Consider the following 115,343-nt stretch of genomic DNA (forward strand, 5'->3'; position numbering starts at 1 on the left):
TTTATCGAATGTATCATAGGTTCCGCTTGTAAATATCACCTGATACGCTGTGTTCTTATAACTTCCGGAAGGATGTGTAGTCGAAGTCCAGTAATAATCCGCAGAATTGGGAAAGAATGTCTGATTTATAAATGGGGAAGAGGTTCTTGTATAATCCACTAAAGAAACGAGCTCCTTAACACTGGGAAGTCGCCATCCCCCTACTCCGCCTAAATTCAAGGTATTACAGTAGTTCAATGCTGCGTCCCAGAACAGGACGTTTGCCGTTCCCACACTACAATCCGTGTAGGAATCCGCCGCACTTCCAAGGCCGGACGCGCATCTCTGCCAAACTAGCCCGCTCTTTTGATCCACAACCGTTCCGTCTCCGACGTTCGTAAAAGGCCCAGTATAAGCGCTCAACGATAGCACGCCGAATATAAAAAAGGAAAATAGAAATAGTTTTGATCTCATATTCGTCTCTCTCTCGTTCATGGATTTCCATTTACGCAAAACGCGTAGTAGGAATATCCGTCGTTCGAATTATTCTTATTGTAAGTAAAGATTCTCGCGCCGAAATTTCGAATCACGTAAGCGTTAATCGTATTTGAGCGAATCGTAGTCGAACTCCAAAATCTTTGATTCGACGCGTTGCTCGGAAAGTTAGGAAAACTCGCCGGAGCGACAAACGTATAACCCGAGGTCGCCGAAGGAAACGTGATCAGAGAATGAAAATCGTCCATCGTCGCGAGTCTCCAACCCTTTAACCCGGCATAACCTTGATTTGTATTTCTTTCGTTTAAGGAGTTGCAAGAAGATAAAGCATTCGACCAGTTTACTTCGGTCGCCGTTCCTGCGCACGTGGTTCCGTTCCATTCCATCCCTTGCACACAACTTCTCCATTTCAAACCGCTCGTAGAATCGATGCTAACCGGATCGTTTGCAAAACCTCCCAGAAAGGAAGGAACTGAAATAGATTGTAAGGAAGGTGTTCCGGCAAAAGCTCCGTCTTGTCCCGTTCCTCCGCAAGCAATCGTCGCGCCGCTTGCGTCATAACAACCCGGTTGATTCGTATCGATAATATTTCTCAGAGCGACCATTCCTCCGGTCGTATAAGTAAAGTAGAAATAACCGGTCCCATCGCCAACGAGAGAGTTTCCGGCGACGTCTTTAAAATTCGCTGCAAGAATTTTGATTTTAACCAAAGTAAATTCCGGAAGAATCGAATCCAGGTCGATCTTGACAACGGTTCCGGAAATCCATTGGACAACGACGCTGACAGGAAGTGTCAACTCGACAGTTGTAAGACTTCCACCGCTACCATAGGTAACTAAGACGTGCAATTCAATCGTAGTACCTGCTTGCATCGTTTCACTGAAGGTAAGAAGCAGGTTTCGATTAAAAACGTCGGTATCCACGGCCGCATTACTTGGCGACGTAGATACGAGAGTCGGCGCGGCCGTATCCAGTGTAATGTTAAAATTAAAACTACCCGCCTGATTGGAACTATCCAGAAGACAAAGTTTAAAAAAATTCGATCCTTCCGAAAAACCTCCGTTGGGAACCGTAGTATCCTGAGTTCCCGGAGTCGCGAGAACCCCGGAGGCGATGGTCACACCCGGCGTAATGCTCATACAATCCGTAGAAGCCGGAACGATATAATAATTCCCGGAAGCATCCGAGGTCCAATTGACCGAAGTGGCGCTACTCGCGTTCGTAGTTCCGTTTTGAATCGAATTGAGGGTCAGAGTCGGAGCAGGAGTTACAGGAATATTCACCGTATAAGTCGCAGACAAAGGCCCAATGAGATTCCCTGCCCGATCGGAGGCGAGCACTTTCACCGTCGTAGTTCCGCTCCCGATCGTCAAAGAAGTCGGAAAAACCGAGCCGAAAACAATCTGCAAAGGATCAAAATCGAGAAGAAGAGAAAGAGAAGGATCGGTTCCGTCGACCGTGTAGATCAAATCCTTACAACCGGAAACCGAATCGCTACAAGTCACGCTCAGGCTCTGAGTCGAAGTATAAGTTCCGCCGGAAACTGAGAAATTCAGAGTCGGAGCGGTCGTATCGTAAATCAACGAAGCCGATTTTTGACTCAAAATCTGGGAATCCTGGATCAAGGAAACGTCCAAAGTATTCCCTCCTACATTCACCGGGTAAGAAGCCGGAATTGTAAGATTTAAGTCCAGATTGGTAGCGCCCGCGGCAAGGGTCGCGCTATACAAGGAACTGGCGCTGAGGCAACCAGGATCATTCAAACAAATTTTCAATTTTGCACCCGCGGGAACGTCAGCCAAATTCAAAACCAAGTTCAGCCCCGTTTGGCCGGAAATCAAGGAGGAGGCGTAATAAATTCCGTTGTAAACACTCTTTCCTCCGGCCAGAGAAAGACTGCTTACACTCGGGGAGGAATTGGAAGTCCCGAAAGGATTGGAAATATTAGAAAGAGACGTCGGCAGATAATAGAATTTAAAATCGTTCTGATTCATGTCTTTCAAACAGGAAAGAAAGAAAAAACAGACAAGAAGGCCAATCCAATCCGCTTTGAATTTATTTATTTTAGAATCCCTTCGATCCTTCTTCATAGTTTGGCCTCCAAAAGAAATAGAGGATACACCAAATTTCGCTTCAATTCTTCTTGGATTATAAAAAGCAAAATTTATATATTCAAAAACTCGCAAGCAAATTGTTATCGGGAGTTTTTTCTTCGCTCTTGTTTCCACCTCAAAGATTCCAATTTTGAACGGCAAAAAGAAATGATTGGCTTACATGTTTGAAATTTTTTATTTCCTCTGATGAAGACACGGATATGTCAAAAGCATTGTAACGCCTTTCCGTTAGTTTTGCTTCAAAACATTTAATACGACAAAAAATTTACAAGTAAGCAAATTTACCGATTTATAATTGTAATCAAATCAAAGGCTAAATTATAGATTAGTGCTTCTAGTTTATAGCAAGTTAATTGCAAAATTAGGTTCCTCTAAGAGTAGTTGTTAAAGAACAGAAAAGAAAAAGTGAGACTCACTGTGGAATCAAAATTCTTCAAATCTCATTTTATAAAAGCAAAATCGCCAAAGGATCGTTTGAACGGAACCGAATGCATTTTGAAATTTTGAAAACTATATGGAGCAAGCGCAATCTGAAAGATAGCTTTATGGAGAATTATGATTTTTGATTTTGATAAAATAATAAATCACCTTCATCTGATAGGGATTTACCTCGGATTTTCGATCGGCCTATTGAGGTTATATCGTTTCAAAAAGAATCGAATGAACGTACTCTATGGGATTACTTTCATCTGCATCAGTCTATTTCTTTATATAGGCGGAGATAGTGATTTTTATCTTCTGCAGTCTCAAACCGGCGGTCATTACGACTGGTCTCTGCTCTTCTTTGGACTGATAATCTATTCTTGTCTGATGTGTCGATCTCTGATGCGGAAATCGATCGGTCTGGAAATTCGGAGCAACGACGCTGGAATCAATCTTCTGTTTACGTTCGCGATCAATTTCATTCTTTCGTTTATTTTTCGGGATGAAATCTCGTTCAATATCGCCGGAAATTTAGCCAGTATTGTCATCACGTCGTATACTTTTGTGGAAATCACAACTTCTATTCATACTAGGAGACTTCCCAGAATCTACTATCACCTTACAGTGATGGCCTTTTTTATGAGCTTTGCTTTGATTTTGGATGTGATCGCTATTTTTAAAAACGATCTTCGTTATCATCTGATATCCAATGTGATTCCCGGGCTTTTGTTGGTTTACTTCCATTTACTCGAAATCTACGCGCCGGTGATCACGGATAAAAAGACGATGAGTTCCCTTTCTATCGAACAAAGACAGCAGAGAAGAAAGGAAAATATCGCTTTGATCCAAGAGAAAACCAATCGAAAAAAGAACGATCCTTCCGAAAACAAGGGATTGCTAAAGGAAAACGATCTCGCTCGTATCGAGGAACGGTTAAAATCCTTCTTAGACGAAAAACGTTTCTTGGACGAAGAGTTGCGTCTTCCGGATCTTTCGGCTTACTTGGGAATTTCAGTCCATCAGGCGTCTTTGTATCTGAACCAATATCGGAACACGAGCTTTACGGATTTTATCAATCAGAATCGAATCGAAGAAGCAAAACGTTTAATTTTAGAAGAAACGAATAAAAATCTCATCGATATCGGCCTGGAATGCGGATTCAATTCGTATTCTCCGTTTCATAGGGCTTGTATTCGGTTTACGGGATATTCTCCCAAGGATTTGAGAAATTTGGTTCTAAAAAAAGAGGACCCTAAGCCGACTCTCATTCCCGAAATTGGAGAAAGAAGAACGATTTAAGGTCCGATGTTTTACTTTAGATTATCGTAATTTTCGAATCTTTGTAATCCACGCTTACCTTTTGTCCTTCGGAGAATTTTCCGTCCAGAATGAAACGGCTGAGCGCATTGCCGACCTCTCTCTGAATGAGTCTCTTTAGGGGTCTAGCTCCGTATTCCGGATCGAAACCGGCTTTGGAGACGTGGTCTTTCAACGATTTCGTAAATTCGACGTTGAGACCGTTTTCCTTAGCTTTTTGTTTGATAATTTCCAACTGGATCTCTGCGATCTTATGGATCACCGAATCTGTAATCGGATGAAAGAAAATCACCTCGTCGATCCGATTGAGAAATTCCGGTTTGAACTGTTTTTTCAATCTCTGTTCTACGAGTCTTTCCTTCTCTTCCGAAGTGTATTCCGTTGAACCTAGGACATCCGATCCGAGGTTGGACGTAAGAATAATCACCGTATTCTTAAAATCAACGTTACGCCCCTTTCCGTCGGTAAGACGTCCTTCGTCCAAGATCTGCAAGAAAATATTAAACACATCCGGATTCGCCTTTTCGATTTCATCAAAGAGAATGAGCGAGTAAGGTCGTCTCCTTACGGCTTCCGTAAGTTGTCCGCCTTCGTCATAACCTACGTAACCCGGAGGAGCTCCGATCAGCCTCGCGACCGAATGAGCCTCCATGTATTCACTCATATCGATACGGTGCATCGCGTTTGGATCGTCGAACAAGAATTCTGCGAGAGCCTTTGCGGTTTCAGTCTTTCCCACTCCCGTAGGTCCGAGAAACAAAAAGGTTCCGATCGGTCGATTTGGATCCGCGATTCCGGCGCGTGATCTCTGAACGGCTTCGGATACGAGTTTGAGCGCGTGATCCTGACCGATGACTTTTTTCTTGAGAGCGTCTTCCATCAAAAGAAGTTTTGCCTTTTCTCCCTGTAACATTTTAGATACGGGAATGCCGGTCCAACGAGAGACTATGTTCGCGATATCCTCGTCGGAAACTTCCTCTTTGAGAAGTCTGGAAGTGGCGGATTGTTTTTTCAATTCTTCGTTTGCCGCTTCGAATTCTTTTTGCAAATCCACGAGTTTACCGTAACGAATCTCCGCGACTCGGTTGATCTCCCCTCTTCTTTCCGCTTCGGCTTCGAGGTTCTTATATTTTTCGATATCTTCCTTGATCTGTTTCAAACGAGAGATTTTTGATTTTTCCAAATCCCATCTCGCCTTTAAGGTCTGAAAGTTCTGTTCCTGTTCCGAAAGTTCCTTCTCTAAATTCTTCAGTCGATCCTTGGAAGCAGTATCCTGTTCTTTTTTCAGAGCCTCTCTTTCGATCTTTAGGGATTGAATCCGTTTGCTCGCGCGATCCAATTCTTCAGGCATAGAATCGATCTCGATTCTCATCTTAGAAGAAGCTTCGTCGATCAGATCCACGGCTTTGTCCGGAAGAAAACGATCCGTGATATAACGATTGGAAAGAGTCGCCGCCGCTATCAACGCGGAATCCGTAATTCGAATCCCGTGATGGAGTTCGTAACGACCTTTGAGTCCTCTTAAGATGGTGACCGTCTCTTCGACCGAAGGTTCCTTTACCATCACCGGTTGGAATCTCCTTTCGAGAGCCGCGTCCTTTTCAATGTATTTCTGATATTCTTTGAGCGTCGTCGCACCGATACAACGAAGTTCCCCTCTTGCGAGCATCGGCTTTAACATATTAGAAGCATCTAATGCTCCTTCGGTCGCGCCGGCCCCCACGAGTGTATGAATCTCGTCGATAAAAAGAATCACTTCTCCGTCGCTTGCTTTTACTTCGTCCAAAAGTGCTTTCAAACGGTCTTCGAATTCTCCGCGGTATTTTGCGCCTGCGATCATAGAACCTAAATCCAGGGCGTAGATGGTCTTGTTAAGAATTCCTTCGGGAACCTCTCCTTGAACGATCTTGTTGGCGAGACCTTCCACGATCGCGGTCTTACCGACGCCGGGTTCTCCGATCAGAACCGGATTGTTTTTGGTTCTTCTTGAAAGAACTTGGATCGTTCTTCTGATTTCCTCGTCTCTTCCAATGACCGGATCGAGTTTTCCCAGTTTCGATAACTCGTTTAGATTTTTTGCATACTTTGCTAGAGCGTCCGTTTTACTTTCCGGTGAATCGTCCATGATGGTTTTTCCTTTTCGATTTTCCAAAGTTGTTTTGAGTAATTTAGAATATTCTAATCCTAAGCGGATAAATTCTTCTTTGAGAGGTCCTGTTCCATTCTTAATCAGTCCGAGAAGAATATGATCCGTCGATAGATATTCGTCTTTGAGTTCTTTTCTTAAATCGTCCGCAGCTTTTAAGAGCGCGACCGCGGATCTTGAAAATCCCACGTCCGCCTGGGAGCCGCCGACCTTCGGAAGTTTTTGAACAAACTCCTCGGTCCTTTTTAAGAACAACGCCGGATTGAGCGCCAGCTTTGAAATCAGAAGCGGGGCCAGTCCGTCGGATTGGCTTAAAACTTCTCGAAGAATATGTTCCTCGCTGATCTCAGGATTTCCGGAATTCTCCGCCAAGGATTGCGCATCTCTCAGCGCCTCGTTCAATTTTGTTGTTAGCTTATCTAATTTCATCGAATTCTCCGTATTAAAATTCCTTATCTATTTAGCGAGAAGTGGACTTTGCAAAAATGGACCCGTTTGGTTTTTGTAGGAATTCCGACAAAGAAACTTTGAGCTTGCAAAAAGTTGAATTCTTTGATATGGAAAAGTTTCCCGAGTTTTCCCGCCGCCACACCCCACCACCCAAGATCAGGGCGGGGCGCGCGACTTTTCACGGCGGTTTGTCGTATTTCCGACGGATGGATCTTAAAATTCAGAGAACTTGTGGTTAGGGCTAAGGTTTGCATAGGTCTTCTACACTTCTTTCCAATTTAGACTGTATTCTTTGCAAGAAATCTATTTTTTTCTGCCATATTGACATTTGTCAATTCTCGTCCTCGAAATCTCCGAAAGGAACTGGCTTTCAAGATTCTTATGTCTCCTTTTTTATAGGATTCTCAGCTTTTCTTTTGACACTGAGAGGTTTGGCGTACGTTTTGCAAGAACCAGAGCATGAGCAAGGAACCCCCAAAAGAAAGCTGGAAATCCAGAACCGGACTGATTCTTACCGTAGCGAGCGGCGCGATCGGTCTCGGAAACTTCATTCGTTTTCCAGGACAAGCGGTCGCAAACGGCGGAGGAGCCTTTATGGTTCCTTATATCATCAGTTTCATTCTGGTCGGAATCCCGGTTTGTATCACCGAATGGATCATGGGAAGAATGGGAGGTCGGACCGGTCACAGCGCGCCCTTCCTCTTCAAAAGTTTTTTATCCGGTTTTCCCTTAAGAATCGTCGGCGCCATCGGAGTTACGGTTCCCATTCTCATCTATGTGTATTACGTTTTTATTGAGGCTTGGTGCCTCGCCTATTCTTTTGAATTTTTAACCGGCCAGATTCGATTCAACGCGAACGGTCAAACTCCTCAACCAGAAATCATCAAAGCCGCCGGAAGTTATTTCCTAGATTTGACGGGTGCGAGAAAAAACGGAGACGCGATTTCCGGAAAAATCTTTTACGCGACCCTAACTTGTTTTGTTCTAAACTTCGCGCTTGTCTATCGTGGAATTTCAAAAGGAATAGAATCCTTTGCAAAAATAGCGGTTCCTATGATGCTCGTCTCTTCAGCGATCATTTTGGTCCGCGTTCTCACGTTAGACAACATCGACTTAGGTCTTGGAAGGATGTGGAATCCGGATTGGTCCGCGCTTCTTCGATCCGAAGTTTGGATTGCCGCAGCAGGTCAGATCTTTTTTACCCTTTCCGCGGGTTTTGGAATCGCTCTTGTTTTTTCGAGTTATCTCAAACGGGACAACGACGTCGTTCTTTCTTCTCTTTCAGCCGCTTCGTTAAACGAATTCGTGGAAGTCGCGATCGGAGGGATGATCACAATTCCAGTCGCCTATCTCTTCTTAGGCGGTTCGATCAGCGAATTCGGAACTTTCGGAATGGGCTTTATCGCGCTTCCTTCCGTTTTTTCGATGATGCCGGGAGGTCAGTTTTTCGGAGCGATCTGGTTTTTTGTCCTCTTTCTCGCGGCCATCACTTCTTCGGTGACGATGCTTCAACCGGGAATCATTTTCTTAGAAGAATCCTTCGGCCTAAGAAGACAGGTTTCGAGTATTATCCTTTTCGTATTTACCGGAAGCCTTTGTTTTCCGATCCTCTACTTCAACCAGAACTTCCAAGCCTTGGAACTCGCCGATTTTTGGATCGGAACGGTTTTGATTTTTATTCTTGCGAGCATTCAGATTTTCTTATTCGGTTGGAAGGTCGGCGCTAAAAAAGGTCTCGAAGACGGGAACGAAGGTTCCCATCTGGAACTTCCGAAATTCTTCTGGTTTGTGATTCAATACATCACTCCCGCATTCTTACTCGTCGTCTTTGTAGCGTTTCTCTTTCAGAATCTTCCGAGTTATTTTGAAAGGATGAGCGTCGACACGATGGTAGCTCGCGCAATCGCGAAAGGAACTTCCGCGGAGATCGCGAGAATGGGAGCCCTCATTTCTCGTTCGGTCTTTTTTGGAATTTTGATCGTCTTTAGTTTGATCGTCCTTCTCGTCCACTACGCCTTAGCTTTTAAGGAAAGGAGATTGAAAGCGGAATGATTTTTTTTGCACAAATGACCGGTCTAAACCTACAGGGAACTCTGATCATGTCCCTTTCCTTACTTTTAGTTACGGGGCTTTCCCTGTTTTGTATTTATAAACTTTTTAGAACCAGAAACCATTGAACCGAACGTCCGAATATTTTGAAAAACTTTCCACGATCTGGGACGACTTCGAACCCAGATCCGGTCAGGTCCAACTCTCCCAAAGAATCGAAGAGGCTCTCTTTTCGGGAAAACATCTGATCGCAGAAGCGGGAACGGGCGTGGGAAAATCCCTCGCTTATTTGATTCCCGCGGCTTTGAATTCTATGGAAAGAGAAGAACCCGTGATCATCTCCACGGAAACAAAGTCTTTGCAACAACAGCTTTTGTTAAAAGACATTCCTATGGTTTCGAGAATTCTCGGAGTGGACTTAAGAGCGGAAGTCGCGATGGGAGCTTCGAACTACGTCTGCAAAAGAAAGATGAATCACGTTATGCGCGACGGAACTTTCGGTCCGGAGATGATTCCCCATCTGGATTCCTTCAATCAGTGGATCAGATCCACCGAGTCGGGAAGAAAACAGGAATTTACGGGAACCGCCTCTTACGATTTTTGGAATAAGGTTACAAGAGAAGCCGACAACTGTTTGGGAAGAAATTGCCCAAACTTCTCGCATTCTTATTATTTTTTAGAAAGAGAAAAGTGGAAACGTTGTAATATTCTAATCGTCAATCATCATCTTCTCGCGGCTCATATTGCGAGTGATTTTAACATTCTCCCCGAGTTTAGTAGAATCATTCTAGACGAGGCGCATAACTTTCCGGATATCATCGGCTCTTCCTTTCGCCAGGAAATCCGTTCTCAGGAAATTCAAAAACTCTTACAACAGATTTGGCTTCCTTCCAAAAACACCGGAGTCGCCGGAGAAATCGGTTCGAACGAACTTAAGGGCCTGGTTTCGAAAGCCGGAGAATCCATGACCGTTTTTTTCAATTCTCTTTCCGGAGAAGTTCCTTTAAATTTTTACAGCCCTCAGAGAATTAAGAAACCTCTCAGACTGGATCGAGGAGCCTTCGCGAACATACTTTCCGAAATTACTGAAATTCTTCAAAAACATCTATCTAAGTTGTCAAAGGACACGGAAGACATTACGGAAAAGGAAAGTTCACTCGTCTTGGAAATGTTGTCCGGAAGAATGGAACAGATCGCGGTTGGTCTAGAATCCTTTCGTCTACTGGACGATCCCGGACTCGTCTATTGGATCGAACCTCCGGATCAAAATTCAAAAGAAATATATTATAAAATCTGCATGGAACCTATGAGTCCGGATAAGATCATCAAAGAGATATTCGCGCCAAAGATGCAGTCCATCGTATTTACTTCGGCGACACTTTCGACGGCCGGAAACGACTTTAAATATTTTAAGAAAAAGATCGGAGACTTACCGACCGCGAACATGAACGTCCCTTCTCCTTTTCCGTATCAGAAGAACGCGGTTCTCTATGTTCCGAAAGAAATCAGAGATCCGGTGGGAGACCCCGACGGTTATCACGCGGATCTGGCAAAACAGATTCTTTGGCTGATCGAATTGACCCAAGGAAATACATTCGTTCTTTTTACGTCTTTCAAATCTCTGAAGCTCGTCTACGAAGCGATTCGTCCTTATACGGATCTTCCCCTTTTCTCTCAATCCGATCTGGGTCCGGACGGCGCAAAGCAGATGTATCTCGAAACTCCAAACAGCGTCTTATTCGGTGTTTCTACGTTTTGGCAGGGAATCGATATTCGAGGAGACAAACTCAAATCGGTGATCATCGCCAAACTTCCCTTTCAGGTTCCGAACGACCCGGTCCTCGAGACAAAAAGCGAAAAGCTAAAAGAATCGGGCGGAAATCCGTTTGCCGAGTTGCAACTTCCTTATGCTTGCACGGTCTTGAAACAGGGCTTTGGACGTCTGATTCGATCGGGGACGGACACTGGAATCGTTTCCATTTTAGATCCGAGGGTGTTTACAAAGACCTATGGAAAAGACCTTTTGAAGTCGCTTCCTCCCGCGAAACTCGTACAGAACCAAGAAGATTTAAGAAGAGAATTCTCCAATCTGCCGAAATAAATAGAAGACCGATTCTATTGATTACTGCGCAGAAACTATGAATTCTAAAATCCGATTCTTACTCATTCTTTTGATTTTAACTCCTACCCTTACTATTTTTTCTTTTGAGACCCGGGATTTCACGGACACGGTGATCAACTGGAAGAAAGGGGAAATTCAGAAAATTCTAAAATTCAAACTTCCAAAACTAACCTACTCGGTGGAAGATCCCGATTTTGGCGCGGAGAACACGGCGCGAAATCTCACCGAAGCGAGAAAAAAAGCAGCGAGCGCCGCGGAAGAAGAATTGAAGAAGTATCTTTTTCGAAAGATCGATACTCTAAAGTTGGATTCCGAATTTACCCTGAGAGAAAAGATCAAAGAAGATTCTATGTTTCGAGAAATCTTCAATCAGATCTACGAAATCGAACCTATTTTGAGCACTGTAAACTTTGTGGAGAATCAGGCGATCGCAAAGGGGACGATTTTGTTCAAAGGAAAAAGGGGAATCCTAAATTACGTTTTTCTTTCGTATGAAACGGAAACCTTTCCGGAATATCCTGCGACTCCTCTGGCCGCGGAATTTACTTCTCTGATCGTGGACGCAAGACATCTCAAGATGGAAACCGCCTTGTTTCCGGAAATTCTTTCGGAAGAAGGAAACAGTCTTTATTCTCCTTACTTCATTTCAAAAGAAAATGCAGTGAAGAACGGTTACGTGAGTTATATGAAAACCCCCGAAGAAGCCTTTCGTTCTCCGATCGCGGGTATGAAACCCTACTTCGTAACTGCGTTAGGCGTCACGGGACACTACCCTGTTAATCCGGTGATCGCGAGCGAAGATGCAAGGAAGTTGTTGGCTTCTCATAAGACCAAAAGCGCTCTGAAGAATTGTAGAGTGATTATTCTAAAGGATAAATAATTCGGTTTTGTAGGAGTTCCGACAAATTCTCTGGAGAATTTTTTCTTGCAAGGATGCAATTTTTGTGATATAGGAAAATTTGCCGATTTTTTCCCGCCGCCACTCCCCTCCACCCAAGTTCAGGGCGGGGCCCGCAACTTTCACGGTAAGACTTGTAGGAGTTCCGACAAATCCTCTGGAGAATTTTTTCTTGCGAGGATGCAATTTTTGTGATATAGGAAAATTTGCCGATTTTTTCCCGCCACCACTCCCCTCCACCCAAGTTCAGGGCGGGGCCCGCAACTTTCACGGTAAGACTTGTAGGAGTTCCGACAAATTCTCTGGAGAATTTTTTCTTGCAGTAAACGCAAGCTTCGTTTCAGAAATCGTCGATCCAAAAAACGATTTTTTCTCGAATCTGTTCGAATTTTGATTTCGGAATCGGATCATAACGAGGCCAGAGGAGCGGAATTTCTTCCGCGGAGTACGCGAGTTTTCCGTCGCATTCTAACTTGGCTCGAAACTCTAACAATTGAGTCTCATTTCTTTCCGAAAGTTTATATCGGAAGAATCTTCCACAATCCCCCATTCCTCGATGTTTCCAGAATGCGATCAATTCACCGCTTTCTTCTTTATAAAATCGAATCAGGCTTTGACTTTCGAATCTTTTGAAACGAGTCTCTTTAGCGGCGGAATCGACATCGTAACTTTCGAAACTCAAGATTTTCGTTTTTGCGGGAAGAGTTCTCTCGTCATAGATAAAATAAACAAAACTTCGATTGTAAGCCCCGGTATTGCAAAGAAGTTCACCTAAGAAAGTTCCGTTGGAAAGAGGATAAAATCGGATCGGAATTTGGTAGAATTGGAAGTATTTGTAAAAATCGATGCGACCACTTTCGCCTAACATGAAGTTATCGTATTCGCAATCTTTCGGAAGTTTTTCCGAAAGAGAATCCAGAGCGACCGCACAGCCCCCTTTCAAACGATTCTCATCGGAAGAAGCATTATCAGTGACTTCGGCTTCGCAGTCTTCCGGCCAAGAAATCTTGACTCGTGCTTCTTGAACGAAAATTCGTTCTTCCTTGTCCGCAAAACCTCGATTCTTAAAAAACCAAATCGCGCAGACGACGAGGAAGAAGAATAGAAAGAGGAATCTTTTATATTTCAAAAAAGATTCCTCTATTTAAATTCTTTATCCTTGTGCGGCAACGAGTTCGCTAAAGACTTCTTCAGCTTTCTTAAAATTCTCTGAGAAAAGATAAGCAAAACCCAAATCGATCAGCTCGGAAACAGACAACGTCTTTCTCTTTGCTTCCATCTTGGGTATACTCGCGATTTTTTCAGAGAATTCTTTTTTCTTCTCTTCGAAGGTAGGAAGTTCTTCGTATCCCGGAATTCTCTGAAGAATCGTTTTTGCTTCCTCGAAATTTCCCAGATGAACGAGAGCCAAGCCGAGTGCACCCAACACGTCTCTTTCTTCTGTGAGGCGTTTTGCATTCTCCGCAAAAACCTGTACGGCTTCCTTGTATTTTCTTAAGTGATAATTTGCAAAGAATTCGGTTTTACAAAAGTAGTCGTTTGTAAATCTTCCTTTGTAGATCGCGAGTAGATCTAAAACGGTCTTAAAGTCGACCGCGTCTTCGCTCACGAGAATTCCCGTTCTTAAAATGGAATAAGAAACCGGAACCGAAGAAGAACGAAAATACTCATGAAACTTCTTCGCCGCATCTCTTAGTTTTCCACTTTCTTTGAGGAGATACGCGTCAACGAGCGGGTTTAGAACAGAAGATCCTTTTAAGAAATAATTGATCCCCGTTTCGGTGCCGGATTCGAACTCAGCAATTCCACTCAGATGATTTAAAAAGACATGATTCGGATTTTTCTTCGCGATCGCGATCACTTCTTCGTAAGAACCCGTCTCGAATAGTTCCCAAGCGGATTCCTCAATGGACGTGAAATCGGATACTGCTAAATTCTGACCCATACGATACCTCTATTTTCCTTATCGGTTGGGCGCGGGGAATTCAGCTTAAAAAAAAGTGCATCGCGTGGATCGCATGAACTACCTGAAATGCTCTCTACGGATCGCATGAACTACCTGAAATGCTCTCTACGGATCGCATGAACTACCTGAAATGCTCTCTACGGATCGCATGAACTACCTGAAATGCTCTCTACGGATCGCATGAACTACCTGAAATGCTCTCTACGGATCGCATGAACTACCTGAAATGCTCTCTACGGATCGCATGAACTACCTGAAATGCTCTCTACGGATCGCATGAACTACCTGAAATGCTCTCTACGGATCGCATGAACTACCTGAAATGCTCTCTACGGATCGCATTTCAGGGATAAAGTCGTTCCATCATCCTTGGAAACGGAATACATTCTCTCACGTGTTGCAGTCCGCAGATCCAGGCGATCATTCTCTCGGAACCAAGACCGAAGCCGGAATGCGGAACCGAGCCGTATTTTCTCAGATCCAGATACCAATCGTAAGATTCGACCGGAAGATTTTCCTCTTTCAGTCGATGAACAATATTTTCATAGTTCTCTTCTCTTTCCGAACCTCCGATGATTTCTCCCACTCCGTCCGGCGCGATGAGATCGGCATTGAGAACGGTCTTTGGATCTTCCGGATTTACTTTCATATAAAACGCCTTGGCTTCTCTCGGATATTTCTGAATAAAAACGGGACCACCGTATTCCGTAGTCAACATCTGTTCTCTTTCGGAATTGATATCATCCCCCCAAACGATGTCTTCTCCTTTGGACTGAAGAATTTCGAGTGCCTTTGTATAATCGATCACAGGAAATTCTCTTTCCAAGTATGCGAGCAACGGAGTCGGATCTCGATCCAGAACTTTCAAATCTTCTAAAGAATTCTGAACCGTTTCCTTTATGATCGTCTTTACAAAATCTTCTTGGAGTTTGAGATTCTCTTTGTGACCTGTGAACGCAACCTCGGCTTCGACCATCCAGAACTCCGTGAGATGTCTTCTTGTCTTACTCTTCTCGGCGCGAAAGGTCGGACCAAAACAAAAGACCTTGTTGTGCGCAAAGATCGCGGTCTCGAGATAGAGTTGTCCTGTTTGCGCGAGATACGCATTTCCTAAATCGAAATATTCGGTCGAAAAAAGAGTTCCCGCACTTTCTCCCACGGACCCGGTAAGAATCGGTGTATCGATGAGTAAAAAATTTCTTTCATGAAAGTATTTACGAATCGCAAACGATAGATTATCTCTCACTCGAAGGATCGCGAGTTGTTTGGAAGAACGCAACCAGAGATGTCTTTGAGAAATCAAAAAGTCGATTCCGTGTTCCTTGGGTGTGATCGGATAGTTCTCGGATTCTCCGACGACTTCTATGGATTCTAAGATGAGTTCAAATCCGATCGGAGATTTTTCGTTTCGAACCAACTTTCCAGTCACGGAGACCGACGTTTCTTGACGGAGATGTTTTACGGTTTGAAATAATTCTTCTCCGAGGATTTCTTTTTCCGCGAGGACTTGTATGATCTTTCCGCTGTTTCTTAAGGAGAGGAATTGTCTTGCGTTGCTCCCCCGGATTCCATGCACCCAGCCCTGGATCGCGACTTTCTCATCCACGTGTTTTTCTAATTCATGATTGCTAACGACTTGAGTTTCAGACATGGACTCATTTTACCCTTTCGGTTTCACCGGAAAGGATATTTTTTACCTGACAGAGAAAGGAGTCCCGAAATCCTGAGAAGTATGAATCCGGTTTTGTTAGATGGAAAAAAACTCTCTGAAAAGATCAGAGATGGGATTCGTTCTGAAATTGAAGAACGAAAGGCTAAGAATTTAAGAATTCCAAAACTCGTGACGATCCTCGTCGGAAACAACCCCGCGTCCGAGACCTATGTTTCCATGAAAGTCAAGGCCTGTCATTCCGTGGGAATGGGTTCCGAGATGATTCGTCTCGGAGACAACACGACAACGGAAGAATTGTTGGCAGTCATCGACAAACTCAACGCGGATCCGAACACGGATGGAATTCTTCTCCAACATCCTTCTCCTCCTCAAATCGACGAAAGAGCCGCCTTTGATCGGATTTCTCTTCGCAAAGACGTGGACGGAGTGACCACACTTTCCTTTGGAAAACTCTCCATGGGAGTCGAAACCTATCTTCCTTGTACACCCTATGGAATGGTCCTTCTTCTCCAAGAATACGGAATCAATCCTTCCGGTAAAAACGCAGTCGTAGTCGGTCGTTCTCCCATTCTCGGAAAACCTATGGCGATGCTTCTTACGGAAATGAACGCAACCGTCACACTCTGTCATTCTAAAACTCAGAATCTTCCCGAGATCGTAAAACAAGCTGACATCGTTGTAGGCGCGGTAGGAAAGCCGGAATTTATCAAAGCCGATTGGATTAAAAAGGGAGCGGTTCTTTTGGACGCGGGTTACAATCCCGGAAACGTCGGAGATATCGAGATCTCCAAGGCAAAGGACCATTCTTCTCATTATACACCCGTACCCGGCGGGGTCGGTCCGATGACGATTGCCGTATTACTCTTACAGACTCTTTATTCCTCAAAAGAACACTTTACACCACCGGTAAAGTGAAAACGATGTTTCCTGATGGCGATCAGTTTTGACGAATGCTTTCAAACCTATCCGGAGCTTCATAGCCCTGCCGACCTGGATGAATTTTGGTCCGAGGCGATCCGCGATTTAAAGAATTTTCCTATTAAAAAACAGTCGAAGGCGCTTCTCAAAGGATCGATTATCAAGGAAACGATCTATGACATTTCCTTTCAATCCTGGCAGAACGCTACGATTACGGGAACTCTGGTCATCCCGAGAAAGAGAGGAGATCTTCCTGTAGTCATTCACTTTCACGACTACGGTCACGAAAGACCCGCAATCATCAAAGGACTCACGGAAACCGGAGTCGCCCAACTCATCATCGATCTAAGAGGCCACGGAACCCAATTGGTTCGTCCTCAGTTAAAAGAAGGCGAAGTCGCCGATCCGGATTGGACCCCGGGTTATTTTACCAAAGGCCTGGATGGAAAGGATTCTTTCTACATGAAAGGTTTGTATTTGGATGTGATCCGTGCCATCGAATTCTTAAGACTCACCGACGGGATCGACGGAGAAAAGATCATTCTTTCCGGAAAATCCCTGGGAGCCTCTCTTGCGGTTTTCGGAGCGGCTTTTACAAATCGTGTCAAGGGTCTCATCTTAGAAACTCCGAACTTTTGCAATATTGACGATACGCAACTCAGACTCGAAAAGAACTGGATGAAAGAGATCAATCTTCAACTCGCGAGTTCCAAGACCAAAAAAACCGCGATGAAAAAAAGTTTAGCATATTATGATAGTCTTAACTTTTCGAAAAAGATAAAAATTCCAACTCTGGTTTCCGTCGGGCTCGACGACAAGATCTCTCATCCTAAATCGGTCTTTGCACTTTTTAATCACATGAACTGCGACAAAAGAATGCAGGTCTATCCTACGGAAGGAAACGAGGCCGGTCTCAAGGGAGAAAAACAAAACGGCGCCAATTTAGAATTTGTGAGGGAAATATTCTTTCCTGAATGATCGAAGTTTACTTTCACAATTCCCTTACGGGCAAAAAAGAAAAATTCTCACCCGCAGATCCTAAGCGAGTCACGGTTTATTCCTGCGGACCCACGGTCTATAACTACGCACATATCGGAAATCTAAGAGCCTTTCTTTTCGTGGATTTCCTCCGAAGATCTCTCAAACTTTTGGGATACGGAGTCGATATGACGATGAATATCACGGACATCGACGATAAGATCATCCGAGATTCGATCGCAGCAAAAAAGAGCATTCAAGAATTTACAAAACCCTGGACGGAAGCTTTTTTCGAAGACCTAAAAACCGTTCACGCGGAAATCTTAGAACATTACCCGAAAGCTACGGAATCGATTCCGGAAATGATCGAGATCATTCAAAAGCTTAAGAACAAGGGTCTTGTTTATGAGAAGGACGAGAGTCTTTACTTTTCGATTCAGAAATTTGAGAATTACGGAAAACTCAGCAAGATCGATACTTCCGGGATGAAAACCGGAACCCGTTACGATACGGACGAATATGAAAAAGAAGACGTGAGAGATTTCGTTCTTTGGAAAAGTCCAAAGGTCGAAGGCGAAGCGTCTTGGAATACCGAGATCGGAACCGGACGTCCCGGATGGCATTTGGAATGTTCCGCGATGATTCGAAAAGTGTATCAGAGCGGAGTCGACATTCATACGGGCGGGGTCGACCTACTCTTCCCTCATCATGAGAATGAGATCGCTCAATCCGAAGGAGCCTTTCCCGAAGAAACGTTCGTAGGGACTTGGCTTCATTCCGAACACCTTCTCGTAGACGGACAAAAGATGTCCAAGAGCAAGGGAAACTTTTACACGTTACGCGATCTTGTCCAAAAGGGAATCGATCCAAAGGCGATTCGTTTTCTTTTGATCTCGACCCACTATCGTTCCAAATTGAATTTTTCCACGGATCGTCTGGAAGAATCCGCGAACAGCATTCGTAAGATGCAAAACTGTTTGGATCGACTTTTGGATGCAGAGCCGAATTACGAGATCGTATCCGATTTTACTTTTACAAATCCTTCGATTCTTACATGGAAAAAGGAAACGGAAGAATCCTTAGCCGACGATCTCAATATCGCCAAAGTCTTAGCGGTAGTTTTTGAATCTTTGAAGATCATCAATTCACTACTAGATTCCGTAAAGAATCCAATCACCTCTCAGAGAAGAAAAGAATTCATTCAACTTTTCGCATATTACAATCAGCTCTTTGACGTTCTCGAATTTTCTGCCGAAAAAGATCTGATCGATTCCGAGATCGACTCTCTCATCGAAGAAAGACAACTCGCTAGAAAAAATAAGGACTTCGCCCGCTCAGACGCGATCCGAGATCAACTCTTGGCTCAGGGCATTTTGATAGAAGACACAAAAGACGGACTCCGCTGGAGGAGAAAATAGCTAGGCAAGAATATATCTTTGGGAAGAGAACTCTGATCGAACTCACGGAGGCTCATCAAGGAAAGGAACATTCTTTTCCTTTCACCGAGTTGTATGTAAAAGAAAATCCCGGTTCCGAGATCGTAGAAAAGATCTTAAAAAAACTTCCCTCATACGTTAAGGTTCACAAGGTTTCCATTTCTAAGTTAGACGCTCTTGTTCCTGGAAGAAATCACCAGGGAATGGTCGCGGTAAAAGTTTCGAGCAAAGAATCCACTCTGGATCAAAAAGATTTAGAAAACATTCTTCCTACCAAACCCGGGCCTTTTCTCATTTTAGATAGAATCCAAGATCCCGGCAATTTAGGAAATATCTTGAGAACCGCCGAATGTTTCGGAATCAAGAACATCATTCTTCCTGACAGAGAATCCGCGGGAATCACTCCCGTTGTGGAGAAGGTTTCCTCCGGCGCCCTTTCCTTTTTAAAAATCTTTACGGTTAAGAATCTCGCAAACACCCTCGAACTACTAAAGGAAAACGGATACTGGATCGTTTCCACAAGCGATCGTGGAATCGAGGATTGGTCCAAACTCCCCGATTTGAACGAACTCGCGATCTTGATGGGAAACGAAGGAGAGGGAGTCAAAAGAATTTTGATGGAGAAATCGGACTTTGTTTTGAGAGTTCCGATGCACGGAAATCTTTCTTCCTTAAACGTTACGGTTGCAACCGGCGTCGTCCTCGACAGACTCGTAAACCGCAAATAACTCTCCTTTCACGATCGTTAGATCTTTCTACTTCCGAAGAAAAAACTTCTTTAGGAGTTTCTAATTCTATTTTGTAAAAATTTGTCAGGATTTAACTCTTGCATTTTTCTTTTTTTTAGGTTTTCATGGGATACAATGAAATCTTATCCTTTCTTTTTCAGAATTACATTTTCCTTAATTATACTCAGCCTCTTCTCTTCCTGCGCGGATCTTTCCATCGATAAGCTAAAGGAAAAACTCAATCTAAAAAAGAAAAAAAGTATAGCAGAGGAAATTTTGGGCTCTCTCACCTTTGTCTTTTGGGCCGAAACCAACCATGAACTTTATAAATTCATTCCCTTGGCTCCCGTTCTTTTGAAGTCTCAGATTTCTGCGGATCAATTTGCAGTCGCAACCCCCGAACTGAAAGAGGCAAAATCTAAAATCGTTTTGATACACGGTTGGGACTTTAAGGAAAAGAATATCGATCCTCCTACTGATAAATTTACAAAGGTTTCCAACCTGAGAGGAACCTGGGACGACGCTCTGGAGATCTATTCGCAAAATCTCTCCGGGGTGCAGACTAATTACGAACTCTATACGTTCACTTACAGGACCTCCGATTATGTGGAGAATAACGGAAGGAGATTGATCGATAAGTTAAATTCCGTTTTTACGGCGAATGACAAAGTGATTCTTCTTGCGCATTCCATGGGCGGTCTCGTGAGCCGATCTGCCTTATACCATCAGAATAATACCAACGATGTGATCGATTTTGTCGTTTCACTCGGAACTCCTTATCTAGGTTCTCCATTTGCTTCCTCGAGCTATCAGGGAAGTTTTGGAACGTTAGGCGATCTTATAGGCTTTATGACGGGAACCCAAGGAGGAAAGGATCTTGCTTATACGAACGCGTTTGGAACGAGCTATGTTGTTCCTCTTCCGAGCGAATACATAGACGGCGCTTACAATCTCTATCTCGAGAGATTGCTCGCAGATTCTTCCAAAGACGCGAGGGTGACCGCATTTTACGGTGCGATGAGCGTTTGTAACGGTCACGCGGGATCGGATTCCATCTATACGATTGGGTGTACTTTTTTGAGCAATGGAAGTCCGAGTTTTGCAAATAAGAGCGATGGAATCGTGACTACGACGAGCGGAAAGATGTCCACAAAACTTCCGGGCGCCCGTCAGATCTCAAAAGATTTTGACCACGCTCAACTTTCTTTTCGAAATCATGTGAGTAGCACCGCAAGAAATACGTATTTTACGGAAGTGTTGACGATTATCAACGCGTTATAAGAAGTTTTTGTCGGAGTTACGACAAGGACGTCGGCGAGGTTTTGCAGTTGACTACATGCAGATTTTGTGATAGAGGAAACTCGCACGATTTTTTCCCGCCACCTGCCCCTCCACCCAAAATTTTGTACATCCTGGGACATAGGTAACACTTTAGACCAGAGACATGGGTTACACTTTTAAAGTCTTTGTTACTTTCTTCGTGTGTTCGTTGAAGTAACCGATTGTTACAAAGCTGAAGAAAATCTTCCAGAGACCATCCTCGATGGGCTCGAACCCGATTCTTTCCCCAGCCAAACTCTTAGTAATAAAGTATCTCTGATTTTTCCAGTAAAAACAACCTTCGTCCACCTTACGAATTTCAAAATGATCCGGATAAGAAATCTCCGGAAGACGATTCGGAAAAGATCTCTGAGAATAATTGTAAATCTGAGAAGGGGTCTTTTGACCTAGAGCCTCATGAGGTCGTTCTCTGTTGTATTCAACTCGAAAGCGATCGAAAGACTTCTGTTGTTGTCTCATAGAAGAACGAATCGGGTAAACGGCTTCCGCTTTGAGAGTTCTATGCATCCTCTCGTGTCTTCCGTTCTCTTGAGGTTTTCCTGGACGAATCCTCTCCGGAAAGATTCCTAACTTGATCCACCAAGTGGAGAGCAAAGAGAGTCCTGAACCGGCCGCAAAAGGAATTCCATTGTCCGTTCTGATCGCATTCGGAAGGCCGTATTCTCGAAAGCATTTTTCGAATTCTCTCTTAGTCTCGTAAGTTCTTGTCCCTGAGAGCCCTTTGCAGCAAAGTAAGAATCTACTAAATCCGTCGGGGATCGTCAGAGGATAACAACGGATCCCGTCCCTCAACTTGAAATCTCCTTTGAAGTCCGCACACCAGATCGCATTCGGATGATCATATCCTCGAAACGGTTCCGAAGGAGGAATCACTCCTCGTTTTCTCTTTCTGGGTTTTACAAATCCTCTTTTTTGGAGAATGTTTCCGATCGTGCTCGCCGAAGGCCAGATGATTTCAGGATTACTCTCTTCTAAGATCACCAGTAACTTCTTAGGACCCCAAGTCGGATGTCTCTTTCGAAGAGCGAGGATCATTCTTTCCTCCGCAAATCCTACTCGATTTGGGTTCGAATGCGGGGTTCTACTCTTTTCCAAAAGACCGTTCGGGCCTTCCTTTCGATACCGATCCAACCATTTGTAACCTGTCTTTCGGCTGATTCCAAACGTCTCGCAAAGCGAAGTCATCGATATATTTCCATCGCAGACCGCTGCTATGAATTTTACTCTCTCGTCCATGGGTGACACCTCTTTCCAGGGCAAAGGCTTTTTCCTCCTTTGCCATCATTTTAGTGTTACCTATGTTCCCGGTCTATTTTGTTACCCATGTCTCCGGTTTGTACCCAGGGCGGGGACCGCGTCTTTTACAGAAAAATCGTCGGAGTTCCGACAAGGACGTCGGCGAGGTTTTGCAGTTGACTACATGCAGATTTTGTGATAGAGGAAACTCGCACGATTTTTTCCCGCCAACCCGCCTCCTCCACCCAATGAGGGTGGGGACCGCGTTTTTTACAGAGAAACCGTAGGAGTTACGACAAATTTCAAAACGAAAATTTCAGTCCAGTCGAACCGAAATTCCCATCTCTTGCATCGCTCTCTTCGTTTCTCGAATCGAATATTCACCGAAGTGAAAGATCGAAGCCGCAAGCACCGCGTCGGCTTTCCCTCTCAGAATCGCTTCCACCATGTGTTCCGGGTTTCCCGCGCCTCCGGAGGCGATGATCGGGATTTCAAGAGCGGAAGAAAAAGCTTTTAGTAGATTGATATCGAATCCGTTCCTCGTTCCGTCTCGATCCATGGAGGTGAGAAGAATTTCGCCCGCACCCTTTTCAGCTGCTTCCTGCGCCCAGTCCAAAGCTTCCCTACCGGTTTCAGTCCTTCCTCCGTGTAAAAAAATCTCGTATCGATCTCTTTCCTTTTGGAATTTTACATCGATCGCGCAGACGATACACTGGGAGCCATAGATCTCGGAGGATTCTCTAAGAAGTTCAGGATTTTGAAATGCGGCGGTGTTGATGGAAACCTTATCGGCTCCCTTCTCCAAAACGGCTCTTACGTCGGCGACGGTTCTGATTCCTCCGCCCACAGTAAATGGAATGAAAATTTTTTCGGCGATTCTTTCCACGAGATGAAGAAGAATCTCTCTTCGATCCGAAGAGGCAGTGATGTCTAAAAAACAAAGTTCATCCGCAAGATTTTCTTCGTAAATCGCGGCCGATTCCACGGGATCTCCGGCGTCTACGAGATTTACAAAGTTTACTCCCTTTACCACCCGTCCATCCTTGATGTCCAGGCAGGGAATCACTCTCGCGGTAAGATTACTCATCCGATCTTTTCCGGAAATTGAATATTCAAACCCTCTAATTTAGAAATGGCTTGTGAAACTCCGAACAACTTTCCTTCCTCAAAAGAAGGCGCGGTGATCTGTAAACCGATCGGAAGACCTTTTCCGTTTTTTCCCATCGGAACGCTGATCGCCGGAAGTCCCGCTAGATTCACGCTCGTAGTCCAAATATCCGCCTTATACATCTGAACCGGATCCTTAGTCTTTTCTCCGACCTTGAACGCGGTAGTCGGTGATGTCGGCTGAAGAATGAAGTCCACTTTGGAAAAGAAAGATTCGTATTCTTTTTTGATAAGAACTCTCGCTTTTTGAGCGGTTCCGTAGTATGCGTCGTAGTAGCCCGCTGAAAGGGAAAACGTTCCTAAAAGAATTCTTCGTTTTACTTCAGCTCCGAATCCTTCCGTTCTGGAATCCACATACAAATCCTCTAATTTTCCTGTAGGATCCTTTCTCGCCCCAAAACGGATTCCGTCAAACCGAGAAAGATTGGAAGAACATTCCGCGGTAGCGATGATATAATAGATCGGGATCGCGAGACTGAATTTTGAAAAATCCAATTCTATCAGAGTTGCGCCTTTTTCTTTCAACTGACCGAGAAGAGTTTCGTAAGCTTTCGTAACGTCCGGATCGATCTCCGGTGTCATCTTGATGACTCCGACTTTCAGACCTTTGAAATCCACTTCCTTAACGGAAGACGCGGAAAAACCGGGACGATTGACGGATGTAGAATCCCTTTGATCTTTTCCCGAGATTACAGAATACAAATCGATACAACCCTGTACGTCTTTTGAAAAAGGTCCTATCTGATCCAGACTGGACGCGTAGGCAACGAGCCCATAACGTGAAACGCTTCCGTAAGTGGGCTTGAGTCCATAGAGTCCACAAAGAGAAGCCGGTTGTCTAACCGAACCTCCCGTGTCCGATCCAAGTGCGAGAGGAACCATAGACGCGGCAACTGCCGCGGCGGATCCGCCGCTCGAACCTCCGGGAATTCTTTCTAAGTCGAACGGATTGCGAGTCGTCTGAAACGCCGAATTCTCAGTCGAAGAACCCATCGCAAATTCATCCATGTTCGTTCTTGGAAAAAGGATAAACCCTTTTTCGAGAAGTCTTTCCACAACGGTTGCGTTAAAAGGTGATTTATAATTTTCTAATATTTTAGAAGAACAGGAAGTGATCGAATCCTGGATACAGATATTATCCTTGATTGCGACCGGAATTCCGTCAAACTCCGAAAGAGGTTTTCCGGCCTTTCTTCTCGCGTCACTCTCGGAGGCTGCTTCCAATATTTTCTTTTCGTCCAAAGACAAAAACGCTTTTACGGAACCGTCCACTTCCTTGATTCTTTCGATACAAGCCTTTGCGAGATCCGTAGCGCTCAGCTTACTTTCGCCCAGAGCCGTCTTCAATTCTGTATAAGATTTTTTTAATATTTCGTTCATGTCTCGATCACCTTAGGAACGACGAAGTAGCCGTTTTGAAAGGAAGGCGCGAACTTTTCGATTTCTTCTCGAGAGAGGTGTTTTCCGGAGAGATCCGGACGAATCGCGTTTTCGTGTTGAAAGTAGATCTCGTCGTCTCCGATGGAAGAAACGTCCAGACCCTTTACTTGGTCCACGTATTCCAACACCTTATTAAAATCTCTCAGAGTAGATTCTTTTTCTTCGGGACGGATTTTTAAACGCGAGAGGTCGGCGATTTTTTGCAAAGAATCTTCGTTCAGGTTCATGATTCTCTCCCTTGCAGTCAGAGTGTTTTAGTAGGCATTTTTGTCCATGATTCCTTTAAAAGGAGTCAAGAGAATAATCTTCAAGTCGAGCCAGAGAGACCAGTTTTCGATATAATAGATGTCCGCGGCGATTCGATCGTCGATCGAAGTATCTCCTCGGAGCCCTTTCACCTGGGCAAGCCCCGTGATTCCGGCCTTGACCGCGTGTCTTCTCATATAATGTCTGTGATCGTTCTTAAATTTTTCCACAAAATGAGGACGCTCCGGTCTCGGGCCCACAACGGACATATCTCCAAAAAGAACGTTGAAAAATTGAGGAGTTTCATCCAGAGAAAGTTTTCTAAGAATCTTTCCGATCCCAGTTACCCTCGGGTCGTTTTGAATCGTCCAGGTCGTCTCGGATTGGGTTTTGGCCTGGACTACCATGGTTCTAAACTTGATCATACTGAACTTTTTATTATCCAAGCCGACTCTTTCCTGATAGTAAAAAACAGGGCCGGGCGAGGAAAGTTTTACAAACAAGGCCATCAAAAGATAGAAGGGTGAAAAAAAGAGGATAAAAAGAATGGAGAACGTTAGATCAAAAAGACGCTTTATAAATTTATTATATCCCAGTCGGATCGGAATGTTTCGTATGGAAATGACGGGAAGTCCTTCCATCTCTTCCACTCTTCCGCGAGCTTTGATGAACTCTTGAAAGCCCGGAACGATCTTGAGATCAATTCCCTCGTGATCACAAGCATCCAAAACTTCTTTTAGATAATCACCCTCGGAAGGTTCGAGCGTATAGACGACAAGATCCGGTCTTTCCGTTTCGAGAATTTTCGAAATCTTTCCGACTTTTCCGATCACTTTCATATCTTTGCGAACCGGTTTTCCCGTATTCGCTTGAACAAAACCTAAAATCTTATAACCGTAGATCCCGTGTTTGATGACTGCGTCGTTAAAACGTTTCGAAGTTTCCGAAACTCCCACGACCAAGACACTTCGAAGGTTGTAACCGCGTTTGCGAAGAGTTCTTAAAAGAATTCTCGCGATATAATGGATCAGACTCGTGGTAACCGTGTTGATAACCGTGTAAGCAAGAATGACGGATCTCGAGAATCTTTCGCTTCCAAGATCTCCTCGAAAGAAAAAGAGAACCGCCAAAACCAAAACGAGATTGAGAAAAACTCCTCCCCCGATGGTTAAGAATTCATCGATAAAGGAAAGGCCGCGTCTTGGATGATAGAGATCGATCGCGATAAAAACAATCACTTGAAAGAAAGCTAATAGAACGAAAAGAAAAACATAACTCTCAACGTCCACGTATTGTCTGTCCATTCCGGTTTCGTCTACGACGTAAAAACGAAACACGAACGCAAGCGCCCCTCCAAGAAGAGCGGTCACAAAATCCAAGATCGTAAAGATCAACTTGAATGTCTGACTTCTTTCTTTTAACATCTTAAGGATTCTCCGAAGATATTCCCGCGCGATCGCCGGTTTGGAACGGACGTTTTCTAAATCTAAACAGACGAATTCTTGTCAGCTCGGAAGAATCCTGTTGGCCCAAAGAAAAGTCCGTGATCGATATCGAGAAGAATACGGACTGATCGTAAAAAGAAACAAGTCCATCCGTTCTCCCTCCGGGAACCGCTCGAAGATCCATGCTGTACCCAAGTCTGAAGTTCGCAGTATGAAGATTGTATTTGATCGTTCCCATAAAACGATTGATGTTGAGGGCCGTATTCTGTTTGGCCCCGTTTCCGTTGACTCCGGTTCCATCGAGCAAGTCCCTTTGCAGAGTGGTTCTTTCTAAATTGAGAGTCGACGCAGAGGTTGTCGGATCGTTTCCATAAAAGAAAGTATCGTATGTGTTTCCGACCTGATTGGTATATCTCCAAGGCTGACTGACCCTGGAATCCAATTCCGCCTCTATCCCTAAGTGTCTCGTGAAATCCACATTCGCTTTTACGAATATTCTATAACCGTCAAGTATCGGGCTGTTGTAAACGTGATACCAGGTTCCTCCCAATTCCAATTCCCGAATCAGACGGACAAAAGGAAGAGTAAAACCGCCCATCTTGTAAGAAGCGGTAAAACTGTTGGAAAGCGGACGGGCTTTCGGAGTATGATGCACGTAGTCGTTGTTGATAAACAAACCGGAATAGAAGCTCCTTTTCTTTTCGAGTAAGGAAGCTCGTTTCGGACGAAGGCCGTCCAAGAAATCAAAGTAACCCGAAAAACGGGCCACCGTAAAATACCAGCGTTCTTGGTTTGTAGGTTGAGGCTGATAGTCCGGAGAAAAGGATCTCAAGTCTCGTATGGTTCGAATCGAAATTTCAAAATTCTCAAGCGCGTAACTTTCCAAAGAGATTTCCAATTCGTGTTGTCTCGTCTTCGCGAGAATCGGATCTTGTAGTTCCGGTTTGTAGGCTTCCAGTTTACGATACGTCGCGTTGAAAAAAATCAGCGGGATCCCGATTCTCAAATTGGAAGCGGTTCTTACGTATTCGTAGGATTCTCTCGCGAGATAACGCTCCAAAGAAGTAAACGCGTTATCCGTAACACCCGTGACCGCAGCGTTGTTTCTGCTCGTCGCGGATTGTTTTTTGGCCCCGAAAAATGCGTTCGGAGTAAAGGTCATATAACTTCCGAAATTCAAAGTAGTTCGAAGACCCGTTTCACCTTGTGTGAAGTATTGAGTTCTTAGAACATTCTCCTTATAATTTCCATAAGGATCCTGATAATTCCCGTCGAAGGTCGGAACGCTCAGGTTCTCGCGGGTTGGAACTCCATAGTAACGAAGGATCGTATTGTTTAAGTAGGCGTCCCAGTAGACTGCCGAGTTGAAGTAAGGAATCCTTCCGATCTCGGAAGAGTTTCGAATCGTAGTAGTGGGAAGAACGTCGACCGTAGGAAAGTAACCGGACTTATCCGTAGGACTCAGGATATAATACAAAAGATTTCTCTTCATCCCTACGTTGATCGAAAGATCTCCCCGGTTTTCGGTGTAATCAAACTTCCATTCTAAAGTATTTCGAATATAACCCTGACGGACGTTTCTCGCGGTATATAAGGACTGAAGCGAGTTTGAAGGTTCGTAACGATTCCCGTATTCGTAATCAAAAAGTCTGTTGGTATAATTTTCATATTGAAAACTGATGTTTCGGGTAACGTCTTTTTCGGTATTGTTTGTTTTTGAGTTTAAGAGAATTCTTCCCTTCCACCAGGGTTCCACGTCCTGACCGATGTTTCGATACGGACTGTTTGGGTCGTAAGGAAACGAAGCTCCCTTATCGATTTGATTTGTAACTGCCGTCGTTCCGATTCCAAAATTATGAAATCGATCTTCGTAAGCGCCGGAAATCGCGTAGTTTCTATGATTCGCGTATCCGATATCGATCAAGTAGTTTAAATAAGGACTTTGTTTCCACATCTCGAGTTGAAACGCCTGCCCCGTCTTTTCATAAAAGTCAGCTCGAAATTTATAACCCATCGGGGCGACCGCAAGCGTTGGCATCACGGACCACTGATACGAGTTCTGCATAAACAGACCTTGCGTATTATTCTTACCCGCCTGAGTGACCCATCCGTTTCCCAAGTTGCTATTGTAAAGAAAGGGCAACCAAAGAACGGTGGTTCCGCCGACCTGATAACGCACGTTAGTCGCCATCACGGTTTTATCGTCGTAGATATAGAGTCGATTTACTTTAAAAGAATAGTGCGGTTTTTCCGCGTTACAGATCGTAAAGTAACCCATCTCGAGCGCATAACGTTTATCGTCTAACTTCTTCAACTTCTCGCCGATAAAGTGAGCGGGTGCGAAGGTTCCCTTTGTTTTATAGACCACCCCTTTTTCTAAACGGAAGTCGTAGATAAACTTGTCCCCTTCTATTACGGCGCGTCCGTCCTTGTAGACGATCCCGCCTTCGGCGTAGATTTCTTGTCTTTCGCTATCGACCGTGATCGTTTCCGCTTCGATGGAACCCGATCTGAGTTTCAGTCGAACACGGCCTCTCAGTACAAGAACCCCGGACTTATTCTTATCCACTTGTAGGAGTTCTCCTTCGGATGCGTTTTCGATGGAGATAGGAAGAGCCTTTTTGGTTTGAGGTAAACTCGCGAGAGGATCGGCGGCCACGGGAAGCGCTTCTTCCAACGCGGCTCTCAGACGTTTTCTTCTGCTAAAAAGAGATCCTTCTCTCGTCAGTCCGAGGGAAAGAAGAAGGTCGTCCACTTCCCGGTCCGGAAGTGTATCGATGGACTTTCCTAAAAGCCGATTTTTGGCTCTGAGAATGGCTAGTTTTTTATCGTCGTTTGGAGAAGAGGACGGACTTTGATCCGCCGCTCCGCCCGTCATAAAACGAAGCATCTGTTCTTCCGTCTGCCCAAAGATAGGAATTCCCAGCAGAAGTAAACATAGAATCAGGATAAAGCGGAGGTGCATTCCGGTACCGGTGTCAGATTATTCTCGGGAATTAGATTTTCATCTAATAATTTTTGTGAAAACGAGAACACCGACCCCCAAGAGAATTCTATACACACCAAAGGCTGAGAAAGAATGCCTTTGAAGATAGTGTAAAAACCAGCGTATTACGAGTGTGCAAAGAAGAAAGGAAACTAAAAATCCAAATGCCAAAACCGGAATCGTATCTCCGTTTAAAATCGAACGGTATTTGTAGAGTTTGTAAATTCCGGCAGCCAACAAAACGGGCACGGCGAGAAAGAAAGAAAACTCAGCGCTACTCTTCGTATCCTTTCCTAAGAATCGAGCGGTGATGATCGTTGCCGCTGATCTGGAGATTCCCGGGATCAACGCGACACACTGAAAGATTCCGATGAGAATCGCGTCTTTGAGTTCTACCGATTTTCTTTCGTGAGTTCCTTGTTTTTTATGGAAGAACCATTCTGCGATTAAGATCAGAACTCCGCCGAAGATCCAAGCGCTCGCAAGAATATCCAGAAGGTCCGGTCTTGCTTTGATCGTATCTAAAAAGTTCTTCGCCACAAATCCCGCGGCTAATATGGGAAGCGCGCCGATCACGATCTGAATTACAAAATGAAATCCTTGTGGATCGGAATTCTTCTTAGTTAAATAGGAAACGGAAGAAATGATATGCGATCGAAATCTTTCTCGGTATAAAAAGAGAACCGAAAGAATGGCCCCGCTCTGAATGAAAATATCAAAAAGATCGTCGAACTCAATTCCGAAGTTTTCTCCCGAAAATGGAAAAAAGGAACTGAATAGAAACAGGTGTCCCGTAGAGGACACCGGTAGGAATTCGGTGATCGCCTCAATGATACTTCTCAGAAAGGCGTTCAGGTAATGGTTCAAGAGAAATTACTGTCCGGAGGTTTTTGGGGCTTCCGTTTTAGGAGCTTCTGTGCTCGGAGCCGTCGTCGTTTCTTCTTTCTTTTCGGTTCCGGTCGCGGCGGCGGTCGTCTTTCTCTTCAAGAAAGCGTCGAGGTCAAACTTGTCGTTGTGTTTGATCGAAACTTGTTCTTTGATTCTTTCCAAAACCTTTGGAAGAATTTCTTGAGACTTGTCTTTTTTGAGTTTTGCTCTCGCAAAAAGAATACAACGATCGATCGGAAGAGAACTTACTTGTGGTTCTTTCGCGCGGAGTTTTTGACATTCTTCCATCGCTTCTTCTTCGGAAATCTTAATTTTACTTTCCACAAGGTGCATAACGTAAAGCTGAGAAACGATCTGCATTTCTTGGAATTTCAAAATCTTTTTGATATCGTCGCGTTTTGTAAAACCTTCTTTTTCAGCCGCGATCGTGGTGATCATCATATCTCTATACTGATCGTAAAAATTCTTTTTTTGAAACTGGTAGTTCAGAGCTCTCATCTGCTCCGGAACTTCGGCGATGTCTTTCGAGATAAACTCAAGAAGATTTTCCTTCTCGATATTTTGAACCCGACTCATCGCGTCGATGGCGACATTGTATGTGTCTTCGAAGCTGTTTACTGTGATCTTGTTTCCGTCAAGAGTCTCGATCACTTCGGAATTGTCTCCGCAACCCGCAAAAAAAGCGGGAAAAAGAATAAGAGAAATTAAAATAATGTTTTTTTTCATCGGACTTAGGGTTCCTGTGCAAAGGATAGGATTCGGGGTTTGGTCGTCTATACTTTTTTGGAAGGGAGCATTTCAGAAAGGAGAAAGATGAGGTAGTTCAACTTTTCCTTTTCCGATTTTTTTCCAGTCTGAAAAATCAGCACGTTGGGTTCTCTCGGGTTGATCGTAAGACCCGTTTTCGCGGAAATCAAATTGATAATCTTTTCGTTGTCCCCTCTGAAATAAGAACCGGACTTCAACTTGATCTCGTCCTTCATCTCCGCGACGGATTCGAATCCGAGATTGGACGCGAGAGTACGGATCTTTTCCAAAAGGATAAAGGTTTTTGCATCTTCCGGAGGTTCTCCGAAACGATCCATCATTTCGTTATAAACTTCGTCGATTTCTTCGAGGTCTCTCGCGCCTTCGAACTTTTTATAGAATTCTATTTTTTGTCGAGTGTCGGCGATGTATGTTTCCGGAATGAAGAAGTTTGTGTTGAGAGTAACTGAGGTTCTCACTTCGACGGCGACTTCTTCTCCCTTGATTCTCGCGATCGCTTCTTCGAGCATATGAACGTAGAGATCAAACCCTACTTCCATAATATCTCCCGATTGTTCCTTTCCGAGAAGATTCCCCGCTCCGCGAATTTCTAAATCCCGCATCGCAACCTTAAATCCGGAACCAAGTTCTTGGTATTCGTAGATCGTATTGAGACGTTTTTCGGCTTGTTCCGTAACGACCCGATCCTTTGGAAGAAGCATATAAGCGTAGGCCTTTCTATCGCTTCGACCCACTCTTCCCCGAATCTGATACAACTGAGAAAGACCGAAAAGATCGGCCCGTTTGACAAAGAGAGTGTTTACGTTCGGCATGTCGATCCCGGACTCTATGATCGTAGTCGTTACAAGAATGTCATACTTACGATTGTAAAAATCCAAAAGGGTTTCCTCGATTTCGTCCTCGGTCATCTGTCCGTGTAAAACTCCGATCGAAACTTCGGGAACGATCCCGTTCAAATATTTGGTTTCTTGTTCGATCGTTTCCACTCGGTTATAAAGATAAAACACCTGGCCGTCGCGTTTGATTTCGTTTCGAATCGCTTCTGCGATCAGGTCCTCGTCTTCTTCCAGAACATAGGTTTCGACCGACTGACGGTTCTTAGGCGGGGTTGCGATGATCGAAAGTTCTCTGATTCCGGTCAGGGCCATGTGAAGGGTTCTTGGAATCGGTGTTGCGGTGAGGGTCAGAACGTCCACGAGATTTTTAAACTTTTTGATCGCTTCCTTGTGATTGACTCCGAATCTCTGTTCTTCGTCGATGATAAGAAGTCCGAGATTTTTCGGTTTTAATTTGGAAGAAAGAATCGCGTGGGTTCCGATGACCATATCCACTTTTCCGTTTGTAAAGTCTTCCAGAATCGCGCGGATTTCGGAAGGACTTTTAAAACGAGAGACTAGTTCCACACGAACCGGATAGTTTTCAAAACGATTCTTAAATGTATTATAATGTTGTAATGCTAAAATCGTAGTCGGCGCGAGCATCATGATCTGACGGCCAGCGATCGCAACTTTAAAGGCCGCTCGGATCGCAACTTCAGTTTTACCGTAACCGACGTCTCCGCAGACGAGACGATCCATGGGACGGGGAGATTCCAAATCTTTTTTTACGGCTTCGATCGCGTCGATCTGATCGGGAGTTTCTTCGTATTCAAACTCGGCCTCAAATTCTTCTTGATAGACAGTGTCGGGTGGAAACGCGTAACCCTGAAGTTTTAGACGATTGGAATACATCAGGACCAGATCTTCGGCGAGTTCTTCGACCGCTTTCTGAACCCGTTCCTTTGTCTTTTTCCAAGTACTTTTTCCGAGACTGTCTAAACGAGGAGATTCGGTTCCTCCGATATATCTCTGAACGAGAGAAATCTGATCCAGGGGAACAAAAAGAGAATCGCCTCCGTTATATTCAAGTTTTAGAAAGTCTCTTTCTTTACCGCCGGCGTTGGTTCTTTCTATCTTTAAGAATTTTCCGACCCCGTGGTGGATATGAACTACGAAGTCCCCTTCCTTGAGATCGATAAAACTCTGAAGGGCTTTGCTGTTTTGTTTTTTAAAACGGGTCTTACGTTTGTATTCTCGACCGAAAATATCATTTTCGGATAATATTAGAATTTTCTGATCTTCGTAGATAAATCCGTTTCTGAGTTCGGAAAGAACTAAAAACGCGTCCTTTTTTGTTTTACCAAGATGGAACGGAACAGGTTCCGTCGCCTCTTCGTTTAACAAAACGATTCCCTCTTTTTCAAACAAACTCTGAAGACGTTTTGTCTGCGCCTCGAAAGAGGAAGTGAGGACGATCTTCCATCCGCCTTCGTTTCTGAGTTCTGCGATTTTTTCGCGAACCTCACGGATCTTTCCCCGGAACGTAGGCGCTTCCTTCAGAAAAGAAACCGTATCGTTTTCATTTCGAGGAGGAAGACCGATAAAAGAAAGACCGATTCCCTCCTGAAGAACCCGATGTTCTTCTCCAAAAGAAAGGAGTTTTTGCGGAGGGGCGCAAAGAATTTCTTTGGAACGTTTTTCAAAAAGAGAAGAATATTCTCTTTCGAGATGAAGCATTCTTTCCTTTACGGAATTCGGAGAAGGAACCAAGAGAATCGGAGGTTCCGGAAAGTAGGAAAGAATCCCGTGATTCTCCCGAACAAGAGGAATCAGTTCTTCGTAATAGATTCCGTAGTTGCCGTCTGGAATTTCCGGAAGGTGTAATGAAGAATCCGAGGACTTTAGAAGATTCTTATATTCTTTTTTTTGTTCTTCCGAAAGAATATATTCGTCCGCTGGAAGAAGGATCGCCTTTTTAAGATCGGCGACCGATCTCTGAGTATCGGAATCAAAGGTTCGAATGGATTCGATCTCTTCGCCGAAAAGATCGATCCGAACCGGCTCGGAAGAATAAGAAGAATAGATGTCTAAGATTCCGCCTTTGAGACTGAATTCACCAAAGGTTTCGCAGACGTCCGCGCGTTTGTAACCGAGATCGATCAACTCGATAAGAAGAAGTTCGAGATCGATTTCCTTTCCTTTTTCTAAAGTAATCGCTCTTCCTTGAATGGTTGTCACGGGAGGAAGCGTTTTTAAAAAACCGGAGACTGACGTAAAGATGAGCGCGGGTTCTCCGCTCAAAATTCTAGCGATGGCCTTGATCCGTTCTCGTTTCATCTCCGCGGGATAACGAAGATATTCGTAAGGAAGGACTTCCTGTCCGGGCAGATAAACGAGATCGCTGCTCGAAAGAAAACTCAAAGATTCTCTGTATAAAAACTCCGCGGCCGTATTGTTTTCGGAAACAACAACGATCGTTCGATTCAATTTTTGAAATAAAGAAGAAGCTAATATAGAATGACTTCCGTTTACGACAGAATAGATACTTCCGGTAACGGTTTCGTCCACGGAAGTTTTGCCTTTTGTCGCAGAAGCGACTTTTGACGAAGCTGTAGATTTTGAGGATCCGTTTTTCTTTTTGGAAGTCGCGGCTCCGAAAGAAGAAAAGAGTTCGTCTCCTACGATTTCAAGAAGATCTTTCATTCGTCCACGCTCAGAGTGAGATTGTCGATCAGACGAACCGGTCCTATAAAAACTGCGACCGCAAGAAGAACGTTACCCGTAACACGTTCCAAATTCTCCAGAGTATCCGCGTTCAAAACTTCTAAATAATCCAATTTTATTTTTGCGGAAGAATCAAGGACGTCCTTCATAATCTCCCGGACCAGAACCGGATCCTTTACTCCGGAAAAAATCTGAGATTCTCCCAGACGAAGCGCTCTCGATACCAAAAGAGATTCCTCCTTTTCGGTTTCACTGAGACGCGCGTTACGCGAGCTTAAGGCCAATCCTTTATCAGAACGGATCGTCTCACAACCGACGACTTCTACACGAAACGCCAACATTTTACAGAATTCACGGATGAGAAGATATTGCTGATAATCTTTTTTACCAAAAAAAGCAAGATTCGGTTCTACGAAGTGAAAGAGTCTCGAGATCACAAGAAGAACTCCTTCAAAATGCCCCGGACGCGAAGTCGCGCAGAGATTGTTCATGAGATGAGGAATTTTTAAGACGACATCGGGAATCCCGCCCGGATACATCGCTTCCTTATCCGGTAAAAAAACAAGATCCACGTTTTTGGATTCGCAGAGTTTGAGATCTCCCTCCGTATTGACCGGGTACTTCGCGTAGTCTTCCGGATCGTTGAACTGCGCCGGATTGACAAAGATGGAGACGATCGTTTTGTCGGCGCGGGAAACGGATTCCTCAAAAAGGGTCGTATGTCCTTCGTGCAAAAAACCCATAGTAGGAACAAAGCCAACTTTTTTGCCTTCACTTTTCCAGATTTTAACCTGGGCGTTTACTTCTTCGGGAGTTCTACAGAGTATCATAAAATTCGAATATTCTCAGGTTCTGATTTTAACCGAGGTTCCGTGCTCTTCGTCCAAACCTTCGAACTCGGAGAGGGTTTTTACGTGGGGATAGAGTTCCTTCAAAGATTCTTTGGAAACTTCCTGCCAGGTAACACGTTTTAAGAATGTGGAAACTCCGAGAGAGGAATAAATTCTCGCGGCTCCGGCGGTCGGGAGAATATGATTGGTTCCGCTGATATAATCCCCCATTGCCACCGGGGAATAATTCCCCAAAAAGACGGAACCCGCGTGTCTCACCTTTTTGAGATCTTCTTTATAAGTTTTTGTCTGAATTTCCAAATGTTCCGGAGCGAAAAGATCCGAGAACGCAAAACATTCTTCTAAATTAGGAAATACGAATATTCTTCCGTTGTCTTCGATGGATTTTCGTTTCATCTCTCCGCGTTTCGGACGTTCTATCAGAGCCTTGTCCACTTCTTTCTGCACTTCTTTGGCAAGATTTAAAGAATCGGTGCAAAGAATCGCGACCGAATCTTCTCCGTGTTCCGCTTGCGACAAAAGATCCGCTGCGACCCAGATCGGATTTGCCGAATCGTCAGCGATAACAAGAACCTCGCTCGGTCCGGCTGGGCTGTCGATTCCGATCACGCCGAGTCCGCTCAAATAAACTTTGGCGGCGGTGACAAACTTACTTCCCGGTCCGATGACAAACTCGGAAGCGGAGATCGTTTCGGTTCCATAGGAGACGGCCGCGATTCCTTGTGCGCCTCCCGCGAGAACGATCCGATCCGCGCCGGCAATCTTCGCCGCGGCGATGAGTCCATCGGGAAGTTCTCCTCCTTGCGGAGGTGTTACGATTTGAATATTTTTTACTCCGGCGAGTTTTGCCGGAATCACTCCCATAAGAATGGTGGAAGGATACAATGCCTTTCCACCGGGAGCGTAGACGGAAACGGATTCGACCGCGGTATGACGGATCCCGAGACGATTTCCGTTTACAATAATTTCCTTATCTTCCGGAATTTGAATCTGATGAAAGGCTCGAATATTATCGGCGGCTTTTTGAAGAGCGGCTTCCAGTGCGGAATCGATTTTAGGATGGAGTTTGGAAAGATCCAAAACAAAAGAATCCGGAACGATTCCGTCAAACTTGCGAGTGTATTCTCTGAGAGCGGAATCCCCGTTTCTTTGAATGTCCTCGATAATCGGTTGGACCAAGGCCAAGGTAGAACCTAAGTCCTCTCGGGCCCGTTTCAGAACCGGATCCAGGATTTCCCGATCTTTCAAACTGACTGGAAGAATTGGAATCGCCATCTGAAAACCAGGATTTCGAAAAGAACTCTTCCTGCATCTGAAATTTACTCAAAAAAACAATTGCCCCAAAAAAGAATTCGCGCAGTTTATCTTTTGCCTATGAAACTCATTTCACTCAATTGTAACGGAATCCGCTCTTCTCTCGAAAAAGGACTCTCCGATTATATCCGAGAATCCAAACCCGACTTTATTTGTTTTCAAGAAACCAAGGCGATGCAAGAACAAGTCCCTACTTCTCTCTGGGAAGAAGGCGGTTATACTCCTGTCTTTCACAGCGCGGAAAAAAAAGGATACAGTGGAGTCGCGATTCTTTATAAAAAACCTCCGCAAAAAATCACGATCGGCCTCGGAGATCCATTCTTTGATTCCGAAGGAAGAAGTATCTATTTAGAATATCCTGATTTTGCACTCTGGAATCTTTATTTTCCATCCGGAACCACCGGCGACGTAAGACAAGCCGCGAAGATGAAATTCTTAGACCTCTTTCAAAAAGAGGCTGCGAAAAGAAGAAAAAAACAACCCAATCTGATCATCTGTGGAGACGTAAACATCGCGCATACTCCGCAGGACATCCACGACCCAAAAGGAAACGCAAAGAGCAGCGGCTTTCTTCCGGAAGAAAGAGAATGGCTGACCGGCTTTTTAAAACAGGGTTGGATCGATACGTTTCGCTTTCTCTATCCCGAAAAACAAGAATATTCCTGGTGGACCTTTCGCGCGGGCGCGCGGGCCAAAAACAAGGGATGGAGAATCGACTACTTCTTTGTTACCGAAGAATTGAAAAAGAATGTAAAGAGCCAGACGATCTACCGAGACAAACCTTTCTCCGATCACGCTCCCTTGATTCTTGAGATGAAACTTTAAGTCCATTTTTTTCCATCGAAACGATTGTTCCGACAAAACAAAACTTGCAATCGGACTTTAAGTCCGATTGTGATAAAATTACGGGGAATCGACGATTCTTTCCAAAATCTCAAAAAGGACGCGCTTGCAACTCTCAGTAAGCTCGTAATAAAAACGATGGAGTTCCCACAAACTCTGTCTCTTTTAGCGATGAATGAACTTTCCGGCAGACGAACTGAATGCACAGTTCTTGCGGGAGTTCCCACATCCTGAGGTTTAAGCAAGTTCCAAGACTTTTCTAAAAGCGATTTTCTCTTTTAAAAGAAAATCCGACGCTCGCTCGCTCGATTGATACTTTTAATTTGAGAATATTCGGAATGAAGAATATTTGAAAGAGCCGGGGTTTCCCGGCTTCTCGAATTCAAACAAAATTATCTGCGGCCTCGAGGACGATCTTTCATCTGATCCAGGTGAGTTTTGCATTCGGGGGAAAGCTGAGCTTCGTTTTTTCGAAGACAATCCCTCATCGCTCCGCCCCTTCGATTTACGTCTTTGCAGAATTTTTCGCGATCATCATAACAAGGTCTTCCTTTTTTACCCCAAGATGGATTTCCACCTCCATTTCCTTGTCCGGAAATTCCAAACATCGAAATGATAAAACAACTCAAGACTAAAATCTTTTTCATAAGATTCTCCTCATATATTTTCAAAGCAAAGCGCAAAAAAAAAGTCTATACGCCTTTTCGTTTCGTCTCAAAAAAATGTATTCGAATCGCCAAAATCCATTCGTAAGAATGAGGAAAACGAAAAGGAACTTAGGACTGACTCCTAAGAGTGCATAAAAAACAAAGGAAAGTCAAATTAGAATTCCGGTCCGCTCCAAAGATCGCACTTGATAATTATCAACAAAAGGATTGAATTCTCGATTGAGTCAAAAAATCAATCGAATCCAAATGGGAAGTGGTATAGCAAATTTCGGAATAAAAAGCTTATAAGGAAAAAAGGAGCGAAACAATTTGTCCGAAGAAGAGGATCAATTTCAGAAAATAATAAAATTTTAATAAACTAAAAAAGGATATAACCTATGAAATACATCGTAGAAACAAAAAAGACGGTAGAAAAGTGTGTTCAGGATTTAGAAACGGAGATCGTAAATCAAAAATATGGAGTCCTTCATATTCACAACTTGAAAGAGACTATGAAAAAGAAGGGAATCGACTTCTTGGAAGAATGTCAGATTTTAGAGGTATGTAATCCTCAAAAAGCAAACCAGGTCTTAAGTGAAGACATGGAAATGAACTTGGTTCTCCCTTGTAGGATTTCCGTTTACACAGAAAAAGGGAAAACAAAAATCGGGATGATCAAACCTACCGGTCTTTTAGGAATTTTTTCGGATTCAAAGGAGCTCGCCCAAATCGCGAAACAAGTTGAAGAAGATTTGATAAACATCATTCGAAATTCAGCGAACTAAAACTCATTCCAAAGTTAAGGTCCATTTAAAAAAAACAATATTCGTTCTTTCAAAAGATAGGTCTTTTAGCAAATCCTACCTTGAACGGACTTCAAGTCCGATTGCAAGCATTATTTAGGCAAAGCGTCGTTGTCGGAACTACGACCCAATAAATAAGATCGCCAAACTTTCCGAAATTTCACAATTCAGAATATTCGTTTTCAAGAATAGGATTCTGATTAACGAATTTTTCCCTTTTGTAATAAGTAAGCTTTGCAGTTCGGAGAAAGAGAAAAGGCGTTTTGACTCAGACATTCCCGCGTGATTCCCCGACGGCTCGGCTGATTTTCACAGAATTTCTTTCTGTCTTCCAGACAAGGATCTTCTTTGGGTTCTAACTTTGAATTTTCTTTTGAGGATTCTTGATTTCCGGAAGAACAACTAAAGATGAGAAAAAAAAGGCTCAAGAATAGAAACCGATTTCTGAATGAATTTACGGATTTCGAAGAAAACATTTTACGATTTGCGACAAACCCCAAAACAAGAAAGGGACGCCTTCGCATCCCTTTGTAAAATCGGTTTTGCCTTACCCGGCTTTTTTTGGAAATTCCGGAATCTTCCAATCGCTTAAATCCAATGGAAGTTTTGGTAAGAATTTTTTGACCAAGCTGATCGCGTCCGATTCAAAAAGAAGCACGTTATCCGTAATTCTTTCCTGAGATTTGGAACGAACGATCTTTTTTTCAGTGATGGTTCCGTTGATTAAGATAGGATCCTTCCAAAAAGGAATTCTTACCTCTAAGGTTGCGGATTCCCCCACTGCGTCCCCGTTGAATCGGCCCAGATTGAGGCTCATGGAAGTTCCTTCCCAGCCGCCGATTTCCGCAGAATAATTTCCGGTTTTACTGTGAACTTCTAAGGGGATGCGTACCGACTTCACCGATTCTTTTACAGAATCCTTGATGTCTTCGATCATTTTTTCGAGCATTTCGCGCCTCCCTTCTAAGGAGAAAAGAACATTATTTTGTCCCATATGTATGTTCCTATTAGACGTGGTGCGGCGCAACAATAAAACAAACTTTTAGGCTTTGCTGCGCGTCTTCCATTCTTCGTTTCTATTAAAAACAACTGAATTTAGCGGTTTTTTCACCTTTTCAGTATTTTTTAAATTTTCTCCTAAACAAATTGTAAGGAGTTTAATTCTTAGATCCTAAGCAACTCAAAATCCGTTCCTTTTTGAGTATCGGACCGATTTTTCTTTTTATATCTTGAAAAGACCGGTTTTGCTTTCCCTTGGAATTGCTCCCATTACTCTGAGATAAATTTTATGTCCTCTTTTTTGCCTGGAAATCTGACTATCCATACGATCCTTTCCGGATTTATCGGTTTTTGCTGCGCCTTGTCCTTTCTCTTTGTTCTGGGAGAAATCCCACTCGCCCTCAAAGGCCGTCGAAACCGGATTCTTCTTTTGCTTTTCATTTCAGTCTTTCTGTTTGAATTCCACGCGTATCTTCTCGTGAGCGAAACGATTCGTTACTTTCCGTATCTCTACGCGATTCACATTCCCGTATCCGCTCTTTTTGGTCCGCTTTTACGTTCTTATATTTCAGCGCTCTGGGAAGAAGAGGATACGATTCCAATCATTCGGACCTGGGATTGGATCCCTTGTCTGGGAATATTTCTGATTTTAGGTCCGTTCTATCTTTCTTCGTCCGAGGAAAAATTAGAATGTTTGAAACTGGCGCAACAAGGTAAACTTGCTTGGGATATTCGGGTCGGAATCGCCGCCATGTCCATTACACTTTTCGGATATCTTTTCAATATCGTTTGGAATCTTTTACATCGAATCCGTTGGACTACCATCTATTCTCAACCGCAAGTTCGTCTGATTCTTTTTATTCTTTCAACCGCGACCGCCTCTTCTTTTTTGGGGCTTACCACGAGTATTCGCCAGGACGGTGTCGTACGTTTGGAAATTTCTTCCATCCTCATCGGAATTCTGCTCTGCGGAATCTATATCGTTCGTCAGAGTCATCCTGAAATTTTTAGCGCCGTAAGAAGAATCGTCGAAGACGAGAGAAAATACAAAACCACGCAGCTTCGTTCCGTGGATCTCGATTCTCTGGAAAAGAATCTCAATTTTCTTTTGGAAGAGAAAAAAATCTACAAAGAGGAGAATCTCGGTCTTTCCAGACTTTCCGAAGAACTGGGAATTTCTCCGCATCAACTTTCCGAATATCTAAACCTCCATCTTAAAAGAAATTTCTTTCAGTTGATCAACGGATATCGAATCGCGGAAGCAAAACACCTCTTACTCCATTCTCCCAAAGAGACGGTTCTTTCGATCGCTTACGAAGTCGGATTTCAGTCAAAATCTTCCTTTAACGACGCGTTTCGAAAAGAAGTAGGACTCAGTCCGACGGAGTTTAGAAAAAAAGGAGAATCCAAAGGCCTGATTGATAAGTCAGGTCGTTTTTTTTCGACCGTTTCGACCAAGTCGGACGATTGAATTCCAAAAAGAAAGTAAACTTACTTCATACAAAAGGAGATTCTTTTCATGAATCCAATCCAGTGTGAGTTAGTTATAGACTGCGTCCAAAAAATCGGACTCTTTCAGTTTACGATGAATATCCTGCGCTACTATCCGATCGCGGGTCTTGCCTTTCTAATCCTCTATGTTTGGAAAAAGGAAAGTTTCCATCGTTTTCGGATTCAATCGGTTTATCCAAAAATCGATAAGATCAAAAACGAATTCAGACAATCCGCGGTTACACTTTTTGTTTTTACGATCATCGCGACTACGAACATCGTGAGTGCACGGATGGGTTTGATTCCCAATAACGTTTACTTCGGAGATTATGCTTCGCACGGCGGTTATCTCTATCTATTTCTTTCCTTTGTGATGATTACGATCTGGCACGAGACTTGGTTTTACTGGGCTCACAGATGGATGCATCATAAAAAGGTTTATTCCCGCGTGCATTCGGTTCATCATCAATCCGTAAACCCTTCTCCGCTCGCGGCGTATCACTTTCACATACTCGAAGCGTTTTTGGAAGGAATCTACATCGTCTTCTTCGTTCTTTTTATTCCGATCCACTTTCACGTGCTTCTCTTTCATACCGTCTACGCGATGGTGATGAATATCTGGTGGCATTTGGGTTATGAATTTTTACCGAAGGGCTGGGTGAAACATCCGATTCTAAAATGGATCAATACATCCACTCATCATAATCTCCATCACCAAAAGTTTCACGGAAACTACAGTCTCTACTTTAATTTTTGGGATAGAATCATGGGAACCAACTTCCCATATTACGAAGAATACTTTGAATCCCTCTCGGACAAACGTTCCGTTCGCGGAAACGATTCCGATCCAAAAATCAGCTGGTCGGAGACGCCCGCCGAAGGCTGATTTCTAAAGGTCACATAGCTTCAACTTACGACACAACATTTCCCCGCGCTCTAGAGAAATCTAGGGCGCGGTTTTTTAGAATCTTCTTACTTCGAATCCAATTTCAAAAAAGCTAATATTTCCTGAGCGACAATCTCAGGAGCCTCAAGCGGCAGAAAATGACCCGCGTTGTTTACCACTTTAAACGATACTCGAGAGTAGAATTCGGATTCCAATCCGCGAAATACGTTAGGTGAAATACATTCGTCCTTTTCCCCCGCGAGAACGAGAGTTGGAACTCCGATTTTTTGAAACACGATCTCCCGACTTGAATTCCAAAGAGAAAAATTACTCGGGGTCAAAAGGCCTCTGTAGTAACCGAGGGCCGTGGATAAAATTTCGGGAACTTTTAGATTCTCCGATACTTCCTTAAATCTTTCTTCGGGAATTTTCCATCCTGGACTCCAGTCTTCCCAGAGTCTTCGTAGGAGTTCGTTTTTCAAAAGAGCCGATTCCGGAATTCCCGCGCGAAGTTGAAAGAATAGGATATACCAACTTCTTACGATTTGAGAAGGATAGATCCAAAGATTCTTTAAGTAGGTCGGAAGCGGAGGCACGGAAAGCGCGACTAACGTATCCAGGGAAGCGGGAGAAAGATTTGCAAGCGCGTAAGCCGCAATAGCGCCCCAATCGTGACCGACTACGACCGTATTTTGAGGTTTGTGTTTTGTTTTAAGGGATTCTACGATAAACTTGAGATCTCCCGCGAGCTCGGCGATACTCACGGTGGGAGAAAAAGGAACGTTCGATCCGGAGGAATATCCTCTCATATAAGGAGCGATACAAGTAAAATCTCTCTCAGCAAAGAGGCGCATGAGGTCTTTCATAGATCCCGCGTCGTCGGGGAATCCGTGAAAAAAGAAGATCAAATTTTTTCCTTCTCCGAGGCTCAGATATTTATATTCTCTTTCCCCGTTTTTGACGGATGCGGTTTTGATCTCAGACATGAAAGCTCCTGTTTTTGTAAGTGATTCTTTTTTAGAGACCCACGTTGTGTGAGATCCTACATTCGATTTACAGAACGGATTGTCAAAATAAAATAAGCTCATGTTCCATTTGGATTTTTCAAAACCAACCGGACCCGATTTGAATTCTCCCGAATCCATTCTTCTTTATTTGGGAGCTAAGGCGATCCAAGCCTCTCTTCCTGGGGACGCAGTTACCCGATCTCTTCGTAAACTTTCTCTTTCGGGAAACATCGTTTTGTTTTCGATCGGAAAGGCGGCTTATCCGATGGCGGTTGCCGCAGCCGAAGTTTGCAAGAATCAAATTCAGAACGGACTCATTCTCACCAAATACGGTCACGCTGGAAAGCCGATTCCTCCTTTGGAAATCATAGAAGCGGGACATCCGGTCCCGGACGCGAATAGTCTTTTGGGTGGAAGAAGAATCTTTGAACTCTGCTCTCGTTTAAAACCGGAAGACACGGTTCTTGTTCTTTTATCCGGAGGAGGTTCATCTCTCGCGGAAGTTCCTTCGGGGGATCTGAAGTTGGAAGATCTCATTTCCTGGAACCAAAAACTTTTGTCGAGCGGCGCTCCGATCCAGGATATAAACGAAATTCGAATCCTTCTTTCCTCTCTAAAAGGGGGCGGGCTTATAACCAAAATTCATCCTTCCAAGTCGGTCACCTTGATTCTTTCGGACGTGATCGGAGACGATCTTTCCAAGGTTGCGTCCGGTCCTACGATTCCAAACGAGATTTCAGAAAATTCTATTTTTAGAATATTCCAACAATACGATATTTCACCGGATAAAAAAGTTCAAAAAATCATCCTAGAGAAAACAAAGAAAAAAGAAAACGAGACCCTTCCCAAATTAAACCCGGTCGATCATTCGGTTTTTTGTATCGGAAATCTATCCTTGGCCCTCGAAGTCGTACAAAAAGAAGCAAAGATTTTAGGAATTCCGGTCTTGTTTTTGACTTCTTCCCTGTCCTGCGAGGCAAAGGAAGCCGGAATTTTTTTGGCAGATATCGCTAAAGAATATTCTAAAATTCTAAAATTACCCCTTTTGATTCTTTGCGGAGGAGAAACCACGGTCACACACGACGGATCGTCCAAGGGAGGAAGAAACCAAGAGCTCGCGCTTTCCTTTTCAAAACGGATCGCAGGGCTTTCCGGAATTTTTCTTTTTTCTCTGGCGACCGACGGAAGCGACGGCCCGACCGAAGCGGCGGGAGCTCTCGTGGATGGAAAGACTTGGGAAAGAATACAAGAATCGATCCAAGCGGATCTCGCTCTGAAAGAACATCGTTCTTACGAGGCTCTCAGGTTCGCGGAAGCGCTCGTGATTTCCGGCCCGACCGGCACCAACGTAAATGATATTCAATTTTTATGGATTTCTCCGGAAGGAAAGGATGGAATTCTTTAATCGCCTTGCGGATAAAAACGAAGACAATTTCTTCCTTCTTCTTTGGCTAAGTAAAGGGCCTTGTCCGCTCTCTCGATCAATTCCGTAATCGAGTTTTCGGGACTCGGACTCAAAGTCGCCATTCCGATGCTGATCGTAACGATCGAACTTGTTTTGGAGGCGGAATGAGGCACCGCGAGTTTTTCAACTTTTTCTAATATGTTTCGACTCACGATGACTGCGTTTGACTCGCTCGTTTCCGGAAGAATCACTGCAAATTCTTCTCCACCGTAACGAGCGGTGACGTCCCCCGCTCTTCTCGCACATTCTCGAATCGCGGCGGATACTTGTTTGAGACAATGGTCACCGGCTTGGTGTCCGTATGTATCGTTGTAGAGTTTGAAATGATCGATATCGAGCATCAAAAGGGCGACGCTATTTCCCGTTCTCCAACAACGTTTCCATTCTGTCGCGAGCACTTCGTCGAAATATCTTCGATTAAAAAGTCCGGTAAGACCGTCGGTTCTTGCGATCGCAAGAAGATAGGCGTTGACTTCTTGGAGCTGATCTGTGAGTTTTTCTAATTCTTTTTCTCGTTCTTTTCTGCGTGCCATCTCTTCAAAAAGACGAAGAGCGGATCTTACCCGCGCCAAAAGTTCGATGGAATCAAAGGGTTTGACAACGTAGTCGATCGCGCCGCTATCAAACGCTTCTTGAAGAACATTGGATTCCTTAAGAGCTGTAATCATAATTACGGGGATATCCTTTAGCTCCGGTTTTTCACGGATCATTCTAAGAATTTCGATTCCAGTGATTCCGGGAAGAAGGATGTCCAAGAGAATGAGGGAAAAATCTTTTTTCGGAGGTTCATCCGATTTCAGGCTCAGCCAGTCAAGAACCTCGTCCGGAGACTGACTCGTCTGCGTATCCTTGTAGCCTGATCTCCTCAGGATCCCTTGCATGAGCATACAATTTTCCTGAGCATCATCTAATATGAGAATCGAATTCATCTACAAGCGGCTCCCGGATTATTTATAAACGACATTGGAAGGATACAAAGCTCTTATGAAATACGAATGAAATCAAACGAATTTTTTAAAAACTTCTTGCTCCTTTCCACGCATCGGTAAAGTCTAAATGTCAAATGAGCAGAAATACAAAACGATGGACTGCTTTTTTGGGAACGATCGGGTTTACGACCGCGCTTCTCTGTTTTACCATCATGCTTTCCGGAGAAAATTGCCCGGCGTTTCCGATCGCGGAAAAAACGGCCTCTTCCGATCTTCCGCCCTGTCACCAACAGGAAAAATCAACAAACAACGAAACGGTTCCCAATTGTTCTTCTTGTCATTTTGAAGTTTCTCAAGAATCCGTTCAGCCGAAAACACTGGCTCTGCATCCGATCGAAAAGAGCGTTCTCTCCACCGTTTCCAAACTTTTTTTCCAAGAACAGAATCGAATTCAGAATTTCGAATTTTCTTATGTCGAGTTTCCGTCCTTTAACCCTCAGAAATTTATACTTCTTTCCATCGCTTCGATTCGAATTCTGACCTGATTCTTATCCGAACTTAATCTTCTTCTCCTTTGTATTGTAATTTTAGAATTTAGGAATATATTATGTTAACTAGAAAAGAACTTCTCACCCAATCCGCGGCCGTTCTCGCTTTCGCAGGCGCAGGAACCCTATTTGCAAAAGATTCTTCCGGTCATAGCGGACACAAACACCCGGAAACTTCCAAAAAGACCGAAAAAGAGCCAGCTAAAAAAGGAAACAGAAAAGCATTGGAAGCGGCTTCCAAATGTATCCTCGACGCGGAGATTTGTTTGGCGCACTGCGAGGAAAATCTTTCCACGGGAGATACGATGCTCGCCGGTTGTCTAAAAACCGTGAAAGATACATTAGCTCTTTGTAAAGCATTTGTGAGCCTCGGAGCTTCCAATTCCGCCTATGCAAAAGATGTGGCCGGTCTTTGTATCAAAGCTTGCGAAGCCTGCGAGAAAGAATGTAGAATTCACGAATCTCATCACGAGATCTGTAAGAATTGTGCGGACAGCTGCAAAGAATGTATCGCCGAGCTGAAAAAAGTAGCGTAAGGAGTAAAGAAGCAGATATGAAGACAAAAATGATTCTTCTCTCCGTCTTTGGCTTTTTCCTAACGGGTTTACTCGAAGCAAAGTCGATCCTTCCGGTTCGACCGATGATTCTAAACGAACTCGATCAAATCCATCAATCGCTTCTCAATCAAAAAGAAGTTTCCGTGGATCGGCTGATCGCAGGTCTCAAACAGGAATCCTCTCGGGACAAAAGTTTGGCCCCGGCTCTACAAGCCGCCGAAAAACTAAAAAGCACTCCCTCGGAAAAAGAAAAGTTGGACGCCTACGGCGAACTCGCGGAATCTCTGAAGGAATATATTCAAAAAGATGAATCTTCCGGAGTTCACGTTTTTTATTGTCCGATGGTAAAAAAGAAATGGATCGCGTCCGGAGACAAGGTCCAAAATCCCTATGATCCTGCAATGAAAGGTTGTGGGAAAAAAATCTAATCTTTCAAACGAGAAAGATTTTTTAACTCTTTACCGGGAACTGAATCTGAAATTTAGTTCCCGGATTTGCATCTTCCACTATCAATTCTCCGGAAATTTGTTTGGTAAGAATTTTCACGAGTTGTAATCCCAAGGTTTCGTGATCCTGAAAAGAAATTCCTTGTGGAATTCCCTTTCCATTGTCTCCGATCGTAAGCGTGATCATACCGTCTTTTTCTTTTGCTTTGATATTCACTTCTCCCCTGGCCCCTTCGACAAACGCGTGTTTGACGGCGTTGGTCACGAGTTCGCAGGTGATCAAACCTAAAGGAATCGCGGTGTCCATGTTTAGGATCAAACCCCAAGCGTCTATCACGTGTCGTATTTTCGGATCCACACCGTAGAGATTCCAGAGATTTTGTAATAACATATTCAGATAACTGCTAAAGTCGACGTGAGAAAGATCCCGAGATTTGTAGAGTTCGTTGTGAACCAAGGACATAGAAAAGACCCGGCTCTCCGTATCCTTTAACAAACCGTAGAGTTCTTTGGAAGTGAGTTCCCGAGACATCGCGTTGTCCGCCTGCAGATTCAAGAGGGAAACCATGATCTGCATATTATTCTTTACCCGATGATGGATCTCCTGAATGAGCGTGTCCTTTTCGGCGAGAGAAGCCAAAATCGACTCTCGATTCTGAACCATTTCAGTTACGTCGGTGATTACGGCCAGATCCAAAACCTGATTTCGAAATCTAAATTTATAAATTGTAGATTCGGTAATCATATCGGTTCCGTCCTTCTTTTTGTGATAAAAGGAGCCGCCTTTATTTACCCCGAACTGATAGGAACCGATTTCATCCTTCAGCCTTTGCGATTCCTTCTCGTCAAAAATTTCGAAGATCGGTTTTCCGATCAGCTCCTCTTCCTTATAACCGTATTTTTCAAGAACCGACTGATTTACTTCTACGATCCGAAACGAATCGTCTTCAAAAAGAAAGGCAGGATGCGGATTGTATTGAAAGAAAAGTCGATATCGTTCTTCGTTTTCCTGTTCGAAGATATTTTTCCTTTCTAGCTCTAAAGCGAGACGATTTCTTTCGTAGGCAAACACCAAAGAACGACTGAGAGAATAAGAATCAAACTTTCCCTTGTAGACGTAGTCCTGAGCTCCGATCTGAAGCGCGTTTACTGTAATCTCCTTATCTTCGGCTCCGCTACAGATGATCACCGGGATCTGAGGAAATTTACTTTTGATCTCGGAAAGGGCTTCCAGACCGGCGCAATCGGGAAGAGAAAGATCTAGAAGAACGAGATCCGGACGTTCCACAACGATGTGATCCAAACCGGATGAAAAATTAATACTTCGAGTCACTTGAAACGAAGGACTCTCCGATTCATTAAGATACTCTTGAATCAACCGAAAATCCGCGTTCGAATCTTCGATCAAAAGAACTGAAAACGAATCTTTAAACATAGGAAGAACTCTCTCTAAATTCTATTTATATAAACTCTAATTTAAACTCGCGGGGTAGAGAGATCGTGACCGAAAAACCGGAGTTCAACGACGTCTCGATTTCCAGACTTCCTCCGTGAAGCTCCGCGATCTTTTTACAAAAAAACAAACCGGCTCCTACTCCTTCCAAACCCTCCGCGTTTGGATAACGATGAAACAACTCAATGAAATAATTATTTTCCTTTAGTTCCACTCCGATTCCGTCGTCTTGAATCCGAATTCGATGAGCTCCCGGAGAATCTTGATACGAAACAATCACACGACCTCTTTCGTTTGGTTTTCGAAAACGAATCGCATTTTGAAACAAATTCAAAAAGAGTTCACGAAGAAGCGGCTCGTTCCCGACGATCTCCGGAAATTCCCCTTTCCACTCAACGTCGAGTTCCGAGGCTTCCGGATCGTCTTTCAGATCGATCAGACTTTCCTCGATCGTTTTTTTCAAGGAAATCTTTAGAAAGAGACGTTTTTCTTTTTCGATTCTCAAAAAAGAAAGAAGTGAGTTGATTCGATTCCAAAGACGATCGGCCCCTGCGAGGCTGATCTGCAAAAATTCTTGTCCCTTAGGACTCAATTCCGTAGAAGAACGTTGAACCAAAAGTTTTAAAAACGAAGTCAGGTTTCGAATCGGTTCCTGTAGGTCGTGATACATTTTGGAAACGACCGCACTCAGTTCTTTTTCTTTTTTTTGATAAGACTGTTCATTCAAAATTTCTAATATTTCTAGAAGTAAAATCTCGGAGGTTCCAAAATTAATCCGAGTCAAAACTCCCTTACAATCCATTTCCTTTCCGGAAGAATTTTCGATCCGATCTTGGAATAAAATCTGTTTTTCTAATTTAGAATTTTTGAATTCGCCAAAAAGAGAAACGTTCCGAATTTTTAAAATCCTCTCCAGATATTTTCCCTTACAGGTTTCGATTTCCTCTTCCCCGCAGAGGGAGGCAAAGGAAAGATTGCAATCTGTAACTTGCAAATTATCATCCAGTATTCCGATGGGAGTTCGGACATGGGACAAAAGAGGAAAGGCAGACTCAGTCAAAAATGCCATTTCTTCGGTAAGAATGTTTGTATTCACGATCCATCCGTTCGCCTTTGACGCATGCTTGAATGACTGCAAAGAAAATTCCATAGAATCCTTTGAAATTTCAAACCTTTGTCTTAGAAAATGGACGAATCAAACTACATTGTCAATCCGGGTTTTCTATATTTTTTCTTTTTTCCAAATGTTAGAATATTCTTTTTTTCGAAATTAGGAACCTCTAAAGCGCGGGAACTAATACAAACGGTTTAAAAAGAGTTCGAAACCGAATCGGGCCGCGCCCACCTTCGGCGACTTTCCAAATCCATTTTTAAAAATGGAACGATGGAATTATAGAAAAACAGACGTTCTGAGTTTTGAAAAACGCTCGGGAGGGAGCGTTTTGGCAGGAAAAAGGGCGTTTTATAAAACACCCTTCCTTTAGTAAAAGATTCTATTCGGCGAATGTGATGGATTCGATGACTACATTCTTTGTAGGTTTGTCTTGGAAACCGGTTTCCGTCTCAGAAATCGATTCTACGATATCCAAACCTTCCGTAACCTTTCCAAAGACTGCATGACGATTGTCCAAATAGAAGTTGTCTCTCACATTGATAAAAAACTGAGAACCTCCGGTATTTGGTCCAGCATTCGCCATGGAAAGGGTATACTTTTCGTTCTTCAAATCTTTGTGAAACTCATCTTTAATTTTATATCCAGGTCCGCCCGTTCCGGTTCCGCTTGGGCAACCACCCTGAATCATAAAGTTTTTGATAACCCGGTGAAATGTAAGACCATTGTAAAATCCTTCTTTCGCGAGTTTGATAAAATTCCCCGCCGTGATCGGAGCTCGTTCTTCGTCGAGGAAGACCGAAAAATTTCCAAAATTTGTCTTAAATACCGCAGTTGCCATGACAGTTTATCCTCTATTTTAAGAATTCATCTCCACTTTCCGAAACTATATTATGGCAGAAAGCGATTTCTTGCGAAAAACGAACAAAAACGTAGATTTCATAGATTATATTAGATAAGAGGAAAATCCGGATCAAAATAGAATATTCCTCCCAGTGGAATTCTTTTTTTCTGGAATAGAGAACCGTCATTCATGTTAGAAATCAATCATCGTTATCTTCCCTTTGGGACCACCGGCGCGCTCGTTTTTATTTCCAGCGCCCAAACCAATGGCAGAACTAGCGCTTCCGTTCTCAATGAAGAAATCAGTAAAAAGGAAATAGGAACGATTTGTGTCATTACGAGCAAAGCCATTTCTCATCCGGAGACGTTAGACTCCGTTGATCCGTTAGTCACCATTCTTTCCATCGTCCTTCCTCCAGGTCCCGAAACACACGACTCCGTTTATGCTGCCTTTTCTAAAATTAAGGGATATTTAAAAAAAGGGAATCTTCTCTTTTTGATTCAACCCGACTGCGAAAGTAGATTTCCTTTGTTTCTTTCCAAACTTTTAGTCGCGGGAGATCCTACCATCGACGACAAAGAATTGGAAGATAGAATCTACCACTTCGGTTATACGGTCCAGGATTCGGATCATTCCGCCTTTCGGAAATTTATTTCCAGACAACCCAACGGGCATTCTTTTCAAGAACATTCTCCGGGAGAATTTTCAGTTTCTTCCCATCTGATTCGGGAAGGAAAAAGAAATTCAGTTTTGAAATACAAAATTCAATACGAACCCGGAATCGAAAACCTAACTAAAATTAAGGCGGTTCCTTTAACCGACTCGGATCAAAAAGCCGGAGCTCGTTCTTTTCAATCTCTGGAAATCAACGCGATCGAAATCGAAAGTCTGGAAGGAAAGGAAAAACCGAAAGAATTCGCGGTTATCGCACCCCCGCCTCCGGAAGTAAAACCGGAATTGCAAGCGCCTCCGATTTCCACAACACAAACCGAAACCATAGTAGCTCCTACACAGCCAACTTCTCCGGCTCCGCAGACAAAGCTGGAGGTAGTTCCTACAAAATCGGAAACGACTCAGACGCCGCCTCCCGCGTTAGACGAAACCAAGAAAAAACCGAAGGAAACAAAGCCGGGCGCTGCCGAACCGGAAGTCCCGAAGGAAAAGACAAACCCGGGAGCCAAAACAAAACTTCCTCTTCAGATCAAATTGATGGCGGTCATCTCTCTTCTGATGACGTTGACGGTTTCTACGATCATTTTCTTTGCCTCCTCCGCGTTTCGAGGAGATTCCGAACTTCGAGTCTTACAGAACAATTTGAATTTAGTGAATATTCTCGGACTCAAGATCAAAACCGATATCAACGACATTCTTTCCAACGGAAAACAAATCGCAAACGCCCTCCACCAAGGAAAGGAAGGAATTTCGTTCGCAGACATCTTTTTTCAAAACGATCCGGACTTTGTTTACGCGGGTTTGTATCAGGTCGTAAAAAACAATCCGACTACGATCAACGAATTCTTCAACGAACCGTATTTGAGCGAAATCAAATCCTCTCAGCAAGAAATTTCCAATCTCATTTCTTCTCGTCCGAATCTGATTCAAAAATCGATTTTGACCGGAGGTAGGATCGAAAACCTAAGCGCCGAGTTTAAGGAACCGATCTTTGCGATCGCGATCCCTTCTTCTTCCGGTTCCGATCCGAAAGTTCTCGTTTTGATTTTAAGACTGGAAAAATTCTTAAACGCGTTTCAAAAACAAGACATCTCGGAAGTGTTTCTCGTAAACGGAGAAGGAGATCTGATCGCTCATTCCGATCCGAAACTTCTCCAGTCGAATACGAATTTTATGAATCTTCCGATCGTCGAAATGATGGTCAACAGTTCGGAGAATACAAAACAAACCGAATATAAGGACAAGGACGGAAAGTCTTGGTTCGGCTCTTTTCAAAAGCTGGGCTTTGGAGGAGGCGCGGTCGTTTCGATCGTTCCGGAAGACAAGGCCTTCGAAGCGGTTTATCGGATCCAAAAGACAAATCTTCTGATCATGGGAATCGCGCTTTGTTTGGCGCTTATCATCGTATTCTTCTTCGCAAAAACGATCACAAAACCTATATTAAATCTTTTGCAAGCAACTACCGAGATCGCAAGAGGAAACTTTAAGATCGGGATCCGTTCTTCCACTCGCGACGAGGTCGGATTGTTGACTGACTACTTCGTGGACATGGGAAAGGGTCTGGAAGAAAGAGAAAAGGTCAAGGACGCTCTCGGAAGATTCGTAAACAAAGAAATCGCGGAGATGGTCTTAAAACAAGAACTCACTCTCGGCGGAGAAAGAAAAATGTGTGCGATCTTTTTCTCCGATATCCGCAGTTTCACCGCGATCTCCGAAAAACTCGAACCGGAAGAAGTGGTAGAATTCTTAAACGAATACATGACCGAAATGGTCCAATGCGTAAACGAAACCCACGGAATCGTGGATAAGTTTATCGGTGACGCGATCATGGCGACTTGGGGAGCCGCCAAAACTTCGGATCAAGACGCGGAAAACGCAGTGAACGGAGCTCTTATGATGAGGGCCGCCCTACTTCGTTTCAACGAAGGCAGAGGCGGCGATAAACGACCGATCATCAAAATCGGTTGTGGTCTCAACTACGGACCCGTGATCGCGGGTCAGATCGGATCGGAACAAAGACTCGAATATACGGTGATCGGAGACGCGGTCAACCTCGCTTCGAGAGTGGAAGCCTTGAACAAACCGTTTGGAACCGACGTTTTGATTACGCAAGATATGCTCAATCACGTCTCTCATCTTTTCAACGTGGAAAAAATGCAGTCGATCAAGGTAAAAGGAAAAGAAGAACCGCAGACGATCTACGCCGTTTTAGGAAGAAAGGACGATCCAAATTGTCCAAAATCCGTGGAAGAACTCAGAGCCAAGATAGGAATCGTCTGGGAACCTTCTAAGAAAAAGGAAAGCGACGGAGAACCGGGAGAAGAAGTTAAGTATGAGATACTTGACTGAAGGAAAATACGTAGTCAGCTTTCTCACGGGACTGATCGTCCTCTTTAGTATATTACTGTACCTGCATCTTTATTACGGCAAAAAAACGGGAAACAATCCCGAGATCGGAACCATTATTTTTAAAAACAAAAAGGCTCAGAGAAAATTCGACTCCGAAGTCGTCTGGGAAGAAATTGAAACTTCGATGAAGGTAAGAAACCGAGACACGGTCCGTACAGACGACGGGGCCGAGGCAGTTTTGGTTTTAAACGACGGAACCGAAATCAAACTCGATCAAAAGAGTATGATCTTTCTCGACTTCTCCGAAAAAAATCTCTCCATCAATTTTGCATACGGATCCGTATCCGCGAACAAGGACAGTGGAACGGCGCTTATGATCAAGAGCGGTTCGGAAACGGTCGAAGTCAACAAAGGCGACCTAAAACTTTCCAAATCGGAAGACCAAGCCTTAAATCTTGAAGTCTCGAAAGGAAACGCAAAAGTAATTTCCGGAAATCAAGAATCCAACGTAACAAACAATCAGGCCCTTGAAGTTAAGAATGGAAAAACGGCGATTCGTTCTCTTTCGATCGCGCTCAATTCTCCGGCGGAAAGAAAATTTTTCCAAGCCGATTCCAATTTGCTTCCGGTCGCTTTTAGTTGGAACAAGGTAGAATCCGTAAAAGACTATACATTAGAAATTTCGAATCATCCCAGCTTTTCTAAAAACGTAATTCGAACAAAAGCCGGCGGCGCATCCGCAATCAAATCTTTGGAAAAAGGAACCTTCTTCTGGAGAATCACCGCGATCAACCCGACTACTCAAAAACCAGAATACAGCGAAACCCGTTCCCTAACAATTCTCGGAGGACTCAAACCCTCCCTCTTTACTCCGGCCAGGTCCGAAGAATTTCGATTTACGAATTCTCTTCCGAGCGTCGTCATCCAGTGGACGCCGGTGGACTTTACAAAAAGTTATATTTTGGAGATCGCAAAGGATAAAGGTTTTTCCGATGTGATTCTCAATCAAGAAGTCAACGGTTCTTTGTATCGTTGGGATAAAACGAAAGAAGGAACGTTCTTCGCCCGAGTCACTCCGAGGCCGTCCGTAAACGAGTTAAAAGCAAACGTTTCCGAATCCGTAGGATTCTCCATAAAAAAACTGGAAAAACCGGAGCCTCCTTCTTTGAAACGCCCTGCCGATCAGGAAGAAATTTCACTTCGAAAGATTTCGAAAGAAGGAGCCTTGTTTGTTTGGTCGGCTTCTACGGAATCAAACGATTACACACTCGAGATCGCAAACGATTCCGATTTTAAGAATCTGGTTTTTAGCAAAAAGACAAACACGACCTCGTTGACCTCGGCTCCGATCGCCAATGCGGGAGCGTATTTCTGGAGAATCAAGGCCAGCGCCAAGGACGGAGAATCGATCCTTTCCGCTTCCAGACAATTTAAAGTCGCGGCTCTTGAGAATTTGGATCTTTTATTTCCATCGAATCAGCAAGAGTTGGGCCATCCATCCAATCATAAATTAACGTTCCGTTGGCAAAGACCGGAGCCTTCAGGTGTTTATAGATTAGAAGTGGCAAAAAATTCCGAATTCACAACCGGTCTCCTTCGTGAAACCTTCCGTGCTTCTTCCGGAACGGTAAACCTCCCTGCGCCGGGAGAATACTTTTGGAGGGTTTCTCTCTTGAGCGGTCAAGGGGAGAATTTGTTGACGAGCAAGACACAATCGTTTAAAACTTCGGACAACGCTCCTTTCCTAAGTCAAAACAGCCCTGCGACCGAAGAAATCATCGATATCTCGAATCGGGAAAGTATCGACTTCCGCTGGGAATCGGAAGGAAACTCGGACGCCGTATTTTTGGAAATTTTTGAAGTGAGAGCCAAGGGAAACAAATCGATTTGGAAACGAGAAATCAAATCGGATTCTTATTCGTTTAAGGATTTTTCTATATTAGAAGAAGGTAAATTTCAATGGAGAATCTCCGCTCAGTACAAGGATAAGAATGGGGCGATCAAATATACGATTCCCGTTTCTCGAAATTTTGAAATCAAATTGAGCAAAACCATCCGACCACCGGAAATTCTTACGCCGAAGGAAATCTATGTGGAATAAAATTTACAAAATCATTCTTCTCTTTCTTTGTATCTTTTATTCCTTTTCCGTCTTTGGAGAAGAAGATGCTCAGTATTTAGAATGGAAGTCCGTTCCGGAAGCGAACGCGTATCTGATTGAAATCAAGGATCCGAGCGGAAGGATCACTCGCGAAAAAACGAAGTCCACCAAATTCGAAGTCAATCTTCCACCGGGAATCTACGAACACAGGATCGGGGTTCTCAATAAATTTGGGCGTGTTTCCGTTTTTTCCGAATGGAGCACCTTCGAAGTCATTCTCTCCCGCGCTCCGATTTTGGACGCGGATTCTTCCGTCAAATTGCTCCGGGAAAAACTGGGACCTCATCTCAATATCAAAGGTGAAAATTTTACCGAAGCGATGAACGTTACTCTCCTTCTCCCCAGCGGAGAAACGATCAAACCCGAATTTGAATTTATCAACTCAAAAGAAATTAAGGTTCGGATCGAAAATCTGAATCTGAAAGACGGAAGTTATACTCTCTCCTTGGAAAATCCTAGAAACAAAAAGACCGCGAAAAAAGGATTTCTGGTCATTGCCGATACGGAGCAGCAGCTCGCGGAAATGGTAAAACAAAATGAAAAAGAAGCCCAGGTCGCCTCTGCAAATCTGATTCATTGGGGCCCGGCTCTGAAATCTGCAGTTCTTCCGGGATGGGGTCAGTCCTCTCAGGAAAAGAAATACAAAAGTTGGATCTTTCCGATTCTAATGGCGGGGGCGCTCGCATATTCGGCACAACAGTACAGCGAATACAATTCGAGTCTGGCGACTTTGGATCAGAGTAAGAATCTAAACCAATCCCTTTTGTTTTTGGACAATCCAACCTTTATCCCGTTTGCAACCTATAATTACCTCCAAGTCCAGTCGGATTACGGAAATGCGGTTTCCCATTACAATTCATTTAACGTTTCCTTGGGGATCGTCGCCCTCCTCTACTTACTAAATGTGTCAGATGCGGCATTTGTGGGTCCATCGTCCTCAAAAACGGGTTATTTCGAATCGGACAAGTGGATCGTTCCTTTCTTTAAAACGGGAACAGCGGATTCCAGAAACGGAATCAAGCCATCCAATGATTTTTTTCCTACATCTTTCGAATTAGGGATGAAAATATTCTTCTGAATTGGGGTTATTATTTATAGAGTAGGAATTTTGTGTATAAAACGATAGAACAGTTACTCCCTAAATTTGGATGGTTTGTCCTAACGGTTCTACTAGTCCTTACGCAAAATTGTATTCCGAAACCCAACGGAAGTTCTCTTCTCGATACCTCCGTCTTGGCAAACTTCATTTCGGTTTCCCAGACCCCCATTGATCTCAAAGTTAAGGTTTCCGGACTGACCGGCGGAACTCTCATTTTACAAGACGACGCCAACGAAACTCTTTCCATCACCGCAAACGGGGATACTAAATTCCCTTCCCAAAAAGCAAAATACTCGGCTTATACTGTTTCCATTGTCAATCAACCGAATGCGAGCCCTGGTCCGGCGATTACCTGTTCTATTACCAATCCAAATGGAATTTTAGAACCCTTCTTTGCTTATGTAGAAGTCATCTGCGCCGGCAAAACTTTCCCCGTTGCGGTAAACGTCTTTGGAATTTCATCTTCCGTAGTCGGTAACCTTCAGGTGAGAAACGGAGGAGTCGATCTCCTCACTATCACCTCCGACGGAACTTACAATTTTGCCGCCGGGGTTCCGGATCAATCCGCTTATTCCGTACAAATTCTCGGAAGCCCGCAAGATCACGTTTGCCAGTTTGAAACCCCTGCCACTGCGTCCGGCGTAATCGCGTCTTCCGGTGTTACGATCAACGTCAATTGTTTGAGTGTGATCAACGCTCTGCCCGCGGACCAAACGGTGCTCCTCACGACCGATTCGATCACTCTTACCTTCTCAAAAAATGTAACGGGTTGTGCCCTCAACAACGTAAACACTCCCGCAGGGAATCTAAAGTTTGTCCAGCCGGCCTCCAATTTTACTTATCCGACTTCCAATACGTTACGCATCAACTCCGGCGGCGCCTGGACTCCGGGTTTCGGGCAGTATGTACGTTTGGTCGGTTGTATCGATCCGGGAACCGGAAAAGCTTATAACAACGGAACTCCATTAGTTTTTACTTATACGATTGCGAACGAGGTCAAATACGTGGTTCCGACCGGACTCGGGGGTGGATTGTGCAACACCGTTTCAAACGCTTGTTCTTCGATTCGTTACGCGGTCAGTCAATGTGCGGCGATTCCTTGTTTTGTTTTGGTTTCGGAAGGAACCTATTCGATTTCGGATAACGCGACTCAGAGGATCGATCTCAAGGACGGGGTCAATCTTATGGGCGGATTCAATACTACGTTTACGCAGAGAAACCCGACCACCCACATTTCGATCATTCAGGATACTTCACCTTTCGGAAACTGCGGTGCGGCCGAAGGCGGCACTTGCGCTCCAATCTTTGCCGGACCTCCGTTTACTACTTTGACGAGTAACTTGCTCATCAGTATGTTTACGATTAAGACCAATCCGAATAATCCTTGGTCGACTGGAATTTTCTTAAACGGATTGAATACTGGAATCTATCAAGTCATCGTAGCGGGCAACGTGATCCAAGGCTCCAATACCGGAACCGCTTACGCAGCGGGGACGATACGATCCGGTATCGCCGCTTATGGAATCACCCCGACTCTCAATATCGCTTTCAACTATATCGTCGGCGGCAGCGGAAATGGCGCTTCGGCAGGAATCTACATCAGTAATAGCGTGGGTGCTGTTTATGCAAACTGGGTCAACGGAGGATCGCACGTAGGTGCAGGAGCGAACGACTTCTCAAGCGCAATCTTTGCGAAAAACTTAACCACGACTCAAACCTTGGTCATTTCAAATAATATCGTCAATTCGTATCAATTGATAGGCGCCTCCGGAGTCACAGGGGCCAATACATCCGGAATCAGAACCTTAAACGTAAACGCCACGAACGTTCACATTCTTCACAACTCGATTTACGCCGGAGTCGGAACCGTCGATTCTTTGGGAATCAATTCCCTCGGTGTGGGCGCGGAACACAAAATCGCGAACAACCAGATCTTTGCGAATACGAGTGCAACCAATTCGATTTGTATGAACTTCTCTCCCGCGCCGGGCGCAACCTTGGAAGCAAAAGGAAACAATCTCTTCAATTGTACAACTCTTGCAAAAACGCCTCTCTTCAATTTTGATCTTGGTTGTTTAGGAAATCCGGGACCTCTGAAAAATAATCTTCTCTGTCTTACAAGTCTTGCAACTGGTGCCAATCTTCAGAACTTCAATTTCGATCCGTTGTTCTTGCCGCCGGCCAATGCTTTGACTTACTTTCAGCTCGGTTCCACGTCCAAGTGCACTTCTGTCTTTGGCGGAATCGATCCTTCGTATCCGGCTTATATTTCTCTCTACCAAAACGATTTCAGCGGGATCGCGAGAACTACAAACGTTTCGCCGCCCTTCCCCGTTCCGACAGGCTCTTATGGATATTCGATCGGAGCGAGAGAATTCGACGGCGCTTGTCAGTAAGGACCGAAAGAAGTCCAAGTCTCTATTTTTTTAGAGTAGGTTTTGTAATTCTTCCCAGCGTTCCAGTTTTGCGGGAAGGGTCGAATGAATTTCGGTGAGTCGATTTCCGGAGATTACGAGGTCCTCCGGTTTTCCGTTTCCGGATTGAAGAATTTTTGTCAGACCTTGTTCCTCTTTTTCTAAGGAAGCGATCTCTTGCTCCAAGGAGTCCAATTCCTTCTTTTGTTGAAAATTGAGTCCCTTTTTAACCGCTTTCGGTTTTTCAACCTCGGTTTCTTTGATTTCGATTTCCGGATTTTTTTTGTCTTTCTGCTTATTTACATAATTCTTATATTCCAAATATTCGGAATAGTTACCGGGAAATTTTTCGATCACCCCGTTTCCCTCGAATACAAAAAGATAATCCACCGTTCTATCCATAAAATATCGATCGTGAGAAACTACCAAAATACAACCTCCGTATTCGGAAAGAAATTCTTCCAAAACGGAAAGTGTACGTATATCCAGATCGTTGGTAGGTTCGTCGAGAATCAGAAAATTCGGATTGCTCATCAGAATGGAAACGAGATAGAGCCTTCTCTTTTCTCCGCCCGATAAATTCTTGATAAAGTTTGCTTGGAGTCTTCCGTCAAAAAGAAAAAGATCGAGCATATCGGCAGCGCTCAAGATCGAACCGTCGCTCATCTTCACGGAAACTCCGCATTCTTTTTTGATGTATTCGATCACACGCATGTCGCCGGACAATTCCCGAGAAACCTGATCGAAATAACCGAAACTCGTATTCATTCCGACGCTGACGTCTCCCGAGTCCGGCGTGTCTCTTCCAGTAATAAGATTGAGTAACGTAGACTTTCCCGCTCCGTTCGGACCTACGATTCCGATTCGTTCTCCATTCTTAAACGTATAAGAAAAGCCTCCGATCAGAGGAGATTTGTAGGACTTGGTCAGATTCTTTAATTCAAGAATTTTTTTACCAAGCCTTCTTCCGGAAACTGAAAAATCCAAAACGATTTCTTTTCCGGTTTTTTTGCGATTCATCACTTCGAGAGCGCGATCGGTTCTGCCTTTTTGTTTGGTTCCTCTCGCTTTTGGTTGTCTTCGCAACCATTCCAATTCTTTTTTGAGAAATCGTTTTTCCTTGTGATCGGTTTTTTCTTTTATGATTTCGGCCTCGGCTTTTTTTTCCAAATAGAAACCGAAGTTACCCGGAAATGAAAATAAATTTCCATTCTCAAGTTCTATGATTCGATCCGTTACCTCTTCCAAAAAATAACGATCGTGAGTTACGAGTAAGACCGCCTTTTTTGTTTCGGTCAAATAATCCTGAAGCCAGACAATCGTATCGACGTCCAAGTGGTTGGTCGGTTCGTCCAAGACGAGAAGATTGGATTCTTCGATGAGGGTTTGAACGAGAGCGACTTTTTTGAGCATTCCTCCGGAGAGAGAATTCATCTTCAAGGAAAGATCGGGGAGATCCAATTCCTTTAAAAGAGAACGAAACCAAGCCTCCAATTCCCAGGCGCCGAGTCGATCCATCTCTTGCATGATTCTTTCGTATTCTCTTTCGACCTCGGGATCTCCCGAGCCGAGTTGTTCGCAAAGATCTTCATAGGCGCGAATCGTTCCGAGTATCGGACTTTTGCTGGAAAAGATATGTTCTAAGATCGTATGTTCGGGTTGATAAACGGGAGATTGCGAAAGAACCGCGATCTGGAGAATTTTGTTTTTGAGAATTTGACCGGAATCCGGAACGTCCAGACCCGCGAGCATTTTGAGAAGAGTCGATTTTCCGGAACCGTTGATTCCTAAAATTCCGATCTTTTCTCCTTCGTTAACGCCAAAACTGATTTGATTAAAAAGGACTTTATCGCCGATCTCTTTTGAGATCTTATCTACGGAAATTAAATTCATGGGACAGTTGCAGAGTCCCTGCGAGAACGTAAGAGGACAAGTGTTTTTAAACTTTAAACTGGACCTGAAACCGAGTTCCCTTTCCGTCTACGGGAGGTAAAAACATTGATTTTCCTCTGAGTTGTCTGGAAAGAATTTCGACGAGCTTTAAGCCCAGAGATTCCGATTTGGAAAGATCAAAATTTTCAGGCATTCCGATTCCGTCGTCGCAGACTTCCAATATCGCTTCCCCGTTATCCGATCTGAGTTTGACAGAGATCATTCCCTGTTTTTCATTTTGGAATGCGTATTTCAAAGAATTTGTCACGAGCTCGTTAACGATCAGTCCGAGTGGAATCGCGGTTTCTATGGAAACAAAATTCGGTTTGGAAGAAATTCTAAACTCCACTTTTTTTTCCTTTCCGAAAGAATGCAAAAGACTGACGAGCAAAGTATTTAGGTAATCATAAAAATCAATTTTTGTAATATTCTCGGATTGATAGAGTTCCTTATGAATCAGAGCCATAGACTGAATTCTACGTTCGCATTCCCGAAGGATCTGCGAGATCTTTTCGTTTTCGGAATGTTCCGCCTGTAATCCCAAAAGACTCGCGACGACCTGAAGATTGTTTTTTACACGATGATGAATCTCCTTCAACATCACTTCTTTTTCTTCCAGGGTTTTTTTGAGTTTTTCTTCGCCTCGTTTTCTTTCGGTGATATCTCGAATGATCTGGGTCGCACCGATCAAGTTATGCGAAGCGTCCCGAATCGAACTATAACTGATTTCTAATATTGCGACGTCCTGAACAAAACCTCGCATAGTCCTCTCCGTGGTATAAACTTCTCCGCGTAAGGCGCGGCTCCAGTTTTCTATGACGACGCTTCTTTCCAAGGGATCTAAGATCAGATCGGGTAACAAATTCCCCTCTTCTATCTTTTTACCGTAGAGTTTCCAAAAATTTAATTCAAAAGAAGAATTGAATGCGATCACGCGGAAGTTGATGTCCACCGCGCAGATGGAATCTTTGGTTCCCTCGATGACACCGAGCAATCGATCCCGAGTGACTTGAAGTTTGGATCGTAATCTTTCGAGTTCCAGCTCCGCTCGTTTTCTGGAATTGATATCTCTTACAATGACTTGAACATACTGACGTCCGTTTTCAAAAAAGGCGGTCGCGAGCACTTCCACAATCAGAGTGGAACCGTCCTTGCGGATAAATTCTTCTTCAAGAATTCCCACACCCGCGCCTTCTTGGTTCATTTTATGAATTCGTTCTTTGACCACATTTTGCGATCTATGGTGCACAAATTGAAGCACCGGTTTTCCGACCATCTCGTCTGAAGAATCGTAGCCCAGCATTTTCAGAAGCGCTTGATTTGCCCTAAGAATTTTGCCTTCGGAGTGGACGGCGAGCCCGTCCCGAGAAAGTTCAAAGAGGAGTCCGTAACGTTCTTCTGTAATGGGGATTGGTTCCATGTTTTGAGCTGGTTTCAAGGCATCTTACTTGTATAACCGAGAGAAGTCAATCAAACCCAAACGAAGGCCTCTTCTCGTATTATCAAACAGAATGAAATCGACCCCAAAATGGAAAAAGGACTTCTTGTTTTAAAAATATAAAAAATTCAATACATTCCTAAAAAGAAGACCGCGATAGAAAGACTTCTTTCTACACAATGTTTTTTGAATTGTGTAGAAACGAAGTATTCTCCTTATTTTTGCTTTTATTTTGCTTGTTTGCTGATCCAATTCAATAAATTATACTACTCTTATCTTTAATTATAAATATACAAATGACTCCTTTCGGATCCGACACAAACTTTTTACTCCTCAATTCCCTGGGCGAAACCGTTACTTGGCGTTTAGACCATCGTTGGGAGGAATTCTCAGAGAATTTAAAGAAGGGCGTGAGGCCCGCAGATTGGGCCTGGGTTCAGCCGAAAGAATGGATCTCCTTTTGGAAGACGGCGGAAACAAGTGAGAATTCCGGATCGTCCCAAGAGCTACAGTGCCGCACAAAGGAAGGAAATCCATTGAGCGTCTCTCTCGAAATTTTTCGGGTAGAAAACGGACACAAACTCCTCATTCTTTCCCAAAACGGTTTAACAGAAGAATCAAAGACTCCGAGTATTTTTTTGGAGGACGCAGAACTCAGGGCGATGATCTTTCAAAGATCGGCTAACGCGATTTTTCTTTTGGATCCGGAAACCGGCGCTATAATTGAAAACAACCAAACCGCTCTTCAGTCCTTCGGAACCGAATCCGCTTCCGATTTCCGGGGAACTTTTTTTACTTCCCTTCTCGTAGACGGCTTTTCGCTGTTAGACTATCAGTCCATGCGGAATCGAGCTTCGGAAGGAGAATCTTATACCTGGGAGGTGGAGTTTAAAACTTTTGATCAAAGGACATTTTGGGGAAGCGCTTCGTTCCGGACTTTAACCTCCAGCCTTCACAAGATCATTCTAGTCCAGATCAAGGATATTACTGAAAAAATCAACGCTCGTAAATCCCTCATCGAACAATCCGTAAAAATCGCGGAACACGAAGCCAATCTAAACGCGGTCATCGAAAACTCGGAAGCGATGATCTGGTCGATCAATAAAAATTATGAAATTCTTATATTCAATTCTTCTTTCAAAAGAGAAATACAGAAATACTACCATTTTGAAATCGTTCCCGGTTTCAAAATACTCGAGTTAGCGTCCATTCCGGAAGAAATTCAGAAATGGAAAGAATACTACGATCGCGCATTTTCAGGAGAACGATTTCAGATCACAAGGACCAGATCCTTTGAAGAAACTACGACGTTTTTGGAAACTTCGTTTTATCCTATCAAAAATTCTTTGGGCGATATCGCGGGAGTGAGCGCGGTTTCCGTGGATATCACGGAAAAAAAATTAGCGGAAGAAAAGTTCAAACTCCTTTTCGAACATTCGAGCGAACCTCACGTATTGTATGACGAATCAGGAATTTTCGAATGTAATCCGGCTACATTGAACATACTTCGCTGCGAGGATAAAAACCTTATCCTCGGAAAACATCCTTCCTATTTTTCGACCGACAAACAACCCGACGAAACTGAAACGATCGCCCGCAGAAGAGGAGCCTACACGTTTGAAAGAAATTACAGACGTTTTAATGGAGAAGAATTCCCGACCGAAATCACTCTGACTCCGATGAAGATCCATCAGAAACCTGCGTTCCTCGCGGTATGGCACGAGATTACGGAAAGAAAAGTATATGAGGATTCTCTAAAGCGTGCCAAGGAAACCGCCGAAGCCGCGTCCAAAGCAAAGTCCGACTTTTTGGCGATGATGAGTCACGAAATTCGAACCCCCTTAAACGGAGTCATCGGAACCGTAAGTCTTTTGGAAGACACGTCCCTCAACTTGGAACAAAAAGAATATCTGGATATCATCAAGTCGAGCGGACAAAATCTTTTGATTTTATTAAACGACATCCTAGACCTATCTCGAATCGAATCTGGACAACTCAAACTGGAGATGCAACCCGTTTCTCCTCAAAAACTCAGCGAAGAGGTTTGTAATCTTTTCCGTCCTATGGCAGAGGAAAAAGGATTAATAGTCGAATCCAAAATTTCGTCTCTGGTTCCTAACTGGATCATCTCCGATCCTTATCGACTCAGACAGATTCTTATGAATCTCCTAGGAAACTCGATTAAGTTTACTGAAAAAGGAAGAATCATTCTCTTTGTAGAAGCCGAAAAATTTCCGAACGAAAAACTTAGAATCATCTTTCGTCTTCAGGATACGGGCATCGGAATTCCGGAAGAAAAATTAGAACTTCTATTCAAAGCGTTTAGCCAGGTTGATTCTTCCACCACAAGAAGATACGGAGGTTCCGGACTGGGACTTACGATCAGCAAAAAATTGGCGGAGCTAATGAAAGGCGAGATCATCGTCAAAAGTCAACTAGGACGAGGATCGGAGTTCACCCTCTCCATCATCAGCGAAAAGTTAGATTATAAAATCCCGGTCGGTGTTTTGGAATTACATTCGAAAAACCTGGCAAAGATCGCCATCGTTTCGATCCAAGATTATGCGCTCAAAGAACAGATCAAAAAATTCTGCGAAAGAAACGGTTTCTCCGTCAAACTCGCTCGTACCGCAAAGGAAGTGATCCGTATCATCTCCGAGGAAGAAAGAATCGGAATCTTTCTCACCGATCTAAATCTTCCCGACATGAATCTTCCTGAAATTTTGGACGAACTCAAAAACCAAACTCCAAACATTAAACTTACGATTATTCTTTTTATGGAGACCGAACTACAAAATTCTTATCATCACGTAACGCAGGGGCTTTTCAACCGTCCCGGTTTTAAAATATTCATGATGTTTAAACCGATTCTTTTGGACGAACTCAGTAAAATTTTCGAAAAAGCCTTCCCCACTCGAATTTCAAAAGAAGAACAAACGAGTGGCGATAAGGAAAAAAAACTCTCAGAAAGAATTCCTCTGAAAATTCTTTTGGTGGAAGATAACGTGATCAATCAAAAGATCGCGATCCGACTCTTGAGTAAATTGGGATATTCCGTGGACACTGCAAACAACGGAGTTGAGGCCTTATCGAGTTTAAAAAGTCAGTCGTATCAGTTGATTTTTATGGATATCCAAATGCCCGAAATGGACGGTTTCGAAACGACTCAGAATATCAGAAAGAATTTTACAAATCCGAATCCTATAATCGTTGCAATGACGGCTAACGCGATGGAAGGAGACAAGGAAAAGTGTATCGACGCAGGCATGGACGCCTACATCGCAAAACCGATTCAAATTCAAGATCTTGAATCTACGATCGCGCACCTATTTCAGTCCTGAAGATAGGTCAGCCTCTCCTTTTAAAAATTTCGCATATACCTCCGCGGTTTCGGTCGGTCTTTCCAACATAGGACTGTGTCCGCAATCCTTTAGAATCACTCGGGTAGAACTCTGAATTCCTTTTAGCAAAACGTCGGAAGAGCTGATATGAATCACTCGATCCGTGTCGCCCCAGACAATTAAGGTTCTTGCATGTATCAGTTTCATCCTATCTTCAAGCGCGGACATTTGAGTGCGTATTTCTTTATAGATCTTTTCGTTAAACTCCCGATTGCGGATCGACTTATCCGCAAAATATCCTTTTAAAAAAGAAGGAATCGTAGGCGGTTTTACAAAGATAAAGTTCATAAGAAAATCAAATTCTTCTTCGTTGTTGGCAACGAGAGGATTTTTTCCTTTGGAAAGGTGAACCGAAAGCTCGCTCTGAATCGGCGACTTCACACCCGCGGAATCCAAAAGGCCGAGAGTTAGAATCTTATCCGGATACGTGGCCGTATAAACTCCCGAGATCGAACCTCCCATAGAGTTACCGATGATATGAAACTTACTCAGACCGATCGCTTTTGAAAACTCATCCAAACGACCTACCTGGGTCAGAATGGAATACTCGTCTTCCTGCTTTCGATCATTTTCTCCAAAACCCGGAAGGTCTGGAATGACGACGCGATACGATCCAGTAAGAGTTCTTACAAACCGGGTCCAATTGTCCTTATCACCGCCGAATCCATGGATTAAAAGAATCGTTTCTCCCTTACCACCTTCGAGATATGTCCATTTGTAAGAACCAACTTGAACTTCTTTTTTTTCTAAGTTGGATTGATAACGTTCGTAGTAAAGAGCCGAAGAAACAAGAGCGCTCGAACAGGAAGGTATCGATATCGAAACGGTAAAAAACAGAAGGAGGGTGATCGCGAAGCGGGAGAAAAGACGCGCGGAAGGGTTAGTTTTCATTCTCATATTCCTTTTAGTCCCGGAGAGAAAATCCGGATTCGAATTTCGAATCCGGTGTTGTTTAAAAATCAGATCGTAAATCTTTTTCTAAGTTCTCTCGCGTAAGTCAAATCGTGAGTAAGCATTCTCAATCGTTTTGCCAAAAAATGAGAAATCGATTGATAGAATTTCAACGAAGCCTTTGCGTCTTTTGCAAAGATATCGTTCAGATGATCGTAAGGAATTCTTAAAAGTTCGGATCGTTCCATCGCCTCAACGGAAGCTGAACGTTTTCCGGGATCCAAAAAAGGAAGTTCGCCGAAATGATCTCCGGTTGCGATCGTAGTTACGTTTACGTCGTCTCCCTTTTCGGTAGAGGTAAGAACCTTTAACGTTCCGTAGATGACCACAAAAAACGCCTTGGCTTCGTTGCCTTCGTGAAAGATGGCGTCGCCTTGTTCGTAAACTTTGTATTCCGTCTTCTCGGCGATCGAACTCAATTCGTCTTCCGTAAAATTGGAAAATAGATAAATCTGTTTTAAAATTTCTTCTTTTGTATGTTGCATAATATTTCCCGAAATGCGAGTGTAAATCTCAGTTTAAATATTGCAAGCAGGTTCCGCGACCTAACAATCATTAAAACGAAATTTCAGTCCTTCCAGCCGGCAAAGAGCATACGAAGATAAAAACCATTTTCGGTTTTGAAAGAAAGTTTTGCGTGGAGTTGGAGAGAAAGCATATCGATCAATTTAAGGCCGAGTCCGTTCTGCAAGTTTTGCGCCTGATCCAAATCAAAACCCGTCCCCGTATCTCTGTATTCAAGTTCTACATATTCATCCATTTTTTTAAGATTCAAAAAAATATCTCCCTCTCTTCGATCGGCGAACGCATATTTTAAAGAATTTGTAAGAAGCTCGTTAAGAATCAGACCGATCGGAATCGCACGATCGATCGACATAAAAAAAGAATCTTCCAGATTGTGAATTCGAACTTTATCGGACTGACCATAGATGGAAAGTAGATTGGAAGAAAGCGAAAAATAATAACTTTTTAGATCCACTTTTGCTAGATCGTCCGAACGATAGAGTTCTTCGTGAACGAGCGCCATCGATTTTACTCTCAACTCGCATTCCCTCAGAACCTTTTGTAAATACGGATTCTCGTTAAATTCGGAATGAAGACTCAAAAGACTCGAAACGATCTGAAGATTATTTTTAACTCGGTGATGAATCTCCTGCAACATCAGCTCTTTTTCTTTTAAAGAATTTTCCATCCTTTTCTGAATGAGTTTTCTTTCTCGAATGTCCCTTACGACGGCGAGAAGTCGACCTTGCTCCAAACGAACCGCGTTGATCTCGACCGGAATCTTACTTCCATCGGCGCGTCGGATCACCCTCTCCCGAATGAGAGTCGTCCCTTCGTCAAAATTCAAACTGAGAGGAAGTTCTTTTAGATTTTCCGAGTCTATGATATCAAACGCGGTCATACTGAGCATCTCGTCCTTCGTATAACCCGTAAGTTCCGATGACATTTGATTGGCTTCTTCTATCGCTCCGGTTGGTCCTATCAAAACGATTCCGTCGGCGGCGAGTTCGATTAGGTTTCTATATTTTTTTTCACTGACTGCCCTCGCCTCCAAGGCTCGGTTTCTTTCCGTCACGTCGTGTATGATAGAATAGAGATAAGTTCTTCCGTTTAAAGAGATAGGACCTGAAAAAACTTCCACGTCCCGATGAATCCCGGACTTCAATCGATGTATAAAATTAAAGTAGAGTCTGTTCTCCGAACTCGCGAGCAACATTTCAGTTTTAATCTGTTCCGGGTTGAGAATATTAATATCGCTGATTTTTAGATTTAAAAATTCCTCTCGAGTGTATCCGTAAAACTCAAGAGCAGATTCGCTTACATTGACGATACAGCCGGTCTCGACGTCGAGGATAAGTTTAATCGCTAGATTCTTATGAAAGATCTGAAAGAATTGATCCTCCATTTTTTGTTCGGCCTCGAGATTGGATAAACGAAGAAGAAAAATGTCTTCGCTTAACAATTCTAAGGATCCTCTGATCGAAATATCCTCTCCTTTTCGATTGATTAAAATCAGAGTTCCGTCCCACGGAAGATTTGCGGTAGAAATCGATTGCCAGTCCGGAATCAAATCAAAGACAGAAAGCCCCCGCGACCCTCCGAAACCAAGGTATTCCAGGATATAAGAATCCACACTCAAAAGTTCTCCGTTTTTTCGAACGATCAGATTCAATTCGGAAAGGAAGTTGGTTTTTAAATTCAAAGTTCCTTCTCTTGTATTGGTTTGTTGGTTCGGACTCATGAGGATGGAATTTCTTACAATGATTCGCTTTCTATAATCCTGCAATTTAAAATTAGAATTGGAAATTATGTATTCTGCTAAAATGGGACTCTCTTTCGGCAGAAAAAAGGGGATTCCTACTCTAAAGAGCTCATTTTAAGCGGATTTTATTCTAACCGTTAGAAAAAAGGATTTGCCCTCTCAGATTCGGGATCCGAACTTGCAAGAAGTTGAAAAGTATAGCGTTTGCTACAGGAAATTTATGGAATTTTTCGCACAAAACAAAGAGTTACTCGGAATCCTGATGATGCCCATCACCTACGGGTTTGTGGGTTGGTTCACCAACGTCGTCGCCTTGAAGATGACCTTCTATCCTCTGGAATTTGTAGGAATTCCTCCTTATCTCGGATGGCAGGGTATCGTGCCTAAAAAATCCCAGAAGTTGGCTCTGAAATCCGTAAACATCATGACGGAACGTTTGATCAAGGTGGAAGATTTTTTTTCCAAGGTCGATCCGGATCAATTGGAAAAAGAATTTCAACCCGTTTTGGATCAACTCATTCCCGAAGCCACTCGAGAAATCATACATCATATCAATCCTACCCTTCGTTCTAAATTAGAGGGGGAAGAAGAAGCAAGAATCATCTCCGGCGTTCAAAAAAAGAACGAACATACGGTTAAGAATATTATGATACAGGTAAAGGAGAATGTTTCAAGCGTGTTCAACTTTAAATCCCTTGTCCTTCGTAAACTTACCGGCCCGAATGTAAAACGAATCGTAGACATCTTCCAAGAAGTGGGAGCTAAAGAATTTAAGTTTATAGAACACTGCGGTTGGTATCTCGGCGGCGCAATGGGAATCATACAAGCCCTCGCGTGGAATCTATTTCCGTATTGGTGGACTCTTCCGATCCAAGGTGTGGTGGTCGGTTATATCACAAACTGGGTCGCGCTTACGATGATCTTTCGTCCTTTGTATGAAAAAAAAATCGGGCCCATCCGTTATCAGGGACTTTTTCTCAAACGTCAGGAAGACGTTTCAAAAAAATATTCAAACGTGTTTGCGACTCAGGTGTTAACCGCAAGAAACGTTCTCGAAGAAATTTTATACAAACGTGCGGCTCGCTCGCTCGTGGAAACCATCCAAGTCGAAACTGAATCGGCCGCTCATCGACTGCACTTAAACGGAACCCTCGACGGCGAGACGAGCAACGAGAATTCGGAGTTTGAAACTTCCAAAAAGGAAGTGATCGCAAGAGTTTCGGATTCTTTAGCTAACAGTTCCAATAAACTCGAAACCTATATGGGAAGAGCGATGTCCATCGAGAACAATATGTTCAAACGGATGAAAGACCTTCCGCCGGAAGAATTCGAACCGATCCTACGTTCCGCGTTTCAAGAAGACGAATACGTTTTGATTTTGATCGGTTCCGTATTGGGCGCGATCGTAGGTCTTTTCCAAGGGATCTATATGCTCTATGTTTCTTAAGGACGAGGATAGAATGAAAACGATTCAGTTGACCGAAGATTCTCCCGAACTCTTTCTCAAAAAAATGCAGAAGGCATTGAGCGGAAAAGAACTCGGCTCCATCGTAAGCTTTCATTTAGAAGATCAAAAACTTACGATCCGTTTTGCCGGTTTTGGAGAATCCAAGATCTGGTATTCCATCCGCAGATCGGAAACCGGTTTTTATGAAGCGATAAAACTCAAAGAGAAGATCGCTTTTACTCATCTTGCGTTTCGTTCCGGTATAGAATCCGAATTAAGAAGCTTGATGGAACGCTTCGGAGCAAAAATATCGGACGAATGAAGAATCGGAATCTTTCGTCAGACAAAAAATACATTTCAAAACGATTACAAATTCCGATCGGAGATTCTCAGGTCATAGCGGCTGAAGTCTACGGTCCGTTTCCTCTTTTAAAAAATTCCCCGGCTCCGGTGATTTGTATTCACGGTCTGACCGGTAATCTTAAAAACTTTGCTCCGCTCGCAAGAGATCTCGTAAAACAAGGTCTCACCGTAATCACTTACGATCTTCGAGGAAGAGGACAATCTTCCAAACCGGACATTTCCTATTCTCACGCGCTGCACGCGGACGACTTACTAAAGATTGTAGATTTTTTAAAAATCAAAAAGGCAAATCTTCTCGCACATTCTCTTGGTTGTTGGATCTCTTTGGCTTTTGCAAAAAAATATCCGCAAAGAACTGGAAAACTCTGTTTGATCGACGGAGGAGGACAACTTTCTATCCGGAGAAAACTTTCCAATCTTCTCATGATCCAGGAATCCTTGCAGCGTCTGGGCAAAACGTTTTCTTCCAAGGAAGAATATCTCAACTTGGCGAAACAATCTCCTATCTTAAGTTCTTGGAACGAGGATGTTGCAAATTTTCTAATATACGAATTAGAATCGATCGGAGAGGGAAAAAATCCATCTTACAGATGTAATATTCCGGAATACGTCGTCGATTCCGAGTTGGTTCAGATGGGAGGCGCAAGAAATCCGGGAAAGATCTTTACTAATTTTCTAAAACATCCGATCCAGAGCGTTCGTATCTTAAAAAAGAATCGGGTTCTTCCCTATTCTCAAATTTCCGCGCCGGCTCTCGTCATCCGTGCGGGAAAACCAAATTTTAAAAATGGAGACGAACTTCTTCCGGATTCAGCGATCGACACTTTTCAAAAGGCCTGGAAGGATTCCGTCTTTCTCACACTTCCGGATAAGAATCACTACGAAGCCATTCTTCTTCCGGATCTAAAACGGGATGAAACGATCGCTTGGTTTTTTTCCAAGTCTTAATTGCTCAGAGATGAATCGCACCCTCTTCTTCTTTTCCTCGGAGTGAAATCCAAGGAGAAAATTTCCAGATCAAAAAACCAAAGCTCAAAAGAAATAATCCGGCAAGCCATCGGTTCTTTCTTTTTGTATAAAGAAGACTAGACATTCCGGGCGTCGCTATTTCGCCTTTTTTATAAATCATATTCGATTCTTCCGAAATGGATTCGATTCCGATTACGTGAAGAACGGGAACCTTTTTTTCAAGATAGTATTTTAGAATCGAATCCGGCAGTTCCGAAAATTCGCCCGGTTCTCGAACAAGTCCTCTTGGGATTCTTTTTTTACCCAAACTCGTTCCAGTAGAAACGGTTCCCCCGCCGACATTGACGTAGAGAGATACATTCTGTTTTTCATATATTCTAATTCTTTTAAGAAGAGAATCCTCAAAGGAATCGACCGAAAGATAAGGATATCCGTTTTTTTGAATCGAGTTTCGAATCTGTTTTACACCGATTTGGCCGATCCCGATTCCTTGGTCGTCGATCCCACCGGTGGATAACGCGCGAGCCCTTTGCAAAATCAATCCTTCTTGAAACAGAAGATTCTCCAGTTCCGGCCATAAAAAATCGGGGACATTGGCCCCGTATTGTGAAGACGAAACGCTTCCGATCACGATTACCTTCAAACCCATCGCGTCGGCCGCGGAGTAAAATGCAATATTCAAAGCAGGGAAAGATCCTGAAATTCCCGCGGCGATCTCGTCCCCTTTTTTTAAACCCGCTTTTAAAAACTGATCCACAAACCAAACCGCGAAGTCGGGATGAATCGAAACTTGTTTCGAAGAAAGTTTTCCGGAGGAACTCGTTACCGAAGAAAGCTCCAATCCGATCAAGCCGCTTCGGCTCGGATCCAAATCGAAATCCGTTTTTAAACCTCTTTCGTGTTTCACTTCCGCAATCTTTTGAAAACATTGAAAGGCTCTTTCACTCGCCTTCCGTTTGATCTCAAATTCGGACACGGGTTCTACGATGGGAAAAAACTCTACCGATGCCCAACAAAGAATCGAAAAGAAACTCAGAAAAAAAATAAAAAGAGAAGAACGATTTTGCAAAATCCAAACTTTCACGGTGAGCTAAATTCTCCCAAAAGAAGAATGAGAAAAAGCCTTACTAAAGAGGAACAGAGAAAGGTCGCTGAAATCGTACGAAAGATCCCTTGTTTGTCCGCAGAAATCGCGATGAGACCGGGCACGATATGACCAATCCATCTATATTCATAATTTCTTATGGATCCAAAATAGAACCTTTCGATTTCCTGAAGACTCAAAGAAATAAGAATCGAAAGCAAGAGAAGAAAGACGATCTTTCTTTGACCGAAGGATAAAAACGAACCTTCCACGATTTTGTAAATTCCGAACGTCAACAAGGAACTCGCAAATAAAAAGAATAATGTCCCAGGTTGTAAAAGAGAAAGTGCGACGTAACCGGGAACCACCCAACCTCCCGGGTGTAGTCCCGTTTTTTCCCAAAGAAAAAATCCGAGAAGAATTCCGATTCCGATCGAAAGAGTCAAGACTTCCATTCTTCTCCCTCACGACCTCGTTCTAAAATCGAACATTGATTTTGCAACCAGAGCCTTCCTTCCCCTTCGAAGTTTCCGGCGCCGATCCAAATCTGAGAATCGAATCTATTAGAATTCCATTGTATACTTTCGGAAACTTTTTTTCGTATGATCTTGGCCTTCCCTTTGTAAGCCTTGGCAAAGAGTCGATATCCAGGTCCGAAAAAATAAATTTCCCCCAAGTCGGGAATCTCCGAAAAAAAGGAAGCAAACTCGGTCGTTCTTACGGGTCTTTCTTTTTTAGAACTAAAGATAACGTTTACTCTTTGAGACGGATGTGTTTCCTTTACGGAGCTGAATATTTTTTCCCAAGACGTAGTGTCGTTTGCAGCAAACGCAAAGACAAAAGTTTGTTTTGTATCGTTCAAAGAAAACTCTCGGATTACGAGGGCCCCAGGGTCTGGATTCGTCTTGGAAATTCCTTTCAGAATCACGGATTCGTCGATGTGCAGACTTTCGCAGAGAGAAACCGCGATCTCGATATTCTCCAGATGTTCCGGATAACGCAAGGAACTTGCAATTTTTTGAATGGATTCTTTTGAAGTTTTAGGAAGGCCGATTACCGCGTTCGTATTTTTTTGTTTGGCGATCCTTTCCCAATCAAAATCCTTCAAGGATTGTCCATACACAAGCGTTCCGTTTTGAGGAATCGTGTGCAAAAAGCCGTTTCGGATCTCCTCTTCCGAATCCGCAAATTCTCCGTGATCGGGTCTTACGTTTGTGATTACGGTATGAGTCGCTTGGAGAAGAAGGGTTTCCGAATCCTTTTGATACTGAGGTTGCACCGCCATACATTCCACGACGACGGCCTTAGGTTTACGGTTTGCGGCGAAGTCTAAAAAGGACATCTGTTCCGCGATAGAAACCTTATTTCGAAAGATCCGATTCTCACTTCGATCCGGAAACAAAAGACTGGGAGCGGAACCGGTGGTCTTTGCAAATGGATTCCAACCCGCTTCCACAAGAATCGAATGAATCAAACGAGTGACGGAGGACTTTCCCCTGGTTCCGTTTACGTGAATTCGAATCGGAATCTGCATTAAAGAATTTGTATGTTTCCTCTTTTCCAAAACCAGGAATAAAACAAAAATCAAAAAGGAAACAAAAAGAATCGAAATCGAAAAGATCATGTTTGGTCAAGTTTTGGGTTCTAAAGAAATGAGAATCGCCGTGATGTCGTCTTGAATTTTTTGTTTTCCGAGATGGTCCATCAAGGCTTGTAAGATCGCAGGAATCGTTTCTTCCATCGGTTCTTTGAATTTTTTCGCGAGAAGCCTTTGGACCGCGAGTTCGCCAAACTGCTGTTTATCGGAGTTGAATTCTTCGTAAATTCCGTCGGTGAGTAAAAAGAGCCGATCACCTTCCCGATAACTCAGGGAAAATATTCCGTAGGAGTTACTCGGATCTAAACCCAGAAGAGAACCCGTTCTATCCAAGCCCATGACAAGATCCTCGGAAAGAAAAAATTGCGGTGGATGTCCGCCGGAAGAATATACGATCCGCTTTTCGTTTGTATCGATGTCCGCCAGAAAACAGGAAAAGAACATTCCTATGTTTCCGAAATTCTTGCAATATTCGTGATTGAATTCGGTGAGAATTTTTCCCGGATCCAGATCTTTTTTTTTGAGAGATTCTAAAATTCCTTTGAGAGTCATCGTAAGAAGCGCGGCCTGAATCCCGTGTCCGGTCGCGTCGGCTAAAAAAACACGCAAGACCCCGGGTTTGATTTCAAAAAGATCATAAAGATCACCGCCGACTTCCATCATAGGAAGATAAGCTGAATGAACTTGAATTCCGGAAATCGAAGGAATGGCGGAAAGAATTTCGGATTGGAGTCTTTTGGCGAGGCCGAGTTCCTCCTTCATGGATTTATAATATCCCGCGAGCAATCTGGATCTCTGTCTTACCTTTTCTTCGAGCCTTTCCAGGAGTTCTTCTTTTTCCCGGTCCATTTTTTTTAGGGTCTGATTGGCTCTTTTGAGCTCTATTAGAATTCTATGTTTTTCTGATATATCACGGATGATGATATGATATTGATAAGAATCCTCCGGTCCCGTGACCGATACGGAAACTTCCGAGATCAGAATCGATTTGTCTTTTCGGATCAATCGAATCGGCCCAAAAGGTTTTCTTCTTTTTTTGTCCGGGAGTTTGGCTACGTTTTTAAGAATTCTATAGAATCGATTTCGAATCCGAAGAGGAAACTGATGTTCGATCGTCTTGCCCATGAGCTCCGAAGCCAAAAAGCCGGACATATTCTCCGCCGCAGGATTGATCAAAAAAATTCGGAAGTCTTTGTCTAAGGAAACGATCGCGTCGATCGCGGAGTGAAATAGCTGTGAATAGCGTTCCTCGGGGTCGTAACTTTTCTGTTCGAAACTCGTGGAACCTGTCATAGCGTGTCGGAAGAGAGTCTATTAGGATGAAACCTTCTTATCGTAAAGTCAAGGATCTTTCAGAAAGATTCAGGAAGATCCACGTAAAAGCGGGTGAAACCTTTCTCGGATTGAAAGGAGAGTTCTCCTCCCATTTCTCGGACCAGGTTATAAGAAACAGTAAGTCCGAGCCCCGTGCCCTTTCCGATCGCTTTTGTTGTGTAGAACGGATCGAAAAGTTTATGTCTGTTTTCTTCCGCAATCCCGATTCCGGAATCTTCTACGATCGTTCTTACAAACTTTCTGCCTTCTTTTTGAATCGAAGTCCAGGAAACTCTAAGAATTCTTGGCTGCATCGGATCCGAATTGCTTTCGATCGCGTCTTTTGCGTTAGTAAGAAGATTGAGATAAACCTGTCTGAGTCTTCCCGCAGAACAAACCGCATAAACAGGAACTCCCAAATCCGGAACCACCGTTTCAATTTCCGATTTTCGAAAGACATTCTTCAAAAGACCGTAAGTGCAACAGAAGATGGAAGTGAGATCGTGGATCTTGACTTCTTCTTTTTCTAAACGTGTAAAGGTAAGCATATCCCGAACGATCTCGGAGATCCGATTGCTTTCTTGCAAAATGATTCCGGCGTATTTACGAAGCGGATTTCCGTTTTCAATCCCATTGAAAACCATTTCGGCGTAGTTGATCACGCCCATCAGAGGATTGTTGATCTCGTGAGCGACTCCCGCAGAAAGAGTTCCGATCGCTTCCAATTTCTGTCTTTGCACCCAAGAATCGGTCGGCTTTTCTAAACCGGTAACTGCGTTTTCTAAAAAATGACTCTGAGAATCGGATCCGGCGATCGCAAAGGGAGACGGTTCTAAGTAGGCAAAGATCTGGAGATCTTCCAGATCGAATGCAAAGGAAACTGAATATTCTTTTTGAGAACCGTCTTTGACGAGAATCAGAATTTCGTAACTCGGAATGTTTTCTAAATGTTTGAGATCGGGCCAAAGAGAAGGATCTGAAAAATCAGGAATTCGACTTTTGAATTCGCAGATGGAGATCCAGTTCTGGCTGTCTTCTAACGCGGATTTAGAATAACCGGAGGCCTTACAAAAGGCTGAATTTGCTTTTTTGATCTGAAAGGATGGCTCTAAGACACAGGCCGGTACCGGGGAAAGTTCAAAGAAGTTATATGACATCCGGTTCTAAGCGATCACAGTTTGGAAAAGCCCCCCCATTCTATGAAGAATTAGAACCGGAAATAGATCAGAATCTAACGTTAGAACCCGGTAAAATGTGTTTCAAAACGATAGAAACTTCAGTACACTTTTAATAATTCGACTTCAAATACGAGAGTGGAATTGGGAGGAATTGCGGCGCCCGCTCCTCTGGATCCGTATCCCAACTCGGGTGGAATCGTAAGTTTACGAATTCCGCCTTCTTTCATTCCTCTTACGCCTCGATCCCATCCTTTGATGACTTCGCCCGCGCCTAAATTGAAAGTAAACGGAGCTCTACGATCTCTCGAGCTATCAAACTTTTTCCCGTTCGTAAGAGTTCCCACATAGTGAACCGTAACGTTCGATCCGGAGAAGGCTTCTTTTCCGGTTCCAACGCGAATGTCCTTGATGATCAGATCTTCCGCGAATGCGGGAGCAAACGACAGAACCAAAAAGCTAACGATAACACTCAAACGAATCAATTTCATTTTCCTCTCCCTCCGGTTCTTCTGACCCCGGCCCCTGAAAATCCCCCTGCTTTCGACTGACTTCCATGAACCTTACCGGAACTGGAGAGTCCTTTGAGGGATTGTTTTCTTTCAAATTCTTTCTTCAATTCTTCGGAATCTACGACGGCGATCTGTTTGCCAGCGATCTCTTTTTTATTCAACGCCGCGATTGCTTTTTCTCCGGCGGAATCTTCCATCTCCACAGATCCATAGGATAAAGAACGACCTGTGGTTTTGTCTTTTTTAATATTTACGTCCTGAACCGTTCCAAACTCCGAAAAAATCTTTTTCAGCTCGTCTTCGGTAAGTTCCTGGGGCAAATTTCCTACTGATATCTTCATGATTTTTCCTTCTGAGGAATCAATTTGCAAAATCCAATTCTATTGAAAACCAAATTCCAAAATTAGAATGCACAAAACTCTTCGATTCCGAACAAGATTCGAAGCAAAATATTTCCTTTTCGATACGAAAATCCGGGGAAAGAAGAAGGAATCATTTTTGTCTTGGAAGCAGATCGGAAACGGGAATTCTGGAGAGCAATGGCCGATTTTTTTCAACTCAATCCCGGTGAAATTCTTACCTTAGTAGAAAAGGCAGGGTACGAGCCTTCCGGTCATTGTATGGCTCTGAACAGTTTGGAGAATCGAGTCTTCGACCTTCGTTTGGAAGACGGAACTCATATCATTTCCAAATTCTACAGACCCGGAAGATGGACTCGGGAACAGATTTTGGAAGAACATCAATTTCTTCTGGATCTGAGAGAAGAAGAAATTCCGGTCTGCGCGCCCCTTTTGTTTCCGGATGGAAACAGCCTCGCGTCCTTTCAAGATGAAATCTTTTATTCTTTCTGGCCTCGGGTCGGAGGAAGATCACCGGACGAGCTGACGCCGGAAAATCTTAGAATTCTCGGAAGGCTCCTAGGGAGAATCCACAACGTAGGCCAGTCCAAAATTCTAAAACATAGAATCACTCTTGATTCCAAAACCTATGGAACCAATCCTTTGGAAGTTCTGATTCAAGGGGATTGGATTCCTTCCAGTTGTAGAAAAGAATATCAAGAAACCGCTCTGCGGATCTTCGATCTTTTCCAAGAAAAAATCGTTTCGGTTCCGATGCATAGAATTCACGGAGATTGTCATAAGGGAAATCTTCTGAACGGAAAGGAAGGTTGGTTCTTTGTGGACTTCGACGATTCTCTGAACGGGCCCGCCGTTCAGGATTTTTGGATGCTTCTTTCCCGGGGACAAGAAGGAATCGAAGAAAGAGAACATCTCATTTCCGGTTATCGGGAATTTCGAGACTTCGACGATCGTTGGTTGGATTTGATCGAAATTTTGAGGGCGATGCGGTTTATCCACTACTCTTCTTGGATTTCCACACGATTTGAAACCGATCCTTCCTTTCCCACGGCTTTTCCGCACTTTGTCGGAAATGAATACTGGGAAAAAGAAACCCTCGAACTCAAAGAACAATACAAACTCGTCTTAGGTTCCTTAGGTGATAAACATTTCTTTTCGGTTACAGAGTCCCTTCCTCCCGAAGAAGAACTGACCAACAAGGATTTTTTTTGGGACTTGGAAGATTAACCGATTGCTTTTGTAACAGAAAAGTAATAATCACAATTGGGTCCGAGACAAAATTTCAGTTGTCCGACTTCCCCTATAGAAAAGACTCAAAAGAACTCGATATTCAAGATACTAAAGCGAAAACTGTAGATTCTACTAAACAATAAACGGAAGCGTTTCATGGACTTTTTCCTCATCATCGTAATCCTCATGGCCATCCTCGGAATCGGCGACCTTTTAGTCGGAGTTTCGAACGACGCCGTAAACTTCACCAACTCGGCGGTCGGTTCCAAGGCCTCATCAAAAAGAATCATTCTGGTAGTTGCCGGAATCGGGATCATCTTGGGCGCACTTTCTTCCAGCGGAATGATGGAAGTGGCAAGAAAAGGAATCTTTCATCCGGGCGGCTTTGCACTCCAAGATCTCATGTTCTTATTCTTAGCAGTGATGCTGACGGATATCGTTCTTTTGGATCTTTACAACACTCTGGGACTTCCGACTTCTACGACCGTGTCTCTTGTGTTCGAACTCTTGGGAGCGGCCCTTGCCATCGCATTCTTAAAAACCGGAACCTTAAACGGGGCCTTCCAGATCATCAACTCGGAAAGCGCGTTGAAAATCATCTTCGGGATCGTGACGAGCGTAATCGTCGCCTTCTTTTCGGGGATGATTTTACAGTTTTTCTTTCGATTTATTTTCTCCTTCGATTTGAAAAGATCGATGAAATACTTCGGAGGAATTTTCGGAGGTCTTTCGGTTACGACCGTGATCTTTTTCACCCTTTTGACCGCGATGAAAGGTTCGGCTCTGATCACTCCGGAGATGAGCAAATTCTTAAATGAGAATTTTACAAACATCCTTTTGATCAGCTTCGCTGGATTTTCGATCTTCTTTCAAATCCTAGTATTATTAGAATGGAATATTCTAAAATTCTTAGTTTTGGTCGGAACCGGTTCCCTCGCGATGGCGTTTGCGAGCAACGACTTGGTAAACTTCATCGGAGTTCCGCTCGCAAGTTTTACAACCTGGACTTTGATCCAACAAGGCGGAGATCCGAGCGCTCTGGCAACCGGTCTCGCCGGAAACGTAGCGACTCCGAGCTTTATTCTTTTGGGCGCGGCCTGTGTGATGCTCTTCCCTCTCTGGTTTTCGAGAAAGGCTGAATCCGTTACTCAGACGGAAGTCACTCTGGGTTCTCAAGGGGAAACCTTAGAGGCGTTTAACACGAGTTTAGTGGCTCGCGTCTTTGTTCAAATCGCTCTGGGAATTTATCTTCCGATCAAAGCGATTCTTCCTGCGAGCGTAAGAAACTTTATCGGGAAACGTTTTGAAAATAGAAACACATTAGAAATCGTGAAAGTTCATGAAACGGAAGCATTCGACTTGCTCCGAGCTTCTGTGAACATCCAGATTTCGAGCGCATTGATTCTAATCGGAACTCTCTACAAACTTCCGCTTTCAACGACATTCGTAACCTTTATGGTTGCGATGGGAACTTCGTTGACGGACGGAGCTTGGAACAAAGAGAATTCGGTAAATCGTGTGAGCGGAGTTTTGACCGTCGTAGGCGGTTGGTTCTTTACTGCGATTATCGCCTCGACCACTGCGGGAATCATCGGTTCCATTCTTTATATATTCGGTTTTTCTTCGGTCTTTGTTCTTGTGATCGTTGCGGGTCTTTTGATTTTTCTTTTTGGAAGAATTCATAAAAAACGCCAAGACACATACGACGAGAATCTTGAAAAACTGATCACTCTCAAAAAACATCCTGAGAGAGCTCTTTCCAGAACGATTTCTTCGATGCTCGCGAGCTTGAGCGTTGCGAGAAAAGCGCTCAACAACGCTTGTGCGGGTTATGTAAACGGTAAGAAAAAGAATTTCAGACAGACTCAAAAACTCTTAAAAGATCTAAAGAAGATGAGAGAAAATTCTCTTTCCAGCTTTTTGTCGATCGCAAACAAACATCTCGAAGAAGAAGACTTGGCGTCCATTCATCCGATCACGGATTCCATCAATCACCTGGATAGAATTACGGAAAGCATCTGGAATATCCTGAGAACCTCTTCCAATGGAATCAATTCTTTCCATGAAGTTTCCAAGGATGAAAAAGAAGAAGTCAAAGAACTTAGAAAACAGGCCACCAACCTGATGGAACTCTTGGCCGATTCGGATAAGTTTCCCGATCTTTTAGAAAAAGCAAAATCCGAGAAGAAGACAAAAAATCTCGAAAAAGCAAAACAAAATATCTACAAGAGCCAGATGAAACGAATCAAAAAGGGAGACAGCAAACTCAAATCGAGCGTTTCCTACTTCGTGATCATCGATGAACTCATCGACATCAATGAGAATCTTCTTTCTCTCGCAGAACAACTGAGCGTCGCGATCCCTTGGGCAGAAAAGAAAAAATTGGAATTGCAAGGTAAATCCATCCTCGCTTCCAAAGCCGAAGAAAAGAAAAAGAAGAAGTAACTCTTATTCCTCTCCCCATCCGCGATTTGCAAAAGTAAATCGTGGATGGCTCCCTTGATACGACCTCGCCCTACACGCGGGACAAACCCCCACTTTCCAGAATTCTCCGCTGATAAATTAGAATCTAACTAAATCTCTACTCTGTTATTCGAATCTATCCACAAGGACCAAGCCGAATCAAAACAAAACCGTCTCTTATCTTAAAGTTGGATCAACCCGAAATAAACTCAAAGGGCCTATATTGAAGGGTCCAATCAAAACAAATCAATCTTTTTAAAGGATCTTAAAGATCCTTCCATTCAATATTAGAATATTTTAATTTACAAAATTCTTTGTTTGTCCGCATTCTTTTTGGGGAAACCAGCCACCGAAGAATCTGAAACGTTTTTCGCAAAGAATCTTTGCCGAGAGGACGCAAAGGAGAGTATTCTGTAGGAGTTCCGACAAAGAAAAGCCGATTTTTTTGCTTGGAAAATTAGGTTTTTGTGATATAGGAAAATCTCCGGAGTTTTCCCGCCACCGCTCCCCTCCACCCAAAATCAGGGTGGGGCCCGCGTGTTTTACAGTAGAGTCGTCGTAGTTCCTACAAAACTATCTTGAGACAAGCATCTGTATGCGAAAAATCCGCAACCAATAGAGAACATCGAGGTTTAAACCCCGAGCAAACTCGATGGATCCAACCAGGTCCACCCAACACTTCGCTCTCTTTGGAGAGCTCGGTGAAAAACTAAGCGATTTTGGATTCTTTTTTGAGAATGAGCGTCGGCATCACGCGGTCTGAGATGACTTCCCCGGTGATGATCACTTCTTCAATGTCTTTTCGAGATGGAATGTCGAACATCAGATCCAACATGATATTTTCCACGATGGCTCTCAGTCCTCGGGCTCCCGATTCTCTTTTGATCGCGAGTTCTGCGATACGATCGATCGCATCTTCACGGAATGTAAGTTTTACATTCTCGAGTTCTAATAAACGAGTGTATTGTTTGAGAACTGAGTTTTTTGGTTCGCGGAAGATTTGTTTGAGCATATCCACGTCCAGCTCTTGGAGTGTCGCTACGATCGGCAAACGTCCGATAAATTCAGGAATCAATCCAAACTTGATTAGATCTTCCGGAATCACCTGTCCCATCAACGCGTCCTTGCTGTCCGCCTGAGGTCTTGTCTCTTCGGATCCGAAACCGATCGTTTTCACACCGGTTCTGGATTTGATGATGTTCGGAAGATCCACAAAGGCTCCTCCGAGAATGAAGAGAATATTCTTCGTATCGACTTGTAAGTATTCCTGGTGAGGATGTTTTCTCCCACCCTGAGGAGGAACGTTGGCTACGGTGCCTTCAATAATCTTAAGAAGCGCTTGTTGAACACCTTCTCCGCTCACGTCTCTCGTGATCGAAGCACTATCCGACTTGCGGGCAATCTTATCTACCTCGTCGATATAGATGATTCCGATTTCAGCTTTTTTGATATCATTGTCCGCGTTTTGGATCAACTTGAGAATGATGTTCTCAACGTCTTCTCCCACATATCCGGCTTCGGTCAATGCAGTCGCGTCTACGATTGCAAAAGGAACCTTGATAATTCTTGCAAGAGTCTGAGCGAGAAGAGTTTTCCCGCTTCCCGTAGGTCCGATCAAAAGAATATTCGATTTTTCGATTTCGATATCGGATTTCTTTTCTTTCAGATTTACGCGTTTGTAGTGGTTGTAAACCGCTACGGAGAGGGCTTTCTTTGCGTGATCTTGTCCGATTACATACTGATCCAAGATCGCCTTGATGTCGGCCGGACTTGGAACCTCGCTAAAAACTTCCGATTTTTCGTGAGTATGATCGTGATCTTCCGCAATGATTTCATTACAGAGAGAAATACACTCGTCGCAGATGTAAACACCCGGACCGGCGACTAAACGTTTTACTGCATCCTGTTCTTTTCCGCAAAAAGAGCAGAATAGTTTTTGTTTACCGTTCGTTCCCGGTGTTTTCTTCGCCAAGGGAGATCTCCTTATTAAGCTGGGGCAGCGACTGGCGCTGTTTTGCTACGGTCGATATCGATTACGGTATCTAGAATTCCGTAGTTCTTCGCTTCTTCCGCGGTCATATAAAAATTTCTTTCGGTATCTTTCTGAATTTGCTCCACACTCTTTCCGGTGTGTTTGTGATAGATCGTGTTTAAAATTTCTTTCAGTTTCAGAACTTCTCGGGCTTGAATCTCGATATCGCTCGCTTGACCCGTCGCCCCGCCCATAGGTTGGTGCATCATGATTCTTGAATTCGGAAGCGCGGAACGTTTTCCGGGAGCGCCGCCTGCCAGAAGCAGAGCCGCCATAGAAGAAGCCTGACCCAAACAAAGAGTTCTTACGTCGGGCTTTATGTATTGCATTGTATCATAAATGGCGAGACCGGAAGAAACATAACCTCCGGGAGAATTGAGATACAAATAGATATCTCTCTCCGGATTTTCAGCTTCCAAGAATAACAATTGGGCTGTAATCACGTTTGCATAATCGTCGTTGATTGCATTCCCGAGAAAGATGATTCTATCTTTTAAAAGTCGGGAAAAGATATCGTAAGATCTTTCTCCCCTGCTCGTCTGCTCGATCACATACGGAATTACACTCATGATTTCTGCTCTTCCTTTTGGTTCAGATATTCTTTTACCTGGCCAATACTCAATTTGTCAGTATATTTCTTTTCTACAAGATCAAAGAGGGTATCATCCACTTTTTTCGCGAAAAAATTTTCTCGATAATTATCCATGAGTTTTCCCTTTTCCAGCTCTTTTTTAAGATCGGACAGAGAAATCTGGTAACTTGACGCAAGTTTTTCTAAATCGGCATCAAAATCCGAATCAGAATACACAATGTTCTCCGTCTGAGCGATCTTTTGACGGGTGAAAAAGTGTTTCAGGCGGGTTTCCGCGAGATTTTTGAAAGATTCTTGCACTTCTTTCAGATCTTTTTTGATCATCTCCGCGTATTTTTCCATCGTAATGTGAGGAAGACGGAATTCGTGGATCATATTGTGAAAAACGTGTTCGGATTCTTCTTTTACATAAGATTCCGGGAAGATAAACTTAGAATCGTCGATGACTTCCTTGTAGATCTCTTCCATCTTCTTATTCTTCACCCCGTCCTCAAAACGTTCCTTAAGGTTCTTACGAATCTTATCTTTGAGGGCGCCGAGAGACTCGGAACCGTCGAATTCGGAAGCGAGATCGTCGTCCACCGGTGGGAGAATGTTTGCATATTGAGCTTTTACGGTTACGGAATATTCAAAGGATTTCCCCGCCACTTCGTTCTGAGAATAATCTTCAGGGAATGCGTGGACAAAGTCCTTGCTGTCTCCGGTTTTTAAACCGTAGAGATTGTCATCAAAACCTTTCAGATTGCTTTCGTGACCTAAATGGTAGTCGTTGGAAGTATTGCTCGCGTTTTTCGGTTCTTGACCGGATTCGCGGACCACGTATTCCATATCGATAATGTCCCCGCTCACGGTGACTTGGCCTTCTTCTTTGAGCTGTTTACGGGCCAATTGTTTACGGATGGTTTCGATCTCTTCTAACACGTCGGCGTCGGATACGACAACTTCCGGAAGTTTGACCTTGACCTTTTTGTATTTACCGAGGGTGATTTCCGGATTGGTTTCATAAACCGCTGTCGCGATCAGAGTTTTTCCGGGTTGATAGTCTTGGATTTCAAATTTTGGAAACCGGACCATCGGATGTTCTAATTTTGTAATGATAGAAGTCATTCCGTCCACGATCAGAGTGTTGATCGCGTCACTCGCCACCGCGTCACCGAGATGACGTTTCACCATTTGCAAGGGAGCCTTGCCTTGGCGGAAGCCGGGAATTTTTACGTCTTTCTGTTTTTCCGCGTAAGTCTTTTCAAAAGCTTTCTCGATATCGGAAGCTTCGAAAGTAAGTTTAATGTCAACGGTAGCGTTAGAATTCTTTTTTGTTTTGTATTCCATGATTCGAATAGGCCTGGAGGAGAAGAGTATAGAAGAAAAAGCGGGAAACGGGATTCGAACCCGCGACCCCCTCCTTGGCAAGGAGGTGCTCTACCACTGAGCTATTCCCGCGATTATTCAGGTAGATCCATGATTTTCGGCAAAAGTCCGGTGTAAACTCACTTTTTGGAGAATCATCTTTTCCTCAGAATTTTTTGAAAGAAGGGCAAAAGATTTTTTGCAAGGATCCGATGTCCTTCCGCGGTTGGATGAATTCCGTCTTTCTGATTGAGTTTTTTATTTCCGGCGACTCCGTCCAAAAAAAACGGAACGAGAGGAAGGCTTTCGTCCTTTGCAATCTTTGGAAAAATAGATTCAAATTTTTTTCTATATTCTTTTCCTAAATTGGGAAAGGTTCTCATCCCAATGAGAAGAATTTTTGCCTTCGGATTTTTCTTTCTCACTCTCGAAAGAATCTCTTTTAGATTCTTTTCAGTTTGATCCGGAGAAATTCCCCGCATGGAATCGTTGGCTCCGAGTTCGAGGACGAACAAATCGAAGGGATTGGAGAGAGCCCAGTCCAGACGAGACAAACCGCCCGAACTCGTGTCCCCGCTCATACCCGCGTTGATGGACTTCACGGAAACTCCTTGTTTGGAAAGTTCTTTTTCCAGAACTCCCGGAAAGGCTTCCTCCGGAGAATTGAGCCCCAAACCGGCGGTAAGACTGTCTCCAAAAAAAAGGATTCGAATCGGAGAGGTTTCGGAATCTGCGGAAAGGGAAGTAAAATAAAAAGAGCTTAGAATGAGAATTAAGAGTTTAAAACGAATCATTACAACGACCTACCGGAGGAATTTGTTTTTACAGAATTCAACGTTCTTATATCCTGTCAAACTATGATCCGACGTTTCCTCTTTGTGTTCCTTCTTCTTCTGGCTTTCCTTACGGCGTTTTACTACATTCCTTCTTACCAACAAGAACTCCAAGCGGATGGCTGGGACGGTTATTTAGAATCTCAGGCAAAGAACATCGTGGACAATATGAGTCCGGAAGAATTGGCGGGTCAGGTGATCCACGTAGCCATTCCAGGCAAAACCTTGGATCAAACCGCGGAAAAAGAAATTCAGGAAATTCTTCCTGGAGGAATCATTCTTTTCGGAATGAATCTGGGGACCAAACAGGAAATTCTAAAACTCAACTTCGAACTCCAGAAAAAAAGTTTGGAAGCTTCGAAACTTCCTCTTCTCATTTCCGTGGATCAAGAAGGTGGAAGAGTTCTTCGCGTAAAAGATGGGGTCACTCAATTTCCGGGAGCGATGGCGCTCGGGCAAGCGAAGAACGCGGACTACGCATACAAAGTAGGTTTTGTTACCTCGTATCAACTTCGTAAACTAGGACTCAATTTTGTATTCGCTCCGGACTTAGACATCAACAACAATCCGGACAATCCCGTGATCAATACTCGTTCTCTGGGAAGTTCTCCCGAGATGGTTTCGAAAGCCGGAATCGGTTATGAAAAGGGTGCGAGACTCGGCGGTGCGATTCCAACGATCAAACACTTTCCGGGACACGGAGACACAAACGTGGACAGTCACTTAGGACTTCCTAAGATCGATAAGAATTTGGAAGAATTGGAAAAGATGGAACTCATTCCTTTCAAAGAATCGATCGCACAAGGTGCAGAAGTCGTGATGAGCGCGCATATCCTCTATCCAAAATTGGATCCAAATCTTCCGGCGACTCTTTCTTCCAAAATTCTTACTGGAATTTTAAGAGAAAGAATGGGTTTCAAAGGTGTGATCATCACCGACGCGATGGAGATGAACGCAATATCGGTTCACTACAAAGACAGTGATCCGGGAGTTCTAGCTATATTAGCAGGAGCTGATATTCTTCTTATGACGAGCTGGGGAAAAACCACACACGACATGAGAGACCAGATTCTAAAAGCCTATAAAAAAGGAACTTTTCTAAAAGGAGAAAGGGATCTTTTAAAAGAAGCGGCTTACAGACAAATTCTTCTCAAACTCAAACACGGAATCATCTACGAATTCGCTTCCAAAAAATCAAATCCGAAATCCTTATCTCCGATGGAAGAAAAAGAAATCACCTTCTTCCAAGAACAGATGAATGAAAGAGATAAGATCTTTTTGGAAATTTTTTCTCCGACGTTAAATACTGACGTTTCCAGAGCCGCCGTCGTTTCCTTTCCCGAGGTTTTTGTTCCGAACTCAGTAAAAGCGGAAGAGACGATCTTTGCAGTGAAAGGGAAAGAATTCGAGAGCGTCCTAACCGAAAAAAATCTATCGAACGGAAACACCGGAAAGATCCCGGCCCTGATCAAGGAAAACAAATACAAAAGAGTGGTTCTGACTTCTTTTAGCCAGTTGGAACTCGATCTCGCGGCGGGAATCGCAAAACGTTATCCGACACTGGAAGTAGTGACTCTTCACTATGGAACTCCATTCTTAAAATTGAATACTCTTCCCAATCTGAAAATTTTATTTTCATTTTCGCCTACGGTAGAATCGAAAAAGGCGCTTCTTTATACGGTTGTGGAAAGAACCACTCCGGTTCCCGTTGTGGATCTCATCTTAAAGAGCGCCAACGAAAAGACCGCGGCGAAATAAGAAGGATCGCAAAAGTTCTCTTGAGACTCCGACCTCGTTTGGTTTAAGCCGAATTTTGTCGGAGTTCCTACAAAACAAGAAGCAAATTTTCTACTTGCTGAAAGCGTAATTTTATGATAGAGAAAATTTTCCCGATTCTTCCCACCACCCCACCCCGCCACCCAAGGTCAGGGTGGGGCAAAAAAAGTTTTTCGGCGGATCGTCGGAGTTCCTACAATTCCCCGTTTTCGCCGTTAGGCTATGAAAGAGAATAGAGTGGACTTGCAAAATCCAATTTCCAAAACAGGTTTGCCGGGAATCTACATCCACTACCCCTACTGCATTCAAAAATGTGAATACTGCGATTTTTTCTCCGTTGGAAACGGCAAAGCCCCGATCCCCGACGAAGCAAGACTCTTTGCAAGATACAAAGAGGAAATTCTTCAAAGAATCTCAGACAATCCTTCCCTTTCCAGTTTAGAATTTGATACGATCTTCTTTGGAGGAGGAACTCCCAGCCGAGCCGATCTCAAACGTATCGAGGACACGGTCGTATTCTTAAAACAAAACCTGATCGTCTCTTCTCAAGCGGAGATCACGATGGAATGCAACCCGGAAGATATCACTCCGGAATTTTTAAACTCTCTCTCTCAGGCAGGAATCAATCGTATCTCAGTGGGAATCCAGAGTTTTCATCCGGAAAGACTTCAATTCTTAGGAAGACACTACGATCCCGAACGTTACGGAAATATCTTGGAAACCGTCAAGAATTCTCCGATCCGAAACTTCTCAGCGGATCTCATCTACGGAATCCCGGGACAAACCATCGAAGAAATTCTCAAGGACATCCAACAGGTTCTTTCCTACGGAGGAAAACATATCAGCCTCTACGCGCTCACCGTGGAAAAGGGAACGGAATATTCAAGAAAAGTAATAGACTCTATTCTTCCTCCGCCCGAAGAAGAGATCCAAGAGGAGATCTTAAAACAACTCCCGGAGCTTCTCTTTCCTTTCGGAATGTTTCAGTATGAGGTAAGCAATTATTCAAAACCTGGATTTCATTCCAGACACAATCTAAAGTATTGGACGATGGAATATTATTTAGGAATCGGTCCCGGAGCTCACGGATTTCTCCCGGGAGGACGTTATTCAAATCCAAGAAATGTGGAAACTTACAAACGAAAAGAATTCTCCAGAGATTATTCCCCTCCCGATGTTTTTGAAGAATTGGTTCTTTCTCTCTTTCGTTTGTTTCAGCCGATCGATATAAGTTCTTTTTACGATCTCATTCCGGACAAAAAAGAAAAGTTAGAACAAGCCTTGGTCTCTCTTAAAAACTCAAACCTCGCCACATTCCAAAATGGAATCTTTTGTTGGAAACCGGAATCGGTTCTTTTTTTAGATTCCGAGATCCTAAAACTCGCTTCCTTATAAATCGGTTTCTTTTTTGAAACCGATTCAACCCAAACAAAGCAAAAAAGCTTCGCCTAACACAAATACATTCAAAAATAATTGTATACAATTTTTAATATATAGATAAACGATAGTCTCAAAACCAGAGAAGTCGTTCAAAATGTTTTCCTTCCAAACAACCAATTTGTTTTTAAAACTAAGCCGATCCAAAAACCGCTTTAGCAAAATTCAAATCCGGCTCAATTTTTTCGTTCTTCATCTTTTATGATTATTAGTTAGACAAGAGACAACAATGATGACCAAAACAAAAACACACCAATACGAAACGTCCTTCCACTTTCAGGCGGGAGATACGAATGGGAAATTGACCTTTGAAAAGGTTCAGATGATTTTAAACGAAGCAAGGAAGGAAGCCCTTCAAAATATTGAACTTCATTCTTTTTCTTCGGGAGCAAATACGATCGAACCCTTGGTTCTTTGGTCGGAGAGTGATTTCACCGAAATGCCCAACTTTTCGGATTCGGTTTTGATTGAAACCGAACTCCAAAATTTAACGGGCCCTCGATATAAGATTCTACAAAAGCTGATTCGAAAATCGGATTACAAGATCCTCTGCCAATCCAAATCTCTTTGTATTCTTTTTGATTCTCATAAAAAGAAACCCTGGAAAAAAAGAGAATCGTTGTTAGTTGGCTGATTGATTTAAAAAAGAATCCACATCCATTCGCCGAAACAAAATCCCTTCTACACGGCGAACCGATTCCAACGCATAAGTTTAGAATTCCGATTCTATCTAAAAAATGAATTTCTAATTAAGATCCGATGCTTCTATAACGAAGCGCAATCTGTCCGGTTCGAACGATTTCTTCAATCCCATACTTGGACATAATTTCTACGATCGCGTTTACCTTTCTGGAATTTCCTGAATATTCAATCGTCAAAGAAGAATGCGTTAGATCCGCGATCTTTGCCTCAAAAACCTCGCAGACCGAAAGAATCTCGGTTCTTGTAGTTTCTGAAAGTTTTACGACCAAAAGCACCAATTCTCTGCTCACACAATCGTGATACGCTAAGTCCTCTACTTCCAAAACATCCGGAAGTTTGAAAAGTTGTCTTTTGACTTGATCCACGGTCGACTCGTCGCCTTTGACTACGATGACCATGCTGGAAACTTCGGGATCCACGGTAACACCTACCGCGATCGAATCTATATTATAACTTCTGCGAGTGAATAAACCGGAAACATGACTCATGACTCCGGGATGATTGTTTACCAGAATTTTCAGAATGTGTTTCATGCTTTTTTTAGTCCGGCCAGATCCTTAAATTCAATCATATCCTTTTGAGATTTTCCCGCGGGAATCATCGGGAATACTTTTTCTTCGGATGGAATCATCACTTCCAAAAGAGCGGCCCCGTCGTCTTTGGTAAAAAATTCGATTGCCTTGTCGATTTCCGACTTCTCGGAAATTTTCATCGCGGGAATCGAATAGGCTTCCGCGAGTTTTACAAAGTCGGGATTGAAGTTCCATTCCGATTGGGAAAATCTTTCTTCGTAAAAGAGTTCCTGCCACTGGCGAACCATTCCTAGAAAGTTATTATTAAAGATGAGAATTTTGACTCCCAGTTTGTTAGCCGCGATCGTCGCCAATTCTTGAATGTTCATCTGAATCGAACCGTCCCCGGAAACACAGATCGTCATCTTGTCGGGCCTTCCAAACTTCGCTCCAATCGCAGCGGGAAGTCCGTAACCCATCGTTCCGAGTCCGCCGGAAGTAAGCCAGTTGTTCGGCTCGTCAAAAAGATAATACTGAGCCGCCCACATCTGGTGTTGTCCCACGTCCGTGGAAACGATCGCCTTTCCCTGGGTCTTTTTGTAGAGACGTTCTAAGAAATCCTGAGGTTTGATCGTAGTTCCGGAATTATCAAAATCCAGAGGGTGATCTTTTTTGAGTCCTTGCAGATAATTGATCCAAGAAGGACGGTCCTGTTTTTTTACATAAGGAAGAATCGCTTGAATCGCGTCTTTCAAATCCCCGTGTAAAAGATAATCCACATGAATTCGTTTATTAAATTCGGCAGTATCGATATCTACGTGAGCGCGAACTGCTTTTTCAGCGAATTCCCCGATCTTGGCGACGCGGTCGTCAAAACGCGCACCCAAGTTGAGAATATAATCACATTCTAATACTGCTTTGTTCGCCGCCGCGGTTCCGTGCATTCCCAACATTCCCACTGCAAGCGGATGTGTTCCCGGAAAAGACCCGATTCCCATCAAAGTTGTGGTCACCGGAATTCCAGCCTTGGTGGCGAGTTCGAAAATTTCTTTGTGAGCGTTTGCGTTGATCGCTCCCCCGCCGACATAAAGAAGTGGTTTTTTTGCGGAGTTTATGGCTTCGGCGAATTCTTCTACGTTTCCCTTTACTTCGGGTTTTTTATAGTGATGAGGAGCGATTTTGAGACGGGTCGCCTTTCTCACGTTAGTCAGCTCGGTCTGAACGTCCTTTGGAAAGTCCAAAAGGACCGGACCGGGGCGACCACCTAACGCGATTAAGGTGGCTTCCTCGAAATGTCTCGCGATATCGTCCGCGGACTTCATGAGTGCGTTGTATTTTGTGATTGGAATCGTAATTCCGAAGATATCGGCTTCTTGAAAGGCGTCGCTTCCGATTGAATTCGTCGCGACCTGACCGGTAATTGCGAGCACCGGAATGGAGTCCATTTTTGCGTCCGCGAGACCGGTTACTAGATTAGTGGCTCCGGGTCCGGATGTTGCAATGCACACACCGAGTTTCCCTGTCGCTCTCGCATAACCTTCCGCCATGTGAATAGCGCCTTGCTCGTGTCTTACGAGGATGTGTTTGATCTTCTTACTTTTGTAGATCTCGTCATAAAAGGGTAGAATGGCCCCGCCAGGGTATCCAAAAACGATATCCACACCATATTCTTCCAGAAGTTCCACCATCAATCTGGCGCCTGTAATTCTTTCTGATTCTGCGGACATGGTCCCTCCCCTTACGTCCATAAAGATACCGGAAAGGCTACTGTCAAGAGGAACCGAATCCTGAGATTCTCATTCTATGCTCTCCAAAGAGGAGTTTTATTGTGTTTCTTCGTTCTCAAATATAATAAGCAAAGAAGGTTCTATTCACTGGTTTTCAATTTGTAAGAAGGGACTTGCTTTGCCAATAGGAAAGACTAATATAAAAATTGCCGTTGAAATGAACACATTGGAAGTTCCCTCCCCGAAAGAAATTCTTGTTCGATAAAAAAGATTTTGGAAGGAACAATCAATTCAAAGAGTTCACGACAGATCATTCGGAATGAACGGCAAAAAATTGACTGATCCGACCCAAACGAGTAGTTTTTCAGAGAGGATCATCGTCTTCGTAGATTCGGAACCGAGTTCAAACGAGACCGTTCTAAGAAAAAAAGAGAACAGAAATTTTTTTCCTAAATCTAATAGATAGAAAGGGCTAATTTTCGACGCAAATTACTTTTTACTTTCGGATTCTTGCAATCTGTTCTTATTTTCTTTACAGAATATTTGAGCCTCAAAAGAATATTCAATCAAAGTCGAACGTCGAAAACAATAATGCGAATTCAAAAATTGGAAGAGAGTAAACTTTAAAAAGAGAGAATCAAATGGAAAATCCTAATATTGAAAAAGAAGAAGAGGACAAACAATTTGCGATCATCAAAGGTCTTGCAAAGGAAGCCTATAAATTATTAGATTCTCATCAATTTCCAAAGGCGGAAGCCAAGCTCAAAGAGCTCCTGGAAAAAGATCCTCACAATACATACGGTCTCGTAGGAATGGGAGATCTCTTTTTTAAGAAAAAAGATTATAAGAATGCCATAGAATATTATCATAGATGTATACAAGAAGATCCTTCGAACAAGTTTTCCCTGATGGGACTTATGAACTGTTATCGCGAAATGAATCTACTAACTCGAGTGATCGAAGTCGCCGAAGATTATAGACATATCACGATCACCGACGCGTCTATCTTAAGTCGAGTTGCGGACGCACATCGTAAACTTAAAAACTTTAAAGAATCAGAAATTTATTATATGCAAGCCCTTCAGATCAATCCAAAGGATCAGTATGTGATCGTTGGTCTCGGCCATCTCTACTTCGCCTGTCAGAAATACAAGGACGCGATCCACTGGTGGGAAAAACTGCTTCTTATCCAACCGGACAATATCAAAATATTAACCGAAATCGGTAATTCTTATCGCAAGATCAAAGACTACGACGAAGCGATTCAGTATTATCACAGGGCCGCCGAACTGGATCGGAAGAATTTTTTCGCGTTATACGGTCTTGCAGAAAGTTATCGTGGAAAAAAAGATTTTCACAAAGCCAATCAATATTGGGAAAGAATTTTGGAATTCGATCCTGACAACAAACTCATCATCAACCGTTACGCGGACAGCCTACGGGGAATGGGAGAATTCGACAAAGCTCTCGAGTGTTTTAACAGAATTCTTGCAGAAGGTGAGGATTACTTTGCGTTGCTCGGAAAGGCTTCTTCCCTCAAACTGATCGGAAAAAGAGACAAGGCAGAGGAAATCTATCTCGATCTTCACAAAAAATTTCCGATGGATCCGAGACCGCTTCTTGAGTTGTCCGATCTGTATGTGGAAGTGGAAAAACCGACGGAAGCAGTTCGTTTGTTAGAGGACTTTCAGAAAAAACAACCTCTCAACGAAGAGATCAAACTCAAATTAGAACATATCCGAGGAGAATAAGAACTCCTAGTCTTCGGGGAGGGAAATTCTCTCCTCCCCTTTTTCTCCCACAAAAATCTCCTTACAATCCCAGACCCCGTTCGTTCGTTGCAAACGAATATGATGACGGTGTATATTTCCTTCTTTGGTTTTGAGAATTCTCGGAACCTTCGCCGCATTGATTGTATGGAAAGAATTCTCGCTGATCTTCCAAGTTCGATCCCGGTTTAAATCCTGGATTCTATGATGCATGTGGCCCGCAAGAATCAGAGAAACCCTTTCACCTCTTTCTTTTAGAAAATCCAGAAAACGTCGAAGATCCCCGTCTCCCCAATCTCCTCCCTTCTTTCTAAAATCACAACCCCAAATATCGTCCCGTTTGGATCCGTATCCGGCAGGCCCGTTGTGTGCCAGAACGATACATTCCTTTCCTTGAATCTTCGGATAAAGAGACTTCATCTTTTCAAAAGAATCCCTAAAGGAAGAAACTCCGTATTCTTTTTTGAGTAAGGGAAGAAAACTCAAAGCCCCTCCCATCGAAAGAGGACGAGCTCCGACGAGTACCGTTTTCGAATCCAAGTCGGTCACGGAATAACCCACACAAATTGCGCCACCCATTTGTCTTTTGAGGCGAGTTAGACGAAATTGATGTCCGATGCTTCCGATACGTATCATCCATTTTGAATGTAATATTTCTCCCAGTAACTGAACCAGGTTCGTCGAGTCGTGATTTCCCGGAATCCAGTAGACTTTCTTTTTTAAGTTTGCTATTCCCCGAGTCACCTTTCGGCCGGAGAAAGGAAGATAACCGGGAAAATCTCCCGTGACCAAAATTGCGTCGTAATCGGACTTGTCAAAATACTCGTTGTCCCTTCGGTCCCAAAATCCATGGACGTCTCCAATGAGAGCTAACTTGAGATTTTCCATCGGTATTTTAGTTTCTCCTTGTATTCAAGCGTGTAAATCTGGAAATTTACCGAAAAGAAGCAAAAACCGAAACGCTCGCGCGACGGTTGATATCGGGAACCCGCCTCATGGATGAAATCACAAAGTCGATCCGCAAATTTACTCTTCAGTTTATTCTAATTACCGAAGTAGTCGGTTACGTTATTACTGTAGGAACCGCGATTCTTTTTTACCAGACGTTTCTGGAAATGGATCCGGAACAGCTAAAAGTCGCAATCTACATTACTCTTGGCACGACATTCTTCACGCTCATCTATACGTTTTTCTCGGACAAACGCAGGCTCAAACCCATTCAGGATTACAGCCGCACGATCGAACAAGGAATCATCGATAAAGACACGGCTCTGAGCGCTCAAAAATCAATCTTGAGACTTCCGTTCGGACATTCGATTGAAATCGCTTCCAGAATTTTTATCACCGGTTTTGTCATTGTTCTTCTCTTGAGTCGTTTTGCAACTTTGGACAAGTCGGATTATTACAACCTTCTTTCGATCATTCTTCTGCTTTCTCTTTCGGTAGGCGTGTATACTTTTTTAGTTTCCGAAAGACTCACGTCCAAGCTGATCGAATCGGGCGCATTCAGTAATATCGATACTTCTAGTCTTGTAAAGATCAAACTCACAAGATCTCTCACGATCACTTTTATCTTTATCGTCATCATTCTCGCGATCGGAGTTTCGAGTCTCGTCTTCAAACTCAATTATACCGCGATCCGAAAATCGTATTTTAATCAGATGATCAACGTAAACGAAACGCTTCATATTCTTACGGAAACGATTTTTGAAGAAGTGCAAGCGGACGCGGAAAGACTTCGTAACGATTCGAACTTTCTCTCTTTTGTGGCGGGCGGAAGAGAAAAAGAAACTAAAAAATATCTGGAGAATCTTCTGGGAAGATCCTCGAAATACGAATCGATTTCGATCATCCGAGTCGACGATAAGAACTGGAAACTTCTCGTCGCAACCGGAACTCTCGCGTCAAACGGCACGTCCAAACTTTCAGACTATGAACTTCCACCCGAAACTATAATTGCAGAATCTCTTTCCGCAAAAAAAATCTTTCTGAGTAAGCCGATCGCTTCTACGGTTTCGGGAACTCCGGTCGTCTTGGCTCTGGAATCCATTCCCGGTGAGAAGTCTACCTATCTCGCTTTCGGTTTGAGAATCGCGGATCTTACGAGCAAATTGATCGGTTCGATTCAAATCGGAAAGTCCGGTTATCCCGGTCTTCTCAATCACGGAGAAGTGATCATCAATCACGTAAACCCGGCTCTCAATCTAAAAAAACTCACCGACTTTCCCTTTTACGAACAGGTGAAAAATTATAAGGACAACGTTCCCATTCGTTATCTGTTCAACGGTAAGTATAAGTATATGATTCTTCGTAAAAATACTAAATACGACTTTATCACATTCGCTTCGATCGAAAACGAGGAGATCGCCGACGACGCGATCATCTCAGTTCTCGCTATGGCGGCGATTTCAACGGTCGGAATGTTGTTCATCGGATTTTTGATCTACATTATTCTTAAAAAAAGACTACAGCCTCTCGAAGACAGTAAGGACGTTTTGGAAGCGATGGCCGAAGGAGATCTCACAAAAGGTCTCAAAGTTCTGTCCATGGACGAGATCGGAGAAATGTCCATCTCCATCAATTCGTTTAACAAAAAGGTGAAAATGATTTTGGGCAAGATCATCGAAGCTTCGAGTAATCTCGCCTCCTCTTCCGATGAAATGTCAGGCGCTCTCAATTTTATCTCGGACAACGCGCAAAACCAAGCCGCGTCTTCCGAAGAAATTTCGGCTTCGATCGAGGAGATTTCCGCGGGAATGGACGGAGTCGAAACACAGACGAGAGAACAGGTCGGCCTTTTGGACAGATTGGGTCTCGACATGAACAAATTCTCCAATTCCATCCATGAAACTTCAGCTAACTTAGAAAAGACGATGTCCGACGTGGAGAGAATTACGCAAGAAGCCAAAAGAGGCGGAAGCGCGCTCGAACTCACAAATCAATCGATCACGAAAATCAGTCGGAGTTCGGAAGATATCACCGGAGTCATTGAAATCATCAACACGATCTCGGAACAGATTCACTTGCTCGCGCTCAACGCCGCAATCGAAGCCGCAAGAGCGGGCTCTGCCGGAAAAGGATTTGCGGTGGTCGCAGACGAAATTTCCAAACTCGCTGACAAAACTACAAACAGCATCAAGGACATCGAAGAAATCATTCAGAGTAACGAAACCGAAATCGGAAACGGAATTCGAAACATCACAAACACCGTAACCGTGATCTCGGGGATCATCCAAGGAATTTCAGAAATCAACAGTCAGATGAAAACCGTGAATCAGTTTATGGAAGACCAACTTTCCAAAAACGATCAGATGAATCTCACAGCAAAAGAAGTTAAAGGAAGATCGGATGTGATCCAGGTCGCAGTCAGAGAACAAAAAATTGCGATCGAAGAAATTTCAAGAACGATCACAATGATAAACGATCTCAATCAGTCTTCCGCGGCTTCATCGGAAGAGTTGAGTTCCAGTTCGATCGGACTCGCGAGACTAGCAGAAGATCTGAAAAAAGAAGTAGAATTTTTCAAACTCTAAAGAGAGAGAAAGAGAGTCGAGGGGTTCGCAAAAACCCCTTGATTTTTCCCCCGTTCCTTTTAGTTTGCACTTTATGGAATGGGAAAAGATACTCAGAGACTCCGTTAAAGACAATAAGATCAAGGAGTTGCATCTCAGAAAAGTCCCGACTCTCAAGACGTGTGACGATTGGAGCAAGGTCAGAGAAATCGGACTGATCGATCATAAGACCAAGTATGCACACTACAAAGGGGGTCTCGTGAAATACGGAGAAGCCTTATTCTTCGTAACTGACGAAAGATTGCAGGCAATCGCTCCCTATCGTAAATGGGAATTCAAAAGTAAAATCAAAGTAGAAGAGTAATTCTTCCGTATCTTTTCCGAGCTTTCGAGCTCGGAAAATGAGATTCGTCTTTCCACTTTTCCTCTCTTCCAAAACACTTCTTCTTTGTAAGCAATACGTAAGTTCTGTCCGAAAGAACTTCTCCATTTCTATCCCCGGCTTTGAATCCAAGCTCTTATCACAATTCTCAAAAGTTTATTTTGTAAATTCTTCCACCTTTGTTTTGGAGAATTCTTAGGGAAGTTTTGTTTTTCTAATCAAGAGAAGAAGAGAATGATTCCTTCGAGAGACGAGAAACGAAAAGATCGGCAATCAACGGAGAATCGGAATTTTTTAGCGGATCAGATTTACGATCAGATTCAGCTTTTCGGAAACGGTGATCACGTCTTGCACTCGATTCTTATCCACAAGAACCGCAGTAGGACCGATTTCGTCGAGGACGATCTTCTTTCCTTTGATCTGACCAAGTAAGAGTTCCATCGTGTTCTGATCTTTGGTGCGAACCAGAACGCAGTCTTCCGTGATATCCACAACCGGAAGATTTCCACCCCAGTCTTCTAGTAAGAAGAGAAGGTTTTGTGCGAGATCGGCCTTGCTGGAAGTTTTTAAGAAATCAATGAATTCAGCCGGTTTGTATCCGAGAAGAATTCCCAATTGGAACGCTTCTTTTGTAAGAACAAACGTATAAACCCGATCGTAATCCTTGAGTTCGGTAAAAGCTTTGAGAAGATGAAGCCCGTGAATGGAGACCCGATCCGGAAACGCGATGATCGTAAAGTCCGGGTTGATCGTGATTCCGCCCTTTTCGGTCTTGTGAGACAATTCTCCCGTTTGGAAAAAGTATTCTCCCAGTTTGGAAAGGGTTAAAAAACGATTCGGATATTCGATTTCCAAAAGTCCGAAAAGATGAAGATAGAAGATTCCACTCATGATTTCCTTACGGAGTTCCGCGAGGTCGGATTGAAAATTCTTCGTTCTAAATCCCGGAGAAAGAATCATGTGTTCCCGAATGATATTGGAAAAGATCACGGAAAGATGAATTCGTTTTGCCTTGATGATCAGACTCACACACTTATCCAGGATGAGTTTATCGTAGAAAGGCATCTCGGTCGCGGTAAACACTTCCGCGGGAATGACACGTTTCATTCTCGCTTCGTTGACTTCGTGCACGACGAGTTTCATAATTTCAAAAATATCTTTTTCGTTAAAACCGCTTACGTCCCCTTTCAGAACGATATTCTCACCTTTGATGTCCACGAGGTTCAAAAGTTTGAGAACGGGTAGAATGAGTTCCATCTGATAGATCTGGCTCTTTTCGGGAAAGATTCCGATATCCGGATTGAGAAGTTCTTGTTCCGTTCTTTTGTGATCGGCTTGTTTTACCTTTCCCGACTTTGCAAGAACGAGTCCCTTACGGCTGATGTAAGAAATCAATTTCTTTGTGTTGAGAAAGAAATCGAGATCGTTGGCCGCGAGTTTTTCAGTTCTTTGTTTGGTTCCTTTTTTTACGGAAGGAAGAATCGGATGGGTTTGAACGTATTTTAGAATTTCATCAGGAATCGCAAAAACGCGAACGAACTTTTCGTCGACGAAACAGACGTCTACGACCATTCCCTTTGCGATCAGCGAAGGAACTACTTGTTCGTATTTTCCACGGCTCGTTACCACGTAACTGCGAATGTCTTCCGCTTCGGAAACTCCTCCGCTGAGGTAGATTCTGACAAGAGTGTCTCTTTCCAAATCCGCGAGTGATTGCAGATTGAGATCGATTCCTTCTTCGGAAGTTGCGATAGAATAGAATTTCTTAACAGAGTCGACTTGTTTCGGAGACTTTACGGCCACCTTCCACTCGTCCGCGATTTCGGTCGTCTTTTTACGATCGAGAACTTTCTCTAAGGAAATCTTGTATTTATCCCCTTTGAGATTCTGATCCAGAGGAACGAGGTCCGCGATCTCTTCAAACGCATGATATTTATCTAAATTGTTTGTGAGTCTCTCGCGATTCTTTCTCTGATAAACGAGCTGGTATTTGCGGAGGAGATTGAGCTCCATCTCGACGTTGATCGGAGGAATGTTCACTTTGCGTGAAATTTCACCCAAGGTCAGAACGTTTTTATTCTTGAGAATGCTTGTGTAGATCGTAACCTGAAGTTGAGTGAGTTTTTCTAAAACCCCTTTCAGGTAAAATTCATCCTGAAAAATCTCGTAGAGATAAGTTACGTTTTTATTTTTTTCTTTATAAGGAAGTTTTACTAGATTCCAGAGGGTGGCGACTTTCTTCAGGTCGTTGAGTTCAAGTTTATCGAGTTCCTGAAGTAATACTGAATCGCTACTCATAGAGAAGATACGCCCGCGGAGGTGTATTTTATCTAGCCATATTCAGAATTTAGCTTCGTTCGTAAACAAAAAAGCAGTTTCCTCTCGCAAACAAACGCTCATTTTTTAAACTTCCTTTCTGTAGTTGTCTTTTCCAAGGAAGTTCAAAACCTTTGTGAATATGGCCGGATTTTTTGATTCCCTGAAAATGGGTTTTGGCGGTGCCTCCCGTATCTTAAACAGCGGTTTTGTATTCTCTACAAGAACGCTCCTTCTCTTAAAAGATCTCGCATTGGGAGGAGGTTCCTTGGAAACCTTTCCCATCCGACTCCGGGAAGCCTTTGAAGACCTCGGAGCGACTTATATCAAATTAGGTCAGTTTATCGCTTCCGCCCCCTCTTTGTTTCCGGACGAGTTTGTGACCGAGATGCAAAAGTGTCTGGACTCGATCCGGCCGATTCCCTACTCCACAGTCGAAAAAATCATCCGCAAGGAACTCGGCGGCCAACTCACGGATCACTTTTACAGCGTGGAACCGATTCCGATCGCCTCGGCTTCGATCGCACAAGTGCACGCGGCCGTAACCAAAGACGGGCTCGACGTCGTAATCAAGGTGCAAAGACCCGATATCGAATCCACGTTGTCGGCGGATCTGAATCTCATCTACTTTGCTTCCGTTCTTTTTGAAAGGTTTGCTCCGGGTTTAAGCAAGTCCGGAATCTCGGACATGGTTGAACAGTTCCAAAGTTCTATATTAGAAGAAATTGATTTTTATAAAGAAGCCGACAACATAGAAGAATTTGAAAGAGAACTTCTTTCAATGGGAGAAACCAGAGCAAGAGTTCCGAAAGTTTACAGAGAACTTTCGACGAAGAAAATTCTTACGATGGAACGTTTTTACGGAGCTCCGATCACTGACGAACAATCAATCCGAAGATATTCTTCCGATCCTCAAAAAACTCTGACCGAAGCCCTCGAGATCTGGTTTTCAACTCTCGCGAGAAACGGCTTTTTTCACGCGGACGTACATGCAGGAAATCTAATGATTCTTCGGGACGGAACCGTAGGTTTTATCGACTTCGGCATCGTAGGAAGAATTTCACCTCGGGTCTGGGAAGGTCTGATGATCTTCCTAGAGGGTCTCAGCCTCAATCGAACCGAAAAGATCGCGAAGGGTTTGATCCAGATGGATTCCACCGCAAAGGGAGTGGACGAGAAAAAACTTTCCAAAGATTTGGAAGCCGTTTTCTCCCGTATGACGGAGATGGTCATGAAACTGCAGATGGGAGATCTGGAATCTCTGGATGATAAAAAACTTAACGCGATCCTTTTTGAGTTTCGAGAAATTTCCCTTCGAAACGGACTCAAGATCCCGAAAGAATTCGGACTTCTCATAAAACAAATCTTATACTTTGATCGATACGTAAAGACGATGGCGCCCGACATCGATTTGATTCGGGACAGAGAAAAATTTCTTATATGACCTTTTTGTTAAACGAATTGAAAAAGGGCCAAAGCGCCTCTATAGTATCCCTCATCCACGAACCCGGAAAAGAAGATCTTTTTCGAAACATTCTGGACATCGGTCTTTTGCCCGGAATTAAGGTTTACGTTTTGGAAAAATATTCATCTCAGAAAAAAATCATTCTCAGAGCCGGCGACGTGGAAATCGCGATTCGAGAAGGGGAAGCGGAATTGATCCGAATAGGAGACGTCACCGATGGGTCATTCTAATATAGATTCTAGTTCAAAAACCGCTCGGATCGTCATGGCGGGAAATCCAAACTGCGGTAAAACTACCCTCTTCAATCGCCTAACAGGCCTTAGACAAAAAACCGGAAACTATCACGGGGTCACCGTGGAAAAGGCGGAAGGAATTTTAGGCCACGGAGAAAATTCCATGAGGGTCTTGGATCTTCCGGGTGCGTTTAGCCTCGGAGGGAACGCGGAAGACAAACAAGTCACGAGTCGGGTTCTTATCAGTCACGAAGAAGGAGATCGGGTTCTGTTTGTGATGGACGCTTCTCTCGCGGAAAGGTCTCTACAGTTCCTTCTTCAAATCTTAGAATTGAACGTTCCCGTTTTAGTCGCAGTGACGATGAAAGACGTCTTGGAAAAGAAAAGGGTCAGTCTGGACCTCGACGTCCTTTCCCGCGAGTTCGGAATTTTATTTCAATACGTAAATCCAAAAAAAGGGGAAGGAATCAAAGAGCTAAAAAGTCTTCTTGTTTCACCGGGAGCCTTTCGTCTTCCGATCAAATCCTTTCAGTGGGACGACGAACGTGAAAAATTCGTCCATCGTCTTTTAAAATCATTCTCTTCGGAAGATTCAAATTCTCTAAAGTTCGTTTTGATAAACTCGCTCAAGGAACTTTCCGGAGAAACCTTACAAAAGGGTTTGCCCGCTCTTTCTCTTCTTCCCGAAGAATCTCGAACCTTTGTAAGGGAACAGTTCGAAAATTCCAATTTAAAGTTTACTTATTTGGAAGAATTGACTCAGAAATCGATCTATATCAAAAAAATATTGGGTTCCGCTGTTTCGGGGACTTCGCTTAACAACGAAAGAATTCTTTCCAGAGTGGATCGAATTCTTCTCCATCCGTTTTGGGGAGTCGTTTCCTTTTTGGGTATCATGGCTCTTGTATTTCAGGCTTTGTTTACCTGGTCGGAAATTCCTATGGACTGGATCGAATCCACGGTTCAGAGCGTGGGAACTTTTGTAGGAGCTTACTTTGCGGAAGGACCTCTGCGATCGCTCGTACAAGAAGGGATCATTGGAGGCGTAGGAGCCGTTCTTGTATTCATTCCTCAGATCAGCCTTTTGTTTTTCTTTATCGGAATCTTGGAAGAAACGGGTTATATCGCAAGGGCTTCCTTTGTGATGGATCGTTTTATGAGTAAGTTCGGGCTTTCTGGAAAATCCTTTATCCCACTTTTATCTTCCGCTGCCTGTGCGGTCCCCGCGATTATGGGAACGAGAACGATTGAAAACAAAGCCGATCGTATCACTACGATTCTTGTTTCTCCGTTGATCACGTGTTCGGCGCGTTATCCGGTATATATCCTCGTCATCGGAGCTATCTTTCCTGCGGGAGCTCTCTGGGGAATTTTTAGCATCAAGGCATTGGCGCTCTTGAGTCTATTTCTTCTCGGGATGATCGCTTCGATGCTCGCAGCCCTCGTTTTCAAAAAGACATTCTTTCGTTCCGATTCTTCTTATTTCCTCATGGAATTACCGGCTTACAACACTCCTTCTCTTAAAAGTTTAGGAATTACCGTATTCAAAAAATTGAAAGCGTTTTTGACAACTGCCGGAAAATTGATCCTTTTTATTTCGATCCTCCTTTGGTTTTTGGCAAACTATCCGAGAATCGACTCCTCCCAATTTCCAAATGCGACCGAAGCCGAAGTCAAAAAAATCCAGATTCGAGAATCCTACGCGGGAGAGATGGGAAAGTTTATGGAACCCGTTTTAAAACCGATCGGTTTTGATTGGAAGATGGGAATTGGAATCATCACTTCCTTCGCAGCGAGAGAAGTTATGGTTTCCACACTTTCCATCATCTACGGAGTCGGAGGAGAAGAATCCGAAGACGACCTCAAGGAGGCGATTCGCAAAGACGTTGACGAGGAAGGAAAACCAGTTTGGGGACTTCGGAATTCCGTAAGTTTACTTCTTTTCTTTGCCTTTGCCTGTCAGTGTATGTCCACGCTCGCGGTCGTAAAAAAAGAAACAAACTCGATGTTCTGGCCTTTGTTTCTATTCGGATACATGACAATTTTAGCATATACTGTTTCTTTTATAGTCTTTCAGGCCTGGAATTTATTTTCCTAAAACAATCGGATGTTACAAAAGATTCCCGCAAATCTTAGGATTCTTTCGGCCTATGTCCTGGGGTTTCTGATTCTTTTCTTTTTTTACAGACTTTCTTTTTTAGGAGTTTTCTCTTCTAAAATAGAATCGGCTACGTTTTTCGAACTCCTAATTAGTTTTCTCGTAGGAATTCGATTCGACCTTTCGGTCTGCGCCATGCTGTTAGGACCGTTTTTTATCCTTTCTGCGATCCATCCGCTCAATCGTTGGAAAGTTTATTCTCTCTTCTGGGGGCTTGCTCCGATCGTTCTTTTCTTTTGGACGGCGGCTCATCTTTTAGGAGACGTCCTTTATTTCGGAGAAACAAACAAACACCTCGGTTACGAAGGATTCGTTTTTTTGGGATTAGAATTCGTCGTGATTCTCAAATCCTTTTTTGTGGGAAATCCGATTCTCGCATCTATATCGATGATTCTCCTAATAACAGCGTTCCCCTTTGCCGCGTTTCAATACATTCGAAATTCCTACTATACTTATATACCCTATGCCGGAAAGAAAGAACTCCTACAGCTCCTCTACATTCCACTTATCCTATTTTTGTTAATTCGCGGCGGATTTCAATCCAGACCTTTGAGGGCAAGCGACGCGATGACCTCAAAAACCCATCTCGTAAACCAACTCGCACTCAACGGCGTTTTTACTTCCATCATGGATCTAAAAAATCAATCCATTCCGCCCAACTTGGTAGTTCCTTATCCAAAGGCCATACAAACCGTAAGAGAAGAAATCGAGTATCCGGGCGCCGAGTTTATTTCGAAAGAATATCCCCTTCTACGCGAAACCAAAGAGAAGAATGGGAAAAGACCGCCTAACATCGTTTTGATTCTCCTCGAAAGCTGGACCGGAAAATACGCATTCTCAAACGGAACCTTTCGCCCCGAAGGAAAATTAGTCGCGCCTCATTTTGAAGAGTTAGTAAAGGAAGGTGTTTATTTTTCCTCCTTTTTTGCAAGCGGAGGAAGGACTACAAACGGACTCCTATCCACGTTAACCGGAATTCCGGACGGCCCCGGACTGACCGTAGTAAGAAGTCCTCTCGTCCTCAGTCGTTTCGGAGGACTCGGAACCATCCTCAAATCGATCGGCTATCAAACCCTCTTTCTTCACGGAGGAGACGTTAGTTTTGATAATATGAATTTTCTTTTTTCACACTGGGGATTCGATACGATCCTAGGTCAGGAACATTTCGACACACTTAAAAAATACAAACCCGGTCCTTGGGGTTACTACGACGGAGATTTGTTAAGCGAACTTCACGAAACTCTAATGCGTCAAAAATCTCCCTTTCTCGCGGTCACATTGACGTTAACCACACACTATCCGTATCAAACCCCGAAACCAAGCGACAGAATCTTTACAAACGCACTCGAAGAAGCCGATTATTTTAATGTCTATCACTACTCCGACGAAGCGATTCATTCTTTTTTGCAAAAGGCAAAGAAGGCTCCTTACTTCAAGGATACGGTTTTTATCTTCGTAGGAGATCACGCGCACCATCGAAACCTGGACTATTTCGAAGACAGAAACATTCCCTTTTTAATCTACTCACCGGGAAAGATCACACCCAAAATGGACTCGAGAATTTCCTCTCAACTGGACGTGATTCCGACTATCCTCGGAATCGTCGGAAAGAAGGTTCCATTCTCCGCGATGGGAAGAGACCTTTTGGATCCGAAGCTGAATGGAGGAACCGCCTACTTCGCTTTCGGGAATCTTTTTGGTTGGATCGAAGACAACTGGATCTTTTATAGTTTTACAGACAAGGTTCGAAATTCTTCCTTTTCCATCACTCCTCGAATCGGAGAAACGGAAGAATGTAAGAATGATCCCGTAAAATGCGAATCTTATCATATCAAAGCAAAAGCATTTTGGAACTTAAGTTATGAGCTGATGAGCCGAAATCTTATATATCCGCCAAAAAATTAGAAGACGAAGTAAAACATGACCTTTCAAAAAGAATTCTCAATCTCAAAACAAACAACCGTCGGAAACGAACATCCACCCGTAATCGTAGCCGAGATCGGGCTCAATCATAACAACGACGAAGAGATCGGAAAAAGAACGATTTCCGCCGCGAAAAAAGCGGGAGTCCAGGCAGTTAAGTTTCAATCCTATGTTACGGAAGAATTTATAGATGTAAACAATCCGGACGCAAAGATCCTCGTGGATATATTCAAAAAATATGAACTTACGGAAACGATGCACAGAAAGTTCCAGAAGGCCGCACAAGACGAAGGTCTTATCTTTTTTTCCACACCTCTTTGTGTAAGCTCTTTGCAGCTACTCGTTGGCCTCGGTGTTCCCGCGATCAAGATTGCGAGCGGAGACGTTACAAACAAAACACTTTTACGTGAAACCGCAAAAACAAAACTCCCGGTGATCTTATCTTCCGGCGCTGCTGAATTTTTTGAAGTGAATAGAGCGATTTCCTTTTTAGAAGAGGAAGGAACGACCCAGCTTTGTCTTTTGCACTGCGTGTCCCTCTATCCGACTCCGCCTGAAAAAGCAAATTTAAGAATCATAGAAACATTCCAAAATCTTTATACGTTTCCGATCGGATTTTCGGATCATACGGCCGGAAGTGTAGCCGCGGCGAGCGCCGTTTCTCTGGGAGCCGCAATGATCGAAAAACATTTTACATTGGATAAGAATTTGGACGGACCCGATCACGGAATTTCATCCGATCCGAAAGAACTCAAAGAACTCTGCGACGCTTCCCTTCTCGCGTGGAAGATGAGAGGAAACGGGGAAAAAAAAACCTGGAAAGAGGAAGTCGGCGGAAGATTTTTTGGAAGAAGAGCGTTGTACGCCGACAAAAACGGAAATCCGATCGCGCTCAGACCGGACCTGACACAAAGAAGCGGCGGATATCTGGATTCCTGGGAAATCGACGTTTCCAAACACCTCAAAGCGGAACCCGGCAAACCGTTTCATGTATAAGAATTTTATAATTTATAAAATTCGATTTCGCTTATCAAAAATCGCATTTTTGATTCTACTTTCAACGGCGTCGATCGCTTCGGCCCCCAATTTTGGAAACTTCGGGTCCGAAGTGGACTTTATCGACTTCGGAAGATGGACAACCGCGCCCTTTAGCTATTCGGTATCCTCCGCGTTTTCGGCGGAATACGGAGGTTTTAATCTTTTTGATTCCGATCAACAAACCCACTGGTATTCTTCCAATCAACCCGGAAACGAATGGATCATCGTGGACTTCGGCTCCAAACGTCTGATCAACGGACTCGAGATCACCGTTCCCCTCTTTCGAAAAGAAAGGGCCGTTCACAAATACGAGATTCAAGTTTTGATTCGAGACGACTGGAGAACGATTCTTACAAACGAAAAGGTAGAACTCGTCAACTTTCACAGACTCGAAAACCTAGACGCTTCGGTCTTACGAATTTTTTTTCCGAACACAACGGAACGCGGAGTTGTGATCAGCGATCTAAAACTTTTTCTGAACCAGAGACTATTGAACGGAATCGAAGCGCGTCTCCGAGGTTATACGTTTCCCGTGACCGGAGGACTGATTCCCACGTTTGACTTTCAACTTCCGAACGCCCCCAGAGTTTATAGAAACGGAGTTCATAAGGGAATCGATATATACAAAAAGAAAGATATAGACGGACAGATTCGAAATTTAAACTTTCAAGACGAGGCTATCGCTCCGGGAGATGGGACGATCGTACGCGCGGACCAATCTTATTCTCCCATGACCCTCGCCGATTACGAATATCATACTTCCCAGTCTCACAAAGGAACCGTTACCTATGTGGAGAAAGACTTTGGTGGAAGACAGGTCTGGATCGATCACGGAAACGGTGTGATGACGAGCTTCAATCATCTTTCTTCGATCAAAAACAACGTTCGAGTTGGAAGTAGAATCAAACAAGGGGAAATCATCGGAACGGTCGGAAACTCCGGACTGATTGAAGAAGCGAAAGGTTTATCCGATAACATTCACCTCCACTTTGAGATCTGGGTGGATGGAGAATTTTTCGGGAACGGAATTCCTCCGGCCCAGGTTCGAAAACTGCTTCAGTATTTTTTCAAACGAAACGGAGCGGATTAAAAAAGATCGAATTTTTGTTTTTAGACAATGGTTTTGGAAAGAATAAATTTCCATAGATTTCAAACGTTTCAAAAATCGACTGTGTCAATATTATTCCGTAGTTTCTCTTAAAACGGACTTAAAGTCCGCTGCAAGCAGTTTTTCTCAATTGATTTTATACTTCCAAACCGTTGCGTAACGAAGAAGTATAAAATTTGGAAGAAAAAGAATTTAAAAAACCTTTCGATATTGACTATTTTTTCGAAAACCATTTTCCAAATCGACTTCGTCCCTCAAAGAATTCATACAAAGAGACAATTCCCCTATAACTCTTCCGCACCGACTAAAAAGAACTAAAAAAATTAAGAAGCGGGCGGAAGCCTTTGGATCGTGTTTTGAGTTTTAACAAAGTAAATTCGTACTTCATTGAATTCTAATATAACTAAATTTTATCTTCGTTCATTCTATTCTCAAAAATTTTATCCAAAACCACTACTCAAAAATTGAGTACCAGAAAATTTTCTCCAAACACATTCAAAATGACGAATGCAAGGCTTTCACTGCGCTTAACATTTGTGTACTAAATGAATATTTTCTAAAAAAATTTGAAAAGAGATTGTACTTTCTTTCCGATATTTGATTATGTCCCGTATTGTAAATTCGGTGGAGATTCGCTATGCCAGAGCAGTTGCAGAAAATCATTAATAACGTCCGGGAATTTTTCACAACCCTGGATACGACCAAGAAACTCATCCTCGGAGGAGTTGCGTTAACCGTAATTGTTGCGATCGGAATTCTTTCTACGATCTCTCTGCAAAAGAACCGAGTCGTCCTCTTCAAAGACCTTACGAGCAAGGATTTTGCCGAGGTCACAAAAAAACTGGATTCTCTCGGATATCAATATGGAACCTCGGATACGAGCATTGTTACCGTCGATCCAGAACAAAGACAAGAGATCGTCACAAAACTCGCACAGGAAAATTTAATTCCCGCGGGAGTACAAGGCTGGGAGCTCTTCAACGTGGACAAGTTCACGGAGACTCAGTTTGACAAAGACATCAAGAAATACCGAGCTCTCAAAGGAGCCATCGAACAATCCTTGATGACCCTTCGTTCGGTTGATAAGGCATACGTCAACATAGCATTCCCCGAAGACGAACTCTTTAGCTCCAACTCATCTCCAGTAAAGGCATCCGTAATTCTCCATTACATTCCCGGCGTCGAATCTCTTTCCAGAAAGGAAGTAAAAGGGATCGTAAACTTGATCTCGAGAGCGGTTCCGAAGTTAAAACCTGAAAACGTGAGCGTTGCTGACGCGGACGGTAAGATCATAAGTGACTTCGAAGAAGATCTCGAAAAAGAAAGACTCGAACTCAGAATCGTTCAAGAAAAGTTAAGAATCGGGGAAGAACAGAGAATTCAGAGATTGATCGACATGAGAAACACCCTTCGCTGGCTCCTCGGCGGTGAAGAAAGAGTCGATATTACACGTTTTGAATATAACTTAAACTGGGACAAGGAATCTTATAAAGACAACTCTGTATCTCCCGTCGTCGCAATTCCCGATAACCCGAACACACCCTACTCCGAATTAAAACTCGTGGACGGATATTCTTTAAAAGTTTCCTCCAAAGAAACAAAGGAAGACTTCAAAGGAAGAGGGTTTACTCCGGACGGACCTGCGGGAACCGAACCGAACATTCCTCCCGGATATAAAGATACTGACTATCAAAAATCCGAATATAGCAAATCCGAGAACATCAATAACTACGAATTCAACAGAAGGGTTTCCGAAGTTCAGAAACAACCTTGGAAAGTCGAAAAGATCAACTTGTCGGTCGTGATCGACGGGATGTGGGAAAAGAAAGAGAAAGAAGACGGAACAGGCTATGAAAGAAAATACGTAGCGGTTTCGGACGACGAACTCAGACAAATTCGTAAAAACTTAGAAGCCGCGGTAGGACTCGATAAAGCAAGAGGAGATCAGATTTCCGTAATCACGATTCCTAAGGACAGATCGGCTCAGTTCGCAGCGGAAGACGAAGAACTCCGCAAGCAGAAGGCGATCCGCCAAATGATCATCGCATCTTTGATCATCATTCTTCTACTCATCGTAAGCATCTTGGTTTACAGAGCGGTTAAAAAAGAAATCGCAAGAAGAAGAAGACTCAGAGAAGAAGAACTCGCTGCACAACAACAGATGATGAGAGAAGCGGCTCTTCGAGTCATGGACGAAGGCGGAGCGGAAGTCGAACTCTCACTCGACGAAAAGTATCGAAGAGAACTTCTCGAAAACGCGATCAACCTCGCAAGGGAAAAACCGGAAGAGGTCGCGCAGCTTCTCCGCACATGGCTCTCTGAAGAGGAAGCAAGCTGATGAACTCCCTGTCGTCCAGACAAAATAGAGCGGGAAGTCTTCTTCGGATTCTGGGAGAACACCTCCCTCCGGAAGTCTACCGCCACTTAGGTCCGGAAACGACGGGGAAACTTCTTGAATCGTTTCACAAAAGCGGAAAACCGGATTCAAAAGAAGAGAGAGAAGTTCTCTCTTCTTTCCTCGGTTCCCTCTCCAAAATTCAGAGAGAGGAGAATATAGATCCCGAAAGTCTCAATCTGATTCGAGAACTGGAAGCTCTTCTCAAAGAAGAAAAAGAGGAAAAGGATCTTTTACAAGAGCTCAAACAAAAGAGCGCGGAAGAAATTTCCAGAATCGTTTCGGGTGAGAATTCGGATATGATCGCCTTGGTTCTTTGTTTCGGAAATCCGGACGCGGCGGCCGCGGTGTTAAACGACTTCCCCGAATCGCGAAAGGAAGAAATTCTGATCCAAATTCACGATCTCGACCTTTCCAGCGAATACGAGAAGAATCGTCTGGAACGTTTTCTGAAGTTCAAATTAGAAGCGCTCGCCTTGGAAGAGAAGAGCCTTCCGACTCGAAACCAGAGGGGAAAAAAGGCCGCGGACCTTTTGGGAAGACTCAAACCCGGAGATTCTCAAAAAATCTTTGATCGAATCCGCGAGAAGAGACCCGGTTTTGCCGAAAATATAATTGAACACTTCTTTCGGATGGAAGATCTGTTATTCTTAGAAAGAGAACCTTTGAATAGATTCTTTTCTTCCTTTCATCCGATCGTTCTCGCCTGTGCGCTAAAAGGGACGGAGACTGAAATTCAGCTCCGGATTCTTGAAAAATTAGAACCGGCTCTGAGCGCGTCGATTCGTCTGGAGTCGGACTCAATGGGTCCGATCAGTCTCGCGGAAATGGAGACGGCTCAGAATGGAATTCTCGAAAGACTCACGGAAGAGATCGAAGAAGGAAGTATCAAATTTTGGAGAGCTACGTAACCGATGGCCAAACTCGTCTTTAAACCGATTCAAATCGCAGACATCAAAGATCAGGTCGAATTAGCGATTCCCGATAAATATAAAAAGTTCCACAGAGACGAGGACGCCGAAGAGTTCGAGGTAGACCAAGAAGGGAATATCATCGAACAGTATCAGGGGCCTTCGATCGAAGAGATCGAAGCGGAACTGAGTCGTTATCGAGAAGAGAACGAAGAACAGGTTCGTAAACTTCTCGAAGACGCGAGAAGAAAATCGGAAGAGATCGAAGAAGAAGGACGCAAGCGCGCCTTCCAGATGATCCAAGATTCCAAAGAAAAAGTTAAATTAGAAGAAGATACCGGTAAGGCAAAAGCAGAACAGATTCTCGACCGTGCGAAGATGGAAGTCGAGAGAATGATCAAAGAAGCTGAGATGAAGGTGGCGGAGATCGAACACGAGGCTTACTTAAAAGGTTACGATGCGGGACGAGAAGTCGGTTTCAAAAAAGGTCAAGGTGAAGTTCGAAGACTCATCGACCGTTTAGGAACCATCGTTGGTAAAGCGATCGATATTCGAGAAGAAATCATCCAAGCCTCCGAGAAACAGATGGTCGAGATGATTTTGATCATCGCGCGAAAAGTGATCAAAGATGAAATCATCGAGAGAAAGGAAATCGTTCTCAATAATATTAGAGAAGCCTTAAAAAGAATCAAGGACAGAGACCGAGTGGATATCCGGGTCAACTTCGCGGACTTGGAACTTACAACGGCTCACAAAGACGAACTTATCAAACTTATGGAATCTCTTCGCAAGGTCAATATCTACGAAGACTCTCGTGTGGATCGAGGTGGTGTTATCATTGAGACGGACGTGGGAGCGATCGACGCAAGAATTTCGACTCAGCTCAAAGAAATCGAGGAAGCCATTCGAAATGCGGAGCCGATTTAAAAATAGAAAGTTTTTCGGAGAAAGCCTCGACGCTTCCTCGCTTTCTTTTCTTTTTGAATTTGTTTTTAAACAAGACATTCTTCTCCCTTCTTATCGATCTCCCGGGTTCTCCGGGAGATCTTTTCTTTTTGCGGGAGTTCCCACGGTTTCTCAGAAGGTTTTTTGGAATCCAGAGGGGACTCGACAAGGATTTGAGAATTCAATCGTGGAGCTTAGAAAGCGTATGAGTTCCTACTTTTGGGATCGAGAAATTCCACTGGGAAAAAGGAGAATTGGAGTCGGTCAATTTTTCAGCAGATTTTTTCTTTGTCGGAGTTCCGACAAGAGAAGAATCGGGAATTTTAGATTTACTAAATTCTTCTTTTGTGCTACGGAAAATTCTTCCGATTTTTTCCCGCCAGCCCGCCTCCACCACCCAACGAGGGTGGGGCAATTTTCTTTCACAGAAAATCGTCGTAACTACGACGAATTCGGATCCGAGAATCACCCCGAATTATTTCGAACTCTCACTACTTCCTATAGAGACATAATTCTTTTATTTTCTCATAGATACTTGACTTTCCGACAAATCCTGGATACCAAGAGATAATTCCGAGCTTTCTATGATTGAAAAGAAATTTCACGAAAAAATAGACGTTATGTCCAAATACTTCCTGATCATGGATCGCACCGAGACGATCCGAAAGTCGGGAAAGGTCATTCGTGTCTCAGGAAACGTCATCTATTCGGAAGGCCCTCCGGATTCTAAGATTGGTGAACTCATGGATGTTCAGAAGAGCGGAAAGGAAGGTTATCTCCAGTGTGAGATTGTCGGGTTTGAAGGTCATGTATATACTCTCATGCCTCTCGGTCCCGTGGAAGGGATCTATCCCGAAGCCTTTGTTTTTTCTTCCGGCCGCAAACTTTCGATTCCCGTAGGGAAAGAACTCTTAGGACGCGTTCTCAACGGTGTAGGAAGACCCATCGATAAAAAAGGTCATATTATCACAAAGGAAGAACGTCCCCCGGACGCCGAAGTCCCAAATCCTCTGGACCGACCGATCATCCGAGACATCCTCATGACCGGGGTTCGCGCAATCGATGGAATTCTTACCATAGGAAGAGGACAGAGAGTTGGAATTTTCTCCGGCTCGGGAGTCGGTAAATCCAGCCTCTTAGGAATGATCTCCCGTTATACGGATGCAGACGTTAACGTCATCGCACTCGTAGGAGAGCGCGGACGAGAAGTAAACGAATTCATAGAATTAGATTTAGGAAAAGAAGGACTCCAGAAGTCAGTCGTCCTCGCGGCGACCTCTGATTCTCCCAAGATGGAACAAGTCAACTGCGCCCTCCTCGCTACCGCTATCGCGGAATACTTTCGAGATCAAGGAAAACACGTGAACCTCATGATGGATTCCTTAACAAGATTCGCTCAGGCCAATCGGGAAATCTCCGCATCCAATCACGAACCTCCTATCACACGAGGATTCAGTTCCTCCGTTTTTTCAAAACTTGCAAAGCTTGTGGAACGTTCCGGAACTTCTAAGTCCGGAGGAACGATCACCGGTTTTTACACCGTCTTAACCGAAGCCGACGAAATGGAAGATCCGGTTGCCGACGCGGTTCGAGGTTATATCGACGGGCATATCATTCTCAGTAGAAAGCTCGCCGAAAGAAATCATTATCCGGCAGTGGATATCCCGGCCTCTCTCTCTCGGGTTATGGCGAGAATTGCACCGGAAGATCAGAACTTGAGAGCGGGAATGATCCGAGAACTCATCAGTGTCTACAACTCTGCGGAAGAATTGATTCGTCTGAACGCCTACGTCTCAGGCTCCGATTCAAGGGTCGATATGGCAATTCGAAAGAAGGACAAGATCGATCGTTATCTGAAACAGAAGATTCAGGAAAGAAGCACTTTTGCACAAGCGGTGAAAGGTCTCAAAGACGTTTTAGAAGAAGAACAAGAAGACGAGGAATTCTAATCCTTTGAAACGTTTTGAATTCAATCTAGAGCCCGTCCTAAATCTTCGGAAAAAAAAGGAAGACGAAAAACTCAAAGCGTTTTCGCTCGTCGCCGGCGAAATCAATCAGATTCGAAACGAAATTCATGAGAACGAGAAACA

Annotated in this window: 89 protein-coding genes, 1 tRNA gene and 2 pseudogenes (2 of these 92 only partly in view); 46 read left to right on the forward strand and 46 right to left on the reverse strand. The window is 43.6% G+C overall.

The window, feature by feature from the left end:
• Both A0128_RS11060 and A0128_RS11065 read right to left on the reverse strand, forming a co-directional pair.
• Nucleotides 1-453, reverse strand: the 5' portion of a protein-coding gene (locus A0128_RS11060; RefSeq protein WP_162274103.1) for an Lcl C-terminal domain-containing protein. Its footprint begins 36 nt before the window's first position; the window shows 453 of its 489 coding nt (coding positions 1-453); the start codon lies at nucleotides 451-453; its stop codon lies off the left edge, out of view.
• 17 nt (nucleotides 454-470) lie between these two features.
• The gene (locus A0128_RS11065; RefSeq protein WP_156781825.1) at nucleotides 471-2,564 is read right to left on the reverse strand and encodes an Lcl domain-containing protein; all 2,094 of its coding nucleotides are present in this window, start codon (nucleotides 2,562-2,564) and stop codon (nucleotides 471-473) included.
• A gap of 684 nt (nucleotides 2,565-3,248) precedes the next feature.
• Between A0128_RS11065 and A0128_RS11070 the strand changes: the two genes are divergently transcribed.
• Entirely contained in the window at nucleotides 3,249-4,310 is a 1,062-nt protein-coding gene (locus A0128_RS11070; RefSeq protein WP_083244216.1) for a helix-turn-helix domain-containing protein, read from the forward strand.
• A gap of 16 nt (nucleotides 4,311-4,326) precedes the next feature.
• Here the strand turns inward: A0128_RS11070 and clpB are convergent, their stop codons facing one another.
• On the reverse strand, nucleotides 4,327-6,903 hold the full coding sequence (clpB, locus tag A0128_RS11075) for an ATP-dependent chaperone ClpB (RefSeq protein WP_069607572.1): 2,577 nt from the start codon (nucleotides 6,901-6,903) through the stop codon (nucleotides 4,327-4,329).
• A gap of 480 nt (nucleotides 6,904-7,383) precedes the next feature.
• Here clpB and A0128_RS11085 point away from each other — a divergent pair, with 480 nt between their 5' ends.
• The 4 genes from A0128_RS11085 to A0128_RS11095 are packed head-to-tail and all read left to right on the forward strand — an operon-like array spanning nucleotide 7,384 to nucleotide 11,975.
• Nucleotides 7,384-8,976 (forward strand): sodium:neurotransmitter symporter family protein, encoded by a 1,593-nt coding sequence (locus A0128_RS11085; RefSeq protein ID WP_069607574.1) that lies wholly within the window; start codon nucleotides 7,384-7,386, stop codon nucleotides 8,974-8,976.
• The gene (locus tag A0128_RS22450; RefSeq protein ID WP_282433198.1) at nucleotides 8,973-9,101 is read left to right on the forward strand and encodes a hypothetical protein; all 129 of its coding nucleotides are present in this window, start codon (nucleotides 8,973-8,975) and stop codon (nucleotides 9,099-9,101) included. Before A0128_RS11085 ends, A0128_RS22450 begins: the two co-directional genes overlap by 4 nt.
• A complete protein-coding gene (locus A0128_RS11090) occupies nucleotides 9,098-11,074 on the forward strand; it encodes an ATP-dependent DNA helicase (RefSeq protein ID WP_069607575.1) in 1,977 nt (658 codons plus the stop codon). The genes A0128_RS22450 and A0128_RS11090 overlap by 4 nt, the downstream gene beginning before the upstream one ends.
• Before the next feature lie 37 nt (nucleotides 11,075-11,111).
• A complete protein-coding gene (locus tag A0128_RS11095) occupies nucleotides 11,112-11,975 on the forward strand; it encodes a hypothetical protein (protein WP_069607576.1) in 864 nt (287 codons plus the stop codon).
• 358 nt (nucleotides 11,976-12,333) lie between these two features.
• Here A0128_RS11095 and A0128_RS11105 read toward each other — a convergent pair whose 3' ends face one another.
• From A0128_RS11105 to asnS, 3 genes are all read right to left on the reverse strand, one after another.
• Nucleotides 12,334-13,122, reverse strand: coding sequence for a DUF1176 domain-containing protein (locus A0128_RS11105; protein ID WP_069607578.1), 789 nt, complete (start codon nucleotides 13,120-13,122; stop codon nucleotides 12,334-12,336).
• Nucleotides 13,123-13,146: 24 nt separating this feature from the next.
• Nucleotides 13,147-13,938, reverse strand: a complete 792-nt coding sequence (locus tag A0128_RS11110; RefSeq protein ID WP_069607579.1) for a tetratricopeptide repeat protein — start codon at nucleotides 13,936-13,938, stop codon at nucleotides 13,147-13,149.
• A gap of 364 nt (nucleotides 13,939-14,302) precedes the next feature.
• Nucleotides 14,303-15,610: an asparagine--tRNA ligase gene (asnS, locus tag A0128_RS11115; protein ID WP_069607580.1), complete on the reverse strand. Its 1,308-nt coding sequence runs from the start codon at nucleotides 15,608-15,610 to the stop codon at nucleotides 14,303-14,305.
• 81 nt (nucleotides 15,611-15,691) lie between these two features.
• Between asnS and folD the strand changes: the two genes are divergently transcribed.
• The 5 genes from folD (at nucleotide 15,692) to A0128_RS11140 (ending at nucleotide 20,972) form a co-directional block, all read left to right on the forward strand.
• A complete protein-coding gene (gene folD, locus A0128_RS11120; RefSeq protein ID WP_069607581.1) occupies nucleotides 15,692-16,546 on the forward strand; it encodes a bifunctional methylenetetrahydrofolate dehydrogenase/methenyltetrahydrofolate cyclohydrolase FolD in 855 nt (284 codons plus the stop codon).
• 15 nt (nucleotides 16,547-16,561) lie between these two features.
• Nucleotides 16,562-17,527 (forward strand): acetylxylan esterase, encoded by a 966-nt coding sequence (locus A0128_RS11125; protein ID WP_069607582.1) that lies wholly within the window; start codon nucleotides 16,562-16,564, stop codon nucleotides 17,525-17,527.
• On the forward strand, nucleotides 17,524-18,945 hold the full coding sequence (gene cysS / locus A0128_RS11130) for a cysteine--tRNA ligase (RefSeq protein WP_069607583.1): 1,422 nt from the start codon (nucleotides 17,524-17,526) through the stop codon (nucleotides 18,943-18,945). Before A0128_RS11125 ends, cysS begins: the two co-directional genes overlap by 4 nt.
• Entirely contained in the window at nucleotides 18,930-19,691 is a 762-nt protein-coding gene (gene rlmB, locus A0128_RS11135; protein ID WP_083244105.1) for a 23S rRNA (guanosine(2251)-2'-O)-methyltransferase RlmB, read from the forward strand. The genes cysS and rlmB overlap by 16 nt, the downstream gene beginning before the upstream one ends.
• A gap of 135 nt (nucleotides 19,692-19,826) precedes the next feature.
• Complete coding sequence (locus A0128_RS11140) at nucleotides 19,827-20,972, forward strand: esterase/lipase family protein (RefSeq protein WP_069607585.1); 1,146 nt, start codon at nucleotides 19,827-19,829, stop codon at nucleotides 20,970-20,972.
• Between the two features lie 168 nt (nucleotides 20,973-21,140).
• Here the strand turns inward: A0128_RS11140 and A0128_RS11145 are convergent, their stop codons facing one another.
• From A0128_RS11145 to hisD, 11 genes are all read right to left on the reverse strand, one after another.
• On the reverse strand, nucleotides 21,141-22,292 hold the full coding sequence (locus tag A0128_RS11145; RefSeq protein WP_427854304.1) for an IS481 family transposase: 1,152 nt from the start codon (nucleotides 22,290-22,292) through the stop codon (nucleotides 21,141-21,143).
• A gap of 292 nt (nucleotides 22,293-22,584) precedes the next feature.
• Nucleotides 22,585-23,355, reverse strand: coding sequence for an imidazole glycerol phosphate synthase subunit HisF (hisF, locus tag A0128_RS11150; protein WP_069607587.1), 771 nt, complete (start codon nucleotides 23,353-23,355; stop codon nucleotides 22,585-22,587).
• A complete protein-coding gene (gene gatA / locus A0128_RS11155) occupies nucleotides 23,352-24,815 on the reverse strand; it encodes an Asp-tRNA(Asn)/Glu-tRNA(Gln) amidotransferase subunit GatA (RefSeq protein WP_069607588.1) in 1,464 nt (487 codons plus the stop codon). Before gatA ends, hisF begins: the two co-directional genes overlap by 4 nt.
• Entirely contained in the window at nucleotides 24,812-25,102 is a 291-nt protein-coding gene (gatC, locus tag A0128_RS11160; RefSeq protein ID WP_069607589.1) for an Asp-tRNA(Asn)/Glu-tRNA(Gln) amidotransferase subunit GatC, read from the reverse strand. Before gatC ends, gatA begins: the two co-directional genes overlap by 4 nt.
• 27 nt (nucleotides 25,103-25,129) lie before the next feature.
• On the reverse strand, nucleotides 25,130-26,545 hold the full coding sequence (locus tag A0128_RS11165; protein WP_069607590.1) for an undecaprenyl-phosphate glucose phosphotransferase: 1,416 nt from the start codon (nucleotides 26,543-26,545) through the stop codon (nucleotides 25,130-25,132).
• Nucleotide 26,546: 1 nt separating this feature from the next.
• On the reverse strand, nucleotides 26,547-29,531 hold the full coding sequence (locus tag A0128_RS11170; protein WP_069607591.1) for an LPS-assembly protein LptD: 2,985 nt from the start codon (nucleotides 29,529-29,531) through the stop codon (nucleotides 26,547-26,549).
• 39 nt (nucleotides 29,532-29,570) lie between these two features.
• Nucleotides 29,571-30,419: an undecaprenyl-diphosphate phosphatase gene (locus tag A0128_RS11175; RefSeq protein ID WP_069607592.1), complete on the reverse strand. Its 849-nt coding sequence runs from the start codon at nucleotides 30,417-30,419 to the stop codon at nucleotides 29,571-29,573.
• Between the two features lie 6 nt (nucleotides 30,420-30,425).
• Complete coding sequence (locus tag A0128_RS11180; protein ID WP_069607593.1) at nucleotides 30,426-31,166, reverse strand: lipoprotein LipL31; 741 nt, start codon at nucleotides 31,164-31,166, stop codon at nucleotides 30,426-30,428.
• A gap of 47 nt (nucleotides 31,167-31,213) precedes the next feature.
• Nucleotides 31,214-34,729, reverse strand: coding sequence for a transcription-repair coupling factor (gene mfd, locus A0128_RS11185; RefSeq protein WP_069607594.1), 3,516 nt, complete (start codon nucleotides 34,727-34,729; stop codon nucleotides 31,214-31,216).
• On the reverse strand, nucleotides 34,726-35,580 hold the full coding sequence (gene panC, locus A0128_RS11190) for a pantoate--beta-alanine ligase (RefSeq protein ID WP_069607595.1): 855 nt from the start codon (nucleotides 35,578-35,580) through the stop codon (nucleotides 34,726-34,728). Before panC ends, mfd begins: the two co-directional genes overlap by 4 nt.
• A 15-nt stretch (nucleotides 35,581-35,595) precedes the next feature.
• Nucleotides 35,596-36,876 carry a histidinol dehydrogenase gene (gene hisD, locus A0128_RS11195; protein WP_069607596.1) on the reverse strand — a complete coding sequence of 427 codons (1,281 nt, stop codon included), beginning with the start codon at nucleotides 36,874-36,876 and terminating at the stop codon, nucleotides 35,596-35,598.
• Between the two features lie 99 nt (nucleotides 36,877-36,975).
• Between hisD and A0128_RS11200 the strand changes: the two genes are divergently transcribed.
• Nucleotides 36,976-37,740 carry an exodeoxyribonuclease III gene (locus A0128_RS11200; RefSeq protein WP_069609248.1) on the forward strand — a complete coding sequence of 255 codons (765 nt, stop codon included), beginning with the start codon at nucleotides 36,976-36,978 and terminating at the stop codon, nucleotides 37,738-37,740.
• Nucleotides 37,741-37,809: 69 nt separating this feature from the next.
• Nucleotides 37,810-37,992 carry a hypothetical protein gene (locus A0128_RS22110; protein WP_156781826.1) on the forward strand — a complete coding sequence of 61 codons (183 nt, stop codon included), beginning with the start codon at nucleotides 37,810-37,812 and terminating at the stop codon, nucleotides 37,990-37,992.
• Between the two features lie 158 nt (nucleotides 37,993-38,150).
• On the opposite strand, the gene A0128_RS11210 is transcribed toward A0128_RS22110, so the two are convergent.
• Nucleotides 38,151-38,405, reverse strand: a complete 255-nt coding sequence (locus A0128_RS11210) for a hypothetical protein (RefSeq protein WP_069607598.1) — start codon at nucleotides 38,403-38,405, stop codon at nucleotides 38,151-38,153.
• A 398-nt stretch (nucleotides 38,406-38,803) separates the two neighbouring features.
• On the opposite strand from A0128_RS11210, the gene A0128_RS11215 reads away from it, so the two are divergent.
• Complete coding sequence (locus tag A0128_RS11215) at nucleotides 38,804-39,190, forward strand: DUF302 domain-containing protein (protein WP_069607599.1); 387 nt, start codon at nucleotides 38,804-38,806, stop codon at nucleotides 39,188-39,190.
• A 565-nt stretch (nucleotides 39,191-39,755) separates the two neighbouring features.
• Here the strand turns inward: A0128_RS11215 and A0128_RS11225 are convergent.
• Nucleotides 39,756-40,157 carry a hypothetical protein gene (locus A0128_RS11225; RefSeq protein ID WP_069609249.1) on the reverse strand — a complete coding sequence of 134 codons (402 nt, stop codon included), beginning with the start codon at nucleotides 40,155-40,157 and terminating at the stop codon, nucleotides 39,756-39,758.
• Between the two features lie 339 nt (nucleotides 40,158-40,496).
• Here A0128_RS11225 and A0128_RS11230 point away from each other — a divergent pair, with 339 nt between their 5' ends.
• Both A0128_RS11230 and A0128_RS11235 read left to right on the forward strand, forming a co-directional pair.
• Nucleotides 40,497-41,678: an AraC family transcriptional regulator gene (locus tag A0128_RS11230; RefSeq protein WP_069607601.1), complete on the forward strand. Its 1,182-nt coding sequence runs from the start codon at nucleotides 40,497-40,499 to the stop codon at nucleotides 41,676-41,678.
• Between the two features lie 48 nt (nucleotides 41,679-41,726).
• Nucleotides 41,727-42,584, forward strand: coding sequence for a sterol desaturase family protein (locus tag A0128_RS11235; RefSeq protein WP_069607602.1), 858 nt, complete (start codon nucleotides 41,727-41,729; stop codon nucleotides 42,582-42,584).
• An 86-nt stretch (nucleotides 42,585-42,670) separates the two neighbouring features.
• On the opposite strand, the gene A0128_RS11240 is transcribed toward A0128_RS11235, so the two are convergent.
• Nucleotides 42,671-43,570, reverse strand: coding sequence for an alpha/beta fold hydrolase (locus tag A0128_RS11240; protein WP_069609250.1), 900 nt, complete (start codon nucleotides 43,568-43,570; stop codon nucleotides 42,671-42,673).
• A 100-nt stretch (nucleotides 43,571-43,670) separates the two neighbouring features.
• Here A0128_RS11240 and A0128_RS11245 point away from each other — a divergent pair, with 100 nt between their 5' ends.
• Nucleotides 43,671-44,996 (forward strand): glycerate kinase type-2 family protein, encoded by a 1,326-nt coding sequence (locus A0128_RS11245; RefSeq protein WP_069607603.1) that lies wholly within the window; start codon nucleotides 43,671-43,673, stop codon nucleotides 44,994-44,996.
• Here A0128_RS11245 and A0128_RS11250 read toward each other — a convergent pair.
• Nucleotides 44,993-45,985: a GGDEF domain-containing response regulator gene (locus A0128_RS11250; protein WP_069607604.1), complete on the reverse strand. Its 993-nt coding sequence runs from the start codon at nucleotides 45,983-45,985 to the stop codon at nucleotides 44,993-44,995. The genes A0128_RS11245 and A0128_RS11250 overlap by 4 nt on opposite strands.
• 134 nt (nucleotides 45,986-46,119) lie before the next feature.
• Here A0128_RS11250 and A0128_RS11255 point away from each other — a divergent pair, with 134 nt between their 5' ends.
• From A0128_RS11255 to A0128_RS11265, 3 genes are all read left to right on the forward strand, one after another.
• On the forward strand, nucleotides 46,120-46,530 hold the full coding sequence (locus A0128_RS11255; protein WP_069607605.1) for a hypothetical protein: 411 nt from the start codon (nucleotides 46,120-46,122) through the stop codon (nucleotides 46,528-46,530).
• 62 nt (nucleotides 46,531-46,592) lie between these two features.
• On the forward strand, nucleotides 46,593-47,069 hold the full coding sequence (locus A0128_RS11260; protein ID WP_069607606.1) for a four-helix bundle copper-binding protein: 477 nt from the start codon (nucleotides 46,593-46,595) through the stop codon (nucleotides 47,067-47,069).
• A gap of 17 nt (nucleotides 47,070-47,086) precedes the next feature.
• The gene (locus A0128_RS11265; RefSeq protein WP_069607607.1) at nucleotides 47,087-47,518 is read left to right on the forward strand and encodes an LIC13259 family plasminogen/vitronectin/complement-binding protein; all 432 of its coding nucleotides are present in this window, start codon (nucleotides 47,087-47,089) and stop codon (nucleotides 47,516-47,518) included.
• 22 nt (nucleotides 47,519-47,540) lie between these two features.
• Here the strand turns inward: A0128_RS11265 and A0128_RS11270 are convergent, their stop codons facing one another.
• From A0128_RS11270 to A0128_RS11280, 3 genes are all read right to left on the reverse strand, one after another.
• A complete protein-coding gene (locus tag A0128_RS11270) occupies nucleotides 47,541-48,971 on the reverse strand; it encodes a response regulator (RefSeq protein WP_069607608.1) in 1,431 nt (476 codons plus the stop codon).
• A 25-nt stretch (nucleotides 48,972-48,996) separates the two neighbouring features.
• Nucleotides 48,997-50,127 (reverse strand): sensor histidine kinase, encoded by a 1,131-nt coding sequence (locus tag A0128_RS11275; RefSeq protein WP_245667146.1) that lies wholly within the window; start codon nucleotides 50,125-50,127, stop codon nucleotides 48,997-48,999.
• Nucleotides 50,128-50,482: 355 nt separating this feature from the next.
• Nucleotides 50,483-50,941 carry a peptidylprolyl isomerase gene (locus tag A0128_RS11280; RefSeq protein ID WP_069607609.1) on the reverse strand — a complete coding sequence of 153 codons (459 nt, stop codon included), beginning with the start codon at nucleotides 50,939-50,941 and terminating at the stop codon, nucleotides 50,483-50,485.
• Nucleotides 50,942-52,123: 1,182 nt separating this feature from the next.
• Between A0128_RS11280 and A0128_RS11285 the strand changes: the two are divergent.
• From A0128_RS11285 to A0128_RS11300, 4 genes and pseudogenes are all read left to right on the forward strand, one after another.
• Nucleotides 52,124-53,965 (forward strand): annotated as a pseudogene (locus A0128_RS11285) (adenylate/guanylate cyclase domain-containing protein); the annotation flags it as partial.
• Nucleotides 53,949-56,066, forward strand: a complete 2,118-nt coding sequence (locus tag A0128_RS11290) for a FecR domain-containing protein (RefSeq protein WP_069607611.1) — start codon at nucleotides 53,949-53,951, stop codon at nucleotides 56,064-56,066. The pseudogene A0128_RS11285 and the gene A0128_RS11290, both read left to right, overlap by 17 nt.
• Nucleotides 56,056-57,204: an LIC11435 family protein gene (locus A0128_RS11295; RefSeq protein WP_069607612.1), complete on the forward strand. Its 1,149-nt coding sequence runs from the start codon at nucleotides 56,056-56,058 to the stop codon at nucleotides 57,202-57,204. The genes A0128_RS11290 and A0128_RS11295 overlap by 11 nt, the downstream gene beginning before the upstream one ends.
• Before the next feature lie 32 nt (nucleotides 57,205-57,236).
• Nucleotides 57,237-59,621 (forward strand): autotransporter outer membrane beta-barrel domain-containing protein, encoded by a 2,385-nt coding sequence (locus A0128_RS11300; protein WP_069607613.1) that lies wholly within the window; start codon nucleotides 57,237-57,239, stop codon nucleotides 59,619-59,621.
• Nucleotides 59,622-59,651: 30 nt separating this feature from the next.
• Here the strand turns inward: A0128_RS11300 and A0128_RS11305 are convergent, their stop codons facing one another.
• Both A0128_RS11305 and A0128_RS11310 read right to left on the reverse strand, forming a co-directional pair.
• Nucleotides 59,652-61,532, reverse strand: a complete 1,881-nt coding sequence (locus A0128_RS11305; RefSeq protein ID WP_069607614.1) for an ABC-F family ATP-binding cassette domain-containing protein — start codon at nucleotides 61,530-61,532, stop codon at nucleotides 59,652-59,654.
• 46 nt (nucleotides 61,533-61,578) lie between these two features.
• Nucleotides 61,579-62,991, reverse strand: coding sequence for a sensor histidine kinase (locus A0128_RS11310; RefSeq protein WP_069607615.1), 1,413 nt, complete (start codon nucleotides 62,989-62,991; stop codon nucleotides 61,579-61,581).
• A 314-nt stretch (nucleotides 62,992-63,305) separates the two neighbouring features.
• Between A0128_RS11310 and A0128_RS11315 the strand changes: the two genes are divergently transcribed.
• Complete coding sequence (locus tag A0128_RS11315; protein ID WP_069607616.1) at nucleotides 63,306-66,350, forward strand: response regulator; 3,045 nt, start codon at nucleotides 63,306-63,308, stop codon at nucleotides 66,348-66,350.
• Here the strand turns inward: A0128_RS11315 and A0128_RS11320 are convergent.
• The 3 genes from A0128_RS11320 to A0128_RS11330 form a co-directional block, all read right to left on the reverse strand.
• The gene (locus A0128_RS11320) at nucleotides 66,336-67,301 is read right to left on the reverse strand and encodes an alpha/beta fold hydrolase (RefSeq protein ID WP_069607617.1); all 966 of its coding nucleotides are present in this window, start codon (nucleotides 67,299-67,301) and stop codon (nucleotides 66,336-66,338) included. The genes A0128_RS11315 and A0128_RS11320 overlap by 15 nt on opposite strands.
• A 68-nt stretch (nucleotides 67,302-67,369) precedes the next feature.
• On the reverse strand, nucleotides 67,370-67,846 hold the full coding sequence (locus A0128_RS11325; protein WP_069607618.1) for a cyclic nucleotide-binding domain-containing protein: 477 nt from the start codon (nucleotides 67,844-67,846) through the stop codon (nucleotides 67,370-67,372).
• A gap of 83 nt (nucleotides 67,847-67,929) precedes the next feature.
• Nucleotides 67,930-69,606: a sensor histidine kinase gene (locus A0128_RS11330; RefSeq protein WP_069607619.1), complete on the reverse strand. Its 1,677-nt coding sequence runs from the start codon at nucleotides 69,604-69,606 to the stop codon at nucleotides 67,930-67,932.
• 241 nt (nucleotides 69,607-69,847) lie between these two features.
• Between A0128_RS11330 and A0128_RS11335 the strand changes: the two genes are divergently transcribed.
• Genes A0128_RS11335 through A0128_RS11345 form a run of 3 tightly spaced genes read left to right on the forward strand, consistent with a single transcriptional unit; the run spans nucleotide 69,848 to nucleotide 72,385 of the window.
• Nucleotides 69,848-71,074 (forward strand): DUF445 domain-containing protein, encoded by a 1,227-nt coding sequence (locus A0128_RS11335; RefSeq protein ID WP_069607620.1) that lies wholly within the window; start codon nucleotides 69,848-69,850, stop codon nucleotides 71,072-71,074.
• 13 nt (nucleotides 71,075-71,087) lie between these two features.
• Nucleotides 71,088-71,396: a hypothetical protein gene (locus A0128_RS11340; protein WP_069609252.1), complete on the forward strand. Its 309-nt coding sequence runs from the start codon at nucleotides 71,088-71,090 to the stop codon at nucleotides 71,394-71,396.
• Complete coding sequence (locus A0128_RS11345) at nucleotides 71,393-72,385, forward strand: alpha/beta hydrolase (RefSeq protein ID WP_069607621.1); 993 nt, start codon at nucleotides 71,393-71,395, stop codon at nucleotides 72,383-72,385. The genes A0128_RS11340 and A0128_RS11345 overlap by 4 nt, the downstream gene beginning before the upstream one ends.
• 4 nt (nucleotides 72,386-72,389) lie before the next feature.
• Here the strand turns inward: A0128_RS11345 and pgsW are convergent, their stop codons facing one another.
• From pgsW to A0128_RS11380, 7 genes are all read right to left on the reverse strand, one after another.
• Nucleotides 72,390-73,490 carry a poly-gamma-glutamate system protein gene (gene pgsW / locus A0128_RS11350; protein ID WP_245667147.1) on the reverse strand — a complete coding sequence of 367 codons (1,101 nt, stop codon included), beginning with the start codon at nucleotides 73,488-73,490 and terminating at the stop codon, nucleotides 72,390-72,392.
• Nucleotides 73,487-73,945: a poly-gamma-glutamate biosynthesis protein PgsC gene (gene pgsC / locus A0128_RS11355; RefSeq protein ID WP_069607622.1), complete on the reverse strand. Its 459-nt coding sequence runs from the start codon at nucleotides 73,943-73,945 to the stop codon at nucleotides 73,487-73,489. Before pgsC ends, pgsW begins: the two co-directional genes overlap by 4 nt.
• Nucleotides 73,933-75,114: a poly-gamma-glutamate synthase PgsB gene (gene pgsB / locus A0128_RS11360; RefSeq protein ID WP_069607623.1), complete on the reverse strand. Its 1,182-nt coding sequence runs from the start codon at nucleotides 75,112-75,114 to the stop codon at nucleotides 73,933-73,935. Before pgsB ends, pgsC begins: the two co-directional genes overlap by 13 nt.
• A gap of 6 nt (nucleotides 75,115-75,120) precedes the next feature.
• Nucleotides 75,121-76,380 (reverse strand): SpoIIE family protein phosphatase, encoded by a 1,260-nt coding sequence (locus tag A0128_RS11365; RefSeq protein WP_069607624.1) that lies wholly within the window; start codon nucleotides 76,378-76,380, stop codon nucleotides 75,121-75,123.
• A 59-nt stretch (nucleotides 76,381-76,439) separates the two neighbouring features.
• Nucleotides 76,440-77,558: a sensor histidine kinase gene (locus A0128_RS11370; protein ID WP_069607625.1), complete on the reverse strand. Its 1,119-nt coding sequence runs from the start codon at nucleotides 77,556-77,558 to the stop codon at nucleotides 76,440-76,442.
• 119 nt (nucleotides 77,559-77,677) lie between these two features.
• Nucleotides 77,678-78,067, reverse strand: coding sequence for an FKBP-type peptidyl-prolyl cis-trans isomerase (locus A0128_RS11375; RefSeq protein WP_069607626.1), 390 nt, complete (start codon nucleotides 78,065-78,067; stop codon nucleotides 77,678-77,680).
• Nucleotides 78,064-78,459, reverse strand: coding sequence for an RNA recognition motif domain-containing protein (locus tag A0128_RS11380; protein ID WP_156781827.1), 396 nt, complete (start codon nucleotides 78,457-78,459; stop codon nucleotides 78,064-78,066). The genes A0128_RS11375 and A0128_RS11380 overlap by 4 nt, the downstream gene beginning before the upstream one ends.
• A 168-nt stretch (nucleotides 78,460-78,627) precedes the next feature.
• Here A0128_RS11380 and A0128_RS11385 point away from each other — a divergent pair, with 168 nt between their 5' ends.
• Both A0128_RS11385 and A0128_RS11390 read left to right on the forward strand, forming a co-directional pair.
• Nucleotides 78,628-79,674 (forward strand): serine/threonine protein kinase, encoded by a 1,047-nt coding sequence (locus tag A0128_RS11385; RefSeq protein ID WP_069607628.1) that lies wholly within the window; start codon nucleotides 78,628-78,630, stop codon nucleotides 79,672-79,674.
• A 159-nt stretch (nucleotides 79,675-79,833) separates the two neighbouring features.
• Nucleotides 79,834-82,122 (forward strand): inorganic phosphate transporter, encoded by a 2,289-nt coding sequence (locus tag A0128_RS11390; RefSeq protein WP_069607629.1) that lies wholly within the window; start codon nucleotides 79,834-79,836, stop codon nucleotides 82,120-82,122.
• 727 nt (nucleotides 82,123-82,849) lie between these two features.
• On the opposite strand, the gene clpX is transcribed toward A0128_RS11390, so the two are convergent.
• The 5 genes from clpX to A0128_RS11415 form a co-directional block, all read right to left on the reverse strand.
• Nucleotides 82,850-84,112, reverse strand: a complete 1,263-nt coding sequence (gene clpX / locus A0128_RS11395) for an ATP-dependent Clp protease ATP-binding subunit ClpX (protein WP_069607630.1) — start codon at nucleotides 84,110-84,112, stop codon at nucleotides 82,850-82,852.
• A gap of 14 nt (nucleotides 84,113-84,126) precedes the next feature.
• A complete protein-coding gene (gene clpP / locus A0128_RS11400) occupies nucleotides 84,127-84,741 on the reverse strand; it encodes an ATP-dependent Clp endopeptidase proteolytic subunit ClpP (RefSeq protein ID WP_069607631.1) in 615 nt (204 codons plus the stop codon).
• A complete protein-coding gene (gene tig / locus A0128_RS11405) occupies nucleotides 84,738-86,093 on the reverse strand; it encodes a trigger factor (protein ID WP_069607632.1) in 1,356 nt (451 codons plus the stop codon). The genes clpP and tig overlap by 4 nt, the downstream gene beginning before the upstream one ends.
• A gap of 39 nt (nucleotides 86,094-86,132) precedes the next feature.
• A tRNA-Gly gene (locus tag A0128_RS11410) sits at nucleotides 86,133-86,204 on the reverse strand.
• A 62-nt stretch (nucleotides 86,205-86,266) separates the two neighbouring features.
• Nucleotides 86,267-86,905, reverse strand: coding sequence for an arylesterase (locus tag A0128_RS11415; protein ID WP_069607633.1), 639 nt, complete (start codon nucleotides 86,903-86,905; stop codon nucleotides 86,267-86,269).
• 63 nt (nucleotides 86,906-86,968) lie between these two features.
• Here A0128_RS11415 and A0128_RS11420 point away from each other — a divergent pair, with 63 nt between their 5' ends.
• From A0128_RS11420 to A0128_RS11430, 3 genes are all read left to right on the forward strand, one after another.
• Nucleotides 86,969-88,702, forward strand: coding sequence for a glycoside hydrolase family 3 protein (locus A0128_RS11420; protein ID WP_069607634.1), 1,734 nt, complete (start codon nucleotides 86,969-86,971; stop codon nucleotides 88,700-88,702).
• A 240-nt stretch (nucleotides 88,703-88,942) separates the two neighbouring features.
• Nucleotides 88,943-90,115 (forward strand): radical SAM family heme chaperone HemW, encoded by a 1,173-nt coding sequence (gene hemW, locus A0128_RS11425; protein ID WP_069607635.1) that lies wholly within the window; start codon nucleotides 88,943-88,945, stop codon nucleotides 90,113-90,115.
• A 271-nt stretch (nucleotides 90,116-90,386) separates the two neighbouring features.
• Nucleotides 90,387-90,791: a hotdog family protein gene (locus A0128_RS11430; protein ID WP_069607636.1), complete on the forward strand. Its 405-nt coding sequence runs from the start codon at nucleotides 90,387-90,389 to the stop codon at nucleotides 90,789-90,791.
• Nucleotides 90,792-90,906: 115 nt separating this feature from the next.
• Here A0128_RS11430 and ilvN read toward each other — a convergent pair whose 3' ends face one another.
• Both ilvN and ilvB read right to left on the reverse strand, forming a co-directional pair.
• Nucleotides 90,907-91,392, reverse strand: a complete 486-nt coding sequence (gene ilvN, locus A0128_RS11435; RefSeq protein WP_069607637.1) for an acetolactate synthase small subunit — start codon at nucleotides 91,390-91,392, stop codon at nucleotides 90,907-90,909.
• Nucleotides 91,389-93,098: a biosynthetic-type acetolactate synthase large subunit gene (gene ilvB, locus A0128_RS11440; RefSeq protein WP_069607638.1), complete on the reverse strand. Its 1,710-nt coding sequence runs from the start codon at nucleotides 93,096-93,098 to the stop codon at nucleotides 91,389-91,391. Before ilvB ends, ilvN begins: the two co-directional genes overlap by 4 nt.
• A 641-nt stretch (nucleotides 93,099-93,739) precedes the next feature.
• Between ilvB and A0128_RS11445 the strand changes: the two genes are divergently transcribed.
• Nucleotides 93,740-94,849: a tetratricopeptide repeat protein gene (locus A0128_RS11445; protein ID WP_069607639.1), complete on the forward strand. Its 1,110-nt coding sequence runs from the start codon at nucleotides 93,740-93,742 to the stop codon at nucleotides 94,847-94,849.
• 6 nt (nucleotides 94,850-94,855) lie between these two features.
• On the opposite strand, the gene A0128_RS11450 is transcribed toward A0128_RS11445, so the two are convergent.
• Nucleotides 94,856-95,755, reverse strand: coding sequence for a metallophosphoesterase (locus A0128_RS11450; protein WP_069607640.1), 900 nt, complete (start codon nucleotides 95,753-95,755; stop codon nucleotides 94,856-94,858).
• 107 nt (nucleotides 95,756-95,862) lie between these two features.
• Here A0128_RS11450 and A0128_RS11455 point away from each other — a divergent pair, with 107 nt between their 5' ends.
• Together A0128_RS11455 and A0128_RS11460 are read left to right on the forward strand one after the other, a co-directional pair.
• A complete protein-coding gene (locus A0128_RS11455; protein ID WP_069607641.1) occupies nucleotides 95,863-98,400 on the forward strand; it encodes a methyl-accepting chemotaxis protein in 2,538 nt (845 codons plus the stop codon).
• Nucleotides 98,401-98,473: 73 nt separating this feature from the next.
• A complete protein-coding gene (locus A0128_RS11460) occupies nucleotides 98,474-98,743 on the forward strand; it encodes a hypothetical protein (RefSeq protein ID WP_069609254.1) in 270 nt (89 codons plus the stop codon).
• Nucleotides 98,744-99,055: 312 nt separating this feature from the next.
• Here A0128_RS11460 and A0128_RS11470 read toward each other — a convergent pair whose 3' ends face one another.
• A complete protein-coding gene (locus A0128_RS11470; protein WP_069607643.1) occupies nucleotides 99,056-101,059 on the reverse strand; it encodes a helicase in 2,004 nt (667 codons plus the stop codon).
• Nucleotides 101,060-101,219: 160 nt separating this feature from the next.
• Between A0128_RS11470 and A0128_RS11475 the strand changes: the two genes are divergently transcribed.
• From A0128_RS11475 to fliH, 9 genes and pseudogenes are all read left to right on the forward strand, one after another.
• On the forward strand, nucleotides 101,220-102,521 hold the full coding sequence (locus tag A0128_RS11475) for an ABC1 kinase family protein (RefSeq protein ID WP_069607644.1): 1,302 nt from the start codon (nucleotides 101,220-101,222) through the stop codon (nucleotides 102,519-102,521).
• Complete coding sequence (locus A0128_RS11480; RefSeq protein ID WP_069607645.1) at nucleotides 102,518-102,772, forward strand: FeoA family protein; 255 nt, start codon at nucleotides 102,518-102,520, stop codon at nucleotides 102,770-102,772. Before A0128_RS11475 ends, A0128_RS11480 begins: the two co-directional genes overlap by 4 nt.
• Nucleotides 102,759-104,873, forward strand: coding sequence for a ferrous iron transport protein B (feoB, locus tag A0128_RS11485; RefSeq protein ID WP_069607646.1), 2,115 nt, complete (start codon nucleotides 102,759-102,761; stop codon nucleotides 104,871-104,873). Before A0128_RS11480 ends, feoB begins: the two co-directional genes overlap by 14 nt.
• Before the next feature lie 9 nt (nucleotides 104,874-104,882).
• Nucleotides 104,883-106,838 (forward strand): LTA synthase family protein, encoded by a 1,956-nt coding sequence (locus A0128_RS11490; protein WP_069607647.1) that lies wholly within the window; start codon nucleotides 104,883-104,885, stop codon nucleotides 106,836-106,838.
• 15 nt (nucleotides 106,839-106,853) lie between these two features.
• Nucleotides 106,854-107,852, forward strand: coding sequence for an N-acetylneuraminate synthase family protein (locus tag A0128_RS11495; RefSeq protein WP_069607648.1), 999 nt, complete (start codon nucleotides 106,854-106,856; stop codon nucleotides 107,850-107,852).
• Nucleotides 107,853-107,940: 88 nt separating this feature from the next.
• Nucleotides 107,941-108,984: pseudogene (locus A0128_RS11500) on the forward strand (peptidoglycan DD-metalloendopeptidase family protein); the annotation flags it as partial.
• 655 nt (nucleotides 108,985-109,639) lie between these two features.
• The gene (gene fliF / locus A0128_RS11505; RefSeq protein ID WP_069607650.1) at nucleotides 109,640-111,340 is read left to right on the forward strand and encodes a flagellar basal-body MS-ring/collar protein FliF; all 1,701 of its coding nucleotides are present in this window, start codon (nucleotides 109,640-109,642) and stop codon (nucleotides 111,338-111,340) included.
• A complete protein-coding gene (locus A0128_RS11510) occupies nucleotides 111,340-112,308 on the forward strand; it encodes a FliG C-terminal domain-containing protein (protein WP_069607651.1) in 969 nt (322 codons plus the stop codon). Before fliF ends, A0128_RS11510 begins: the two co-directional genes overlap by 1 nt.
• A 3-nt stretch (nucleotides 112,309-112,311) precedes the next feature.
• Entirely contained in the window at nucleotides 112,312-113,235 is a 924-nt protein-coding gene (gene fliH, locus A0128_RS11515; protein ID WP_002626492.1) for a flagellar assembly protein FliH, read from the forward strand.
• 199 nt (nucleotides 113,236-113,434) lie between these two features.
• Here the strand turns inward: fliH and A0128_RS22115 are convergent, their stop codons facing one another.
• Nucleotides 113,435-113,722 (reverse strand): hypothetical protein, encoded by a 288-nt coding sequence (locus tag A0128_RS22115; protein WP_156781828.1) that lies wholly within the window; start codon nucleotides 113,720-113,722, stop codon nucleotides 113,435-113,437.
• A 115-nt stretch (nucleotides 113,723-113,837) separates the two neighbouring features.
• Between A0128_RS22115 and fliI the strand changes: the two genes are divergently transcribed.
• Both fliI and fliJ read left to right on the forward strand, forming a co-directional pair.
• Complete coding sequence (fliI, locus tag A0128_RS11525) at nucleotides 113,838-115,202, forward strand: flagellar protein export ATPase FliI (RefSeq protein ID WP_069607653.1); 1,365 nt, start codon at nucleotides 113,838-113,840, stop codon at nucleotides 115,200-115,202.
• A 4-nt stretch (nucleotides 115,203-115,206) separates the two neighbouring features.
• A protein-coding gene (fliJ, locus tag A0128_RS11530; RefSeq protein ID WP_069607654.1) for a flagellar export protein FliJ crosses the window boundary here: on the forward strand, nucleotides 115,207-115,343 show its 5' end (the start). Its footprint extends 436 nt past the window's final position; the window shows 137 of its 573 coding nt (coding positions 1-137); it begins with the start codon at nucleotides 115,207-115,209; its stop codon lies beyond the right edge, outside the window.

Origin of the sequence: Leptospira tipperaryensis (assembly GCF_001729245.1) — a bacterium.
GTDB lineage: Bacteria > Spirochaetota > Leptospiria > Leptospirales > Leptospiraceae > Leptospira > Leptospira tipperaryensis.

Excerpts from the sequence above, each read along its gene's own strand:
- A0128_RS11310 (WP_069607615.1), bottom strand. The coding sequence starts at position 62,991 with ATGGAACCAATCCCCATTACAGAAGAACGTTACGGACTCCTCTTTGAA.
- A0128_RS11125 (WP_069607582.1), top strand. The coding sequence starts at position 16,562 with ATGGCGATCAGTTTTGACGAATGCTTTCAAACCTATCCGGAGCTTCAT.
- gatA (WP_069607588.1), bottom strand. The coding sequence starts at position 24,815 with ATGAACGAAATATTAAAAAAATCTTATACAGAATTGAAGACGGCTCTG.
- A0128_RS11295 (WP_069607612.1), top strand. The coding sequence starts at position 56,056 with ATGTGGAATAAAATTTACAAAATCATTCTTCTCTTTCTTTGTATCTTT.
- feoB (WP_069607646.1), top strand. The coding sequence starts at position 102,759 with ATGGGTCATTCTAATATAGATTCTAGTTCAAAAACCGCTCGGATCGTC.
- A0128_RS11070 (WP_083244216.1), top strand. The coding sequence starts at position 3,249 with ATGAACGTACTCTATGGGATTACTTTCATCTGCATCAGTCTATTTCTT.
- fliI (WP_069607653.1), top strand. The coding sequence starts at position 113,838 with ATGATTGAAAAGAAATTTCACGAAAAAATAGACGTTATGTCCAAATAC.
- A0128_RS11290 (WP_069607611.1), top strand. The coding sequence starts at position 53,949 with ATGAGATACTTGACTGAAGGAAAATACGTAGTCAGCTTTCTCACGGGA.
- A0128_RS11365 (WP_069607624.1), bottom strand. The coding sequence starts at position 76,380 with ATGACAGGTTCCACGAGTTTCGAACAGAAAAGTTACGACCCCGAGGAA.
- A0128_RS11430 (WP_069607636.1), top strand. The coding sequence starts at position 90,387 with ATGATGACCAAAACAAAAACACACCAATACGAAACGTCCTTCCACTTT.
- A0128_RS11065 (WP_156781825.1), bottom strand. The coding sequence starts at position 2,564 with ATGAAGAAGGATCGAAGGGATTCTAAAATAAATAAATTCAAAGCGGAT.
- A0128_RS11180 (WP_069607593.1), bottom strand. The coding sequence starts at position 31,166 with ATGAAAAAAAACATTATTTTAATTTCTCTTATTCTTTTTCCCGCTTTT.
- A0128_RS11235 (WP_069607602.1), top strand. The coding sequence starts at position 41,727 with ATGAATCCAATCCAGTGTGAGTTAGTTATAGACTGCGTCCAAAAAATC.
- hisD (WP_069607596.1), bottom strand. The coding sequence starts at position 36,876 with ATGGCGATTCCAATTCTTCCAGTCAGTTTGAAAGATCGGGAAATCCTG.
- asnS (WP_069607580.1), bottom strand. The coding sequence starts at position 15,610 with ATGTCTGAAACTCAAGTCGTTAGCAATCATGAATTAGAAAAACACGTG.
- pgsB (WP_069607623.1), bottom strand. The coding sequence starts at position 75,114 with ATGATCTTTTCGATTTCGATTCTTTTTGTTTCCTTTTTGATTTTTGTT.
- A0128_RS11325 (WP_069607618.1), bottom strand. The coding sequence starts at position 67,846 with ATGCAACATACAAAAGAAGAAATTTTAAAACAGATTTATCTATTTTCC.
- A0128_RS11370 (WP_069607625.1), bottom strand. The coding sequence starts at position 77,558 with ATGTCATATAACTTCTTTGAACTTTCCCCGGTACCGGCCTGTGTCTTA.
- A0128_RS11450 (WP_069607640.1), bottom strand. The coding sequence starts at position 95,755 with ATGGAAAATCTCAAGTTAGCTCTCATTGGAGACGTCCATGGATTTTGG.
- A0128_RS11445 (WP_069607639.1), top strand. The coding sequence starts at position 93,740 with ATGGAAAATCCTAATATTGAAAAAGAAGAAGAGGACAAACAATTTGCG.
- A0128_RS11215 (WP_069607599.1), top strand. The coding sequence starts at position 38,804 with ATGAAATACATCGTAGAAACAAAAAAGACGGTAGAAAAGTGTGTTCAG.
- A0128_RS11170 (WP_069607591.1), bottom strand. The coding sequence starts at position 29,531 with ATGCACCTCCGCTTTATCCTGATTCTATGTTTACTTCTGCTGGGAATT.
- A0128_RS11210 (WP_069607598.1), bottom strand. The coding sequence starts at position 38,405 with ATGAAAAAGATTTTAGTCTTGAGTTGTTTTATCATTTCGATGTTTGGA.
- A0128_RS11085 (WP_069607574.1), top strand. The coding sequence starts at position 7,384 with ATGAGCAAGGAACCCCCAAAAGAAAGCTGGAAATCCAGAACCGGACTG.
- A0128_RS11245 (WP_069607603.1), top strand. The coding sequence starts at position 43,671 with ATGTTCCATTTGGATTTTTCAAAACCAACCGGACCCGATTTGAATTCT.
- panC (WP_069607595.1), bottom strand. The coding sequence starts at position 35,580 with ATGATACTCTGTAGAACTCCCGAAGAAGTAAACGCCCAGGTTAAAATC.
- folD (WP_069607581.1), top strand. The coding sequence starts at position 15,692 with ATGAATCCGGTTTTGTTAGATGGAAAAAAACTCTCTGAAAAGATCAGA.
- mfd (WP_069607594.1), bottom strand. The coding sequence starts at position 34,729 with ATGAAAGATCTTCTTGAAATCGTAGGAGACGAACTCTTTTCTTCTTTC.
- pgsC (WP_069607622.1), bottom strand. The coding sequence starts at position 73,945 with ATGGAAGTCTTGACTCTTTCGATCGGAATCGGAATTCTTCTCGGATTT.
- clpP (WP_069607631.1), bottom strand. The coding sequence starts at position 84,741 with ATGAGTGTAATTCCGTATGTGATCGAGCAGACGAGCAGGGGAGAAAGA.
- A0128_RS11345 (WP_069607621.1), top strand. The coding sequence starts at position 71,393 with ATGAAGAATCGGAATCTTTCGTCAGACAAAAAATACATTTCAAAACGA.
- A0128_RS11375 (WP_069607626.1), bottom strand. The coding sequence starts at position 78,067 with ATGAAATTGATTCGTTTGAGTGTTATCGTTAGCTTTTTGGTTCTGTCG.
- A0128_RS11110 (WP_069607579.1), bottom strand. The coding sequence starts at position 13,938 with ATGGGTCAGAATTTAGCAGTATCCGATTTCACGTCCATTGAGGAATCC.
- A0128_RS11475 (WP_069607644.1), top strand. The coding sequence starts at position 101,220 with ATGGCCGGATTTTTTGATTCCCTGAAAATGGGTTTTGGCGGTGCCTCC.
- A0128_RS11330 (WP_069607619.1), bottom strand. The coding sequence starts at position 69,606 with ATGAGTCCGAACCAACAAACCAATACAAGAGAAGGAACTTTGAATTTA.
- A0128_RS11470 (WP_069607643.1), bottom strand. The coding sequence starts at position 101,059 with ATGAGTAGCGATTCAGTATTACTTCAGGAACTCGATAAACTTGAACTC.
- A0128_RS11390 (WP_069607629.1), top strand. The coding sequence starts at position 79,834 with ATGGACTTTTTCCTCATCATCGTAATCCTCATGGCCATCCTCGGAATC.
- clpB (WP_069607572.1), bottom strand. The coding sequence starts at position 6,903 with ATGAAATTAGATAAGCTAACAACAAAATTGAACGAGGCGCTGAGAGAT.
- A0128_RS11225 (WP_069609249.1), bottom strand. The coding sequence starts at position 40,157 with ATGCTCGAAAAAATGATCGAAGACATCAAGGATTCTGTAAAAGAATCG.
- A0128_RS11165 (WP_069607590.1), bottom strand. The coding sequence starts at position 26,545 with ATGTTAAAAGAAAGAAGTCAGACATTCAAGTTGATCTTTACGATCTTG.
- A0128_RS11230 (WP_069607601.1), top strand. The coding sequence starts at position 40,497 with ATGTCCTCTTTTTTGCCTGGAAATCTGACTATCCATACGATCCTTTCC.
- tig (WP_069607632.1), bottom strand. The coding sequence starts at position 86,093 with ATGGAATACAAAACAAAAAAGAATTCTAACGCTACCGTTGACATTAAA.
- A0128_RS11095 (WP_069607576.1), top strand. The coding sequence starts at position 11,112 with ATGAATTCTAAAATCCGATTCTTACTCATTCTTTTGATTTTAACTCCT.
- gatC (WP_069607589.1), bottom strand. The coding sequence starts at position 25,102 with ATGAACCTGAACGAAGATTCTTTGCAAAAAATCGCCGACCTCTCGCGT.
- hisF (WP_069607587.1), bottom strand. The coding sequence starts at position 23,355 with ATGAGTAATCTTACCGCGAGAGTGATTCCCTGCCTGGACATCAAGGAT.
- A0128_RS11415 (WP_069607633.1), bottom strand. The coding sequence starts at position 86,905 with ATGATTCGTTTTAAACTCTTAATTCTCATTCTAAGCTCTTTTTATTTT.
- A0128_RS11510 (WP_069607651.1), top strand. The coding sequence starts at position 111,340 with ATGAACTCCCTGTCGTCCAGACAAAATAGAGCGGGAAGTCTTCTTCGG.
- A0128_RS11480 (WP_069607645.1), top strand. The coding sequence starts at position 102,518 with ATGACCTTTTTGTTAAACGAATTGAAAAAGGGCCAAAGCGCCTCTATA.
- A0128_RS11240 (WP_069609250.1), bottom strand. The coding sequence starts at position 43,570 with ATGTCTGAGATCAAAACCGCATCCGTCAAAAACGGGGAAAGAGAATAT.
- hemW (WP_069607635.1), top strand. The coding sequence starts at position 88,943 with ATGAAAGAGAATAGAGTGGACTTGCAAAATCCAATTTCCAAAACAGGT.
- cysS (WP_069607583.1), top strand. The coding sequence starts at position 17,524 with ATGATCGAAGTTTACTTTCACAATTCCCTTACGGGCAAAAAAGAAAAA.
- A0128_RS11385 (WP_069607628.1), top strand. The coding sequence starts at position 78,628 with ATGGCCGATTTTTTTCAACTCAATCCCGGTGAAATTCTTACCTTAGTA.
- fliF (WP_069607650.1), top strand. The coding sequence starts at position 109,640 with ATGCCAGAGCAGTTGCAGAAAATCATTAATAACGTCCGGGAATTTTTC.
- A0128_RS11495 (WP_069607648.1), top strand. The coding sequence starts at position 106,854 with ATGACCTTTCAAAAAGAATTCTCAATCTCAAAACAAACAACCGTCGGA.
- A0128_RS11270 (WP_069607608.1), bottom strand. The coding sequence starts at position 48,971 with ATGTTTAAAGATTCGTTTTCAGTTCTTTTGATCGAAGATTCGAACGCG.
- fliH (WP_002626492.1), top strand. The coding sequence starts at position 112,312 with ATGGCCAAACTCGTCTTTAAACCGATTCAAATCGCAGACATCAAAGAT.
- A0128_RS11340 (WP_069609252.1), top strand. The coding sequence starts at position 71,088 with ATGAAAACGATTCAGTTGACCGAAGATTCTCCCGAACTCTTTCTCAAA.
- A0128_RS11260 (WP_069607606.1), top strand. The coding sequence starts at position 46,593 with ATGTTAACTAGAAAAGAACTTCTCACCCAATCCGCGGCCGTTCTCGCT.
- A0128_RS11455 (WP_069607641.1), top strand. The coding sequence starts at position 95,863 with ATGGATGAAATCACAAAGTCGATCCGCAAATTTACTCTTCAGTTTATT.
- ilvN (WP_069607637.1), bottom strand. The coding sequence starts at position 91,392 with ATGAAACACATTCTGAAAATTCTGGTAAACAATCATCCCGGAGTCATG.
- A0128_RS11490 (WP_069607647.1), top strand. The coding sequence starts at position 104,883 with ATGTTACAAAAGATTCCCGCAAATCTTAGGATTCTTTCGGCCTATGTC.
- A0128_RS11320 (WP_069607617.1), bottom strand. The coding sequence starts at position 67,301 with ATGAAAACTAACCCTTCCGCGCGTCTTTTCTCCCGCTTCGCGATCACC.
- A0128_RS11265 (WP_069607607.1), top strand. The coding sequence starts at position 47,087 with ATGAAGACAAAAATGATTCTTCTCTCCGTCTTTGGCTTTTTCCTAACG.
- A0128_RS11200 (WP_069609248.1), top strand. The coding sequence starts at position 36,976 with ATGAAACTCATTTCACTCAATTGTAACGGAATCCGCTCTTCTCTCGAA.
- A0128_RS11250 (WP_069607604.1), bottom strand. The coding sequence starts at position 45,985 with ATGAATTCGATTCTCATATTAGATGATGCTCAGGAAAATTGTATGCTC.
- A0128_RS11335 (WP_069607620.1), top strand. The coding sequence starts at position 69,848 with ATGGAATTTTTCGCACAAAACAAAGAGTTACTCGGAATCCTGATGATG.
- A0128_RS11315 (WP_069607616.1), top strand. The coding sequence starts at position 63,306 with ATGACTCCTTTCGGATCCGACACAAACTTTTTACTCCTCAATTCCCTG.
- A0128_RS22450 (WP_282433198.1), top strand. The coding sequence starts at position 8,973 with ATGATTTTTTTTGCACAAATGACCGGTCTAAACCTACAGGGAACTCTG.
- A0128_RS11420 (WP_069607634.1), top strand. The coding sequence starts at position 86,969 with ATGATCCGACGTTTCCTCTTTGTGTTCCTTCTTCTTCTGGCTTTCCTT.
- A0128_RS11140 (WP_069607585.1), top strand. The coding sequence starts at position 19,827 with ATGAAATCTTATCCTTTCTTTTTCAGAATTACATTTTCCTTAATTATA.
- A0128_RS11280 (WP_069607609.1), bottom strand. The coding sequence starts at position 50,941 with ATGGCAACTGCGGTATTTAAGACAAATTTTGGAAATTTTTCGGTCTTC.
- A0128_RS11305 (WP_069607614.1), bottom strand. The coding sequence starts at position 61,532 with ATGAATTTAATTTCCGTAGATAAGATCTCAAAAGAGATCGGCGATAAA.
- A0128_RS11255 (WP_069607605.1), top strand. The coding sequence starts at position 46,120 with ATGAGCAGAAATACAAAACGATGGACTGCTTTTTTGGGAACGATCGGG.
- ilvB (WP_069607638.1), bottom strand. The coding sequence starts at position 93,098 with ATGTCCGCAGAATCAGAAAGAATTACAGGCGCCAGATTGATGGTGGAA.
- A0128_RS11460 (WP_069609254.1), top strand. The coding sequence starts at position 98,474 with ATGGAATGGGAAAAGATACTCAGAGACTCCGTTAAAGACAATAAGATC.